The organism is Bacteroides sp. MSSM.1001136sp1_RTP21357st2_D2_RTP21359_211015, assembly GCF_040913205.1.
GTDB lineage: Bacteria > Bacteroidota > Bacteroidia > Bacteroidales > Bacteroidaceae > Bacteroides > Bacteroides ovatus.
In genome coordinates, this window is sequence record NZ_JBDFVF010000014.1 from 57,672 (window position 1) to 139,901 (window position 82,230).

At 42.7% G+C, this 82,230-nt stretch carries 52 protein-coding genes and 1 pseudogene (1 of these 53 cut by a window edge); 41 read left to right on the forward strand and 12 right to left on the reverse strand.

Annotated features, from left to right (window positions below):
• Positions 1-2,154 carry the 3' portion of a DUF5686 family protein gene (locus AB5217_RS10835; protein ID WP_032843129.1) on the forward strand. The gene continues 54 nt to the left of window position 1, outside the view, so only the last 2,154 of its 2,208 coding nucleotides appear in the window; its start codon lies off the left edge, out of view; its stop codon occupies positions 2,152-2,154.
• A 204-nt stretch (positions 2,155-2,358) separates the two neighbouring features.
• Positions 2,359-3,489, forward strand: coding sequence for a retron St85 family RNA-directed DNA polymerase (locus AB5217_RS10840; RefSeq protein ID WP_032843131.1), 1,131 nt, complete (start codon positions 2,359-2,361; stop codon positions 3,487-3,489).
• 1 nt (position 3,490) lies between these two features.
• Here the strand turns inward: AB5217_RS10840 and AB5217_RS10845 are convergent, their stop codons facing one another.
• Positions 3,491-9,448, reverse strand: a complete 5,958-nt coding sequence (locus tag AB5217_RS10845) for a DUF3320 domain-containing protein (protein WP_032843133.1) — start codon at positions 9,446-9,448, stop codon at positions 3,491-3,493.
• Positions 9,449-9,544: 96 nt separating this feature from the next.
• Between AB5217_RS10845 and rpsA the strand changes: the two genes are divergently transcribed.
• The 6 genes from rpsA to AB5217_RS10875 all read left to right on the forward strand — a co-directional run bounded on the left by rpsA (position 9,545) and on the right by AB5217_RS10875 (position 15,617).
• On the forward strand, positions 9,545-11,347 hold the full coding sequence (rpsA, locus tag AB5217_RS10850) for a 30S ribosomal protein S1 (protein ID WP_004301842.1): 1,803 nt from the start codon (positions 9,545-9,547) through the stop codon (positions 11,345-11,347).
• Between the two features lie 301 nt (positions 11,348-11,648).
• Positions 11,649-12,587 carry a ribonuclease Z gene (locus tag AB5217_RS10855; protein ID WP_032843135.1) on the forward strand — a complete coding sequence of 313 codons (939 nt, stop codon included), beginning with the start codon at positions 11,649-11,651 and terminating at the stop codon, positions 12,585-12,587.
• On the forward strand, positions 12,577-14,118 hold the full coding sequence (locus AB5217_RS10860; protein ID WP_229115808.1) for a L,D-transpeptidase family protein: 1,542 nt from the start codon (positions 12,577-12,579) through the stop codon (positions 14,116-14,118). The genes AB5217_RS10855 and AB5217_RS10860 overlap by 11 nt, the downstream gene beginning before the upstream one ends.
• 24 nt (positions 14,119-14,142) lie before the next feature.
• Complete coding sequence (locus AB5217_RS10865) at positions 14,143-14,694, forward strand: RNA polymerase sigma factor (protein WP_004304634.1); 552 nt, start codon at positions 14,143-14,145, stop codon at positions 14,692-14,694.
• Between the two features lie 47 nt (positions 14,695-14,741).
• Positions 14,742-15,122, forward strand: a complete 381-nt coding sequence (locus AB5217_RS10870) for a hypothetical protein (protein WP_032843140.1) — start codon at positions 14,742-14,744, stop codon at positions 15,120-15,122.
• A 27-nt stretch (positions 15,123-15,149) separates the two neighbouring features.
• Positions 15,150-15,617: a hypothetical protein gene (locus AB5217_RS10875; RefSeq protein WP_004301847.1), complete on the forward strand. Its 468-nt coding sequence runs from the start codon at positions 15,150-15,152 to the stop codon at positions 15,615-15,617.
• Positions 15,618-15,722: 105 nt separating this feature from the next.
• On the opposite strand, the gene mazG is transcribed toward AB5217_RS10875, so the two are convergent.
• Both mazG and AB5217_RS10885 read right to left on the reverse strand, forming a co-directional pair.
• Positions 15,723-16,511 carry a nucleoside triphosphate pyrophosphohydrolase gene (gene mazG / locus AB5217_RS10880; protein WP_032843142.1) on the reverse strand — a complete coding sequence of 263 codons (789 nt, stop codon included), beginning with the start codon at positions 16,509-16,511 and terminating at the stop codon, positions 15,723-15,725.
• Between the two features lie 12 nt (positions 16,512-16,523).
• On the reverse strand, positions 16,524-17,579 hold the full coding sequence (locus AB5217_RS10885) for a DUF3810 domain-containing protein (protein ID WP_032854775.1): 1,056 nt from the start codon (positions 17,577-17,579) through the stop codon (positions 16,524-16,526).
• A 140-nt stretch (positions 17,580-17,719) separates the two neighbouring features.
• On the opposite strand from AB5217_RS10885, the gene AB5217_RS10890 reads away from it, so the two are divergent.
• From AB5217_RS10890 to AB5217_RS10900, 3 genes are all read left to right on the forward strand, one after another.
• Positions 17,720-18,358: a hypothetical protein gene (locus tag AB5217_RS10890; protein ID WP_004309825.1), complete on the forward strand. Its 639-nt coding sequence runs from the start codon at positions 17,720-17,722 to the stop codon at positions 18,356-18,358.
• Positions 18,359-18,424: 66 nt separating this feature from the next.
• Positions 18,425-21,061: a valine--tRNA ligase gene (locus tag AB5217_RS10895; RefSeq protein ID WP_008650965.1), complete on the forward strand. Its 2,637-nt coding sequence runs from the start codon at positions 18,425-18,427 to the stop codon at positions 21,059-21,061.
• Positions 21,062-21,178: 117 nt separating this feature from the next.
• Positions 21,179-23,077 carry a sensor histidine kinase gene (locus AB5217_RS10900; protein WP_032843169.1) on the forward strand — a complete coding sequence of 633 codons (1,899 nt, stop codon included), beginning with the start codon at positions 21,179-21,181 and terminating at the stop codon, positions 23,075-23,077.
• 315 nt (positions 23,078-23,392) lie between these two features.
• Here AB5217_RS10900 and AB5217_RS10905 read toward each other — a convergent pair whose 3' ends face one another.
• Complete coding sequence (locus AB5217_RS10905; protein ID WP_032843150.1) at positions 23,393-23,968, reverse strand: RNA polymerase sigma-70 factor; 576 nt, start codon at positions 23,966-23,968, stop codon at positions 23,393-23,395.
• A gap of 134 nt (positions 23,969-24,102) precedes the next feature.
• Between AB5217_RS10905 and AB5217_RS10910 the strand changes: the two genes are divergently transcribed.
• The 14 genes and pseudogenes from AB5217_RS10910 to AB5217_RS10975 all read left to right on the forward strand — a co-directional run bounded on the left by AB5217_RS10910 (position 24,103) and on the right by AB5217_RS10975 (position 50,520).
• A complete protein-coding gene (locus AB5217_RS10910; RefSeq protein ID WP_032843153.1) occupies positions 24,103-25,125 on the forward strand; it encodes a FecR domain-containing protein in 1,023 nt (340 codons plus the stop codon).
• Positions 25,126-25,295: 170 nt separating this feature from the next.
• A pseudogene (locus tag AB5217_RS10915) lies at positions 25,296-28,679 on the forward strand (TonB-dependent receptor).
• 6 nt (positions 28,680-28,685) lie between these two features.
• On the forward strand, positions 28,686-30,230 hold the full coding sequence (locus AB5217_RS10920; RefSeq protein WP_032843159.1) for a RagB/SusD family nutrient uptake outer membrane protein: 1,545 nt from the start codon (positions 28,686-28,688) through the stop codon (positions 30,228-30,230).
• A 48-nt stretch (positions 30,231-30,278) separates the two neighbouring features.
• Positions 30,279-31,637, forward strand: a complete 1,359-nt coding sequence (locus AB5217_RS10925) for a SusE domain-containing protein (RefSeq protein WP_050486486.1) — start codon at positions 30,279-30,281, stop codon at positions 31,635-31,637.
• 46 nt (positions 31,638-31,683) lie between these two features.
• Complete coding sequence (locus tag AB5217_RS10930; protein WP_229115809.1) at positions 31,684-33,246, forward strand: DUF4832 domain-containing protein; 1,563 nt, start codon at positions 31,684-31,686, stop codon at positions 33,244-33,246.
• 91 nt (positions 33,247-33,337) lie between these two features.
• Positions 33,338-34,909 (forward strand): beta-N-acetylhexosaminidase, encoded by a 1,572-nt coding sequence (locus AB5217_RS10935; protein ID WP_032843164.1) that lies wholly within the window; start codon positions 33,338-33,340, stop codon positions 34,907-34,909.
• A 4-nt stretch (positions 34,910-34,913) separates the two neighbouring features.
• A complete protein-coding gene (locus tag AB5217_RS10940; protein WP_050486488.1) occupies positions 34,914-38,072 on the forward strand; it encodes a hypothetical protein in 3,159 nt (1,052 codons plus the stop codon).
• Positions 38,073-38,080: 8 nt separating this feature from the next.
• Positions 38,081-40,213, forward strand: a complete 2,133-nt coding sequence (locus AB5217_RS10945) for an alpha-N-acetylglucosaminidase (RefSeq protein ID WP_032843166.1) — start codon at positions 38,081-38,083, stop codon at positions 40,211-40,213.
• A gap of 168 nt (positions 40,214-40,381) precedes the next feature.
• The gene (locus tag AB5217_RS10950) at positions 40,382-40,945 is read left to right on the forward strand and encodes an RNA polymerase sigma-70 factor (RefSeq protein ID WP_004304646.1); all 564 of its coding nucleotides are present in this window, start codon (positions 40,382-40,384) and stop codon (positions 40,943-40,945) included.
• Between the two features lie 126 nt (positions 40,946-41,071).
• On the forward strand, positions 41,072-42,106 hold the full coding sequence (locus AB5217_RS10955; RefSeq protein ID WP_032843167.1) for a FecR family protein: 1,035 nt from the start codon (positions 41,072-41,074) through the stop codon (positions 42,104-42,106).
• 112 nt (positions 42,107-42,218) lie between these two features.
• Positions 42,219-45,434: a SusC/RagA family TonB-linked outer membrane protein gene (locus AB5217_RS10960; protein ID WP_070782600.1), complete on the forward strand. Its 3,216-nt coding sequence runs from the start codon at positions 42,219-42,221 to the stop codon at positions 45,432-45,434.
• Between the two features lie 31 nt (positions 45,435-45,465).
• A complete protein-coding gene (locus tag AB5217_RS10965) occupies positions 45,466-47,217 on the forward strand; it encodes a RagB/SusD family nutrient uptake outer membrane protein (protein ID WP_004301867.1) in 1,752 nt (583 codons plus the stop codon).
• 22 nt (positions 47,218-47,239) lie between these two features.
• The gene (locus AB5217_RS10970) at positions 47,240-48,508 is read left to right on the forward strand and encodes a ComEC/Rec2 family competence protein (RefSeq protein ID WP_032843172.1); all 1,269 of its coding nucleotides are present in this window, start codon (positions 47,240-47,242) and stop codon (positions 48,506-48,508) included.
• Positions 48,508-50,520, forward strand: coding sequence for a DUF5689 domain-containing protein (locus AB5217_RS10975; RefSeq protein WP_032843173.1), 2,013 nt, complete (start codon positions 48,508-48,510; stop codon positions 50,518-50,520). The genes AB5217_RS10970 and AB5217_RS10975 overlap by 1 nt, the downstream gene beginning before the upstream one ends.
• A gap of 137 nt (positions 50,521-50,657) precedes the next feature.
• Here the strand turns inward: AB5217_RS10975 and AB5217_RS10980 are convergent, their stop codons facing one another.
• From AB5217_RS10980 to AB5217_RS11000, 5 genes are all read right to left on the reverse strand, one after another.
• Positions 50,658-51,104: a hypothetical protein gene (locus AB5217_RS10980; RefSeq protein ID WP_004301870.1), complete on the reverse strand. Its 447-nt coding sequence runs from the start codon at positions 51,102-51,104 to the stop codon at positions 50,658-50,660.
• A 61-nt stretch (positions 51,105-51,165) separates the two neighbouring features.
• Positions 51,166-52,272 (reverse strand): DUF6340 family protein, encoded by a 1,107-nt coding sequence (locus tag AB5217_RS10985; RefSeq protein WP_032843174.1) that lies wholly within the window; start codon positions 52,270-52,272, stop codon positions 51,166-51,168.
• A gap of 174 nt (positions 52,273-52,446) precedes the next feature.
• Positions 52,447-55,764 (reverse strand): preprotein translocase subunit SecA, encoded by a 3,318-nt coding sequence (gene secA, locus AB5217_RS10990; protein WP_032843175.1) that lies wholly within the window; start codon positions 55,762-55,764, stop codon positions 52,447-52,449.
• Between the two features lie 196 nt (positions 55,765-55,960).
• Positions 55,961-57,535, reverse strand: a complete 1,575-nt coding sequence (locus AB5217_RS10995) for an alkaline phosphatase family protein (protein WP_032854777.1) — start codon at positions 57,533-57,535, stop codon at positions 55,961-55,963.
• The gene (locus tag AB5217_RS11000) at positions 57,535-58,722 is read right to left on the reverse strand and encodes a DUF4105 domain-containing protein (protein WP_032843177.1); all 1,188 of its coding nucleotides are present in this window, start codon (positions 58,720-58,722) and stop codon (positions 57,535-57,537) included. Before AB5217_RS11000 ends, AB5217_RS10995 begins: the two co-directional genes overlap by 1 nt.
• Positions 58,723-59,108: 386 nt before the next feature.
• Between AB5217_RS11000 and AB5217_RS11005 the strand changes: the two genes are divergently transcribed.
• The 16 genes from AB5217_RS11005 (at position 59,109) to AB5217_RS11080 (ending at position 78,706) form a co-directional block, all read left to right on the forward strand.
• Positions 59,109-59,897, forward strand: a complete 789-nt coding sequence (locus tag AB5217_RS11005) for a type III pantothenate kinase (RefSeq protein WP_008020984.1) — start codon at positions 59,109-59,111, stop codon at positions 59,895-59,897.
• Positions 59,884-61,197 (forward strand): outer membrane protein transport protein, encoded by a 1,314-nt coding sequence (locus tag AB5217_RS11010; RefSeq protein WP_032843178.1) that lies wholly within the window; start codon positions 59,884-59,886, stop codon positions 61,195-61,197. Before AB5217_RS11005 ends, AB5217_RS11010 begins: the two co-directional genes overlap by 14 nt.
• A gap of 65 nt (positions 61,198-61,262) precedes the next feature.
• Complete coding sequence (locus AB5217_RS11015) at positions 61,263-62,588, forward strand: hypothetical protein (protein WP_008017009.1); 1,326 nt, start codon at positions 61,263-61,265, stop codon at positions 62,586-62,588.
• Between the two features lie 43 nt (positions 62,589-62,631).
• Positions 62,632-63,249 carry an LPS export ABC transporter periplasmic protein LptC gene (lptC, locus tag AB5217_RS11020; RefSeq protein ID WP_008645327.1) on the forward strand — a complete coding sequence of 206 codons (618 nt, stop codon included), beginning with the start codon at positions 62,632-62,634 and terminating at the stop codon, positions 63,247-63,249.
• Positions 63,250-63,306: 57 nt separating this feature from the next.
• A complete protein-coding gene (locus AB5217_RS11025) occupies positions 63,307-64,563 on the forward strand; it encodes a hemolysin family protein (protein ID WP_004314044.1) in 1,257 nt (418 codons plus the stop codon).
• A gap of 119 nt (positions 64,564-64,682) precedes the next feature.
• Positions 64,683-66,824 (forward strand): peptidylprolyl isomerase, encoded by a 2,142-nt coding sequence (locus AB5217_RS11030; RefSeq protein ID WP_004304661.1) that lies wholly within the window; start codon positions 64,683-64,685, stop codon positions 66,822-66,824.
• A gap of 210 nt (positions 66,825-67,034) precedes the next feature.
• On the forward strand, positions 67,035-70,388 hold the full coding sequence (locus AB5217_RS11035; RefSeq protein ID WP_032843179.1) for a DUF4062 domain-containing protein: 3,354 nt from the start codon (positions 67,035-67,037) through the stop codon (positions 70,386-70,388).
• A gap of 103 nt (positions 70,389-70,491) precedes the next feature.
• Positions 70,492-71,526, forward strand: coding sequence for a 23S rRNA (adenine(2503)-C(2))-methyltransferase RlmN (gene rlmN, locus AB5217_RS11040; RefSeq protein ID WP_004309803.1), 1,035 nt, complete (start codon positions 70,492-70,494; stop codon positions 71,524-71,526).
• 18 nt (positions 71,527-71,544) lie between these two features.
• Positions 71,545-72,585: a DUF4837 family protein gene (locus AB5217_RS11045; protein ID WP_004309802.1), complete on the forward strand. Its 1,041-nt coding sequence runs from the start codon at positions 71,545-71,547 to the stop codon at positions 72,583-72,585.
• Positions 72,586-72,589: 4 nt separating this feature from the next.
• Positions 72,590-73,684, forward strand: coding sequence for a 4-hydroxythreonine-4-phosphate dehydrogenase PdxA (gene pdxA / locus AB5217_RS11050; RefSeq protein WP_004301886.1), 1,095 nt, complete (start codon positions 72,590-72,592; stop codon positions 73,682-73,684).
• Between the two features lie 9 nt (positions 73,685-73,693).
• Complete coding sequence (locus AB5217_RS11055; protein ID WP_032843180.1) at positions 73,694-74,935, forward strand: sigma-54 interaction domain-containing protein; 1,242 nt, start codon at positions 73,694-73,696, stop codon at positions 74,933-74,935.
• Positions 74,922-75,449, forward strand: coding sequence for an LptE family protein (lptE, locus tag AB5217_RS11060; protein ID WP_009039716.1), 528 nt, complete (start codon positions 74,922-74,924; stop codon positions 75,447-75,449). The genes AB5217_RS11055 and lptE overlap by 14 nt, the downstream gene beginning before the upstream one ends.
• Before the next feature lie 5 nt (positions 75,450-75,454).
• Positions 75,455-76,228 carry a hypothetical protein gene (locus AB5217_RS11065; protein WP_008645322.1) on the forward strand — a complete coding sequence of 258 codons (774 nt, stop codon included), beginning with the start codon at positions 75,455-75,457 and terminating at the stop codon, positions 76,226-76,228.
• A 6-nt stretch (positions 76,229-76,234) separates the two neighbouring features.
• Complete coding sequence (secG, locus tag AB5217_RS11070; RefSeq protein ID WP_004301890.1) at positions 76,235-76,630, forward strand: preprotein translocase subunit SecG; 396 nt, start codon at positions 76,235-76,237, stop codon at positions 76,628-76,630.
• Positions 76,631-76,877: 247 nt separating this feature from the next.
• Entirely contained in the window at positions 76,878-78,266 is a 1,389-nt protein-coding gene (locus AB5217_RS11075) for an MFS transporter (RefSeq protein WP_004304668.1), read from the forward strand.
• A gap of 95 nt (positions 78,267-78,361) precedes the next feature.
• The gene (locus AB5217_RS11080; protein WP_009000585.1) at positions 78,362-78,706 is read left to right on the forward strand and encodes a PqqD family protein; all 345 of its coding nucleotides are present in this window, start codon (positions 78,362-78,364) and stop codon (positions 78,704-78,706) included.
• Between the two features lie 261 nt (positions 78,707-78,967).
• Here AB5217_RS11080 and AB5217_RS11085 read toward each other — a convergent pair whose 3' ends face one another.
• The 3 genes from AB5217_RS11085 to AB5217_RS11095 form a co-directional block, all read right to left on the reverse strand.
• A complete protein-coding gene (locus AB5217_RS11085; protein ID WP_032843181.1) occupies positions 78,968-79,252 on the reverse strand; it encodes a hypothetical protein in 285 nt (94 codons plus the stop codon).
• A 23-nt stretch (positions 79,253-79,275) separates the two neighbouring features.
• Positions 79,276-80,343, reverse strand: a complete 1,068-nt coding sequence (locus AB5217_RS11090; protein ID WP_032843182.1) for a DUF4831 family protein — start codon at positions 80,341-80,343, stop codon at positions 79,276-79,278.
• A gap of 72 nt (positions 80,344-80,415) precedes the next feature.
• Positions 80,416-81,927 (reverse strand): bifunctional ADP-dependent NAD(P)H-hydrate dehydratase/NAD(P)H-hydrate epimerase, encoded by a 1,512-nt coding sequence (locus AB5217_RS11095; protein ID WP_004304672.1) that lies wholly within the window; start codon positions 81,925-81,927, stop codon positions 80,416-80,418.
• Positions 81,928-82,230 lie beyond the last annotated feature (303 nt).

Consider the following 82,230-nt stretch of genomic DNA (forward strand, 5'->3'; position numbering starts at 1 on the left):
CTGTTCTCTTTTATACCAAAGGGGACAGCCAATAATTATATAATGAATCCTTATACCCATCAGGAAATCTCTGCTGACTCCATTATAGAACGTGTGATGACTTTTGCACCTTTGTATGAAACGATAGTCAGTGATTATCGCGCGAACCTATATATAAAAGGTAAGATGGACATTCAGAAGAAGAATTTTATTCTCCGTTATGTACCTTCTATGTTTCGTTTGCAAAAGGGTGTTCGCGAATATCTGCTTGAAACATATAGTGATCTTCATTATACGGCTCCCAATATTTACGATCAGAAAGTAAAGGCTTCCCAGGGAACTGTGAGAGGAAATAGGGGATTGCCTGGATTGCTCGAGTACTTTAATGTAAATATCTACTCTTCTTCTTTATTGAATGATGAACGCTTATTGTCACCACTGGCCAAAAACGGACAGAAATATTATAAATACCGGATAGACAGCGTGATGGGAGATCCTAACAATCTGGATTATCGGGTTCGCTTTATCCCCCGCACTAAGAGCGATCAGTTGGTGGGTGGCTATATGGTGGTCAGCAGTAACGTTTGGAGTGTTCGTGAAATTCGTTTTTCGGGAAGATCGGAGCTGATAACATTTACCTGTTGGATTCAGATGGGAGATGTAGGCAAGAAAAATGAATTCCTGCCGGTGCGTTATGACGTAGAAGCTCTTTTCAAATTTCTCGGAAATAAGGTGGATGGTAATTACACCGCTTCTTTAGATTATAAATCCATCGAACTGAAAGAAAAAAAGGTGCGCAAGAAAGAGAAGAGAAAATATAATCTTTCGGAATCTTTCTCTTTACAGTGTGATACGAACGCTTATAAGACGGACGCCTCTACCTTTGCTATCATGCGGCCGATTCCTTTGAATGAAAGTGAGAAAAAACTATATCATGACTATACGCTTAGACGTGACACGACAACGGTAGAAAAGCCGTCCAAGAGTCAGGCCTTTTGGGGAACGATGGGTGATTTGATGGTAGAAGATTATAAATTCAATTTGTCCAATATCGGAAGTGTGCGATTTTCTCCGTTTATCAATCCGCTCTTATTCAGTTATAGTGGAAGCAACGGTTTGTCTTATCGACAGGATTTTCGTTATAACCGTCTTTTCAGAGGGGATAAATTACTTCGCATTGTGCCTAAACTCGGATACAACTTTACGCGTAAGGAATTCTACTGGTCATTGAATGCCGATTTTGAATACTGGCCGCAGAAGCGGGGATTCTTCCGGTTGAATGTGGGTAACGGTAACCGTATTTATAGTAGTAAAGTGCTGGACGAACTGAAAGCTATGCCGGACAGTATCTTCAATTTCGATTTAATTCATCTCGATTATTTCAAGGACTTGTATTTTAACTTCCGTCATACCGTTGAAGTAGTCAACGGACTGGATATCGGTCTGGGGTTCTCGGCCCATAAAAGAACAGCGGTAGAGCCTTCCCGCTTTGTAATCACTGGCGATTATCCGATGCCGCCCCCGGAATTTATGGATAAATTCAAGAACACTTATATCAGTTTCGCTCCCCGCATCCGGATAGAGTGGACTCCGGGACTCTATTATTATATGAACGGAAAGCGAAAGATTAACCTCCATTCTTTATACCCGACTTTCTCGGTCGATTATGAACGAGGTATTAAAGGAGTGTTCAAGAGTACGGGTGAATATGAAAGAATAGAGTTTGACCTTCAGCATCAAATCCGGTTGGGATTGATGCGTAATATTTATTATCGTTTCGGATTCGGAGCATTCACCAATCAGGATGAGTTGTATTTTGTGGACTTTGCCAATTTCTCCCGCCATAATCTTCCCGTAGGTTGGAATGATGAAATCGGCGGAGTATTTCAGGTGCTTGACTCACGTTGGTATAATTCCTCCCGCCGTTATGTACGGGGGCATTTCACCTACGAAGCTCCGTTCCTTATTCTCCGGCATCTGATGAAGTACACCCGTTATGTGCAGAATGAACGTATTTATATCAGTGCCCTCTCTATGCCGCACCTTCAACCTTATCTGGAAGTAGGATATGGCATCGGTACGCATATTTTTGACGTAGGAGTTTTTGTGAGCAGCGAAAATTGGAAATTCGGAGGAATAGGCTGTAAGTTCACGTTTGAGTTGTTCAACCGATAGTTTTCTTCGTTCCGGTTGTTTTATCGAAAGATTTTACTTATCTTTGTATAAGAGAGGATGAGGGCAAAATTTAGCATCAAAGAGGTGTAGTCGCCTCATAAGCACAGGTATTTTCCTAGAAAATAAATTCTAAGGTATAAATACCTAAATTTATTTTAGTAATAACTCATCCTCTCTTCTCTCTTTTTTATATGCATATACAAAATGGACGGAATTTTAATAACGATCATTGTTATCACCGCTTTCCTGGTTTATAAGATGATTTCCTCAAGCAGGAAACAGGAGGGGTATAAAAGATGGAAAGCAACAAGCAGTGGTAAGGAAGAAAAGACTACTAAGGTAAAATGGGAACACGGAGCCTGGCTTAGGCATGCTTTGGGGGGAACTGTTCCGAGAGCGCAGTATGTTCAAAAGTTTGATGAATCGGCTGTTGTTTGGTGTGCCAACTTGTTGGGAGTGGAAACGGCACGGTTGAAGGAAATTCTACGGGATGTTTCCGAACATTACCGGGAGTTCTGGATGAGAAAAAGAAAGGGAGGTTATCGGATGATTTCTGCTCCTGACAAAGAATTACAATCTATTCAAACCACTATTAATTCTCGAATATTATCATCTGTGACAATGATTCATCCGGCGGCAGTAGGTTTCCGGAGCGGTCATTCTGTGGTTGATAATGCCAGTCCCCATCTGGGAAAACGGTATATCTTGAAAATGGATATTCATGATTTTTTCTTTTCGATACGGAGCCGGAGGGTGAAAAAGACATTTGAGAAGATTGGTTATCCGGAAAATGTGTCTAAAGTATTGGGAGTGTTGTGCTGCTTGTACAGGCACTTGCCGCAGGGAGCACCTACAAGTCCGGCGTTAAGCAATATCGTGGGGTATGAGATGGACAAGAAATTGGCTGCACTGGCAGCGGAATACGGACTGACTTATACCCGCTATGCCGACGACCTGACTTTTTCGGGAGATGTGTTCTCCAAAGAACAAATCATTCCCCGGATCAAACAGATCATCCGTGATGAGAAATTCGAACCGAATCATAAGAAGACCCGTTTTATCAATGAGTATGGCAGGAAGATTATTACAGGAGTATCTGTTTCTTCCGGTGCGAAACTGACAATCCCTAAAGCCAGAAAGAGAGAGATCCGGAAGAATGTCTATTTTATCCTGACGAAAGGCTTGGCGGAACATCAGTGCCAGATTGGCTCGAGTGATCCTGTTTATCTGAAACGGCTGATTGGAGAACTTTGTTATTGGCGGTCAATAGAACCGGACAATGCGTATGTATCCGATTCTATTAACCGTTTGAAATGTTTGGAGAAAGGGTATTAATCTAATTGGCAATCGTTACCCGTTCATTTTCTATCTTGGCGTAATTCCTTTTCACAGCTTCGCGAATACCTCTTTGCATGGCAGCGTCTATGTTCGATCCCATACGGGCAAAGCCGAACTGTTGTGCGCATGCTTTTATCAAATCTGCCGCAGGCAGGCTGATGGAGTCGGTCAATAGTTGCCGGATGGCATTGGCTATTTCTTCAGGTGGTATGTCTGTCGCTTCCCGGTCGGAAACCGGGCGATAGATTGAATAGGAAGCGCATTGCTCTTTGTCGTTCCAGCAGAAGACAAGTCCTTCGTATTCTGTGCGATAGATATTCAATGTGTCGAGTGCTGTTTCTATCTGTGCCTCTACCCGTGTTCCCAAGCGGCTGATTCCCCATTCGGACAGGATTTTCTTACAGAGCAGGGATTTACTGATTGGCGCCTCGCTTTCCATAATCTTCCGTATTTGGGAGAGGAGGATAGCGTAACTGTCCGTAAAGAAAAAGTCTTCCGGTGAATAACTGTATGGGGTGATCTTTGCAAACTTGTACTTTTGTTCTATCCGGTTTTGAGTAGAAAGAACGGAAGCTGCTTGCTTTTCAGGAGCAACAGGCGATGCCTTGAGTACAAATGAAATTTCATTGTTGGTTATCTGTGCCGTCGGTGCAGGTGCTGCCACTTCTGTCGGAGTAGAATTGATTTCGGCTGCTGTCATTGAACCGACCTTTGAATTCTTTTTCCGGGCGATAGCCTCTTGGATAGTTGCCATTACTTCGTCCGGCTTTTCCCACCAGTCCATTGTCCATATCCGGTAGATGTCCCATCCGAGTGCTTTCAATACATTATTCTGCACAATTTCCCGGTCACGTGCGGTCTTGGTACGTTTGTAGTTTTTGCCGTCGCAGATAATACCTAACTGATAGTTAGAGGTATTTTCGGTGTCGACGATACCTATGTCTATTTTGTATCCGGAGCAACCAATGTCTGTATGCACGGTGTAACCCAATGAGCGCAGTCTGTCGGCAATGATCGTTTCGATGGAGGCTGTTGCTTCCGACAGTTGTCTTGGCACACTGCTGATGGTGCTCCGGGTTCCCTTCTCCGCATATTCGAGGAAACGTTTTAGTCCGGCTACTCCAATAGAAGAAGTCCGGTTCAGGTCGATCATATCCGACCTTAGGGTGGAATAGATAATCATCTCATACCGGGCACGGGAAACGGCTACATTCAATCTTCTTTCGCCGCCTGCCCGGTTCAGTGGTCCGAAATTCATGCTGACGCGCCCTTCTGCATCCGGGCCATAGCCCACAGAGAAGAGAATAACATCGCGTTCGTCTCCCTGCACATTCTCCAGGTTCTTGATAAATAACGGTTCGTCGCATTCCAGCGCAAGAGTTTCCAGTTCGGGGTAAAAGATAAAAAGGTCGGATAATAAGTCTTCTATCAAGGCTTGTTGGACAATGCTGAAAGTGACTACACCGATACTTTTCTTTCTTAATTCCTCGCTTCTCAATCTTCTGGCTATTTCGTCCACCACAGCTTGAGCTTCCGCCCGGTTCTGGCGCGACTTGCCTTTATCATAGTAACCGTTGATGTTGACTATCCTGACTTTCGATTCAATGTTGTCCGGTGAGGGGAAAGTCATCAGTTTGTTATCGTAATATTCGGAGTTGCTGAAAGCGATGAGGCTCTCATGTTTGCTTCGGTAGTGCCATAATAAATATTTGGAAGGGATAGACAGAGCGAGACAGTCGTCAAGGATACTCTCCAAATCTTCCATTTCAATGTTGTCTTCATCAATGGTGTTGACCGAGAAGAAACTGGTAGGAGGCATTTGTTTCGGGTCGCCTACGATAATGACGTTTTTACCCCGTGCAATGGCGCCCACCGCTTCATAAGTAGGCATCTGTGAGGCTTCATCAAAGACAATCAAATCAAATTTATCAGCGTCCGTATCGATGAATTGAGCGACGGAAAGAGGACTCATCAGCATACACGGGCACATGCGCGACAACAAAGTGGGAATTTGGTCGAATAGCTTGCGAATAGATATGCCGCGGGCATTGTTGCGGATATTCTTTTGAAGGATACCCACTTCGGAACTTTGGATGGCTTCGTGAGTGAAAGACGGAATGTTGGAGGCCAACCGGGCAAATAATTCTCTTTGCGTCGTTTCTTCGAATTTGGCGGATATTTGTTTGTATTTAGCAATGATGTCATTGAATATCTTACCGTTGAATAATTCCAGAGTCGGCTCTTTGGCAATGATATACCGGATAGCTGCCTGATAGAAACTCTTGCGGAAGCTGTCTGTAAGTTGGCTGGTAGGAATATTCTTTTCTTTATATTCCGTCGCGATAAATCCTATTCCCAGACTATGCAGGGTTTGGTAGGCTTGTAGCCACTGATACCAGTCCTTGAGCTTGTCGAGGTTCTCTTTCCAGGTTCGGGCTTTTGACAAGGCAATCGTTATCCAGTCGGCTGAATCGGTATAAAGTTCTTCGATCGAGATACCCAGCATGCCGGACAATTTCTTTTCGGTGGCTGTGAGTGTATCTGCGAGCTGATACAGTTCATTGAAAGAATGAGCATGGATGTCTCTGAATGTTTGAATTCCTTCAGTGAGTTGTGCGGACAAATTCTGCTTGATTTGCGAAACTTTGGCAATGTCTTTTGCGTAGTTCAACAAATGCGAATGAAGGGAAGTCATGTCGTCGATTATCTGCTCAATGGTGTTCCAATCCTCGTTCTTGCCGGGGCGTCCGAATAGGGAGGGAAGTTGCCCGATGTATTTCCGGACGGCTTCTGCTTCTTCCTGATACCGGATAATGCGGTGGAGCAGAGGTTTGATGTCTTCTGTTTCAATCGTTTTTAAAGCATATACGTTGATTGCCTTTCTGATTTTCCGTTGTCCGAAATATCTGGGAAGGAACCATTGATCGGATACCCGGTTCCATTCGGCTAACATCTGCTTTGCGTTGATGGACAGGATTTCTTGGGTGAATCCGGTTTCTATCTCTTTCCTTTGTTCATCCCGTTTCCGTCCGTGAACCACTACTTCCCGGTATTCATTCAGTGTTTCGTTGAGCAATGGCAAAGTCAGCAATCCGGGAGTCAGTTCCGGAATGTCGAGTATTCTCCGGATGATGTGGGAGATTGTCTGGAAATCCTTGCGTGTAGGGTGTATATCCGTATCTTTTAGAAGTATGGAGAATACATCCAGCTTCTGCCGGATGGTGGTCAACAGGTCGATAAATCCGGTGAGCAGTTGGGAGGACCCCTCCTTAACGGCTGATGAATATTCGGTAATCGAGATACCGGTTAATGGATGCTGGTAAGGATGTCCACACGCATTGGCCGTCCGGACTAGCAGCTCGATGGCATCTTCCCATTGGGCAAATGTGTCTTTATCTAATGTATCCAGATAAGCTTGTGGAATATCAAAACAAGATTCGACGTCCACGGATTGATAATGAATAATGGCGTCGTATAATGAAACCCCGAACGGGTATTCTTTATGCAGGGCTTCGATATATTGATTCAATTCCGCCCGTAAATTCAGCAGGCGTTCCGCTTCCTTTCTGAATTCTTCGGGAGGTGTCTGCCTGATAATTTCCGTAGTTTCTTTCAGTTGCGAGATAACGGCGGATTTCTTTGTTTTGTTGGAATGAATTTCCAGACAGAACGGAGCCAGCCCGATAGCTGCCAATCTGTTTTGCACAACGGAGAGGGCAGCCATCTTTTCCGCTACAAATAAGACACGTTTTCCTTTGTAAAGCGCGTTGGCGATGATATTGGTAATCGTTTGCGATTTTCCTGTTCCCGGAGGGCCGTGCAGGATGAAAGTCTTGTCGTGTACGGCTTCGTAGATAGCTTCCAGCTGCGAAGAATCGGCGATGATGGGTAATACAATGTCTGCGGGCGACACTTGTTTGTCCATATCCGTTGCATCTATTTCCTCTGTGGCGGCTTCCCATTCTATCTTTCCGTTGATGAGGCTGGACACAATCTTGTTCTGAACCAGTTTGTTGGCATTGTTGTGAATATCATTCCACATGATGAACTTGTTGAAAGAGAAGATACCCAGAATCGCTTGCTCTTCCACGTCCCATTTACGCTGGTTCTTAATGCTGTTGCGGATAATGGAATAGATCAGCTTGACGTTTACGCCGCTTTCGTCGGTAGGTAACGGGTCCAATCCTGATAGGGTGATTCCGAAGTTTTGGCGAAGCATTTCCAATAAGGTGATATTCATCATCGTTTCTTCTTCCCGGGAACGGATTACGTAACCTTTGGCTGCCGATTTACGGATAATTTCAACCGGTAATAGCAGGATGGGAGCGTAGCGGGGGCGTTCGCTGGAAGGTGTCTCGTACCATTTCAAAAGTCCGAGAGCCAGATAGAGCGTGTTGGCTCCATTCTCTTCGATAGAAGTACGCGAAGAGCGGTATAGGTGAGTCAGTGCCTTGCCTAAATCGTTTTCGGGCAGATAGAAACGTAACCTTTTCTGTGAAAGTTCCGAGTTGATGAAACCAACCATGGGATCAGATTCCGGTATGGAGGAATAAATCCCGAAGTCCATCGCCGGACTTTCCCAATCGGCAGGGCGGTGAAGGATGCGGAATTCTTCTCCGTCGGCCAATGCATCTTCCAGACAGGATAGATTAGCCGGGATGAGTTGGAGCGTGTTTTTGGTAATCCGGATATTCAGCAGATTGTTGCGCAGGCTTAAATCCAGCAACCGTCTTTCCCATAACAGTTGTTTGGTGATTACGGTCTGGGTCTCGTTGCCCGATAAATCATACGGATTGATACTTTGCGGAGTGGCATGAACGGCACTTCTTTGAATGTCGGTCTCCTTTTCTTCTACTTCCCATACCTGCCCGTGCAGAATGCGTTGGGGGATGGGGCGGATGCCCGAATGTCTCGCTCTTTTCACATCTATGGCAAGAATGAAACTGTTCCCATCCGTCAGCTTTCCGTTCGCTTTCTTCACTGCATCGTCGAAATCGGACGAATGTCCCATGTTCATGCAGGTCGTTTCAACTAAAGTAATGTCGTATATTCCTTCGGCTGTCCGTTTGGTTAACAGGGAAACATCGTCAATGGTAGGATCCGGAAAAGTTTCCGGCACTAGCCAGGCTCCCGCAAAAGCATGCCCTTGAGTGATGATAATGAGTGCATTCAGCCCGATTGCTTCCAGACAGGAAGCATAGAGCAAAGCCATATCCAGACAGGTTCCCAGTTTTTGTGCCATCACGGAGTCGGCTAGCCGTACACGTTGCCCATATTCCTCAAAGCTGGCGGGGATGGTGCTGTATATAATCTGTTGTTCCGTGATAGCCGTGTAGATGGCGGCCATCTGTTTCCTTACCCGGTCCGGAGTGCGGCTCTGATATTCGTCAAGGGACGGATTATCAGTCCATTGTCCCAGGATGGAAGCGGCTCTCTTGATGATCGGCACAATGGCTGTATGATTGGGGGTGATGAAAGCGGCCAGCATTTCGGGCAATACATTAAGCCCTCCCCATTGGTCGTATGCCAGAATGTCGATAGGGTAGGTTTGGCAGAATACGGATTCTGCTTCGGAAGTAATTTCAATTTTCAGATTGCCGGATAAACGTTCGGTCAGCTGTGTGAAATAGTTGGCGGACAAAGTGAGATTGAATGACGACAGGCATATCGATTCATTGGGCGGAATTTGTGCCACAGCTATCGGAGCAGCGTTTCCGAAAGTCGGTTCTGTCGTGATTTGTACCTGAATGTCCTTCAGCGGGGCAGGCGTTGTATTCTCAATAGAAAGCTGATGAATGATTGATGCACCGTTTTGTTGTATCGCAAAATTAATAAGCGGTAAATAGTCGCATTGCACCTTGACTTTGTCCAATCTCTCGTCCATGGCAAAAACTGTATAAATTAAAGATTGCAATATTACAAAAAATACGGATATAATTCTCTTTTCTTCTGCCATTCTTTTGTCAATCAAGAAAATATTCCTACCTTTGCGCCCGATTTATAGATAATATAATGTCTTATTTAATTAAAGTATTAAACAATTTATTTATTAATGGAAAACTTAAAGAACGTAGCTCCTATTGAAGATTTCAACTGGGATGCTTATGAAAATGGCGAAACAGTAACCAACGTTAGCCACGATGAATTGGAAAAAGCTTACGACGGTACGCTTAACAAAGTGAACGACCGTGAGGTTGTTGACGGAACCGTAATCGCAATGAACAAGCGTGAAGTAGTTGTGAACATCGGTTACAAATCAGACGGTATCATCCCATTGAATGAGTTCCGTTACAATCCGGATCTGAAGATCGGTGATACAGTAGAAGTATACATCGAAAATCAGGAAGACAAAAAAGGACAGCTCGTTCTGTCACACAGAAAAGCTCGCGCTACTCGTTCTTGGGATCGCGTTAACGCTGCTCTGGAAAATGAAGAAATTATCAAGGGTTACATCAAGTGCCGCACTAAGGGTGGTATGATCGTAGACGTATTCGGAATCGAAGCATTCTTGCCGGGTTCTCAGATCGACGTTAAACCGATCCGCGACTATGATGTATTCGTTGGCAAAACAATGGAATTCAAAGTGGTTAAAATCAACCAGGAATTCAAAAACGTTGTTGTATCTCACAAGGCTCTTATCGAAGCTGAACTGGAACAACAGAAGAAAGAAATTATCGGTAAACTCGAAAAAGGACAAGTTCTTGAAGGAACTGTTAAAAATATCACCTCTTACGGTGTATTCATCGACCTTGGTGGCGTAGACGGTTTGATCCACATCACTGACCTTTCTTGGGGACGTGTTAGCGATCCGAAAGAAGTGGTTGAGCTGGATCAGAAACTCAACGTTGTTATCCTTGACTTCGATGACGAAAAGAAACGTATCGCTCTCGGCTTGAAACAACTGACTCCGCACCCATGGGATGCGCTTGATACTGACTTGAAGGTTGGTGACAAGGTGAAAGGTAAAGTGGTTGTTATGGCTGACTACGGTGCATTCATCGAAATCGCTCCGGGCGTAGAAGGTTTGATCCACGTTTCAGAAATGTCTTGGAGCCAACACCTGCGTTCTGCACAAGATTTCATGAAGGTAGGCGACGAAGTAGAAGCTGTTGTGCTGACACTTGACCGCGAAGAACGTAAGATGTCTTTGGGTATCAAACAACTGAAACAAGATCCATGGGAAACTATCGAAGAAAAGTATCCTGTAGGTTCTAAGCATACTGCAAAAGTACGTAACTTCACTAACTTCGGTGTATTCGTAGAAATCGAAGAAGGTGTTGACGGCTTGATCCACATCTCTGACCTTTCTTGGACTAAGAAAGTAAAACACCCATCAGAATTTACTCAGATTGGTGCTGACATCGAAGTTCAGGTATTGGAAATCGACAAAGAAAACCGTCGTTTGAGCCTTGGCCACAAACAACTCGAAGAAAATCCTTGGGATGTATTCGAAACTGTGTTCACTGTAGGTTCTGTACACGAAGGTACAATCATCGAAATGTTGGATAAGGGTGCTGTTGTAGCTCTTCCTTACGGTGTAGAAGGTTTCGCAACTCCGAAACACCTTGTAAAAGAAGACGGTTCACAAGCACAGTTGGATGAGAAACTTGAATTCAAAGTGATCGAGTTCAACAAAGACGCTAAGAGAATCATCCTGTCTCACAGCCGTATCTTCGAAGATGTAGCTAAGGCTGAAGAAAGAGCAGAAAAGAAAGCTGCTTCTGGTGCTAAGAAGTCATCTTCTAGCAACAAGAGAGAAGATTCTCCGATGATCCAGAACCAAGCTGCTTCAACTACGCTGGGCGATATCGACGCTCTTGCTGCATTGAAAGAACAGTTGGAAGGAAAGAAATAATCTGAATAGAATATTTTCCAATGAAAGGCGCTCCCGTTTGGGGGCGCTTTTTTTATTCACCACAGATTTAAGAAATGAAGATAAGAGGGAATTTAATTCAGACATAAGAACAAAAGAATAAAAAATAAAATAGCAGTTCAATAAGCAACAGAAATAATTTTCAAAGCGCTGCCTTTATGTTCTTTTGTTCTTATGTCTAAAAATAAATTATCAAAATCTGTATTAATCTGTGTAACCCTGGGGTGAAATATTTCCTTTTCCTTTGCAAGATTAAATGTGAAATGTCCTATCTTTGCATATCATGGAAAAATTTGAGTTACATATATTGGGATGCGGTTCCGCTTTGCCTACTACGCGACATTTTGCGACCTCTCAAGTCGTAAACTTGCGTGAAAAACTATTTATGATTGATTGTGGCGAGGGAGCACAGATGCAATTACGCCGCTCGCGACTGAAATTTTCCCGATTAAATCATATCTTCATCTCTCATCTACATGGTGACCATTGTTTCGGATTGTTGGGACTGATCTCTACATTCGGATTATTAGGGAGAACTGCTGATTTACATATTCATTCTCCAAGAGGACTGGAAGAGTTGTTTGCGCCGATGCTTGCTTTCTTTTGCAAGACTTTGACTTATAAGGTGTTCTTCCATGAATTCGAAACGAAAGAACCGATGCTCATTTACGATGACCGTTCGGTGACTGTAACCACAATCCCTTTAAAACATCGAATTCCCTGTTGTGGTTTCCTTTTTGAAGAGAAACAGCGTCCTAATCATATCATCAGAGACATGGTAGACTTTTATAAAGTCCCGGTCTATGAACTGAACCGCATCAAGAACGGAGCGGATTTTGTAACTCCCGAGGGAGAAGTAATACCCAATTTACGTTTAACCCGCCCTTCGGCTCCGGCGCGTAAATATGCTTATTGTTCCGATACAATCTATCGTCCGTCCCTTGCTGAACAAATTAAAAATGTAGATTTGCTTTTCCATGAGGCCACCTTTGCACAGACCGAGCAGGCACGCGCTAAGGAAACTTATCATACCACTGCTGCACAAGCCGCGCAACTAGCTTTGGACGCCAATGTGAAACAATTGGTGATCGGACACTTTTCAGCCCGTTATGAAGATGAATCTGTTTTACTTCATGAAGCGTCCGCCATTTTTCCACAAACCATTTTAGCGAAAGAAAATTTGTGTATTGACGTTGATGGAGGAACTGTCTATGAAAAGTAGTCGACTGCTTTGGGGAGTAATCATCCTGCTCTTTGGTTGCCTGGCAGCCTGTAAAAAAGAGAAACCTCAATCTCCGATACCGGATTCTTTGTCTTCCCTCCAGGAACTGTTCTATCCTGCTTATCAAATAAATGCAGACAGCATTCATCAGATGATTCGTATTGGCCTGAACGAAAATCCGGTAACTCCCTGGGATTCGGTTTTGCTGGCACATTATCAGGAAAAGGATGAATTCTTTTGGCTGAACGATTCTCTCATATCCGATAAACCTGCCGTACAGGTGGCAGACTCGATGTTATTCTGGTTAGGAAACATTTCACAACATGGAGTTAATCCGAATCTGTATCCTGTCGATAGCATCCGTGAGGAATTGCAACAGATACGAACCTTGAAACTGCGTGAAGGGAAAACGATGAACCGTCTGCTGGCAGACGTGGAGTATCAGTTAACAGCCGCCTATCTTTCGTATGTGTGTCAATTGAAATTCGGATTCTTGCCTCCGGAGCGCAGATGGAATGATTCGATCGACCACATTCCTTTAAAACAATGTGACGTGAAGTTTGCAATGGCCGCTCTCGACTCTTTGCGTGCAAATCCTAACGCCGCTTTTCACCGGGCGCAACCCGCTTCCCCGCTTTATCATAAGATGCAGGAAGAGCTGGTTCGTGTGAATGGCTGGGGAGTGACAGATACTACGGATTATTATCGCGACCGCCTATTGGTAAACATGGAGCGGGCACGTTGGCAATATGCATTGGATAAAGGACGAAAATATGTGATAGCTAGTGTGGCGGCATTTATGTTGCAAGCCGTCAACGAAGAAACAGACTCTATCTTGGAGATGCGTATTTGTGTAGGGACTGTGAAGAATAAAACTCCTCTATTGTCAAGCAGGATTTATTATATGGAACTGAATCCTTACTGGAATGTGCCTCAAAGCATAATTCGGAAAGAGATCATTCCTACTTACCGCAGAGATACGACGTATTTTACCCGTAACCGCATGAAGGTATACGATAAGAATGGACTCCAGGTAGATCCCCACAGTATTAAATGGGCGAAGTATGCAGGAAGTGGCGTACCTTATACGGTGAAGCAGGACAATAAAACAGGGAACTCCTTGGGACGTATCATCTTCCGTTTTCCCAATCCTCATTCCGTATATCTGCATGACACTCCGTCACGGTGGGCTTTTACACGGAATAATCGTGCGGTGAGCCACGGTTGCGTCCGTCTTCAAAAAGCACTCGACTTCGCGTTCTTCCTGTTGAAAGAGCCGGATGAATTGTTGGAAGACCGTATTCGTATTGCAATGGATATCAAGCCGGTGAGTGAAGAGGGAAAGAAGCTGCCCATCAGTGCGGCTTATCGTGAATTGAAACATTATAGTTTGGAACAGTATATACCTTTATTTATAGATTATCAGACAGTTTATCTGTCTACCGATAATAATTTGAGGTATTGTGAGGACATTTATAAATATGATCCGTCCTTACTAGAAGCGATGAATAACCTGAATTTGAAACCATAAATAAACATACAGATACGAGAGATTATGATCCCTTATAACGAACGCGAAGTTCTGAAACTCCTTCAGGAGGAGAGTACACAGCGGAAAGGATTTGAAATGATTGTGGGGCAGTATAGCGAGCAATTGTATTGGCAAATCCGCCGGATGGTACTGTCGCATGAGGATGCGAACGATCTCCTGCAAAACACTTTCATCAAGGCATGGACGAATATCGATTATTTCCGTGCCGAGGCGAAGCTGTCGACCTGGCTCTATCGCATCGCGCTGAATGAGTGTCTTACCTTTCTGAATAAGCAGCGTGCCATGACTACCGTGGATATTGACGATCCCGAAGCAGTAGTTGTGCAAAAGCTGGAAAGTGACGCCTATTTCTCGGGCGACAAGATACAGATGTGCTTGCAAAAAGCCTTGCAGACTTTGCCCGAAAAGCAGCGTATGGTGTTCAACCTGAAATACTATCAGGAAATGAAGTACGAAGAGATGTCGGAAATCTTCGGCACGTCGGTCGGTGCACTGAAAGCATCTTATCATCATGCGGTGAAGAAAATTGAGAAGTTTTTAGAAGAAATAGATTAAACCTTTTAAATGAGACACTGTCTAATGAAAAGAGAGGAGAAAAACGTATGAAAGAAGAAGATATTTTATTGAAGAAGCTTGGAAAGGAAAATTCCTTCAAAGTGCCCGATGGTTACTTTGAGAACCTGACTTCGGAGGTAATGAATAAACTTCCTGAAAAAGAGAAAGTTGCTTTTAAGGAAGAACCTGTCAGCACATGGACAAGACTGAAACCATTGCTCTATATGGCAGCTATGTTTGTAGGGGCGGCCTTGATTATCCGGGTGGCGTCAACAGACCATAAACCTGTTACAGCGGATGATGTAGCGGTGACAGAAGTGGATACTGAAGTAGTCGTATCTGACGAAATGATTGATGTAGCAGTGGATCGTGCCATGCTCGATGATTATTCGTTATATGTTTATTTGAGTGACGCAAGTGTAGAATGATTTATAAAAACTGATTGAATACAGAAAATGAGAAAACTTATCGCATTGGTCGTTTTGTTATGTGGCTTTATGCCTGTTCTTTGGGCTGCTGATGGATGTGATCAGCATTTATCACGGGAGGAGTTCAGGGCAAAACAAAAAGCTTTCATTATCGAACAGGCTGGATTGAATAAAGAAGAAGCAGCCAAGTTCTTTCCCGTTTATTTTGAACTCCAGGATAAAAAGAAGAAACTGAATGATGAGTCATGGGATTTGATGCGCAAAGGCAAGGATGATAAAACAACGGAAGCTCAATATGCAGAAATCAACGAGAAAGTAGCCAACAACCGTATTGCTGCCGACCAGCTTGATAAAACTTATTTGGGTAAGTTTAAAAAGATTCTTTCAAGCAAGAAGATTTTTCTCGTGCAACGTGCAGAGATGCGTTTTCACCGCGAAATGATAAAAGGTATGAATCGTAGCAAAGACAAGGGAGACGATTCAAAGAAGAAATAAAGAAAACAGAGCGTCCGATTCGTATGAACAGACGCTCTGTTTGAGTAAAATGGAGGCTCTGTCCGGTGGGAATAGAGCCTCTGTTTTTTTATGCCGGTAAGGAAGTTACAGTCCTTTTTTCTTTGCTTCATTCCAAATGGCATCCATCTCTTCGAGAGACATATCTTTCAGACTTTTTCCTTCCTTGATGGTGTGCTCTTCCAGATAATTGAAACGGCGGATAAACTTCTGGTTGGTAAGTTCTAGTGCATTATCGGGATTGATTTTATAAAGGCGTGCCGCATTGATTAGGCTGAACATCACGTCGCCGAATTCAGCTTCCGCTTTCTCTCTATCCATGTTGGCCACTTCCTCCTGAAATTCACCTATTTCTTCTTTCACTTTATCCCAAACCTGTTCCCGTTCTTCCCAGTCGAAGCCTACATTGCGAGCTTTGTCCTGAATACGGTAAGCCTTGATAAGCGAGGGCAGGGCAGCGGGCACACCGCTTAATACACTTTTGTTTCCATCTTTCTCTTTGAGTTTCAACTGTTCCCAATTCTCGGAAACTTGTCCGGCTGTCTCTGCTTTCACCTCTCCAAACACATGCGGATGGCGGAAAATCAGCTTATCGCACAACTTGTCGCAAACATCTTTGATGTCAAAATCTCCTGTTTCCGAGCCTATCTTGGCATAGAAAGCGACGTGCAATAATACGTCTCCCAATTCTTTGCAGATTTCTTTCTTGTCATCCCTCATCAGGGCATCGCAAAGTTCGTAAGTCTCTTCTATGGTGTTGGGACGCAGACTTTCATTCGTCTGTTTACGGTCCCAGGGACATTTAACACGCAGTTCGTCGAGAATGTCCAGGAAGCGTCCAAAGGCTTCCATCTGTTCTTGTCTGGTATGTGACATAAATCTATCTATTTAATTCATTTTTTTCCATTCCTGGTAAGAAATCAATAACCCTACTACTTCCGAGTAGTTCTGGCGGCCACTTTCTATCTTGTTTCCTTTCAGGTAAAGATCGTATATCCAATCCTGTACGGCTCCCACTACCGGGCTATACTTGGCAGCCCAATAGGCTTGATTATTCTTGGCTAATTCAATAATTTCCGGTCGGATGCGTTGAAAGAGTTTTGCATATTCTTCTTCTGAAAGTAATCTTTTTGCATTCCCCAGTACATGCCCCAGTACAGAGAAATATCCGGAGAAACGGATACCCATTGCCTGTGAACGGGTACAAACCTGATAGGCATAGAAATTGGCTTCCGCTTCGCTGGTGATACCTAACAAGTGGGCTAGTTCATGAGCATAAGTGGCGGGGTAGTTAGCGGGAAGCAAATCTCCGTTAAGGGTGAATTCGCAGAAGAAAGGCCCCATGCTACCGGTTACTCCTACCATGGAAATGAACGGAGTAAACAACATGGTCTTTACTCTCGGATGATCGTGTGGAGGTCGGTGCACGCCCAAGCTATCACTTAACTGATTATAGATTCGTACGGTTTCTTCCTGTATCAAATCCTGGTTGATACTATTTACAGGGGTGTACGAACGATTTAATTGGGTGATATAGTCGTCAACGAACTCCTGAAAATTTTCGGGAGTGTAGGCTGTATATGGGATTTCGGTTCGTTGGTAAAAGTTCTTTTGAGAATAATTCAGTCCCCAAGCCAGATAGAACCATACATAAATCCACAACAGATATTCGCCGTCACGCAATAAAATTTTCTTCCAAGACAACTTTTTGCGGAGACGGGCATAAATAGGATAAATAATCACACCCGCGATACTAAGGAAGATAAATAAGTCTCCTATCGCAAAAGGAAATAAATTGGAAAAAAACGACAAAACGTAAGAGATAAAAGGATAGATTGTTTGCGAATAGATTGTTGCCAGAGCAGGAATCCATTGCGTTAGCCACACTAGGATTAAGATTGCTCCTAAGGCTAAATATCTTACATTTGGCTTCTTTTTCATCATTTGTTTAATATCAGTCAACAAAAATATGCATTAAATAGACGTCGCGCGAAAAAATACCTCTATATTTGCAAAAAATCTGTTAACAATGGCTTTATAACTTGTATAATAGGGAAAGTCATTCAACATAAACCGGATAAAAGATGGCTACATCAGAAGAAATTGAAAAGTATTGCCGGAATTGCGTATCACGTGATTTCGTGAATGGTAAAGGTCTTGTTTGTAAGCGCACCAGAGAACTTCCTGCTTTTGAAGAAGAATGTGAAAGTTTTGAGAAAGATGAAGAGCTGGAAAGATTAGCCCCTCCCAAGCCGGAAGACTTCCCGGTATCTATGACAGAAGAAGAAATGCTTGCCGAAGAGAATCTTTCCAAAGGAGTACTGTACGCAGTCGCTGCCTGTATTGTGGGTGCGGTGGCATGGGGACTGATATCTGTTTCTACGGGTCGTCAGATTGGATTTATGCCCATTGCTATCGGATTTATGGTTGGCTTTGCCATGCGGAAAGGGAAAGGAATACGTCCCATTTTCGGAATTATCGGTGCGGCATTATCCCTGATTAGTTGTGTCCTGGGTGATTTCTTTTCCATTATCGGGTATATTTCCCAGGATTATGATATGTCCTATTTCGACGTTCTGGTAAGTGTGGACTATGGAGAAATATTCTCTATTATGCTGGAAAATGTGATGTCAATGACTGCTTTATTCTACGGATTCGCTCTTTATGAGGGGTATAAATTCTCTTTCCGTGCACAGAAACACCCCGAGGGTGGTAAGATTTGAATTTAAATTATTAATTTTGCACCCGTTATTTTTAGAATATACATTATCATATATACATAAAACAATATGGAATTAGCAAGTAAGTACAATCCCGCTGACGTGGAGGGAAAATGGTACCAGTATTGGCTGGACCATCATTTATTCAGTTCGAAACCCGATGGCCGTGAACCTTACACCATCGTCATTCCGCCCCCGAACGTCACCGGTGTGTTGCACATGGGACACATGCTTAATAATACCATTCAGGATATTTTAGTTCGTCGTGCCCGTATGGAAGGCAAGAATGCCTGCTGGGTACCGGGAACTGACCATGCTTCTATTGCTACTGAAGCTAAAGTAGTAAACAAACTTGCTGCTCAAGGCATCAAGAAAACCGACCTGACTCGTGACGAATTCCTGAAACATGCTTGGGATTGGACAGACGAACACGGAGGTATCATCCTGAAACAACTTCGTAAACTCGGTGCATCCTGCGACTGGGATCGTACTGCTTTCACTATGGACGAGAAACGCAGTGAAAGTGTACTGAAAGTTTTCGTAGACCTGTTCAATAAAGGATTGATCTACCGTGGTGTCCGTATGGTAAACTGGGACCCGAAGGCATTGACCGCTCTTTCTGACGAGGAAGTGATCTACAAAGAAGAGCACGGAAAACTATATTACCTCCGCTATAAAGTAGAAGGTGATCCGGAAGGACGCTATGCCGTAGTGGCAACTACCCGCCCTGAAACAATCATGGGTGACACAGCGATGTGTATCAACCCGAACGACCCGAAAAACGAATGGCTGAAAGGTAAGAAAGTGATCGTTCCGCTGGTAAACCGCGCCATCCCTGTGATTGAAGATGATTATGTAGACATCGAATTTGGTACAGGTTGCCTGAAAGTGACTCCTGCTCATGACGTAAACGACTATATGCTGGGTGAAAAGTACAACCTGCCTAGCATTGATATCTTCAACGATAACGGTACATTGAGCGAAGCTGCCGGTATGTATATCGGCATGGATCGTTTCGATGTTCGTATACAGATAGAGAAAGACCTCGAAGCTGCCGGACTGCTGGACAAGACAGAAGCCTATACAAATAAGGTAGGTTACTCGGAACGTACCAACGTAGTGATCGAACCGAAACTATCTATGCAATGGTTCCTCAAGATGCAGCATTTTGCAGACATGGCATTGCCTCCGGTAATGAACGATGAACTGAAGTTCTATCCTGCAAAATACAAGAATACCTACCGTCACTGGATGGAGAACATCAAAGACTGGTGTATCAGCCGTCAGTTGTGGTGGGGACATCGCATTCCTGCTTATTTCCTTCCGGAGGGCGGTTATGTGGTAGCTGCTACAGCAGAAGAAGCATTGGCAAAAGCGAAGGAGAAAACCGGCAATGCCGCCTTGACAATCGAAGATCTCCGTCAGGACGAAGATTGTCTGGATACCTGGTTCTCTTCCTGGTTGTGGCCTATCTCTTTGTTCGACGGAATCAACAATCCGGGTAACGAAGAAATCAACTATTACTATCCGACCAGCGACCTTGTGACAGGACCGGATATTATCTTCTTCTGGGTAGCCCGTATGATTATGGCAGGCTACGAGTACGAAGGACAGATGCCGTTTAAGAACGTTTACTTCACAGGGATCGTTCGTGATAAACTGGGACGTAAAATGTCCAAGTCACTCGGTAATTCTCCCGACCCGTTGGAGTTGATCGAGAAATACGGAGCCGATGGAGTACGTATGGGTATGATGCTTTCTGCTCCTGCCGGAAACGATATTCTTTTCGATGACGCACTTTGCGAACAGGGACGTAACTTCTGCAACAAGATATGGAATGCTTTCCGTCTGATTAAGGGCTGGACAAATGCCAAAGGTACTATTGAGATCCCTACCGATGCACATCTGGCAGTTCAGTGGTTTGACCAAAGACTGGATGCGGCAGCTGTTGAAGTGGCCGATCTCTTCTCCAAATATCGTTTGAGCGAAGCGTTGATGCTGGTTTACAAACTGTTCTGGGATGAATTCTCTTCTTGGCTGTTGGAAATCGTGAAACCTGCTTATGGACAGCCTGTTAATGGCTTTATTTATAGTATGGTTCTTAGCTCTTTCGAGCGTCTGCTTGAATTGCTGCATCCTTTTATGCCATTTATCACAGAAGAATTGTGGCAACAACTGCGTGAGCGTGAACCGGGTGAAAGTTTGATGGTTACTCAACTGTTTGAACCGGTCGGAGCAAATGAACAATTCCTGGCAGAGTTTGAAGTAGCTAAGGAAATCATCAGTAATGTCCGTAGCATCCGTTTGCAGAAAAACATTGCTCTGAAAGAAGAACTCGAATTGCAGGTTGTAGGCACTCATCCGGTAGAGAAATTGAATCCGGTGATTATCAAGATGTGTAACCTGTCTTCCGTAACAGTGGTAGAAAGCAAATCAGAAGGTGCTTCTTCTTTCATGATAGGAACGACCGAATTTGCCGTGCCATTGGGTAATATGATTGACGTGGAAGCCGAAATCGCCCGTATGGAAGCCGAATTGAAGCATAAAGAAGGATTCTTGCAGGGAGTGATGAAGAAACTTAGCAACGAGAAATTCGTCAATAATGCTCCGGCTGCCGTTCTTGAACTGGAACGTAAGAAGCAAGCCGATGCAGAGAGCATCATTAATTCTTTGAAAGAAAGTATTGCGGCTTTGAAGAAATCATAATCCTTTGATACTTAATTTTATATAATAAAGGGCATCTCAATTCGTTTTGGGATGCCTTTTTTTTGCACTAAAGAAATTAATACTATCTTTGCTTCCGCTATTTATAGAATACCACAAATGAAACAATCGTTACGGATCATTCCATTCCTCCTTGGATTATTCCTTTTTATTGAAGGATTCTTATCACCTGCGTCAGCCCGAACCGAAAATACAAATAAAGAAGTACTGGTTTTAAACTCGATTAATTTCAATCTGCCTTGGGCTAAAAACTTTTATTGGTGTCTTCATGATGCTCTTCAGAAACAAGGAGTTTCTGTGAAGGCGGAATCGCTTTCCGTACCTGCTCTGGTGAATGAGATGGAGGCGAATGCCGTAGTCACCCATTTGCGTCAGAAGTATCCGGAGCCTCCCACTGCTATCGTGATGATTGGAGATCCGGGATGGATTGTTTGCCGCGAATTATTTGATGATGTATGGAAAGAAGTTCCGGTAATCGTGACAAATGCCCGCGACCATTTACCTGCTTCTCTTGAGGTCTTATTATCTCATGCCCCGTTGACGGAAGCCAATACAGTTTCCGGCGATGAATGGAGGCGGGGATATAATATAACTATCTTGAAGCAATATTATTATGTAAAGGAGACAATCGATTTAATTTATAAACTGATACCTGATATGGAACGTCTGGCGTTTATCTCCGACGATAGGTATATCAGTGAAGAAACTCGCGGAGATGTAAAGGAAGCTGTAGAAGAGAACTTCCCGGACTTGAATCTGGATTTACTTTCCACCACTCAATTATCTACAGAAATGTTGTTGGATACTTTACGTTGTTATAAACCGAATACGGGAATCATTTATTATTCTTGGTTTGAGTCGCATAACAAAAATGATAATAACTATCTTTTTGATCATATTCAGGAAGTGATTGTCAATTTTACTCCATCTCCATTGTTTTTACTTTCTCCCGAAGACTTGTCGAATAATACTTTTGCAGGAGGATATTACGTTTCGACGGAATCGTTCTGTAAATCTTTGCTGGAAATACTTGGTCGTGTCTTGGATGGAGAACAGGCACGTGATATTCCCGGTGGGGCGGGAGGAGAAGGAAGTGCCAATCTCTGCTATCAAGTGTTGAAATCCTACAATATACCTTCTTCCCGCTATCCAGACGATGCGGTTTATGTCAATGAGCCCAAGACTTTTTTTCAACAGTATTACATTCAAATACTTTCCTGTTCATTCTTTTTGTTGATTTTGATTGTTGCTATCATATATTATATCAGCATTCTTCGGAAAGCATATAGTCGCCTGCATGAAGCAATGGAAAAAGCGGAACAGGCCAATCAATTGAAATCCGCCTTTCTGGCTAATATGAGTCATGAGATACGTACCCCCTTGAATGCCATTGTAGGATTCTCCAATATGCTTCCTCATGTAGAAAACCGTGAAGAAATGTCCGAATATGTAGAACTCATTGGAACAAATACGGATTTGTTGCTCCAGTTGATTAATGATATTCTGGATTTGTCGAAGATTGAAGCCGGTACATTCGATTTCTATCCTGCCTTGATTGATGTGAACCAGACGCTTGAAGAAATCGAGCAAAGTATGCAGCTACGTCTTCGGCACAATAATGTGACTTTCACATTTGCGGAGAGACTGTCCCAATGTACATTGTATACGGATAAGAACCGTTTGATTCAGCTGCTTGCCAATTTTGCAGTTAACGCCATCAAATTTACAGAGGTGGGTACTATCCGTATGGGATATCGTTTGCTTGATCCTGAAACGATTTATTTTTATGTGTCGGATACAGGCTGTGGAATGTCTTCTGAACAGTGTATTCATGTCTTCGAACGGTTTGTGAAGTACAATTCCTTTGTGCAAGGTACCGGACTGGGACTTTCTATCTGCCATACGATTGTAGACCGCTTGGGAGGGAAAATAGGAGTGGAGTCGAAAGAGAACAAAGGATCTACTTTCTGGTTTACCTTACCTTATCGGCAGAATTAATGCTTTACTTCTTTCCAATCTATCAGTAGATAAGTTGCTATACTCTTATTGCAAACTTCCTTTCCCTTATTGGATAAGTTGTCTTTGACCAAGAAGAAACTATAAACGCAAGTTCTGATTGTATAATTGCAAGTTGCATTTATATAACCGGAACTTGCAGTTGTATAAATGAAGCTTGCAATTATAGTTTTCTCGTAGCCAAAAAGAAGTTTGGCAGTAGGGGAATGCAAGTTTACCTCTAATACAACGGAAGTTATCTATTAGTACTTTAATAGACAGATAGTAATAGATAAGAAAATAGATGGTTGGTTTGTTTTAAGGAAATAGAATCGGTAGTAATAATGGCAGATAATCCTTTAAATCTACGCGTAGTTGCTTTAATGCTTGTTGAATACGGTAATCTACTGTTTTGGGAGATATTCCCAGAATTTCCGCTATTTCTTTATAACTCATATCCCGGAACCTATGCATCACAAAAGCTTCCCGATAACTTTCCGGCAATGTGGCGATGGCATCCTTGATGCGTTGTGTCAACTCTTCAACTTGATAAAGATCCGTATCTTGCAGCATCTCCTGCATCTCTTCATAAAATCGAGTGTCGGCACGTTGGGTGGCATCAATATGTGCAAGCTTGTTCAGAGCTTTGCGGTATATCATTTTAAAGAGGTATGAACTAAGTGAAGTTTCGATAATCAGATTTTCTCTGTTTTCCCAAATCCATAAAAGAGAGTCCTGCACAATTTCTTCCGCATCTTCCAGATCTACAAAACGATGACCATAAGCACACAGTGTCGGATAATACCTCCGAAACAGTGCGTCGAATGCCTTTTGGTCTCCCTGTTGTATGGCAGATAGTAAATAATTGTTTTCTAACAGGTGAATTTCTTTCATGTATTAGTTTGATATTTCACTGCAAATATAGCTTTTTTATAAGAAAACAAAGATTTTATGAAAAAAAATGAGATTTGGTTTAGGAAACCCACAAGTCTCCCTTGTCTTATAGTAAAAGGCAATAAAATAAGAATATGGATAAAACTGATTATAATAGAATAGAAGAACTGCTTCCCCGTTATTGTGAGGGACTGGCAACAGAAGAAGAGCGTCTGCAAGTTGAGGCGTGGATGGATGAATCGGAAGAAAACCGACGGATAGCCAAACAGATACATACTCTCTATCTTGCCACAGATACTGTTCATATCATGACGAAAGCCGACACAGAGAAAGCATTGACAAAGGTGAAAAGTAGAATGTCGGGTAACAGACAAAGGAAAACGATGTGGTGGGAATGGACACAACGTGCGGCAGCAGTTTTGTTCATCCCGCTTCTCGTTACTCTGATGGTACAACATTGGGGAGGAAGCGAACAGGAATTGGCACAAATGATGGAAGTGAAAACAAATCCCGGAATGATGACTTCTCTGACATTGCCCGATGGCACATTGGTTTTCCTGAATTCCGAATCGACCTTGAGTTATCCCTCACGCTTCGATAGCGACACGAGAAATGTAACATTGCAGGGAGAGGCTTATTTTGAAGTAGCCAAGAACCCGGAAAAGAAGTTCATAGTTTCTACTTCCCACCAATCACAGATCGAAGTACTGGGAACTCATTTTAATGTAGAGGCTTATGAAAAAGAAGACCGGATTGCAGCAACATTGGTTGAAGGAAAGATAGGTTTTATTTATTCATCTGACAATGGCTCGAAAAAGGTGCTGATGGATCCCGGACAGAAGCTGGTCTATGATACAAGAGACAGTAAAGTGCAGCTTTATGCCACCTCCGGTGAGTCGGAAATAGCTTGGAAAGAGGGAAAGATTATATTTAGAAATACTCCTCTCGAAGAGGGATTGCGAATGTTGGAGAAGCGGTATAATGTGGAATTCATTATTAAAAACGACCGTTTGAAAGGAGACTCATTTACTGGCACGTTTACTAATCAACGCCTTGAGCGTATTTTGGAATATTTCCAGCTTTCTTCTCAAATCCGTTGGCGTTATCTTGATTCGCCGGATATTAAAGATGAAAAGAGTAGAATAGAAATATATTGATTGAATAACCTTAAAAGCAAAATTACAATGAAAGGCAGACCTCCTTGAATAAAAAACATACGGGACGATATTGGCGTATCTTCCCGTATGAAAATTGGTAAATCTTTTTGATGCTTGTTTGGCGACAAGCTTAGATAAACTTTTTATTAACTTTAAGTCATTACAAATTTATGCAAAATTATTTTAGCATCCAATTTTTGTGGGTGGTAAAGTCGCTTTGGCTAACCTCAAAAAAAATCCCATTATTTATGAGACTATTGATTTTGTTCTTAGTATGTTCTATCGGACTAACTTATGCAGCCGATAGTTACGCTCAAAAGGCTTTAATCAGTATTGATGTACGTAATCAGCGGGTGGAGGACATTCTAAAAGAAATTGAAGAGCAGTCTGATTTTGATTTCTTCTTCAATAATAAGCATGTCGATTTGAATCGTCGCGTATCAGTTTCTGCTGATAAAAGCAACATTTTTAGTGTGTTGAAAGAAATCTTTTCCGGTACTAATGTGAAATATTCGGTACTGGACAAGAAGATTATACTATCTGTTGAAGCAGAGTCGCCGCAGCAGGAGAAAGTGATTGTGGTCAATGGAATTGTGACTGACCCTGCTAATGAACCTGTCATTGGTGCCAGCGTGTTGGAAAAAGGAGTAAAGGGAAATGGTACTATCACCGATCTGGATGGAAAATTTACATTGAAGATTAGTGCTGAAAGTGTGGAACTGGAGGTTTCATACATCGGTTTTCAAACACAGGCAATAAAGGTTGTTCCGGGTAAGAAATTATTAATTGTACTTAAGGAAGACACAAAGGTCTTGGATGAGGTAGTAGTGGTAGGCTATGGCACACAGACAAAGAAGACACTGACTGGTGCTGTTTCTATGATGGATATGAAAGATATTGAAGCTACTACTGTAACGACTGTTTCTCATGCTTTAGCTGGTAAAGCAGCTGGCTTGAAAGTTAATTTACAGTCAGCCCAACCGGGAGGAGGTTCCAAATTTCGTATTCGTGGTGAAGCTTCAACGGGAGCAGGAAATGAACCATTGTTTGTTATTGATGGATTTCCGGTTAGCTCCGGAAGCTCACTAGAGTCCGGTAATATCTATAAAGCCGGTACGATGGATAATGTATTAGAATCATTAAATCCGGATGATATAGAATCTATTTCGGTCTTGAAAGATGCTGCTTCTACCGCTATTTATGGAGCACGTGCAGGGCATGGTGTGATTTTGATTACTACCAAGAGAGGTAAAACTGGTAAGCCGGCTGTCTCTTATTCGGCTTCCGGTTCTGTACAGAATATTCGTGCCAATTATGATATGCTGGATGCTGCACAGTTTATGGATATGTATAACAAACAAACATACGAAAAATATTTGGTTCAGTATGGATTGGGAATTTATGAGGGATATGTAAAATCCAGTGAGACACCGACTGGTTATACTCCCGGTTATACGAATGACCAACTGAAATATGTGAACGGAACGGATTGGTTGAAAGAAGTGACTCGTTTGGGATACATGCAGCAACATAACCTTTCTATTAACGGAGGATCGGAATCTATGCGTTATATGGCTTCTATCAATTATATGGATCAGGATGGAGTTGTGAAAAACAATGGAACAAGCCGTTTCTCCATGCGATTGAACTTTGACTATGAACTAAGTAAGTATGTATCTGTAGGAATAACTTCCAGCTACTCACAGAATAAATATGATAACGTTCCTTTAGGAGATGGCGAGAATGAAAATTCCGGTATCTTGACTGCTGCTATCCGTGCAAATCCAGCTTTACCTATTTATGATGAAAATGGGGATTATTACATCGATCCCCGCCGTGCTACAACTCCCAATCCAGTTTCTTTGCTTGAGATTACAGATAAAACGACCAAGGACCGTATCATGGGATCTGCATTTATTACAGTTAAACCAGTTTCTGGATTAGAACTAAAGTTAAATTTAGGGGCTGATCGTAGGTTTCAGAAGCGTTCCAATTATTTGCCGAAAACGACATTGGAAGGAGAACGTAATCTGGGTTCAGGTTATATTAGTCAGGAAGATGCTCAAGATTACTTGATGGAATTAACGGCTAGTTATTCAAAAACATTTAAGGAACATAATTTAAAGGTACTGGGCGGATATTCTTTCCAAAAATTTACGACAGAAGGCGTTTCTGCCGGAAATACGGAATTTCTGATTGACGGTTTCTCATATCATAATCTCGGTGCGGGAGGAGCTGCAAAGCCTTCCGTTGGCTCTTGGGCTTCTAAAAACAGTTTAGGTTCTTATTTTGCCCGTTTGAATTATATGTATGCCAACCGCTATTTGTTTGAAGCAACAGTGCGTGCTGATGGGGCTTCAAATTTTGAACCGGACAATCGCTGGGGATTTTTCCCTTCTGTTGCGTTAGGATGGGTGATGAGTGAAGAAAAGTTTATGGAGAAAACACGTTCATGGTTGTCTAATTTGAAATGGCGTGTCTCTTATGGACAAACAGGTAACTCTAGTGTCGGTAACCGAGTAAAAGATGCCTATAGTGTAGGATATAGTTATGTTATAGGAGGGACGGAGAAAAAGGGGGTATATGCTTCAAAATTGGGAAATCCGTTATTGACATGGGAAACGACCAGTGAATTCAATGCTGGAGTTGACTTAGGATTCTTCAATGACCGTGTCCGGCTGACTGCCGAATATTTCAATCGCCGTATTACTGATTTGTTGGTATCCGAAAAAAAGTTGCTCTCCTATAATGAGGTGAATAAGATTGCAGCTAATGCAGGTGCTACGAAAAGCCAAGGTGTCGAAGTAACCTTGAATACCACCAATATATCAACCCGAAATTTTACATGGAATTCGACGTTAACGTTAGCTCATTATAATGATCGTTGGGATAAACGTCCGGTTGACTGGAAACCTAATTCATACGAAAAGAAAGATGATCCTATCCGGGCATGGTGGGCGTATGAATCTGAAGGTATTCTTCAAGTAGGTGAGAAGGCTCCGGCTGCATAGGCAGACCTTCTTCCGGGACAAGTCAAAATTAAAGATCAGAACAAGGATGGCGTTATTAATGATAATGACAAAATATACATGGATAATGGTGATCCCAAATTAACCTTCGGCTTTAATAATTCGTTGCGATATAAGAATCTGGATTTTACCATTTATTTCTATGGGGAAACCGGGCGTAAACGTGGCGCGTCTTATCTGGAAGACTGGACACAGGCTGCTCAAGGAGCGAATGTTTCTACGTATGTATATAATTCATTTAGCAGTCAGAATATTACGGCTACCGATCCCTCTTTCTTGTATAGTGCTTATGGTTATGGTGACTTTTATGTGAAAAACAGTTATTATATCCGTTGTGGAAATATAACTTTGGGATATACATTACCATTGAAGAAGAAATTCCTGCAAAGTTGCCGTATTTATGCAGATATAAACAATCCGTTCATAATAACTAACTGGACAGGGTTGGATCCGGAAACGGATAACGGAACCTATGCTTATCCAAATATAACTTCTTACAGTTTAGGTATTAACATTAAGTTTTAAGTCATTATGAGAAATATATTTTATAAACTTTTGTTTATTTGCGGTGCATTGCTGTCTTTGCATGGTTGTGCGTTGGAGAATGAAATATACGATGAGATTAATCCTGACATATTCCCACAGTCGGCAGAAGATGTTGATGCTCTTGTGACGGCCAGTGCTTATAATGTTTTCTGTTCCGATCAATATAATGGTATATTTGCTGTTGCTACGGGATACGTCACGTCTTCGGATATTGTCACTGACCAAATGGAATGTTCTTGGGAAGGTTGGTTGCAAAAATATAATTCTTATGAAGCGGGTTATTGGTATATAGATGGTGATGCCGGTACAATGGGCAGGGCGGTCTATCAGTTTGCCAATAGACTTTCTTCTATGATATTGACGAAGGATCGCATTAAGGATGTCGATATGGACCAAGCATTGAAAGGCCGGTATACAGCGGAATTGGAATGTGGGATAGGTTTCTTGGCCTTTTTACTTTATGACCTTTATGGAACTATCCCATTGCCGGATCTGGAAATATTGAAGAATCCGACAGCAGATAAAAAATTGCCGAGAGCTACGGAAGAAGAAATGCGTGAGTTTATTGTGACCAATTTGACTGAAGCCGCCAAGGTTCTTCCTTATTCTTATCAATCGTCTGAATATGGACGTTTCACGAAAGGGCTGGCGAATACGTTGTTGCTTAAATATTATATGCGTATAGGTGATTGGGATGGAGCAGTGAAGATCGGTGAGGAATTGACCACGAATAAAGAGTACGGCTACGCATTGGTTGATAATTACTATGATTTATTTAGTTTGACAACAGAACAGAATACAGAAGTGATTTTTGCTGCACAGGCGATTGACGGTTCTATGGAAAATAACTGGTTTGCCCATGTACTTCCGGGAGACTTTCCAACAGCGTCCGGTGTTTCAAAATGGAACGGTTTCAAAATGGCATGGCCTTTTTATCAATCTTATGATCCGAAAGACAAACGTTTGGAAAGAATCTATGGCGAATATACCAGTGATGATGGCAAAGTACATAGTTATGAGAATGACCGGATGAACGGGTCTATGGGAGAAAATCTGTATTTAGGGGCTGTTCCAATGAAATACAGTTTGGACGGTGTGAAGGGTGAAAACAATCAAACAGATCTGGTTATCTATCGTTATGCAGATGTTATCACGTTATATGCAGAGGCATTGGTACGTAAAAATAATACTGTCAGCCAAACCTCTTTAAACTATTTGAACGAGATACGGGTAAAACATGGCGGTTTGACGGCTTACCGTATGTCGGAGGTTTCTGATACCAATGTGTTTTTGGAAAAGATGTTGGAAGAACGCGGACATGAATTTTATTTCGAAGGAGTGCGGCGTCAGGATTTGATCCGTCACGGTAAATTTATTGAGAAAGCAATAGAGAAGAATCGGTTTGCTGGGCAATCGACAGAAAAAGTTGCTACAATGGCAGAGGGTAAATATAAATATGAACTATATCCTTTACCTCTTGCACTTATTACGGAAGGACAGGGAGTGATTAAGCAGAATCCCGGTTATTGATTGAGGAGTTATTAGGATATTTAACAAACTAAATTGAAGATATAGAATATGAGACAATTTAAAACAATCATACTTTTTCTGTCTGTGTTGGTCTTGAGTGCCGCCTGTCAGAAAGATAAGTATGAATTAAATATTCCGGAGGCAGGGGTAAGACTTGGATTTCCGGTTGAAGGGGCGACTTTGAATTTAAACGACGAGTCCGTTACATCTTTTACATTTTCATGGGATAAAGTATGTGAGGGAGGAAACTCGCTGGTTTTTAGTTCATCTCCTTATTTATTGGGTGATACCGTATTGATTCATGCGGGTGAAGCCAATGAATATGTAATGAGTGTACTGGATGCGGATGTACATTTTTCAGCTTTAGGAGTTGGGGGTGGAAAAACGGGTACTATTTATTGGACTGTAAAGCCGACCGATAAATTGAGTGTCGCTGCAACAGAAATTCATTCGTTTACAGTTCAACGCATCCAGACGCAATTGATTACTCCTGCGGATCAGGCTACGGCAATTTTGAATGCAGATACTCCGGAGGAAACGATATTGTTCTCCTGGCAGGTAGAAGGGGAAAATATCGACACAGAGTATCAACTGTGTTTCGGTATGGATAGTGGAATGAAAAGTGATATTGTAAAGGTAGATGCCGGAAATACAGGAGAATGTTCGTTGACACAGCAGCAGTTACAGGATCTTATCACTCAATTGCCTATTTCTTTATTTGGACAGAATACTATTTACTGGAATGCAGTCAGGAAGTCTGATGGTACTTTCATTTCACGTACTTCTCATGTGTTGAAATTTACAGGTATGTTGATCTTTACGGATATTCGTGGAGATGAAAAGATTACTTATCGTGTTGCTAAAGTGAAATATTCTACTGGTGAAGAAGTTGTTTGGCTGGCAGAAAACCTGCGTACGACTAAATACCCTGATGGAACTGACATTTCTCTGGCTAACGGCGATTATTGGAATGCTCCTTCTGACATTTCTGAAGGACTTCAAAAAGCGTATGGCAAATACTATTCTATAAAAATAGTAGATAAAATAGTGTCTGACGGATGGAAAATGCCGACTTTCGAAGATTATAAGTTGTTACTCAACGAGTCTCTGCAAACAGGTAGTGCTGACGTGTTGAAGCATCGGACATATTGGAACTGGAGCGAGTCTGTACCTGATAATGCTAATGCATGGGGAATTGGGTTGGTGCCCGGTGGTTATGTTCAATATGTGGGAGCGAATGAAAAGGTTATCAATTATAATCAAGCAGATAATAATTGTTATTTGTTGACTCGTGATCTGGCTGAACAGGTAGTCTTATTCAGTGATTATGGTATGAGAACCAAAGAAATATATAATGTGAATGCATGGGGAGGTGCTCCTGCACGCTTTATTTATATTGGAAAATAGAAACAAAATGTAAAGAAGTAACATGATGAACTTAATGAATAAAAATATGATATCTTTTATTACAGCAGTATCTTTTATGATGTGTGCTTGCACTGATACAACCGTAATTCCTGCCGGTGATTATGATAGTATGAAAGGTTCCGGCAATGGTAACTCTGATGCCGAATGGGCAGTAAGTTCTATTGAACCTTTAGCGAACCCGGATAGAGGGTATCATTTGGAATGTCGTTATTTTGCACATAATTTAGTGAATCCTTTTAATTCTAGTGAAGAATACCCGAAAGGTTTCGTTGATGATCGGGAAATAACGTATAGTTCGAAAGATGGAAGTACTAAAATTGTACAACAATATATTTATCTGACAGGATATGCCAGAAAGGATATTGATGAACAAGGTCTGGAAAATGTCCAAAAAGTATTTGACGGATTAAAGGATAAAGGATATAAAACTATCTTGCGTTTTGCCTATAACTGGTGGGGAGAGAATCAGTATAACAGTAACTGGAAAGATGAAGAAGAGGAGGAAGAGTGGATATATAGACATATTGAACAGTTAGCGCCAGTTCTACAAAAGAATATAGGTTTGATTGCCGCAATGCAGGCTGGATTCTTAGGACGTTGGGGAGAATGGCATAATACAAGTGTCTTATTAGGACCGAATGCCCAACGTGTGAAAAATGGAGTGGTAAACAAATTGCTTGCCGCCATACCGGAACCATATAATATTGAAATGCGCTATCCGAGTCATAAGAATGCTTTGACTTTGGATAACGAAACGTATCGTACGACTCGTTTGGGATATTGCAATGATTTCTTTACGGCGGGTGAACATGCTTTGGCAGCAGGAAACGATTTTGTTCCTGGTAGTGAAGAATATAACCAAGTGATGAATGAAGCTTATCAAATATACATTAGTGGAGAGATGCCTTATCCGGAAGAATCGGAGTGGGGATTATCGGATCTGATTAGCCGTACCGGAACATTGCAGATATTTCGCGATCATCATTATTCTGCGTTTGATATCACACAGAATGAAAATATCAATGTTCATTCATGGAAGAATAGTTCTGTTACTCCAAGCGAATTGACACGTAATAGAATTCTTTTCGATGAAAGCTATTTCGTGGAAGATGGTAAAAATGTAGCTCGTACGTTCTATGATTTTGTACGTGACCATTTGGGATATCGTATTAACGTGAAAAAGGTGGAACTGAATGCTGAAAACGGTAGTCTGGCTTATAAAATAGATTTGACTAATACAGGTTTTGCCACTGTGATAAATCCGAAAGAAGTTTATTTGGTTTTGATTTCAGAAGATAGTAATGAAGTCAAGGAACTGAAGAAACTGGAGGTTGATCCGAGAGACTGGCAACCATATGATGTAGCGAGAAATGATTATAAAGTGCTGACGCATACGCTTGAGGGTACTGTTGAAGTGACAGGTATTTCCGGCAAATATAAAGTAGGTATCTGGATGCCGGAAGTTGCGAGTGATTTGAAATATAACAGTAAGTATGCTGTGAAGTTTGCTTTATCCGATTTGATGACATCCTGGAATGATGAGGAGGGGAAGTATGCTGTAAATGTGATCGGTGAAGTTTCTCTCTAATCGATTTTTGATCGGATAAATTGCTAAAATAATAAATTGATCGAAAGAGGGAAGTCTTATGGTTGACGCTTCCCTCTGATATAAAAATAGTATGAGACAAATTCTTTTATTACTTTGTTTTCTTCCACTTGTATTACATGGGCAAGCAAAAATTACCCCCATTTTACCCTTGCCTGATCATGTGGAATATCAAGAAGGAACTTTTCTTTTTCCTAAAGAACTTCGTGTCTATGCAGAACAGGCTACTGCTACTTTCCAGTATATGAAGGCGGAGTTGGAGAAAAGATTTGATATCCGAGTTTTACAAATTAGGCAACAGGAAAAAGCAGATTGCATCCTGTTAAATACACATCGAAACAGTCAGTCGGAAGCATATATTCTAACCATTAAATCATCATATATAAAAATGCAGGCAGATACTGAAACTGGCCTGTTTTACGCTTTGCAATCCCTGATTCAATTGATGGACGGAACTCGGGAGCGGCCTATGCGGTTGGCCGTTCAATGTATAGAAGATATGCCACGATTCAGTTGGCGTTCCTTTATGCTGGACGAAGCTCGCTTTTTCAAAGGCGAGGAAGAGGTCTGTCGTTTGTTGGATGTGATGGCGCAATTGAAAATGAATGTTTTTCATTGGCACTTGACAGACGATCAGGGTTGGCGGATTGAAATCAAGAAATATCCGTTATTGACAAAGATTGGGAGTAAACGAAGAGATTCGCAGTCTGGTGGATTCAATAGTGAAATCTATATCGGAGAACCTCATGAAGGATTTTATACACAGGAACAGATCAAAAGGATTTTGGCTTATGCCAAAGAACGCCACATTAAAGTAGTACCGGAAATAGAAATGCCTGGGCATGCTTCAGCTGCTATTGCTTCTTATCCCTGGCTGGGGTCGTCAGATGAGAAAATCGAGGTTCCGGTTCGTTTCGGGAAACTTTATTCGGTGTACAATGTAATTGATCCGCAAGTGCAGACTTTCCTCAAAGAGGTGGTTAGTGAGGTGCTAGATTTATTTCAATGTGATGTTATTCATGTCGGAGGTGATGAAGTCCGTTTTAATCAATGGGAAGCTAACCCCATGATGGTTTCATACAAAAAGGAGAAGGGATTTACTTCGTTTATGGATATTCAGATAGAATTTACTAATTTTATGTCGCGTTTTATTCAAGAACATGGATGCAGTATGATGGGGTGGAATGAGATATTGGGCAAAAATCTGCATAAGGATGATCATATTGCTTTTGCAGATCCTAGTCAGAAGATTGCTTCCAATGTGGTTGTACAATTTTGGAAAGGTGAATTGGACGAAATGAGAAAAGCGGCAGAAAACGGTTATCGGTTAGTTAATTCATTTCATGCATATACCTATCTGGATTATAGTTATGAGGATATTCCGTTGCATAAGGCGTATGAGTTTGACCCTATACCGAAAGGGCTTCCTCAAAAATATGAGAAAAATATAATAGGTATCGGTGTACAGATGTGGGGAGAGTTTATTCCGACTGTCGAACGTATGAATGAACAACTATATCCGCGTATTGCTGCTTTGGCCGAAGTGGCATGGAGTAACCGGAAGAGTGATTACGATCATTTTCTGTCTCGTTTGATTGGTGTGAAAGAGAGATGGAGAAGTTTGGGTATACAAATCAAGGATTGAATATATGTATAGATGGATTGTGATTTGGACTTGGTTGTTGGGTAGTGCTGGAATGGGATATGCTCAGTTTCAACATGAGACACGACAAGTATTAATGAGTGGGAAACGGGTGATTCAAGTTGGAGACTCAGTTTCTGCTGACGTTACTTTTCATTGTTCTCAAAATGAAAATACCCGGAAGTATTTGCGCATAGTTGGTGGCGGACAGTTGCCCGGACGTTTTAAGGAACGGGGAGAGACACTGTTTCGTGATATGGAATATCAAATAGACGACTGTCTGGACTCATTGCAGACAAAGAGAGACCGTTATGCCCTCTGTCTGCAGTCAGAGGGAGAATCTTTTGAACAATGTGCTTATAACAGGATAGCAGGTGAACGACTTGGAGCGGGACGACTGGAAATGGAAGTATACGCCCAGTCGGAAAATCTACAACTGTTTGAGGATGGTTATGTGGGAGTAGAATTACAAGTGTATTATCCGAAACCTGGAAGAAATCCGCAGGATATTTATGATGTTCCAGATACAGTGTTGGTAACTGTTCTCCCGTCAGGTACTTATTCATATAAGAAATTTAAGTATGCTTTCACTCTTACCGAGGAACCTGCTACCGTATTGCTGAAAGTAGGAGGAAAGAGCTTTTCTGGACTTTGCTGGTTGGAGGCACCGATTATAAGATCAGCGGGAAACACCATAGATAATTTAGCTTTTACGCCTTATGATCAACGTCCGGATAAAGTTAATTATTGGGTAGGAGTTAATTTGGTAAGTAAATGTTGGCCGGTCTGGAGTCTGAAGTTTGATGGAAAAGGAATATTCAACGGAAAGGTTTTTGACCGTGCTTCTAATGTGGCAGATTTTTATATTCCATTGCCGGACAATCTTCCGGAAAAAGGGAAGATAACTCTAATATTGAAAGATGAAGCCCACAAGGGCCATGTACCTTATGAAATGATTTCGATGGAAATAATAGAGGAGAGTGCCAATGATTTTGAAATCGTTAGTTTACCACATTACGTTGCTATAGGTGATACAGCCGGAGTATTGATTGAAATCAACAAACCCGGGATAGAATTGGTCTTAACTTCTAATGGACATTATGAATGGTTGCCGCAATCACTGTATTTCACAGATACTGGCCTATATGTACTCCGTCTGCGTGCATGTGAGGTGGGTACGGATATTCCGGTTACTGTATCAGATGGAAAAGAAGAGAGAACAGTTTGTATCTCATCCATTTTACATCGTCAGGGTCAACGGGTTTATCTTTCTTCAGGAGATGAAATTTATATCGATAAGGTTCCTGCGGTGTATGATTACTTCTTTAAATGGTATTTTAAGTCACGCCTCGGTAATTGGTACCAGTTTCGTCCTTCATATCAGTGGAGTGGGTTCCGTCAGGTAGACGATAAAGTGATGTCTCGTTATTTTCAGCTGCTAAATGAGATGAGTGTGCCTTTTGCATGGCAAGTGGAAGGACGTACGTTAGCCGGTGGAGGAATAAACCCTTCTTTGTCATTGCTATATTCTCCGATGTTTAAAGGAAAGCAGGCACATGAAAATGACGGAGGTTACTATTACTGGCAGCATTTTCAGGATGAAGGCTTGTTTACGGATATACGAGCCCGTTATTTGCCGCTTGGTGGAATCTTCGCCAAACATCGACCTATCTATACGGATAAGGGCAAGTTTGTGCACTACGATCCGTATGGAGTAAAAGATATGGCAGATGGAGCAGAAACTTTTGTACGTCATTTGGCGGGTTCACGAGGGGAGAGTATACGGCATACGGGGCCGTCTACTATGTTCCGTTATCTCTTTCAGGCCGGTTATCAATGGGCTGGAGCGGAACAGATGTATGGACCGGAAGAGACAATTATGTCAGCATTGCGTGGAGCTTCCCGTGCGTATGGAAAGCAGGATTACGGTTCGCTGCATGCTATGCAATGGGGCTCGTCTCCATTCACTACCCCCGAACATGCCTTGCGTTTATATTTGTCTCTGGCTACAGCTTATATGCACGGTTCTTCACATCTGAATACAGAAGAAGCGTTGTGGACGGATGAATATGCCAATGACCGTTATTCGGAGTCTGGGAAACAACATCAATATGCTCAAAATCAGATGCTTGATTATATTGAAACTCATTCTCGTTTAGGAAAGTTGAAGACGAATATAGCTGTATTGCAAGGGCGTAATTGCTCCTGGAAGTGTTTTGGACGCACTTCTATGTGGTCACAAAAGGGTGAGAAATGGCAATTTGACAAGGTGAATGAAAGTTTTGATCTATTGCATGTGTTTTATCCGGATAATATCTTGGATGCGTGTGCTCCCGAAGGATGGTTTACTTTAACCCCTTATGGTTCCGTGGATATTTTGCCTATTGAAGCGGATGACCGGGTGATGCAGCAATATCGTGTACTTGTTTTTCTAGGATGGAATACATTTCATGCAGATGACTTTCGTAGAATCCGTCGCTTTGTAGAACAAGGAGGGACACTGGTGTTGTCTGCTGCTCACTTGAATAAGAATTTGCAGCCGGACGAAGTTCCGGCTTTTCCAGAAAATGATCAGGAGATCTGTCTGTTATTGGGAGATAATTATCGTTCATTGAAGTCTAAAACAGAAATCGACAGGGGAAAAGGACGGGTGATTTACTATCCTCAAGTTCTTTATCCATCTGAATCTGGTATTCGTGCTGACTATGAGAAAACTCTGCATGAACTGGCTGAGGCAGAAGTTGTGAATGAAGTGGCGAAAGGTTATGCTAAAGTAGACCAGAAGGTTAGTTTTACAGTTTGGGATACTCCGCTTAAGAGGACTATTTATTTTTTGAACATAGATTGGGCTTCCGGTCAGAAGATGCATCAGGCTGAATTGATGTTAGGTAATAAACATTTTTCGGTGAATGTACGTCCTTATCAGTTGGAAACGCTTCACATAGCTTGTGGACTGGCTGTTCTACCATTATCCAATACAACGGATATTCTTTCTATCGAGAAAGACGGGGAAGGGTGGATGATAATGGTACAGACAACAGGAATGGATACTTTGAGAGTCTTTAATAGTATTTCTGGAGAAGTTTTGGAATATGCGATTACGAATTCAGGAGTTTCTACTTTGAAAATAGATAACAATGATGTAACAACAGATAATTTAAATTAGAATAGAATATGCTGAAAATTTGGGTTTACATTCTTTTACTTGCAGGCCTTTTGTGTAGCTGCCAAACCGAACAGTTGCCTGTCAATACATTGGCAGATCGTGTGACGGAGGGTACTTCGAAAGATCGAATTCTTTTTCGGATGATTGCTGATGAAAACAATCCGTTAAAAGATTATTTTGAAATATCTTCTGAAGACGGTAAAGTGCTGATAACCGGAAACTCTGATTTGTCTCTGGCTACAGGGTTGAACTGGTATCTGAAATATGTAGCCGGTATTCATCTTTCCTGGAATAATCTTTCGCAGAAGTTACCGGAAGTGCTACCGCTTCCACAAGAAAAGATACGTAAGGAGACATCCATGCAGAACAGATATTATCTGAACTATTGCACCTATTCTTATTCCATGGCTTTCTGGGATTGGGAGCGTTGGGAAAAAGAAATAGATTGGATGGCAATGCATGGCATCAATATGCCTTTGAGCATCACCGGAATGGAGGTGGTCTGGTACAATTTGCTGAAACGTTTGGGATACACAACAGAAGAAGTCAATGAATTTATTTCCGGCCCGGCCTTTATGGCTTGGTGGCAAATGAATAATCTGGAGGGTTGGGGTGGACCGAATCCCGATAGCTGGTATCAGCAACAAGAAGCGCTTCAGAAGAAGATTGTAGCCCGAATGCGGGAGTTGGGTATTGAACCCGTATTCCCCGGATATGCTGGAATGGTTCCCCGTAACATTGGTGAAAAGCTAGGTTATCAGATTGCTGATCCCGGTAAATGGTGCGGATTCCCCCGTCCGGCTTTCCTTTCTACGGAAGATGAACACTTCGATTCTTTTGCCGCTATGTATTATGAGGAATTGGAGAAACTCTATGGAAAAGCCAACTATTATAGCATGGATCCATTCCATGAGGGAGGTAACACGGAAGGAGTCGACTTGGCGAAAACCGGTGCTTCTATTATGGCAGCCATGAAGAAAGCCAATACGAAGGCTGTTTGGATCATTCAGGCCTGGCAGGCGAATCCTCGGGAAGAAATGATTGCTTCTCTTAATCAGGGAGATTTGCTCGTTTTAGATTTATATAGTGAGAAACGTCCCCAATGGGGAGATCCGGATTCCATGTGGTATCGGGAAAAGGGCTTTGGCAAACACGATTGGCTTTATTGTATGTTGCTGAATTTTGGAGGTAATGTTGGTTTGCACGGCCGGATGAATCAGCTGGTGAACGGGTATTATGATGCTTGTGCACACACTAACGGGAAAACTTTGCATGGAGTAGGAGCAACCCCGGAGGGCATAGAGAATAATCCGGTGATGTTCGAACTCCTTTACGAACTTCCTTGGCGTGAAGAACGCTTTTCTTCCGATGAATGGTTGCAGGCTTACTTGAAAGCTCGTTATGGCAGAGAAGTTTCACCGGAAATAATGGAGGCTTGGCGTGCATTGGAACACACCGTTTACAATGCTCCGAAAGATTATCAGGGTGAAGGAACCATTGAGTCTTTGTTATGTGCCCGTCCGGGTTTCCATCTGGACAGAACTTCCACTTGGGGATATTCCAAACTATTTTATGCTCCCGATTCTACTGCAAAGGCAGCCCGGCTATTTACTTCCGTTGCCGACCAGTATAAAGGAAACAACAATTTTGAGTATGACTTGGTAGACATCGTACGTCAGAGTAATGCCGATAAAGGAAATGTGTTACTTGAAGAAATATCACAGAGCTATGACCGAAAGGACAAAGAGGATTTCCGCAAACAAACACAGCAATTCCTGGACTTGATATTGGCGCAAGATCGTTTGTTATCTACCCGGAAAGAATTTTCCGTTTCCTCTTGGTTGAATGCAGCTCGTTCTCTGGGAACTACAGAAGAAGAAAAGCGATTGTACGAATGGAATGCTTCCGCATTAATCACAGTCTGGGGAGATAGCATTGCTGCCAATCAAGGCGGACTACATGATTATTCGCATCGGGAATGGAGTGGACTTTTGAAAGACTTGTATTATCAGCGTTGGAAAGCCTTCTTTGAGCAGAAACAGGCGGAGCTGGATGGGAAGCCTGCAGGACAGGAAATAAACTTCTATGGGATGGAGAAAGCCTGGGCAGAGAAGAGTAAGGCACAGACATTGAAGAACTAAATAAAAGCAAGTGATATATAAGTAATATGCACGTAATATATAGCCGGGTATGAAATATTATCCGGCTATATTTGTCTTAGAACCCTTTCATAAAGAATTTCTAATTTCATTGCTAATAGGAAAATTCTTATATTTGCTGCAACTAATACTTAAACACAATAGTTGCAAATGGAATTTACAGAAGAGCAAATACTGTTGAGAGCTTTGTCACGAGGAGATGAGAAAGCTTTTGAGGTTTTGTTTATGCGTTATTTCCCGAGAGTGAAACGTTTTATATCCGGTTTGCTTCAGGATGATATAACGGCCGAGGACTTTGCACAAGATATTCTCCTCAAACTATGGCAGAAGCGTGAGGAGATGGCAAAAATCGAAAATCTGAATGCCTACCTTTATCGGACTTCCCGGAATGCTGTGTACCAGCATTTACGACATATACTTTTGGTGAATGAATATGGAGAAAAGCAACAGGAGAATCTTTCCCGTCAGCAGAATGAGGGTGCGGGAAACATCGAAGAAAATATGTTTGCCGAAGAATTACTGCTATTGATACAGCATACGGTAGAGCAAATGCCCGCCCAACGAAAAAGAATTTATGAGATGAGCCGTAAAGAAGGTAAAAACAATGATGAGATAGCGCAACTGCTTGCAATAAACAAACGGACTGTAGAAAACCATCTCACACAAGCATTGGCTGATATCCGCAAGATGCTGAAGCACTTTTATCTTTTCTAAATAAAACCACTTTCTATTGACAAAAACTCTTCTTTTATTCTCCTTTCTCAAAAAAAGTAGAAAAAATAGCTTTTAGACTGTGTGTGTATTCTATCTCGTGCATCTTATTAATAAACGGATAAAATCATGAAGAAGAAAAGCATATCAGAACTAATACATTTTTTTGTTCGCCATCCCCTGCAAAACTCCTTGCAGATGAAGTTTTGGCGTTGGCTGGTTTCTCCTGCTGATGCAGAAGATAAAGAAGAAGCTATACAGGAAGAGTGGATGAATATCATCGCTGAACCTGATGAGGCCACCCGGCGTTCATGGTATGAGGTCCGGCGTAAAGCGGGACTTGCAAATCCGGTAATAAAACCGCATTGGGAAATCAAACCACTTCTTCGCATTGCTTCTATGATATTAATCCCCTTATTTTCAGTGCTATTATCGTGGTATTATATAAATGATTATACTGATTCTTGCAAATTGGTAGAATATATTGTTCCCATGGGTGAACGGGGAGAATTGACTTTGCCGGATGGGACAAAGGTACAGATCAATTCGGAGAGCAGTATCATTTACCCGAAAAGCTTTCGAGGCGATACACGTACTGTTTATCTTTCCGGAGAGGCGAATTTTGATGTCCATAAGGATAAGAAACATCCGTTTATTGTCAAGACATCTTTGTTATCAGTTCGTGCTTTAGGTACGAAGTTTAATATACAGGCATATTCGGAAGACAGGAAAACGACTACAACTCTTGAAAATGGAAAAGTGCAAATCAATAACCTGCTGGCACCAGACAGCTGTTTTATTCTTACTCCCGGTGAACAACTTGAATACAATCACCTGACTAAGAATTATGAAAAACGAAAAATAGATGTGATGATGGCTTCCGGTTGGACACGTGGTGAATTGAATTTTGTCGATTGCCATCTGGAGGATATTCTGAACACATTGGGACGACATTATAATGTAGAAATAAAGGCAGAACCGCATTTATACACAAATGATTTATATACCATTAAGCTTAGAAAGGGCGAACCTCTTCAAGCAGCAATTCATATTGTAACAATGACCGTCGGAGGTATGGAAAGCAAGGTCACAGACAATAAGGTTGTGATACTGACAGCTGCTTCACCGGCGAATAAGAGTAAGAAAGGAGGTACCCATCCATAAAAAGGTTGGACAAAACTGATCCTTTTGTCCAACCCGAAATAAATACCGTTATCATTTAAAATTTTAGGAAATAGTGAACCTTAAATGTAGTATTCATTTAATATACAAAAGTATGAATTTTAATTCTTATTTTACTATAAAACATACCAGTAATTTGCGTATTTTATTGTTAACCTTATTCTTTATAGTCCCTTTGGGTACTATCTATGGGCAGAATCAGTTGATTACTATTGCCGGAAAAAACATAACTTTGTTGAAAGCTTTTGATGCTATTGAAAGTCAGACTCAATTAAGCATTACTTATAGTCGGACTAAAATAGATGTGAATCGGACATTGAGTGTTGATTTTAAGAAACAAAAACTCTCTATTGTTTTGGATAAGTTGCTCGCGGGAACGGGGTTTACTTACAAGATAGAAAAAGGGTATATCGTTCTGGTTCCCGTACCGGTAAAACAAGAGCAAACGGAAGCAACTTCGAAAAAGATACAAGGAGTGATTGTAGATACGAATGGAGATCCGGTGATTGGTGCCAGTATTCAGGAGAAAGGAGTGGTCGGGAAAGGTACAGTTTCTGATTTGGATGGAAAATTTAACCTGTCAGTTGCGTCAAATGCTGTATTACTGATTTCATATATCGGTTTTCAGTCTCTTGAAGTAAAGGTGGGAAATCGGACAAGCTTGTCTTTGGTATTAAAAGAAGATCATCAGTTGCTGGATGAAGTAGTCGTTATCGGTTATGGAACAATGGAGAAACGTGCTGTGACCAGCTCCATTACTTCCATATCTTCAAAAGATTTAGTGACTGGATTGGGAGGCTCTACCATTGCGACTGCTCTGAAAGGAAAAATCTCCGGTATGAATGTTTCCGAGACCTCCAGTCCGAATGCCTCTGCTAGTTTCCAGCTTCGTGGGGTAGCTTCCATCAATGCTTCTTCTTCCCCTTTGATTGTGATAGACGGAATTCCTGGTGGTGATTTGCGTTCTATCAGTCAGGAAGATATTCAATCCATTGATGTTTTGAAGGATGCCTCTGCAGGTGCTATTTACGGAACAAGGGCAGCTGGTGGTGTCATTCTCGTGACTACCAAGAAAGCGAAAGAAGGTCCTATCACATTATCATATACAGGCGAGCTGTCCACCGAACAAGTTTCCAGAAGACCACAGGTCCTGGATCGCGATGCTTTCGTGAGGTTCGGTGTAGGAACAGATTTGGGAGCGTCTACCGATTGGTACGGTGAACTTTTAAATGAGGGAGCACTTTCCCAGCGCCATGTTGTCACCCTTTCGGGAGGGGGACATACAGCCAGAATATATGCCACTATTATGGCACAGGATCAGAAAGGTATTGCGATAGGCGATAATCGTAAAGATTATTCGGGGCGTATCAATGCAAACTTTAATCTTCTCAATGACTTGCTGGAAATAGGCTTACATACAGAATATCGTGAAGCACATCGGGATCAGCGGAGCAGTAGTTCCTGTTTCGACATGGCATTGAAGATGAATCCAACGGAACATGTTTATGATAGTACTAGTGAAACAGGCTATAATGTATTGGTTGGTGGTAGTGAATATTACAATCCATTAGCGGAAGTTATGCTCAAGCAGACGGATAATGTTGATAAATGGCTCAAGGCGGATGCTACGGTAAAGCTCAATCTGCCTGCCGGATTTTCGGCACAAGCCACTCTCGGCTGGGAAGATCGCCAGTATCAACAGACGCATTATGTATCCGCATTACACAGAACGTCTTTGAATGGAAGTTATAAAGGAAAGGGATTTCACGGATATAGTAAAACAGTCAATGTTTCTTTTGAACCTACCATTAATTTCATGCGTGTTTTTGCAGATGACCATACAGTCAGTGCGGTGGCCGGATATAGCTATTGGGAAAACAATTCTGAAAATTTTGATATGTCTAACTACGATTTCCCTGTGGATGGAGTAGGAGCTTGGGATATGGGAACAGGTAGCTGGCTTTCTGACGGAAAGGCGGCTATGTCGTCCCACAAATATCCTCGTGAACGTCTTATCTCCTTCTTTGGTCGGGCGAATTATAGCTATAAAGATCGCTATATGGTTACCGGAAGTGTTCGTCATGAGGGATCTTCCAAATTTGGAAAGAATCATCGCTGGGGAACATTCTGGGCTGTATCAGGTGGATGGCGTATATCCAATGAAGCCTTTCTGCATGATGTCAGTTTTCTTGATGACCTCAAAGTACGTGTCGGTTATGGTGTGACGGGAAATAACAATTTCTCTGCAGGAGCATCCACAGCCATGTACTCCTCCAATTCAATGTGGCCTTATAACGGTACATGGATCACTTCTTATGGACCGGCTCGTAATGTCAATAATGACTTGCATTGGGAAAAGAAAGCAGAGCTTAACATCGGTTTGGATTATGCGTTTCTGAATAACCGGCTTTTTGGAAAGTTCGATATATATAAAAGAAGAGTTTCCGGAATGTTATACAATATCAGTGTACCCAATCCTCCCGCCGTTTACGAGAAAACGACCATGAATTATGGTAATCTTGAGAATACCGGATGGGAGTTTGAGATTGGCGGAGTGCCTGTTAAAACGAAAGACTTTAACTGGACAACTACCATGCGTCTATCCCATTCTTCTTCCAAAATTACCTCTTTGTGGGGGAATAATACTTACCAGGATCGTGTAGGATTCCCGTCACCGGGAACGAACGGATCAGCCGGAAGAATTGAAGCAGGAACAAAGATCGGAAGCTATTATATCTGGAAATATGCCGGTATCACGGATAATGGAAGATGGCTTCTGTATGATAAGAACGACAATGTGATTCTTAGCGATAAGAAGACCTATGATGACAAGCGGTACATCGGTAATGCTATTCCTGCATTGATGGTATCATGGGATCATACCTTCACTTACAAGAACCTCTCTTTAGGTATCAACCTGCGTAGCTGGATCGATTTCGACGTGTTTAATACCATAAATATGTACTATGGACTTTCTGAAGTAGCAGGCCAGAACGTTCTTCGCAATGCGTACATTGACAACCGGCACATCAAAGAAGTAAAGCAGCTTTGCGATTACTGGCTTGAGGACGGCACTTTCTTAAAGATAGACGCCATTAGTCTGGGATATTCTCTTAACATGAAAAAGTGGCAGAAATATATAGATAAGATTGATCTTTACCTGACCGTCCGGAATGTGGCATGTTTCACGAAATATTCAGGACTTAATCCGGAAGTGAATGTCAACGGACTGGACCCTGGTTATGAATGGTTTAATAATATTTATCCTGAAACTCGTAGATATACCGTTGGTATGAAAATCCAATTCTAATATTAAAGTACCTATAAACTAATAAAATGATATGAGACGAAATATTTTAATCATTATCTCCTTCCTCACCCTTCTGGTGTCATCCGGTTGTACAAATCTGGATGAGAAGTGGTATTCCGAAGTCACTCCGGACACTTATTTCACGTCTAAGGAAACTGTTTATTCTTTCTTGGTACGCTCTTTCACACATTGGCGTTGGTTTCACGGATTCGACCGTGCCATTCTTCAAGAATGTACAACAGATGAGATGTGTGTCACACAAAAAGGAATACATTACAATGATGTCAGATATTCCCAACTGCAGCATCACGACTGGACACCTCTTCACCCCAACAACGAAGAAACCTGGCGTGGGGTAGGCATGGGAGTGGCAATGGCTTTAGCTTGTAAGGAAGACTTATCCGGTGTGGATTATGTATCACTGGGCATGACGGAAGAATTGAAAGCAGATCATCAGATGCAACTTCAGACATTGGTTGCCTATTTTTATCTGCGGGGACTTGATTTCTATGGGGGTATGCCTATTTACCGGCGCTCTACTACCGAGGAAGTTCCACGTTCCACTGCACGCGAAACCTTTAATTATGTGGAAGAACTGTTGCTTGCCGCTATTCCCAAATTAGAGAAAAAAAGAGCAGATATGCTGGAAGAAGGCTATTTACGTCAAGGAACTGCCGCCGCCCTTCTTGCTCAATTATATTTTAATGCGGAAGTCTACATGGGAGAGAACCGTTTTGCTGAATGTGCGCAGGTCTGCCAGGATCTATTAGATGGCAAATACGGTTATTACGAATTGGAGGAAGACTGGTTCGGTCCTTTCACTTTCGACAATAATAAATCTAAGGAAGTAATGTGGTCTGTTCAGTCGCAATATGCAAAAGGCACTTTGTTTCAATGGCAGTTCGAACGCTATAATCATTATAATGCAAAGAACTATTTTGATCTAAGCGGCTATTCTTCTACTAATGGTATGCATCTTCAGCCGTCTCTTAAACCCAATGGCGATCCCTATACGGATAAGCTTGGGCGACCTTTTGCCAAATTCAACAATAAAGATCTTCGTAAAAAATTGTACTTGTATAAAGGGAATGGAAAATACGAAGGAATGTTCCTTTATGGAAAATTACAGCGTACATCAAGAAGTGGTACAGAGGTGAAGTGTACGGGACTGTACGAATATCCGGGTGAGGTTCTTGAATTTGTCGATCAGGTGGCACAATTCAAGAAAGTGAAAGATGGAGAATATTCTTCAGTGAATGAGCTTCCCTCCAATATAAGTACCGGGGAAGAGAATTCCGGAATACGTTTGTGCAAACTACCGGTTCCCGACAATATCGACAAAACCATTGCTTTTAATCCGGATTATCCGGTTATTCGTTTTGCTGAAATCTATTATATGCTTGCTGAATGTAAATATAGAAGCGGCTATAAAAAAGAAGCAGCCAATCTTTTCAATGAAGTGCGTAAACGCAATTTCGAGAATAAAGCCGATCCTGATCCGGTGACCGAAACGAATATCGACAAGTACCGGATTCTTGATGAGTGGATGGTCGAGTTTCTGGGTGAACAGCGTCGTCGTACCGATCTTCGTCGTTGGGGGTTGTATACAACAGGTTCTTGGTGGGATCATAAACCTACTAACGACGATCATTATGAGCTTTTTCCTATTCCGGAAAAGTCAATTTCTGTCAGCAATGTCTTGAAGCAAAATCCGGGATACGGAGGCGGCAATGAAATGACTAAAGAAGAAGCCGGTATCTATAGTGTGAAGCAAATCGATTAATCAACTATTAAAGAATAATATAATGAATAGCAAGATATTTTTTTTAGGAGCCATCATGTTGCTGCCTACATTCGCAAGTTGCCAACAAGAAAAGCCTTTTCCTGATGATGCAGTAGATAAAGTGTATGAATACCTTCCGGAGTGGCAGGCAGGTTATTTGGATATTCATCAGATTAGTACCGGAAGAGGTAATGCAGCCTATCTTATTTTTCCGGATGGGACTACCATGTTATTGGATGCAGGAGATTTAGGAGTACATTCAGGCACACAGGAAATTATGAAAGCAGTGCCTAATGATTCTAAGCGGCCTGCCGAATGGATTGCTCAATATATAAAACATTTCTCATTGCCATTAAAAAATAACGGAGCACTTGATTATGCCTTGCTCACTCACTTTGATACGGACCATATCGGACAGAATGGAAAACTGGCAATCGAAAAAGTAGGACTGGATTACAAACTTACCGGAATCACTCATGTTGGTAATCTTCTCAATATTTCCACTTTGATAGATCGTGGTTATCCTACTTATGATTATCCGACAGCAGCTAAAGTCTCTGGTGCTCATATCTCAAACTATAAATTATATGTTGCCGCTCGTGACAGGGAAGGTAAAAAGAATGAGGGATTTGTAATAGGAAGCAATAGTCAGATCAAACTCTTGAAAGATCCGGGCTCTTATCCTACATTCGAAGTACGTAATATCGTGGGTAATGGTAAAATTTGGACAGGTAGCGGAACAACAGCCAAAGAGCTTGTGCCTTCTACAGCCTCTTCAAGTGAACAGTTGAACGAAAACCGTTGCAGTTGTGGAATCCGTATCACATACGGTAATTTCGATTATTTTTCGGCAGGAGATATTCTGGGCGTAGAAAAAGCACCGGAATGGTTTGATATAGAAACGCCGATAGCCAAATTACTCGGTGAGACGGATGTGGTTGTTGCCAATCATCACGCTTATTCTGATGCTATGTGCGATACCTACATTTCCCAAGTGAAACCACAAGTCTATGTAATTCCCGTATGGGATTACTATCACCCTCAACCGGCAACGTTGAGCCGGATGCTGTCTCAAACTCTTTATCCTGGTGAACGGTCGGTTTTTGCTGCCGGTATGGTAGACAGTAACAGGAGCAGACTGGGTGAAGACGGCTTGAAGATAAAGCCTGCCGGACATGTTGTTACGCGTGTTTATCCGGGTGGAGAGAAGTTTCAGATCTTTGTATTAAATGATCGGAATGAAGCTTATGAGATACTATATAAAACAGGTGAGATTAAATCTAATAATTGATGAACATGAAAATTAAAGAGTCAATAGCCTGGACAGCTTTTCTGGCTGTGATGGCAATCATAATGTTTCCGTCATGCTCTGACGAACATGAAGCCGGTATATTGGAAATAACAAATAATGAGATTATTCTTCAGGCGGAAGGTGATCCGGTTCAGGTGGAGGTGAAGTCCAATACCGAGTGGCGAATTGATTTTGTAGAATCAACCTGGTTCTCTACGGATATACGTGGAGCCCAGTCATCAAGAACTTATTTCACTGTGACTTATGATGAGAATATCAGTGATTCCGAACGTTTCTGTGATATTCGTGTGTTTACGAAAGATGGTAAGACTGCGGATGTAATCAAGATAAAACAATTATCCCGTTATCCATTTATTGTTCCTGCCAGTGATAAGATGGAGCTGTTTACTAAAGGAGGTGAATATGAAATGGAAATCTCTACCAATGTGCCCGAAACGGATATCGTTATTACGCCAACGGTGAACTGGGTGCAGGAGTATAGGATAAGTGATGGAAAGCTTTATTTTAATACGGAAACAAATTCGCAATCACCCCGTACAGGAAGTATTGTGTTGAGTTATGACGATCAGTACCAGCGTAAGGTCACGGCTACCATTAATCTCTCGCAAGCATATTCTGAATATGCGAATGCGGAACTTGTCAGTTATCCAACCGTACATGGTTATGCTGTCGGTGGAATTACTAACAATGTATATGTTGAAGGAACCATCGTAGCCAATGGCACTTCGAAGAACTTCCCGAGCAATCGCTATGTCATTCAGAATGAGGCAGGAGAGACAGTTGTGTTTGAGTCCGAATCTTTAATTACGTTTGCACAATTTGCCAAAGTGTCATTGTGTCTGAAAGATGGAATGATAAGAGAAGAATCAGAGGGTAGCTTTACTTATAGACTGATTAGCGGTATCACTGCTGCCCACGTAATCAGCTCGGAACTTTCTACCTTCACAATTCCTGAAAGAACGATTGCTGAACTTACGGATAATATGGTATTTAGTCTTGTGACCCTGAAAGATGTCGAGATTGCATCTCCGGTAGGTGCATTCACTAATTTCAAGACTACTGACCCGGGAGCTGCCGATCGTAAGATTAATAAAAACTATTGGGTAGAAAAGTTCCCTGCATATTACAGATACTATCCGACCTGTATAAGAGATAAAAACGGTTCTAATACATATATGCTTACTGCGTTTGAAGCTCCTTATGCTCACGAAACACTTCCTAAAGGTTCGGGAAGCATAACAGGAATGGTGGCGAAAGTGAAACTTACAAATTTCGACATCTCTGAAAGCCGGTTATGTATTCTTCCGCTTAACAGAGAAGATATTAACATCAGTGATATAAACGAGATCACTTCTGTGCTTGTAGAATGGGATTGTAATGTACCCGATTGGAAAGAAATAGGCTCTTCTACTTTTACGGATTACCATCCTACGGGTGGCGAGGCATCGCAGGCGAATGCTCTTCTTAGCAAAGACGGAAATAAATATTTCCAGCAAACCTATGCAGACTACATTCTGGGATTCCAGGATGATTTCAGAGGAGATGTTAACCTTAACACGACCGATGGATACTATGGTCGTATGCGAGGCGGTGCTTTTAATAGTAAACCGTGGTCTACAAGTTCATATTTCTACGTAGACAAAATATCGACAGTAGGTATTTCTACATCCTTGTCTCTTCAGGTTGAAATGAATGCAAGTTGGGGAGGTGGCCCTGTTGCAGTGGTTGAATATGCTTATTCGATGAATGGTGAATGGATTAAAGTAGATAATTCAGAGTTTACCATTCTGGGACAGTTTGATAGAACGGCTGCAGGTGGACAGACGGAGAAGAACATTCCTGGTTATAAAGTCTATGACTTTAAGTTGCCGGATGCCTTATTGAACCGTGATAATATTTGCATCAGATTGCGACCGGTCAGACTCCCGGCAGGGGTATCCAGCTTCATGCCGCTTAGACTTGCTAATATCTCAATCAAATACAACAAATAATCAATAGGGAATATATATAAAATAATCGGAAGCAATAAAGGACATATCCTGATTGCTTCCGATTATCTTTTTATATGTGGATCTTGAACGATCTCTATTCAAAAAGAACGATATCTTATTTCTCCAAAAATTCTTCTTTATTTTTCCAACAAATCCTTTAAGAAGTCGTCCAACTCCTTATCCAACCCTTTCAGCAATTCATCATTCACCAGTATGGTATCGTCGTCAATCAACAGCAATTCTGCTACGGTTTCTTTCTCTTCATCTACCAAAACGAAAGAATAAGGTTTCAGAATAGTCACTTTGTCGAAATCTCCGGCATCCTTCATTCTGCAAAGAATGTTGCGAAGAGAAGGTTCCACGTTTTCAAGGAAATCATCCCCTTCATAAGTAGCCCATTCTTCGATCATGATGTTTGCCAGTTCTTCATCATCATCGTTGTAAATATTAAGTTGTCCCGATGCCTGATCCGGTTGGAGATGGATATCGGTTACAACTGTTTGTTCACAGCTACATACATATTTAGCGACTGCCTTTTGGATAGCCGATTCGATAATAGATAATGATTGTTGGCTCAATTTCATGGGTTCCTTCTTTTTATAAGTTCAAAGGTATAAAAAAAATAAGATTTGATACACAATTTCCTTAAAAATCATCATTAAATCGGCTCATTTGCAATTTTAACTTGGGTAATTGAGCATTTCTCTCCTTTAGTTCAGCTAAATACAAAGTAGTAAGATAATAATTCGGCACATCATCAATGGTAGCTTGAGGGCTATCTGTGATGTTCTTTTTATCTATTTTTTTAGCTAGTTGTTGTGCCTTTTCTGCCCATTCTTCTGCTTTAGCCAAACTATCTTTCATTTCGTAGTAAACAGCAATGTTGAGAGCTGCCCGCATTTTTTTCTTTTGGTTCTTGGTACCTTCGAAAGCCTGACGCCAAAGTTCGTATGCGTCGTCCCATGAATTTTCGCGTACATAAATGGCAGCGTCACGCATAGGAACCGAACCACCAGTATAAAGATACCGTGTTCCTTTTTTCCAAATAGGGACAATATTTTTCACCGGAACCGTTCCCGCGAATGCTGCCGCTTCTTCCAGCATCTGCTTGTCGGGAATCATGCGAGTGGCGGCTTCTATGGCTGTACCTCCAAACTCCTCCCAAAAAATGCTATCATTAGGATGGAGCGTAGTCATCGGTCTGCTACGTTCGGGAAGATAAACTTTCACCGTGGGATAAACTTTCACGTCTACCGCTCCTTGAAAGCAGTTGAACTCATCCAGATAGCGGACAGTCTTTGTTGCTTTGAGTTGTAGGTTTTCCAGCGCAATAATAAAGTCCACTCCCAAGTTAGAAGCCAGTTGACGCACTTCCTCCTGGCTCAATGTACTTTCGCGGGCCAGTTTATCATTGGCGCGTAAGGCAGAATCACAGATAACCACCTCATCGAAGTAGTTCTGCTGTGCAATTTCTTCTGCCAGTGATTCAGTGGCTGCCTTAGGATCTCCATTGGCATAAGCCGTTGCACGACTTATCAATGGTGTACCTTCTTTAATTTTTTCAGTCTCTGTTATCAGTTTATTATCCGGGGCGTCGCTGGTGTTATTCACAATAGCTACTTTCCGGAGTTGCGGAGGAAAGCTCAAGTCGGCAGGTTGCAGATAATCAATGGGGATCTGTTCCAGACTCTGACAGCTACCCAGAGTCAGCAGGAATAAAACGATGAAAACCAGTGAATAAGATTTTGCCATAGTTTTGTTCTATTTAGTAATTTGAACAAAAGTACAACTTTGGAAGAATAAAAGAAAGTCTCAAACAGTTTTTAACCGTTTGAGACTTTCTTTTATAAGTTGAATATAGAGAGACTATGCCATAAAGCACATTACCCTACAATTTCCAACCTTTAATTTTTAATTATTAATTAATCAAAGGTTCTTTCCGTGGCAGTTTTTATACTTTTTCCCGCTTCCGCATGGACAAGGATCGTTACGACCTACTGTCTTCTCTGCACGAATCGGTTCACGTTTCTGCTGTTCACGAGTATCCTGACTTGCAGCAGCCTGCTGGTTCGGATCACTCAAATTTTCTTTGTTTTCGCGATACTTGCTCATATCCTGGCGTTGTTCGGGAGCAGCCTGACGCACTTCTACACGGCGTGCAGCTGATTCATCCGGAGCTTCCTGTACAGGAATTTGTCCACGCATCAAAATAGATATAGTCTGGTTATTGATCTTGTTCACCATAGCGTCGAACAAAGTCACAGATTCCAGTTTATAAATCAATAGCGGGTCTTTCTGCTCGTAGCTTGCATTCTGTACGGAATGTTTCAGTTCGTCCAGTTCGCGCAAGTTTTCTTTCCATGCTTCGTCGATTACGTGGAGCAAGATTGATTTCTCGAACGACTTCACCACTTCTTTAGATTCCGATTCGTAAGCCGCTTTCAGGTTACAAGAGATATTATACATCCGTTTACCGTCTGTAATAGGAATCAGGATGTTTTCGTACATGTGTCCCTGGTTTTCATATACTTGTTTGATAACCGGGTTAGCGATCTGTGCCAGACGTTCAGTTTTGCGTTTGAAGTTATCCATCGCAATGTTGAAAGTCTTTTCGGCCAACTTTTCTTTTTTCTCGTTACGGAATTCTTCTTCAGTGAACGGAGTTTCCATTGCTAATGTCTGAAGCAGTTCCATTTGGCAGCCTTCATAATCATTGTTTTCGATAGCATTGGCACAACGGTCCCAGATCATGTTCACGATGTCCATACCGATACGTTCACCCATCAAAGCGTGGCGACGTTTGGTGTAAACCACTGTACGTTGCTTGTTCATTACGTCGTCATATTCCAACAGACGTTTACGAATACCGAAGTTGTTTTCTTCCACTTTCTTCTGTGCACGTTCGATGGAGTTGGAAATCATCTTGTGTTCGATCATTTCGCCTTCCTGGAAACCGAGCTTGTCCATTACACTGGCAATACGGTCAGAAGAGAACAGACGCATCAAATCGTCTTCCAGTGATACGAAGAATACAGAAGAACCCGGGTCACCCTGACGTCCTGCACGACCACGCAACTGGCGGTCTACACGACGGGATTCGTGACGTTCCGTACCGATAATTGCCAAACCGCCCGCAGCCTTCACTTCCGGACTTAACTTGATGTCGGTACCACGACCAGCCATATTGGTAGCAATGGTTACTGTTCCGCTTAAACCGGCGGTAGCAACGATGTCCGCTTCTTTCTGGTGCAGTTTGGCGTTCAATACCTTGTGCTCAATCTTACGCATGGTAAGCATCTTGCTCAACATTTCGGAGATTTCTACCGAAGTAGTACCCACCAATACCGGACGTCCTGCTTGAACCAATTTTTCGATTTCCTCGATAACAGCTTTATACTTTTCGCGTTTCGTCTTGTAAACGCGGTCGTTCATATCCTTACGGGAGATCGGACGGTTGGTCGGGATAACGACTACGTCCAATTTATAGATGTCCCAAAGTTCGCCTGCTTCCGTTTCAGCAGTACCGGTCATACCGGATAGTTTGTGATACATACGGAAGTAGTTCTGCAAAGTAATGGTAGCGAAGGTCTGTGTAGCAGCTTCCACTTTCACACGTTCCTTAGCTTCGATAGCCTGGTGCAATCCGTCAGAGTAACGACGACCTTCCATAATACGACCGGTCTGTTCGTCTACAATCTTCACCTGACCGTCGATTACTACGTATTCATCGTCTTTTTCGAACATCGTGTAAGCCTTCAACAGCTGATTGATGGTGTGTACACGTTCCGATTTGATGGCATAGTTAGTCAATAACTCATCCTTCTTTTCAAGCAGTTGCTCGTTGGTCAGATTCAGGTTTTCCAATTCTGAAAGTTGTCCGGCGATATCCGGAAGCACGAACAATGTCGGGTCTTCAGAGTTACCGGTAATCAGGTCTACACCCTTATCAGTCAGGTCTACGCTATTTAGTTTTTCGTCGATTACGAAGTACAGCGGATCAGTCACTTCATGCATACGCTTGTTGTTCTGTTCCATGTAGATCTCTTCCGTCTTGAGCATACCTGCCTTGATCCCCTGTTCACTAAGGAACTTAATCAACGGTTTGTTTTTCGGCAATGCTTTATGGCTGCGGTATAGAGCGAGGAATCCTTCTTCCACCTCTTTCTTATCGTTGGATGCGATCAGTTTTTTTGCTTCGGAAAGATATTTGGTAGCCAGTACCTTTTGTGCTTCTACCAGACGTTCCACTAGCGGACGGAGTTGCTCGAACAACTGGTCATCGCCTTTAGGTACAGGACCGGAGATAATCAACGGAGTACGTGCGTCGTCAATCAATACCGAGTCGACCTCATCGACGATGGCATAATTGTGCTGACGTTGTACAAGGTCTTTCGGGCTGATAGCCATGTTGTCACGCAGATAGTCGAAACCGAATTCGTTGTTTGTACCGAAAGTAATATCCGCCAGATACGCCTGACGACGTGCGTCGGAGTTCGGCTGATGACGGTCGATACAATCTACGCTTAAACCGTGGAACATGTAAAGAGGACCCATCCATTCGGAGTCACGTTTGGCGAGGTAATCATTCACGGTAACTACGTGTACGCCGTTTCCGGTCAATGCGTTGAGGAATACCGGGAGTGTAGCCACCAATGTTTTACCTTCACCGGTTGCCATTTCCGCAATCTTACCTTTATGCAGAACGACACCACCAAAGAGCTGTACATCGTAGTGAACCATGTTCCACAATGTATCGTTACCACCGGCTACCCAGTGATTCTGATAGATGGCCTTGTCGCCTTCGATGCGTACGAAATCTTTTGTAGCAGCCAGTTGACGGTCGAAGTCGGTAGCCGTTACGACGATTTCTTCATTTTCTGTAAAACGTTTGGCAGTAGCCTTTACGATAGAAAAAGCAACAGGCAGTACTTCGTCCAGTGCTTTTTCATATTTTTCCAGAATTTCTTTTTCTGTCTTATCGATTTGTGCGAAGACTTCTTCGCGGTCTTCCAGTTCGAGAGTTTCAATGCTTGCCTTCAACTCTTCCACCTTCGCACGTTCAGCAGTAGCCGATTCATGGATATATTTTTTGAGTTCTTCCGTTTTGGCACGGAGGGCGTCGTTGTCTAGTTTTTCAATCTCCGGGTAAGCAGCTTTGATTTTTTCCACCCAGGGCTTGATTTCTTTCATGTCTCGTGTGGATTTGTTTCCGAAAACCGAGCTTAAAAATTCATTAAATCCCATGTTATATTATTTAGTTTATTATTTATCTTTTTCTTATTGCAGGCCACATTCATCCGGATAGATTTTCTCATTCCGCACACAGATTCAAGAAAGAAATCTGTGTGAATCGATCGATTATGTGACGAATAATCTCCGCAAAGTTACATTAAAATGCTGATTTATTTATGTTTTGCTCCCTGTTTTTGTGAGTAAATTTTTACCGAAGGTCGGTAATAGGAGCAGAAGTACAGGCGTTGGGAGCCCGGATACGCATAAAATGTGCCAGTGTAGGCGCAATATGGTCAATGGTTACAGGTGTCTGGATAATGGCCGGTTTCACGGAATACCCCATGAAAATCAGCGGTGAGGGAATATAGGAATGACGTACCACCTTGTTGTCGCCGCCGTTCTCGTTGACGATAGTCCATCCGGGGAGGACGTCGATTACGAGGTCACCCGAACGTTTGCGGTGGTAGCCGTTACGTATTTTGTAGATTTCCGGAGTCCATGAACCCAGCAATAGCCGGTTAGCCGAATAGGCTTCGTTCACTCCGCTGAACTGCATCAGGAATTCTGCTGACTTTTGTTGGATCTCTGCCAGATTCAGTTCTTTCTTTTCCAATAACTTATGATTCAGATAAATCTGCTGGTTATGGTGAGCTTCCACATACTTTCCTTCGCCATATGTAGCCATCAGGTACATATTCAATAGAGCCGCACAACGGTTGAGGTAAAACTCTCCGCCGGGCACTTTGTACAATCCCGAATCAGGCGATTCGCTGTCTATATATCCGGTGGAAGTGACGAAAATAAGTACATTTTGTAGTCCTACTTTCTTATCAAGAACTTCGAGCAGGTCGGCAATGCTGCGGTCAAGACGCACGTAGGTGTCTTGTATTTCCATAGCACATTCCTGTACGGATTTGTGCGCATAGTTTCCTGCATAATAAGTGAGTGCCAATAAGTCAGTAATGTCATCCATGCCGATGGAGCTTTTGTTCAATGCTTCTTCGGCAAGCGCATTCACTTCATCATTCACAAAAGGGCTGGCGATGAAGCGGCGGTATTTATTACTGCGGTCATCATCAAATTTATATTTGAAGAGCATATCCCGCCAATCTGGCAGGAAAGTGTACATGCCCCGGGGAAATATGGGTTCCCATGTCATACCGGCAATACGGAAATCGATCGCTTGACGGTCGTTATATTGGCTTGCCCACCACGGAAACTCTCCATAATAGGTGGTTCCACTCCATTTTCCGGTGTTGGGATTGAGCCAGAAAGCAGCGTTTCCGGCATGTCCGGCTGCAAAAAGTGCGGCATCGCAATCAGGTGCAATGGCATATACGAGTCCTTTGCCTTGTGTCGCTATTTTCAGCTCGTCGGCAATGGTTGAAGTCAGAAGTTTGGTGGGGGCGACAGTCTGGTCGGTGTAATACCCCATAAATGCCGTGTCGTCTGTGCTGTTGACGGGGCGAAGGGTAGAGGCATCCATCCAGCGTTGAGAAATAATTCCGTTCATGGAAGGCGTCGTACCGCTATAAATAGCCGCTATGGCAGAAGCGCGGTCTATACCGCAGAAGGTATATTCGGCATTATGGAACACTCTTCCCTCTTTCCAAAGACGTTTGAAGCCTTTCTCACCGTAGAGTGACGAAAAAGCTTCCAGATAGTCCGTACGTAATTGGTCAATCGTCAGCCCTACCACTAATTTAGGGGCGGCAGGTAGTGACTGGGCTTGTAGCCCGGTGAAAGTCAGTACGGTGATGAGGGAAGTTAGTAGTCCTTTCATTATTTCTTTTTAGATGTCACAATCAGATTGCTCGCTGAACGTATCAGCAAAACGAGTGCCAAAGGTACAACAGCAAAGTCAAATCTTTGCGGAATTACCGGAAAAAGCACTATAAAAAGTGTTAAAACCGCCAGATTCAGGGTTAAATACCAACATTTCTTCCCTTTTCGGACACAATATATAATGTATGGCAAGAAAAGAAGTTGCCCCGGATGGAATACCAGTAATAGGAAATTAGAGCTGACTGCCGGGTGTTGGGAGAAGAGTGCGAGAAATGCAAGGACGCATCCCACAATACCTGCTATACCAAAAAGGAAGAGGTCGATTCCCCATAATCCGGTTCTCCGGCGGATTCCATAGATTGTGGCGGCGGCTGTCAGTATGAATAAGAGTAAGGAGCATTGAAGCGGAGTAGGCATCCAGTCGCTTTCATCCGGTTCGGGAGTGGCATCAACAACCAGTTCGTTGGCCGTTATGAGTGGGCGCTGGATAGAATCGCCTTTAATTTGTGCACCATCGAAAGCATCCATCAGGTAGAATGGGGCAAACATCATCTGACGTTGTGTGATGGGCTGGTCGGCTTCACTTCCGATACAGAGATCAATGCCGAAACGTGCCCACGGATGTCCTTTGCAATACTGATGTACAATGTCGCGGAAAGTGAGGGAGCCATCCTGTGGTTCTGCGGGATAAATCACTTTTCCTGCAATGCTTTCTTCTATCTTGTCCCGGGGGCGGGTAGCACAATTGTCGTAAAAGAAATTATAACGGTATACCCGGTTTTCCGGACGATAATTTTCTTGTAATAACCGGATTAGTTCTGTCTTTTCTTCATCGGTCAGATTCAGCGTTTGCTGCCATACGCTGCGTCCGAAAAATGCGTATTCAGCTGCAAAACGTTCATAATCCGTTGCTCCCAGTTGGTAGTCTGTTTCTCCGAGCGAGAAGCGGAAGATGAAGTTGGGAGTGTTGAAACTGAACAGTCCGTAGTTGAATACAATGTCAATCCCTTGTGAAGGATTTTCGTAACGGATGGCAGTGTGTCCGAATAGGGAATATATTTCCTCTCCGGGGGCACAAGTCAACAGGCTCAAACGGGTGGAGTCGTTGTTGTTGGCAGATGCTTGTCCGGTGGGCAGAAGCAACAGGAAGAAGGAGAGGATGGTGTATGAGAAAAACCGTTTCATTAGCTGGTTCGTTTTATTTCGGTGGCAAATATAGAAAGAATAGTTGGATTCGGGAAAACGGAGCCTCTATTTTATCAGAATAAAGGCTCTATATGGCTTAAACAGAGGCGCTGTTTTCTTTAAATGGAGCCTCTGTTTGGGTGAAATAATGTTTCTGCTTGAACGGAAAATCGGTTACAAAATAGTGGAACACTTTTTGGAACGCTGTTTTTCTCTTGTAATCTGTTGCTTATTAGTTGTTTATGATGTAATAAAAAAGGACTGCCGAACGCAAAGTGGAATACATAATAAACAATAAAAGATAATTGATCTATTTAAAAATAGATAGTTCGATTTTTTTGTTTGGGGGGATTTCTAAAATGAAAAAAGAAGATAATTCCTCTTCTATGCTTCAACTTTTCTTTTTTTACTTTACCTTTGCGCCCGCTAAAGAACCAAAAGATTTGAATTTAATAATCGACATAGGAAATACAAAGGCAAAGATTGCTTTCTTCGACGGCGGAGAAATGGTGGATGTAGTAGCTGAATCCAATCAGTCGCTGGGTTGCTTGAAAGCTCTTTGTTCTCAATATCCGGTTGAACAGGGGATTGTGGCTACTGTCATTGATCTAAACGAAAAGGTTTTAGCTGATTTGGCCGCTTTGCCGTTTCCTTTGCTCTGGCTCAATCATCAGACTCCGCTTCCGGTTGTCAACCTGTACGAAACTCCCGAAACATTGGGGTATGATCGTATGGCTGCCGTAGTGGGTGCTAATGAGCAGTTTCCTCATCGGGATATATTGGTGATTGATGCGGGAACTTGCATTACTTACGAGTTTATCGACTCAAAAGGCCAGTATCATGGCGGTAATATTTCTCCCGGTATGCAGATGCGTTTCAAGGCACTGCATCAGTTTACGGGACGTTTGCCTCTGGTAGACACCAACGGGCGCAAACTCCCGATGGGACGGGACACTGAAACGGCTATACGCGCCGGAGTGATGAAAGGGATGGAATACGAAATTTCAGGTTATATTGAGTCTATGAAGCATAAATATCCTGAACTTTTGGTTTTTTTAACGGGCGGAGATGATTTTTCTTTTGATAGCAGCGTAAAAAGTATCATCTTTGCAGATAGATTTTTAGTGTTGAAAGGATTAAATAGAATTTTAAACTATAATAATGGTAGGATTTAAACACACACTTTGTGCGCTTTTGCTCACGATGGTTACCGGAATGGCAATCGCTCAAAATAATACAAACTCTCCTTATACACGATATGGCTATGGCGACTTGTCCGATCAGAGTTTCGGGAATAGCAAGGCGATGGGGGGAATTGCTTTTGGACTTCGGGATGGAGCACAGATCAATCCGCTGAATCCTGCTTCGTATACAGCCATTGACTCGTTGACGTTTATTTTTGAAGGAGGCGTTAGTCTGCAAAATATGAATATTAGTGGTGGCGGTGTGAAACTGAACGCTAAAAACTCTAGCTTCGACTATCTGGCTATGCAATTTCGTTTGCATCCGAGGATAGCGATGAGTATCGGATTGTTGCCGTTCTCCAATGTGGGATATTCTGTATCGGATACACAGACTGCAACTGATCCGGGGACTGGTGCTACGGCTGATTATGCAAGAAATTATACCGGGGATGGAGGCTTGCATCAATTATATGCCGGATTGGGTGTGAAGGTGCTCAAAAACCTTTCGGTAGGTGTGAACGCTTCTTATTTTTGGGGAGATATAAACCGTACACGTGTTGTTTATTATCCAAGTGTATCAGGTGCTTATAATTATAATCACCAGTCGATTGCATCAGTTTCGAGTTATAAACTAGATTTTGGAGCACAATATACATTGGATATTGACAAAAAGCATTCAGTAACAATTGGAGCTGTGTATTCTCCGGAATTGAAACTGGGTAATGATTATAGTGTAACGACGCAAATGGTATCAAACTCTACGGGTACAGCTGTTTCTACTACCACCTTGAACCCGGATGCTACACTTAAAGTGCCTAATACTTTTGGCGTCGGCTTTACATATAACTATGACAAACGTTTGACTGTCGGTCTGGATTATAGTTTGCAGCAGTGGTCAAAAGCTAAGTTTGACGTAAATACAGCGGATGATGCTGTACGTGAAGATTTTAATGAAACATACACGTATTGCGACCGTCATAAAATATCAGTGGGTACGGAATATATTCCCAATTTGATTGGACGTTCCTATTTATCCCACATCAAATATCGTTTGGGAGCTTATTATACGACTCCGTATTATAAGATTGGCGGTAAAGACGCAGCCCGCGAATATGGCGTAACAGCCGGTTTCGGTCTGCCTGTGCCTCGTTCCCGTTCCATCCTTAGCATCAGTGGACAGTTTGTTCGTGTAAGTGGACAGGAATCGACCTTTGTAAACGAAAATATCTTCCGCGTTAGCATCGGATTGACGTTCAACGAACGTTGGTTCTTCAAGCGCAGAGTAGAGTAATTGGGATGAATGTAAGAAGAGAAAGAATAGACGACTATAATAATAACAACTAAAATTTAGATACAATGAAAATTAAAACGCTTGTGGCTATGTTGTTCCTTTCGGCAGGGGCAACCACTGTGGTAGCACAGGATGCGACTAACTGTAACTCGAACAGTAGTATCTCGCATGAAGCTGTGCGTGCAGGTAACTTTAAAGATGCGTATACTCCTTGGAAAGCTGTGTTGGAAAACTGCCCGACGCTTCGTTTCTATACTTTTACTGACGGATATAAAATTCTGAAAGGCTTGATGGGACAAATCAAGGATAGGAATAATCCGGAATATCAGAAATATTTTGATGAGCTGATGAATACGCATGATTTGCGTATCAAATACACAGATGAGTTCTTGGCTAAAGGTACAAAAGTGTCTTCTGCTGATGAAGCTCTGGGTATCAAAGCAGTAGATTACATCGCTTTCGCTCCGAAAATTGATGTTAATCAGGCTTATCAATGGTTGAGCCAGTCGGTAAATGCAGTAAAAGCTGAATCTGCTGCCGCTACTATCTTCTATTTCTTGCAAATGTCTTTGGATAAACTGAAAACAGATCCTAACCATAAGGAACAATTCATTCAGGATTATCTGGCTGCTTCTGAATATGCTGATGCTGCTATTGCCGCTGAAACGAACGAAGCAAAGAAGAAAAACTTGCAAGGTATCAAAGATAATCTGGTTGCTTTGTTTGTAAACAGCGGAACGGCTGATTGCGAATCACTGCAAAACATCTATGGACCGAAAGTAGAAGCTAACCAAACAGACCTGGCTTACTTGAAGAAAGTAATCGACATCATGAAAATGATGAGATGTACGGAAAGCGAAGCTTATCAACAGGCTGCTTTCTATGTGTACAAAATAGAACCTAGTGCAGATGCCGCTACCGGATGTGCTTACCAAGCATTTAAGAAAGGTGACATTGACGGTGCTGTCAAATTCTTCGACGAAGCCATTGGATTGGAAACTGACAACGTGAAGAAAGCTGAAAAAGCATACGCTGCCGCAGCAGTATTGGCTTCTGCTAAAAAACTGTCTCAAGCAAGAGCATATTGCCAGAAAGCTATCGGGTTCAATGAAAACTATGGTGCTCCATATATCCTGATTGCCAATCTGTATGCAATGAGCCCTAACTGGAGCGACGAGTCAGCTTTGAACAAGTGTACTTACTTTGCAGTAATCGACAAACTGCAACGTGCAAAACAAGTAGATCCGAGCGTAGCTGAAGAAGCTAACAGCTTGATCGGTAGATATTCTGGTCATACTCCACAAGCTAAAGACCTGTTTATGTTAGGTTACAAGCAAGGCGACCGCATCACTATCGGCGGTTGGATAGGAGAGACTACAACGATTAGATAACCGTATGTTGCGAAAACGAAGAAACCGTTTGTTGCATAAAAGCATGAGCATAACAATCACCTTCGGGGTGGTTGTTATGCTTCTTTTATTATCTTCCTGTGGCGGAAAACAGAAAGCTATGGGAGAGGCTATCACAGAACGTGATTCTCTTCCGGTGATGACTACATTGGGGGTTACTACCCTTATTTCCGATTCCGGAGTGACACGTTATAGGGTGAACACGGAAGAGTGGATGATGTACGACCGTAAAAAGCCTTCGTATTGGGCGTTTGAAAAAGGTGTGTATATGGAGCAGTTCGACTCTATCTTTAACGTAGAAGCCAGTATTAAGGCAGATACTGCCTATTATTATGACAAAGAAAGGCTTTGGAAGCTGATAGGGAATGTGGATATACAGAACCGCAAAGGAGAGCGTTTTAATACCGAACTGCTCTACTGGAATGAGGCCACTCAAAAAGTGTATTCCGACAAGTTTATACGTATCCAGCAACCGGACAGAATTATCACAGGACACGGCTTCGACTCGAACCAGCAAATGACTATATATACCATTCGTAATATTGAAGGTATTTTCTATGTGGACGAGGAAGCAAGTAGCGGTCCGCCCCAACCGGAAACAAAAGCACTGCCGGATTCAGTGAATAAAGATACTGCGAAATAGGCGAAGTCATATCATTGTACCATATCTCGTAAATCGTCTGATCGTAAATCAAAACTTATGAATATTTATATCTCTCTAATTATCACCATGGTCTTTTCCGCTTTCTTTTCAGGAGTGGAGATTGCCTTTGTGTCGGTAGACAAACTGCGTTTTGAGATGGAACGCAAGGGGGGAATTACGTCCCGCATCCTTTCTATCTTCTTCAAGAACCCGAATGAATTTATCTCTACCATGCTGGTGGGGAATAATATCGCACTAGTCATCTATGGTATTCTGATGGCACAGATTATCGGCGATAATCTGCTGGCGGGATTCATTGACAATCATTTCCTGATGGTGTTGGCGCAGACCGTTATTTCTACCCTGATTATTCTGGTGACCGGAGAGTTTTTGCCGAAAACAATCTTCAAAATCAATCCTAATCTGGTCTTGAATGTTTTTGCCATTCCGCTTATTGTTTGTTATGTGGTTCTCTATCCCATCTCCAAATTAGCCTCCGGCTTGTCTTGTATTTTCCTTCGCCTCTTTGGAATGAAGGTTAATAAGGATGCGTCCGACAGAGCTTTTGGAAAAGTCGACCTGGACTATTTCGTACAAAGCAGCATTGATAATGCCGAAAATGAAGAAGAGTTGGACACGGAAGTGAAAATCTTCCAGAACGCCCTCGACTTCTCGAACATAAAAATCCGCGACTGCATCGTTCCCCGTACCGAAGTGGTGGCTGTCGATTTGACTACCTCGCTGGACGAGCTGAAAAGCCGCTTCATAGAATCCGGAATCTCCAAGATAATCGTATATGACGGGAATATCGACAACGTAGTCGGTTATATCCATTCGTCGGAAATGTTCCGTGCCCCGAAAAACTGGCATGAGAATGTGAAACAAGTGCCGATTGTGCCCGAAACCATGTCCGCTCATAAACTGATGAAACTCTTCATGCAGCAAAAGAAAACGATTGCCGTAGTGGTGGATGAATTTGGCGGTACGTCCGGCATCGTGTCTTTGGAAGACCTCGTTGAAGAAATCTTTGGAGATATAGAAGACGAACACGATAACACTTCCTATATCAGCAAGCAGATCGACGAACGCGAGTATGTGTTGTCCGCCCGCCTGGAAATAGAAAAAGTCAATGAGACGTACGGACTCGACTTGCCCGAGTCGGATGATTATCTGACAGTAGGAGGGTTGATCCTGAACCAATATCAGAGCTTCCCGAAGTTGCATGAAGTGGTGCGGGTGGGACGTTATCAATTCAAGATAATTAAGGTCACAGCGACAAAAATAGAACTCGTGCGATTAAAAGTCTTGGAATAATGACGATAATCAAGAAATTTTTAGCCAATAAATAGATGCATATTAGCATTTTTTGTATCTTCGTGCGCTAAAACGACAAAAGAAAGAAATAATAATAAACATAAATCGTATTAATCAAAATGGCAACGTTACAAAACATTAGGTCGAAAGGACCTCTATTGGTGATTGTTATCGGCTTGGCGCTGTTTGCTTTCATTGCGGGTGACGCATGGAAGGTGATGCAGCCGCATCAGGCACATGACGTAGGTGAGGTGAACGGAGACGCTCTTTCCGCTCAAGAGTATCAGAATTTGGTAGAAGAATATACCGAAGTGGTGAAACTCATGCGTGGGGTGACCGCCTTGAATGACGAACAAACCAATCAGGTGCGCGATGAAGTATGGCGTTCCTACGTAAACAATAAACTGATCGAAAAAGAAGCAAAAGCACTGGGACTGACTGTTTCTGCTGCTGAAATCCAGGACATCCTGAAAGCAGGCGTTCATCCTTTGTTGAGACAAACTCCTTTCCAGAATCCGCAAACAGGAAACTTCGACAAGGATATGTTGAACAAGTTCCTCGTGGAATATGCCAAGATGAGCGAATCACAAATGCCGGCACAGTATGCTGAACAATACAATAACATGTATAAATACTGGTCTTTCATTCAGAAAACTCTGATCGAGAGCCGTCTGGCAGAAAAGTATCAGGCATTGGTGTCTAAAGCTCTTCTTTCCAATCCGGTGGAAGCACAGGACGCTTTCGATGCAAGAGTGAACCAGTACAACGTGTTGATGGCTGGTATTCCTTACTCTTCTGTAGTGGACTCTACAATCGTAGTGAAAGAATCGGAACTGAAAGACTTGTATAACAAGAAGAAAGAACAATTCAAGCAATATCAGGAAACTCGTGACATCAAGTACATTGATGTACAAGTGACTGCAAGTGCTGAAGACAGGGCTGCTATCCAGAAAGAAGTGGACGAAGCTACTGAACAGTTGGCTACTACTACGGAAGATTATACTTCTTTCATCCGCTCGACTGGCTCGGAAGCTCCTTATGTAGACTTGTTTTATAACAAAACAGCTTTCCCGTCAGATGTAGTTGCCCGTTTGGACTCTGCTTCGGTAGGTACTATTTATGGTCCTTACTATAACGGTGCCGACAATACAATCAACTCTTTCAAAATTGTAGCTAAAGCTGCTGCTGCCGACTCTGTCGAATTCCGTCAGATTCAGGTATACGCAGAAGATGCTTTGAAGACAAAGACCTTGGCTGACAGTATCTACAACGCGATCAAGGGTGGTGCTAACTTTGCTGATCTGGCAAAGAAATATGGTCAGACTGGTGATGCAAACTGGCTAACTTCTGCACAATATGAAGGTGCACAGATAGATGGTGATAACCTGAAATTCATCTCTGCTATCAACAATACAGGTGTGAACGAATTGGTAAACTTGCCGATGGGACAAGCAAACGTAATTCTTCAGGTAACGAACAAGAAATCTGTAAAAGACAAATATAAAGTAGCTGTTATCAAACGTGAAGTTGAGTTCAGCAAAGAAACTTATAACCGCGCTTATAATGATTTCAGCCAGTTTATCGCAGCTAATCCTAGTGTAGAAAAGATGGTAGCTAACGCTGAAGAAGCCGGTTACAGATTGCTCGACAGAATGGATTTGAGTAGCTCTGAACACAATATCGGTGGTGTAAGAGGTACAAAAGAAGCGTTGAGATGGGCGTTTGATAAAGCAAAACCGGGTGATGTTTCCGGCTTGTACGAATGTGGCGAAAGCGATCACATGATGGTAGTAGGTCTGGTAGGCATTAAGCCGGAAGGATATCGTCCGTTGAAAGCAGTACAGGATCAGTTGAGAGCTGAAATCGTAAAAGACAAGAAAGCTGAAAAGATTATGGCTGATATGAAAGCTGCCAATGCAACTTCATTCAACCAGTACAAAGAGATGACTAATGCAGTCAGCGACTCTTTGAAGATGGTTACTTTTGCAGCTCCTGCATACGTATCAGCATTGCGCAGCAGCGAACCGCTGGTAGGTGCTTATGCTTCTGCAGCTGAAGTAAATCAGTTGAGCGCTCCTATCAAAGGTAATGCCGGAGTATTTGTATTGCAGGTATACGGCAAGGACAAACTGAACGAAACATTCGACGCAAAAGCAGAAGAAGCTACGCTGACTAACATGCACGCACGTTTTGCCAGCCGTCTGATGAATGATTTGTATCTGAAAGCAAACGTAAAAGATACACGCTTCTTGTTCTTCTAAACAAGTAGCAAGTAATAGATATTAGGCACGGATTACACGGATTTACGCGGTTTAAACTTATGAGGGAACCGCGAAACCCGTGTAATCCGTGCCTTTTTTGTGGTCGTTTTTTTGTTTATGGTCTTTGTTATCTGATTAAATTTCCATATCTTGCCAATCTTTATCAATTGGCTTTGCGAAATACTTCATTAACTAATACGAATCTATATTATGACTAAACAACTAGCCCAGTATTCAGTTCCCGCTGAAAATTCACGTGTTATCCGTGTATTCCTTTCGTCAACGTTCAGAGACATGGAGATGGAACGTTCTGCATTAGTCAAACTCTTTAAGGGTTTGCAAGTGAAGGCTGCCAGCCGTGGTGCCACCATTTCATTGGTTGATTTGCGTTGGGGAATCACAGAAGAAGATGCGAAAAGCGGCAAGGTTGTTGAAATATGCCTGAAAGAGATCGTTAACTCCCGGCCTTTCTTCATTGGTATGGTAGGCGACCGCTATGGATGGTGTCCCAGTTATGAAGATTTATCTCAAACTCTCAATGACAGCTTGGAATATCGTTGGATAGAAGATGACTTGAATCACCATTTGAGTGTGACGGAAATTGAAATGCAGTTTGGTGTACTGCGCAATCCCAATCCGTTACATGCCTATTTTTATATAAAACAGTCGGCAGATGATAATCTGTCTTGCCCTGAAGAGGAGTCTCTTAAATTGAAACGTCTGAAAGAGAGTATTTTGCAACAGGATCGTTATCCTGTGCAGGAGTATGATTCGCCCGATCAGTTGTGTAACTTTGTGGAAGCTGCTTTTACGGAATTGCTTGAACGGGAGTTTCCGGATGTACTGACCGTTGAAGATAATCAAGCATTGCAAGAACAACTGACGCGCAATGAACTCTTATTCAACTATCACCCAATACCTGAAGCAGATCAGGCGTTTGCTGATTTTTTGGCGGCGGATGAACAACGGTGCCTGGTGGTAACGGGCGGTTGCGGTCTTGGCAAGAGCGCTTTGTTGGCTCATTGGAGCGATTTGGTGAACAATGATATGCCGATGACTCCCATCTATCATCGCTTGGATAGTACTACATTGTCTTCTTATCCGGAAACGTTGGCGAGAATGTTAGCTTCCAAATGCCAGAACGCACTCAAGCATCAATCTTTGGGTGAAGAAAATTTGTTCGCGGCGGAAGTTTCAAAAGAACTGGACTCGACCCAAAGCACTGCCAAATCCATCATGGACGCCGTGAAAAACTCGGTTTTGATGGGAGATGCTGGCTTGAACACTTTTTCAGGGAACACACTTCGAAACCTCAAGGAGATTGAAGAAGATTTGAATTCTATCCAAAAGTTCAGTCAGTTGTGGAGTGCGTTGGGTGCATCAAGATATCCTATCATTTTGCTGATTGATGACATCAGTTATCTGAATCCGACTGAAGCATCCCTGTTTTCTTTATTTGCATCTATTCCCCCGAATGTGAAAGTCGTGTTGAGCTTTTCGGCGTCATCCACTGCTTACCTGCCCTTTGTTCAGAATGGCTACGCTCATTTCCAGTTGAATGGCTTTTCACAGGCGGATGCCAAGTCGTTCTCAAAGCAATATTTGTCTACTTACTCCAAGGCTTTGTCTGCACAGCAGGAAGATATTCTTGCTTCGTGGGTGCTGGCTAAACAACCGCGCTGTTTAAGTGTATTGCTCAACGAGCTGGTTTCGTTCGGTCAGTACGATGCTCTCAATGAATATATGCGTGGATATTGCCGGCTCAATGAGGTTGGGCAATTCTATGACAGTGTGCTACGGCGTTTGTCGGCTGATTATGGTTCCGAAGAGATTGGAAGAACGCTTCTGATGCTTTCACTTACTTTAGAAGGATTTACCGAAGATGAAGTGAAGAGCATGGCAGACATTAATCAGATACTTTGGTCGCAGTTGAGAGTGGAAATGAGCAGCTGGCTCACCAACAAAGGAGGACGATATTGCATTGGTGATACACAAATGGTAGAGGCGATCGAACGCTATTTCGCTCAAGATGACGAATGTATAGATGATAGTCGCCATGAAATTATTTCCGCTCTGCTGGATGAGGAAGAGATCCTTTCCCATCCGTTGACTTTTGCCGATTATAACTATCGCATGAAACAGTTCTGCTACCATGATTCGTATCGCTATAAAGTGGAGATTACCTATCAATGCTATAAGATGCAAGAATGGGATATATTGAAGGATTGGATTTGTGATGTGGAGATTTTCGAGATTCTGTATCGTACGAATCGTTCTCTGTTGGAAGATAGCTGGAAGGCGATCATGAACGACAATCCTGAAGTTACGCCTGAAGTCTATGCCGAATTGGACTTTGATGAGATCGATTCTTTTTTAATTCCTGTCATTGCTAATGATATGGCTACTTTCTTGAGCAGTTCTTTCCATCTGACGAAGGCGGCAGCTGCTGTGAGTGAGAAGAGTATGGAAGGTGCTGCCATGCCACTCATTGCCAAGTCGGTATTGAAGATGAATGAGGGATGTCGGTATGCCCGTAATGAAGAATACGAAACGGCATGCGACTGTTTCCTGAAAGCATTGGTGATGCAGGAAAACATAGTACCGACTCCGGAACTGGAGATTGCCAACACCTGTCGAAATCTAGCTTTGGCATATTACTACAATGAGCAATACAATGAAGCGGCGATCTATTTGAATAGGGCGCTTGATTATCATGCGGCTTCTGCTGACGAGAAGAGTCAGGCAGAAGTCATTGAACTTTCCGAATATCTGGCTTATTGTGATTACTATAAGGATGAGGAAGAGAGTGCTGCCGAGAAATTCCGGAAAGTAGCTGAAATGCACGAGTCATTGAATGGCAGACTGTCCGGTGGAGTGGCTAAATGTTTGCGTATGCAGGGTAAATGTCTTTATTATATCAAACGATACGATGAAGCATGGATGCTGATGAATCAGGCGTTGGACATTGCTATACAGATAGATAGCAAAAAACAGATCGTCGCTTGTCATAAACAGTTGTATTATCTGTGCAGGGAATTCAAACGGATGATGAATGAACGTGGCGATGAGCAGGCATCTACTTTATTCTTCCGTGAGTCTCTTCTGCATGAAATGTATTTCAGCGAAAAACCGCGTCTGGCGGAACTGACTGTCCGCTATGAAGCATTGAGATGTGATATTATGCAGCAGTATTACATGAATAAAGACTATGATAACGTGATTCGTATTGCAACGTCTTTGGATTTTCACGATGATACTGACCCTAATGCTTCCTGTCTGGTATATTATTACAAAGCACAGGCTTATGTGAAGTTGGAGAATTATCCAATGGCGAAAGAGGCTTTCTTCAGAGAGTTCGAACTGCGAAAGAAGTATTTGGGATGGGAGGAAGAAGATACGATTCTGGCTTGTCAGAACTTAGGGGTTTTGCACAGCTTTTGTAATGAACGGGAAGAGGCGCTGGCTTGTTTCCGTGAGGCGTACGGTCATGAAGTGAAAAAGAATGGCGAGGATTCTGAAATGGCGCAAAAGCTACTTCAATATATCAGCGTGGTTGAATCATAACGGAGGCATACTTCCCTTTTTTGTTAACTTTTACATTCCTGCTATACGGAAATCGACTTTATTTCCTTACATTTGCAGATATAAACTATCAACAGAAAGAAGAATGTCTAAATATCCCCTTTTAGGAATGACTCTTGTAGAGCTTCAATCATTGACAAAAAGACTGGGTATGCCCGGCTTTGCTGCCAAGCAGATTGCATCCTGGCTTTACGAAAAGAAGGTAGCCTCGATTGATGATATGACTAATTTGTCATTGAAACACCGGGAGTTGCTCAAGCAGAACTATGAGGTGGGAGCGGAAGCTCCGGTAGATGAAATGCGCTCTGTAGATGGTACGGTGAAGTATCTTTATAAAGTGGGTGAGAACCATTTTGTAGAGTCGGTTTATATACCGGATGATGACCGGGCAACGTTGTGCGTGTCGTCACAAGTAGGTTGCAAGATGAACTGTAAGTTCTGTATGACCGGTAAACAGGGGTATACGGCTAACCTGACCGCCAGCCAGATCATAAACCAGATTCATTCGCTGCCGGAACGGGACAAACTGACTAATGTCGTAATGATGGGAATGGGCGAGCCGCTCGATAACCTGGATGAGGTATTGAAAGCATTGGAACTACTGACCGCTACCTACGGTTACGCATGGAGTCCGAAGCGTATCACGCTTTCTACTGTCGGGTTACGGAAAGGATTGCAGCGTTTTATCGAAGAAAATGACTGCCACCTTGCCATCAGCCTTCACTCTCCGCTGACCGTTCAGCGTGCTGAATTAATGCCGGCGGAAAAGGCGTTTTCAATCACCGAAATGGTGGAACTGTTAAAAAACTATGATTTTAGTAAACAACGTCGACTTTCGTTTGAATATATTGTTTTTAAAGGGCTCAATGATTCGCAGGTCTATGCCAAAGAGTTGCTGAAACTTCTTCGCGGGCTGGATTGCAGGGTGAATCTGATTCGTTTTCATGCCATACCGGGGGTAGACCTCGAGGGGGCGGATATGGATACGATGACCCGTTTTCGTGATTATCTGACATCACACGGACTTTTCACCACTATCCGTTCATCCAGGGGCGAAGATATTTTTGCCGCTTGCGGTATGCTGTCGACAGCGAAACAGGAGAAAAATAATGAAAGTTAATATATAAAACCGAACATCATGAAAAAGTATTCTTTTATTTTATGCATCGCTTTGGTAGCCTTTGTCGTTGCATCTTGTGGTCTGAAAGGAAATCACACCTCTAGTGGTCGTGCTTACGAGCTTTTGGTTGTAGTAGATCACGGTGTTTGGGATCGTGCTGCCGGAAGGGCTTTACATGATGCGCTCGATGCTGATATGCCCGGTTTGCCGCAGTCGGAACCTTCTTTCCGGATTATGTATACTTCGCCGAAAGATTATGATTCTACGCTGAAGTTGATACGTAACATTATTATTGTAGATATACAGGATATATATACGAAAGCCTCGTTCAAATATGCGAAGGACGTATATGCCAATCCGCAGATGATATTGACTATCCAGGCTCCGAACGAAGAAGAGTTCGAGAAGTTTGTGGAAGAGAACAAAAAGACGATTGTCGACTTCTTTACCCGTGCGGAAATGAACCGTCAGATTACGTTCCTGGAAGGGAAACACAGTAATTTCATTTCGCAGAAAGTGGACAGTTTGTTCGGATGCGACATCTGGGTGGATGCCGAACTGGCTAATTCAAAGACCGGGGATGATTTCTTCTGGGCTTCTACCAACACAGGTACTGCCGACCGTAACTTTGTGATGTACTCTTATCCGTACACTGACAAGGATACGTTTACCAAAGAATATTTTGTGCACAAACGTGACTCCGTGATGAAAGCCAATATCCCCGGATTCAAGGAAGGCGTTTATATGTCGACCGATAGTTTGCTGACCGATGTCCGTCCGATCAATGTACAGAACAGCTACACAATGGAAGCACGTGGCCTGTGGCGTATGAAGGGCGACTTTATGGGTGGTCCGTATGTGTCTCATACTCGTCTGGACGAGAAAAACCAACGAATTATTACAGCAGAAATATTTGTTTATTCACCTGATAAAATGAAACGCAACCTGGTACGCCAGATGGAAGCATCTCTGTATACACTGAAACTTCCGAATGAAGTTCAGCAGAAGCAGATTCCATTGGGAGAAGCATCTAAGGAAGCGGAACAAACTAATAAATAAAAACATGGAAGATAACAAGATAAGGATAGGTATCACCCAAGGAGATATTAACGGGGTGGGCTATGAGGTGATTCTTAAGACATTTTCCGACCCTACGATGTTGGAACTATGTACTCCGATTATTTATGGCTCACCGAAAGTAGCGGCTTATCATCGCAAAGCGCTGGATATACAGACCAATTTCAGCATTGTCAACTCTGCTACCGAAGCGGGGTACAACCGTTTGAGCGTGGTGAACTGTACGGATGATGAGGTGAAAGTGGAATTTTCCAAACCCGATCCCGAAGCCGGTAAAGCTGCGCTGGGGGCTTTGGAACGTGCCATCGAAGAATATCGCGAAGGGTTGATAGATGTTATCGTAACAGCTCCGATCAACAAACATACGATTCAGTCGGAAGAGTTCTCCTTCCCCGGACATACGGAATATATCGAAGAACGTCTGGGCAATGGTGATAAGTCATTGATGATTTTGATGAAGAATGACTTCCGGGTGGCTTTGGTGACGACACATATCCCTGTCAGAGAGATCGCGACTACGATTACCAAAGAACTGATTCAGGAGAAACTGATGATATTCCATCGTTGTCTGAAACAGGATTTCGGTATCGGCGCTCCGCGTATTGCGGTGCTCTCTCTCAATCCTCATGCCGGAGACGGTGGTTTGTTGGGAATGGAAGAGCAGGAAGTGATTATCCCTGCCATGAAAGAAATGGAAGAGAAAGGAATCCTTTGCTACGGTCCTTATGCGGCCGACGGCTTTATGGGTTCGGGCAATTATACTCATTTTGACGGTATCCTGGCGATGTATCACGATCAGGGGCTGGCTCCGTTCAAGGCCTTGGCTATGGAAGACGGGGTGAACTATACGGCAGGCCTGCCGGTAGTACGTACTTCTCCGGCTCATGGAACGGCATACGATATTGCAGGCAAGGGATTGGCTTGTGAAGATTCTTTCCGTCAGGCAATCTATGTTGCCATCGATGTGTTCCGTAATCGTCAGCGGGAAAAAGTGGCTCGTGCCAATCCGTTGCGTAAACAGTATTACGAGAAACGTGACGATAGTGATAAACTGAAGCTGGATACAGTAGACGAAGATTAAAAACGAGTGATGACGAGAGCAGAGATACAACAAGTGAAACAGCGTTTCGGTATTATTGGAAATACTGAAGCATTGTCGCGCGCCATAGATGTTGCCATTCAGGTAGCTCCTACCGATTTGTCTGTGCTGATTACCGGAGAAAGTGGAGTCGGAAAAGAAAGTTTTCCGCAGATTATTCATCAATATAGCCGGAGGAAGCACGGACAGTATATTGCTGTCAACTGTGGTGCTATTCCGGAGGGCACGATTGATTCCGAACTGTTCGGGCATGAGAAGGGTGCGTTTACCGGTGCGATTGGCGAACGGAAAGGGTACTTTGGCGAAGCCGACGGTGGTACTATTTTCCTTGATGAAGTAGGGGAGTTGCCGATGTCTACCCAGGCACGTTTGCTCCGTGTACTGGAGAGTGGCGAGTTTATGAAAGTAGGTTCGTCCAAAGTACAAAAAACGGATGTGCGTGTGGTGGCAGCTACAAACGTCAATCTGACGCAAGCGATTGCAGAAGGACGTTTCCGTGAAGATTTATATTACCGGTTGAATACGGTGCCTATCCAGATACCGCCTTTGCGTGAACGTGGTGACGATGTACTTTTGTTGTTCCGTAAGTTTTCCGCAGACTTTGCAGAGAAATACCGGATGCCTGTTATTCAGTTGACGGAGGATGCGAAGAAAGAGTTGTTGGCTTACCCGTGGCCCGGAAACGTGCGTCAGTTGAAGAACATCACCGAGCAAATATCTATCATTGAAACCAACAGGGAGATTTCTGCTGCTATCTTGCAGAATTATCTTCCCGCACAAAATACGCAACGTCTTCCCGCGCTGATGGGAACGCGTGAGAGTAAAAGCTTTGAGAGCGAACGGGAGATTCTTTATTCTGTTCTGTTTGATATGCGCCAGGAAGTGGCGGAGCTGAAGAAGATGGTGCACAACCTGATGGCGGAACGTGCCGGACAGGTGGGGCAGGTAGGACAAGTGGGAACGGTGGTTACTACTCCGGTAGTGACGACACACCAGCCTTCGGTACCTGCGATCATTCATACCATGCAGCCTGCGGTTTGCAAGGATGACGATGACATACAAGACACGGAAGAATATGTAGAAGAACCTCCTTTGTCACTGGACGAAGTGGAAAAAGAAATGATACGCAAAGCACTTGAAAGGCATCACGGAAAGCGGAAGAGTGCGGCCAAGGACTTGAATATTTCCGAGCGTACACTTTATAGAAAAATAAAAGAATATGAATTGGATTAAGAAAATAATACGCCCTTTGCTACTGTTCGGCTTGCCGTTGGTAGTCATTGCGTGCACTGTTTCCTATAAGTTTAACGGATCGTCTATCAATTATGATAAGGTAAAGACCATTTCGATAGCCGACTTCCCGATCAAGTCGGAGTATGTATATGCTCCGTTGGCAACCAAATTCAATGAGGACCTGAAAGATATCTTCATTCGGCAGACCCGTCTGCAACTGCTCAAGCCGAATCAGAATGCCGACTTGCAGATTGACGGAGAAATCACAGGGTACAATCAGTACAATCAGGCAGTATCTGCCGACGGTTATTCTTCGGAGACGAAGTTGACTATCACCGTCAATGTGCGTTTTGTCAACAACACCAATCATGCCGAAGACTTTGAACAACAGTTTTCTGCGTTCCGTACCTACGACTCTACCCAGTTGTTGACTGCCGTACAGGACGGATTGATTGCTGAAATGTCTAAAGAGATCACCGATCAAATTTTTAATGCAACTGTAGCAAACTGGTAATATAAATGACTTCTGTTAACTTTCAACAATGGATTCAGCATCCCGAGACGCTGAATAGGGATACTTTGTACGAACTGCGCAATCTTCTTGCGAGGTATCCGTATTTTCAGTCACTTCGTCTGCTGTATCTGAAGAATCTGTATATTCTCCATGATATTAGTTTCGGTGGAGAACTGCGGAAAGCAGTTCTTTACATTGCAGACAGACGGCAGTTGTTCCGGTTGATTGAAGGTGACCGCTATGATGTGCAGGCACGGAAAAAGGGAGTACCTCTCACGGAGGTGCTGAAAGACGAACCGTCCGTAGACCGCACATTAGCATTGATCGACGCTTTCTTGTCCACAGTACCCGAAGAGGTGACTGCCCGGACCAGTTTCGACTATTCGATGGATTACACCTCTTTCCTTTTGGAGGAGACTCCGGCCACGGAACAGCCGGCTGAAGAAACGCCCAAACTCAAAGGCTTCGAACTGATTGACGACTTTATAGAAAAGAGCGAGAGCGACTCTCCCCTCTGCATGAAACCTTTAAGAGAAGAAATGCCATCTTCGCCAACCTCTTCGGACGAACTTACCGAAGAAGAAACGATGAAGGAAGAAGAGGAAGATGACAGCTGTTTTACGGAAACTTTGGCAAAAATCTATGTTAAACAGCAACGATATTCAAAAGCTCTTGAAATAATTAAAAAATTAAGCTTGAAATATCCAAAAAAAAATGCTTACTTTGCAGACCAAATCAGATTTTTGGAGAAATTGATTATTAACGCTAATTCAAAATAACTAAAAATGTACTTATTATTCGTTATCTTAATGGTTATTGCAGCCTTGTTGATGTGTTTCATCGTGCTGATTCAGAACTCAAAAGGAGGCGGACTTGCTTCTGGTTTCTCTTCATCTAACGCCATCATGGGCGTGCGCAAGACTACAGACTTTCTGGAAAAAGCAACATGGGGCCTGGCCATCTTTATGGTTGTAATGAGCATTGCTACTGCTTATGTAGTTCCTCGCTCTGCTGTTGCTAAAGACGCAGTGTTGGAACAGGCACAGAAAGAACAACAGACTAACCCGTATAACTTACCCGCAGGTACGGCTGCGCCGCAAACTGAAGCTCCTGCTACCAATGCACCTGCTACAGAAACTCCGGCACCGGCTACTGAAACTCCTGCTCCTGCAGCAGAGTAATTCACTCCGTCGTCAGGTAAGACTTTGGGGTAAAACCATTAATGGGAAGGTGCAGACGGATGCTGCATTTCTTTGATATTTAAGTGCGGATTACGCAGATTACACGGATTTTCAATGTTCCGCGTGGTCAGTGTAATCCGCACTTAACTTTTTCTTGTAAAAACAATCTCTTTGTGATAGAAACAAACGAGATTTAACTACCTTTGTTGGCTGTATAAGATTATTAACTACTTTTTTAAATATAACAATGACAGAACATTTGAAACAGAAATTGAATGACTCCGCCGTACTCCGATGGAGTGTTCTAGCATTGGTCGCATTTACTATGCTATGCGGCTATTTCCTCACCGACGTAATGTCTCCTCTAAAACCCATGCTTGAGAAAGAACTACTATGGGATAGTCTTGATTATGGTTTCTTCACAAGCGCTTACGGGTGGTTTAATGTATTCCTATTGATGCTGATCTTCGGTGGTATCATTTTGGACAAAATGGGAGTTCGTTTCACCGGAATGGGAGCTTGCTTATTGATGGTGTTTGGTTGTGGATTGAAATACTATGCGATTTCTACTACTTTTCCGGAAGGTGCCATGCTCTTCGGATTCAAAACACAGGTGACGTTGGCTGCATTGGGATATGCTATCTTTGGTGTAGGTGTGGAGATTGCTGGTATCACTGTTTCCAAGATTATAGTGAAATGGTTCAAGGGCAAGGAAATGGCATTGGCTATGGGACTTGAAATGGCTACGGCACGTATTGGGACAACTCTGGCGATGGTGTTGACAGTTCCTTTGGCAGACTTCTTCGGATATACGGACGAGGGTGGTGCATTCCATACCAATATTCCTGCTCCTATTTTGTTTTGTCTGATTATGTTGTGCGTGGGTACGATTGCTTTCTTCCTTTATACTTTCTATGATAAGAAATTGGATGCTTCTTTGGATGCAGAAGGTTTGGAACCGGAAGAACCGTTCCGTATGAAAGATATTGTGTATATCATTACCAATAAGGGATTCTGGTTGATCGCATTGCTGTGCGTATTGTTCTACTCGGCCGTCTTCCCTTTTATCAAATATGCTGCCGACTTGATGGTGCAGAAATATAATGTAGATCCGAAACTGGCGGGAACGATTCCCGGATTGTTGCCGATTGGTGCAATTATCCTGACTCCGTTGTTCGGTTCGTTATATGACCGTATCGGTAAAGGAGCCACATTGATGGTGATCGGATCATTGATGCTAATTTTTGTACATACCATGTTTGCCCTGCCTATACTGAATATATGGTGGTTTGCTACTATTATAATGATTATATTGGGATTTGCTTTCTCATTGGTGCCTTCGGCTATGTGGCCTTCTGTTCCGAAGATTATTCCGGAAAAACAGCTGGGTACTGCTTACGCTTTGATTTTCTGGGTACAGAACTGGGGCCTGATGGGTGTTCCTTTGTTAATCGGATGGGTATTGAATACTTATTGCAAAGGTCCGGTGGTAGACGGTGCACAGACTTATGATTACACATTGCCGATGACTATTTTTGCTCTCTTTGGTGTACTTGCTCTGATTGTTGCTTTGATGTTGAAAGCAGAGAACAAGAAGAAAGGATATGGTTTGGAAGAGGCAAATATCCAGAAGTAACAGTTACAATTCGAAGTAACGTTATAAATTCGAGAGTATAAGGTTTGAAAATAAAAGAGGGTTAGTATTAATGCTCTGAAATAAAAAAAAGAATTATGGCTGCCAAAGAGAAAATCAACCTGTTAGAGGTCATTCCCTGTCGCAGTGAACATATTACAGCAGAAAGGGAAGGGGAGACGATTGTGCTCTCCTTTCCCCGTTTTAAATATCCGTGGATGCAACGCTTCCTTGTACCGGCAGGAATGTCGAAAGAACTTCATGTGCGATTGGAAGAACACGGTACGGCTGTATGGGAACTGATAGATGGAAAACGTACTGTTCGTGAAATCATAGAAGAACTCGCAGATCATTTTCAAAATGAAGCGGGATACGAGTCTCGTGTATCGGCTTATCTTTCTCAAATGCAGAAAGATGGGTTTATAAAACTTTTTATTAATTGACTTTATTAGATGATAGGTGATAAATGATAGTTACTATGCGGCATAATAGCTAGTTATATGATAGTGCAGCCTCCTAAGGAGGTTTATCAAATATCCCGTTTAAAGATATGAAAAAAGGCAACTGATTCGTAATGATGTAGTTACCTTTTTAGTATTTTGAGAATATCTTTAGTTACTTATATTTCTTATTTACTGAATATCCCTTATCATTTAGGAAGCATCTCCCATCTATCATTTATCAACTATCATCTAATAAATTATCTAATTAAGGAAAATAGCCCAGAATATCACGGCAGTTGCAATGAGGACTCCCATGATAATAAGCGTCCCCCAAACGAAATAATTGCTGTCCTTTTCTTTCTTTTTCTCCGAGTCGTGGATGATACGTCCCATTTCCTCGGGAGTGGTGTTGGGCAGTGGATAAGGCTCGTTGGTGCGGTTTAAGTGCTTCAGTTTGTCGTTGGCACGTTCACGGCGTAGACGGGAAGCCTCTCGCCCTTCGCTAAGCCGACGTATCATGTCGAGCATGTGTCCTTCACCACCCATATTCTTTGCCCTTTAGAAGTTTACTATTTGCCTTCTTCTCTATCCACTTTTAACAATCCTCCCGTATTCGGATCAAAATAAACTTTGATTGTAGAATTCTTATTGAATAAGACAGGAGCCAGATATTCTATCACACCGAATTGAGTAATAGGGAGTTCACCTTCGTAAAGTTTCTTTTTACCGTCGGTCAATGTAACCATTGCTTGTCCGGGCACGTTGTAGGCGATTCCATCCAAATCTTTCTTCTTCTTACCGTCTTCCTGTGGGATCTTGACTGATTTCAGGTCTTTCAAGCTGATATAAAACGGAGTTCCTGCTAGATCATTGTTGGCAACTACACCCAGTTTCTTGGAGAAGCGGAAAGCAACTTCGTTGTTGAATTCCCTGTCCGGAGTAAGGCGGACGGTGAATGTCTTCTCTTCCTTATCACGAGTGCCGGAGAACATTTGCGTCATTGCTTCTTCCTGTGCATTCAGATTATCAAGCATAATTTTAAGCTGTGCTCCGTCTGAAGGCATATTGTCAGCTTGTCCGCGCAATAAGGCATTCTTGCTTTCGCGGATGTTATAGATCTCTTTAGCCACCAGTTCAGCCATCTTCGCGGTAGAGCTGGCCATCAGAATTTCTTCGGTCAGGAATTCGCGGGGATTCGCTATTTTTGAGAGGACAGTGGGAGCAGGAGCTGTTTTCTTGTCTGAACTGCTTTTACTGTAAGGCACATTGATGGTTTTCACGATGCCGTCCTCTGTCAGTTCCATGAGTGGTGCTACTGTTTTATCCTTCAATTTTACGAAGTAAGTAGTTTCGCTGTTGGGTACACCTACGGATTTCACCTTCACACTAGCCAGTTCCCAATACTCTTCGGGTTCGGTGGAGACGTTGGTCAATCGCAGGTAACGATCAGCGTATTTGCTGAATTCTCCTGGAGTATAGTTGACTTTGTTGGCTTTTATTTCAAGCTCTATTTGGGTTTTGGGAAGACTGTAGACTACTCCGTAATCTTTTCCCCGGGTAACCCCTGTCAGTACTTCGGTTTGTGCATAGGCGGACGTTGTCATAAGTAGTCCTGCTGCTATAATCAACTTTTTCATATTCGGTTCTTTTTAACTGGTTTTGAAAACAAAGTTAATGAAGTTATTGAAAAAACTGTAAGTTCTTAACTTTTATTCGCTTACAAGTCGCCATGCTGTCGGCAGACAGGTGATAATATCGCTTGCGATCATTCCGATCATTCCTTGCTTCTTTTGAGCGACATCGCCCGCCAATCCGTGAATGTAAGTGCCGATTTTAGCGGCTTCTTCGGTGGGATAACCTTGGGCAAGCAGCGCCAGGATTACTCCGGTCAGTACGTCACCGCTACCTCCGGTTGCCATTCCCGGATTTCCGGTTGGGTTGAAGAAACATTTACCTTCGGGGGTGATGATGGCGGAGTAGGCTCCTTTTAAAATAATGTGGACATGGGCGGCACGGGCCAGTTCGCAAGCCTTCATCAGACGTTCGTAAGAGTCCTGGCATTTGCCGGTCAGACGTTCCAGTTCTTTCGGATGCGGGGTGAGGATGGAACCCTTCGGCAGGTGGGTAAGGGTATGGCGGTGGTTGGCGAGGATATTAAGAGCGTCGGCATCCACTACAACAGGAGTCTGGCAGTGTTCCAGTTGCTCCAACAAGGCAGCTTCCGTTTCCTCGTTTCGTCCCAGTCCCGGGCCGATGCCGACTGCTTGGTAGTCGTCCGTATCGGTAGGTACGGCAAAACAGGTTTCGTTGATGTCGGTTTCTACGATTGCTTCGGGTATGGAGGTCTGCAAGATGTCGTTGTTGCACATTGGTGCATGAACAGTCAGCAACCCTACTCCCGAACGGAGGCAGGCGCGGGCAGCGAGAACAGAGGCTCCTGCCATTCCTTTTGAACCGGCAATCAATAGTGCATGGCCGAAGTTCCCCTTGTGGGCAAACTGTTTGCGTGGCTTGATGAGTGAACGGATTTCTTCTATTTCCAACATTTCGTAGTTAGTCTCCATCTCTTCAATACCGTCTTCGCTTAATTGGATATCCAGCACTTCCCATTCTCCGACAAATTCAGTGTTCTCTGCGAAAAGAAAGGCGAGCTTCGGCAGTTGCAGACTGAAAGTTACGTCGGCGCGGATAATATTAGCTTTTACGTTGAATGTATTTTCTTCTCCCATCAGTCCGGAAGGAATGTCGATGGCTACTACCATGGCAGGGGAGGAATTGATGTATTTCACTACGGCAGCGAATCCACCGCTCAACGGTTTGTTCAGACCTGAACCGAATAATCCGTCGATTACCAGATGATCGGGCGTCAGGACGGGAGGTACGAATTGGGTACTGATTTCGTGGAATTTTACTTCTTCCATCATTTCTACCAGTTCTTTATTGGTCTGGCAGTCGGGTGAAAGTTCTCCTTTCGTGTTGAAGAGAAATACCTCGATTTTATATCCTTTTTCAGCCATCATGCGGGCTACGGCGAGAGCGTCTCCGCCATTATTCCCTGGTCCGGCAAAGATAGTGACCGGCGTTTCCGTATTCCATCTGTCTGTGATGGCTTTTGTTAATACGGTTGCTGCACGTTCCATCAGATCGATTGATGCAATAGGTTCGTTCTCAATGGTATAAGCGTCCAATTTCTTGATACTGCTGCTTGGAAATATTTTCATTGCGATGTTCTTTTAGTTTTCGGATTACAAATGTACATGATTCTTCTGACTTTTCCCGTTTGTTGTGGGAAGAAAACCATAATTGCAACTTTTAATTCATCATTAGTTCTATCTTTTGGTCAAAGAAATATCTGCTTTTGAACTATTAAGTGTTAGAATAACTCCGCCAAAAAATAATTCAATGCTGCACCATTATGAACTTACTTTTATTTCTCCCTGAAAAAGATTTCTGGTTCTTCGTCAAATTTGGTGGTAATCTCTTTTTTATTTCAACTGTCTTCTTCTTTCTTAATCCTATTAAAA

Coding starts and splice junctions, on each gene's coding strand:
- AB5217_RS10890 (WP_004309825.1), top strand. CDS start 17,720: ATGGCTACATCAGAAGAAATTGAAAAGTATTGCCGGAATTGCGTATCA.
- AB5217_RS11045 (WP_004309802.1), top strand. CDS start 71,545: ATGAAAAAGTATTCTTTTATTTTATGCATCGCTTTGGTAGCCTTTGTC.
- AB5217_RS10985 (WP_032843174.1), bottom strand. CDS start 52,272: ATGGCAAAATCTTATTCACTGGTTTTCATCGTTTTATTCCTGCTGACT.
- AB5217_RS10925 (WP_050486486.1), top strand. CDS start 30,279: ATGAGACAATTTAAAACAATCATACTTTTTCTGTCTGTGTTGGTCTTG.
- AB5217_RS10935 (WP_032843164.1), top strand. CDS start 33,338: ATGAGACAAATTCTTTTATTACTTTGTTTTCTTCCACTTGTATTACAT.
- AB5217_RS10965 (WP_004301867.1), top strand. CDS start 45,466: ATGAGACGAAATATTTTAATCATTATCTCCTTCCTCACCCTTCTGGTG.
- AB5217_RS11085 (WP_032843181.1), bottom strand. CDS start 79,252: ATGGGTGGTGAAGGACACATGCTCGACATGATACGTCGGCTTAGCGAA.
- AB5217_RS10840 (WP_032843131.1), top strand. CDS start 2,359: ATGGACGGAATTTTAATAACGATCATTGTTATCACCGCTTTCCTGGTT.
- AB5217_RS10970 (WP_032843172.1), top strand. CDS start 47,240: ATGAATAGCAAGATATTTTTTTTAGGAGCCATCATGTTGCTGCCTACA.
- AB5217_RS11005 (WP_008020984.1), top strand. CDS start 59,109: ATGCTTCAACTTTTCTTTTTTTACTTTACCTTTGCGCCCGCTAAAGAA.
- AB5217_RS11015 (WP_008017009.1), top strand. CDS start 61,263: ATGAAAATTAAAACGCTTGTGGCTATGTTGTTCCTTTCGGCAGGGGCA.
- AB5217_RS10960 (WP_070782600.1), top strand. CDS start 42,219: ATGAATTTTAATTCTTATTTTACTATAAAACATACCAGTAATTTGCGT.
- AB5217_RS10905 (WP_032843150.1), bottom strand. CDS start 23,968: ATGAAAGAAATTCACCTGTTAGAAAACAATTATTTACTATCTGCCATA.
- AB5217_RS11000 (WP_032843177.1), bottom strand. CDS start 58,722: ATGAAACGGTTTTTCTCATACACCATCCTCTCCTTCTTCCTGTTGCTT.
- AB5217_RS11035 (WP_032843179.1), top strand. CDS start 67,035: ATGACTAAACAACTAGCCCAGTATTCAGTTCCCGCTGAAAATTCACGT.
- AB5217_RS11030 (WP_004304661.1), top strand. CDS start 64,683: ATGGCAACGTTACAAAACATTAGGTCGAAAGGACCTCTATTGGTGATT.
- AB5217_RS10900 (WP_032843169.1), top strand. CDS start 21,179: ATGAAACAATCGTTACGGATCATTCCATTCCTCCTTGGATTATTCCTT.
- rlmN (WP_004309803.1), top strand. CDS start 70,492: ATGTCTAAATATCCCCTTTTAGGAATGACTCTTGTAGAGCTTCAATCA.
- AB5217_RS10955 (WP_032843167.1), top strand. CDS start 41,072: ATGAAGAAGAAAAGCATATCAGAACTAATACATTTTTTTGTTCGCCAT.
- AB5217_RS10980 (WP_004301870.1), bottom strand. CDS start 51,104: ATGAAATTGAGCCAACAATCATTATCTATTATCGAATCGGCTATCCAA.
- AB5217_RS10930 (WP_229115809.1), top strand. CDS start 31,684: ATGATATCTTTTATTACAGCAGTATCTTTTATGATGTGTGCTTGCACT.
- AB5217_RS11025 (WP_004314044.1), top strand. CDS start 63,307: ATGAATATTTATATCTCTCTAATTATCACCATGGTCTTTTCCGCTTTC.
- AB5217_RS10995 (WP_032854777.1), bottom strand. CDS start 57,535: ATGAAAGGACTACTAACTTCCCTCATCACCGTACTGACTTTCACCGGG.
- AB5217_RS10920 (WP_032843159.1), top strand. CDS start 28,686: ATGAGAAATATATTTTATAAACTTTTGTTTATTTGCGGTGCATTGCTG.
- lptE (WP_009039716.1), top strand. CDS start 74,922: ATGAATTGGATTAAGAAAATAATACGCCCTTTGCTACTGTTCGGCTTG.
- AB5217_RS11080 (WP_009000585.1), top strand. CDS start 78,362: ATGGCTGCCAAAGAGAAAATCAACCTGTTAGAGGTCATTCCCTGTCGC.
- AB5217_RS10875 (WP_004301847.1), top strand. CDS start 15,150: ATGAGAAAACTTATCGCATTGGTCGTTTTGTTATGTGGCTTTATGCCT.
- AB5217_RS10945 (WP_032843166.1), top strand. CDS start 38,081: ATGCTGAAAATTTGGGTTTACATTCTTTTACTTGCAGGCCTTTTGTGT.
- AB5217_RS10885 (WP_032854775.1), bottom strand. CDS start 17,579: ATGATGAAAAAGAAGCCAAATGTAAGATATTTAGCCTTAGGAGCAATC.
- AB5217_RS10870 (WP_032843140.1), top strand. CDS start 14,742: ATGAAAGAAGAAGATATTTTATTGAAGAAGCTTGGAAAGGAAAATTCC.
- AB5217_RS11095 (WP_004304672.1), bottom strand. CDS start 81,927: ATGAAAATATTTCCAAGCAGCAGTATCAAGAAATTGGACGCTTATACC.
- AB5217_RS10860 (WP_229115808.1), top strand. CDS start 12,577: ATGAAAAGTAGTCGACTGCTTTGGGGAGTAATCATCCTGCTCTTTGGT.
- AB5217_RS10950 (WP_004304646.1), top strand. CDS start 40,382: ATGGAATTTACAGAAGAGCAAATACTGTTGAGAGCTTTGTCACGAGGA.
- AB5217_RS10975 (WP_032843173.1), top strand. CDS start 48,508: ATGAACATGAAAATTAAAGAGTCAATAGCCTGGACAGCTTTTCTGGCT.
- AB5217_RS10865 (WP_004304634.1), top strand. CDS start 14,143: ATGATCCCTTATAACGAACGCGAAGTTCTGAAACTCCTTCAGGAGGAG.
- mazG (WP_032843142.1), bottom strand. CDS start 16,511: ATGTCACATACCAGACAAGAACAGATGGAAGCCTTTGGACGCTTCCTG.
- AB5217_RS10895 (WP_008650965.1), top strand. CDS start 18,425: ATGGAATTAGCAAGTAAGTACAATCCCGCTGACGTGGAGGGAAAATGG.
- rpsA (WP_004301842.1), top strand. CDS start 9,545: ATGGAAAACTTAAAGAACGTAGCTCCTATTGAAGATTTCAACTGGGAT.
- AB5217_RS10940 (WP_050486488.1), top strand. CDS start 34,914: ATGTATAGATGGATTGTGATTTGGACTTGGTTGTTGGGTAGTGCTGGA.
- AB5217_RS11010 (WP_032843178.1), top strand. CDS start 59,884: ATGGTAGGATTTAAACACACACTTTGTGCGCTTTTGCTCACGATGGTT.
- AB5217_RS11065 (WP_008645322.1), top strand. CDS start 75,455: ATGACTTCTGTTAACTTTCAACAATGGATTCAGCATCCCGAGACGCTG.
- AB5217_RS11090 (WP_032843182.1), bottom strand. CDS start 80,343: ATGAAAAAGTTGATTATAGCAGCAGGACTACTTATGACAACGTCCGCC.
- AB5217_RS11055 (WP_032843180.1), top strand. CDS start 73,694: ATGACGAGAGCAGAGATACAACAAGTGAAACAGCGTTTCGGTATTATT.
- AB5217_RS11075 (WP_004304668.1), top strand. CDS start 76,878: ATGACAGAACATTTGAAACAGAAATTGAATGACTCCGCCGTACTCCGA.
- lptC (WP_008645327.1), top strand. CDS start 62,632: ATGAGCATAACAATCACCTTCGGGGTGGTTGTTATGCTTCTTTTATTA.
- secG (WP_004301890.1), top strand. CDS start 76,235: ATGTACTTATTATTCGTTATCTTAATGGTTATTGCAGCCTTGTTGATG.
- secA (WP_032843175.1), bottom strand. CDS start 55,764: ATGGGATTTAATGAATTTTTAAGCTCGGTTTTCGGAAACAAATCCACA.
- AB5217_RS10910 (WP_032843153.1), top strand. CDS start 24,103: ATGGATAAAACTGATTATAATAGAATAGAAGAACTGCTTCCCCGTTAT.
- AB5217_RS10855 (WP_032843135.1), top strand. CDS start 11,649: ATGGAAAAATTTGAGTTACATATATTGGGATGCGGTTCCGCTTTGCCT.
- AB5217_RS10845 (WP_032843133.1), bottom strand. CDS start 9,448: ATGGCAGAAGAAAAGAGAATTATATCCGTATTTTTTGTAATATTGCAA.
- pdxA (WP_004301886.1), top strand. CDS start 72,590: ATGGAAGATAACAAGATAAGGATAGGTATCACCCAAGGAGATATTAAC.